General features: G+C 29.5%; 80 protein-coding genes. 40 read left to right on the plus strand and 40 right to left on the minus strand.

Translation table 11 applies throughout. The features are described 5' to 3' along the window. Positions 1-908: 908 nt before the first annotated feature. Together ACSIGC_RS17515 and ACSIGC_RS17520 are read right to left on the minus strand one after the other, a co-directional pair. On the minus strand, positions 909-1,538 hold the full coding sequence (locus ACSIGC_RS17515; protein ID WP_442266056.1) for a 7-carboxy-7-deazaguanine synthase QueE: 630 nt from the start codon (positions 1,536-1,538) through the stop codon (positions 909-911). After that, positions 1,510-2,016 carry a RidA family protein gene (locus tag ACSIGC_RS17520; RefSeq protein ID WP_442266057.1) on the minus strand — a complete coding sequence of 169 codons (507 nt, stop codon included), beginning with the start codon at positions 2,014-2,016 and terminating at the stop codon, positions 1,510-1,512. The genes ACSIGC_RS17515 and ACSIGC_RS17520 overlap by 29 nt, the downstream gene beginning before the upstream one ends. Before the next feature lie 121 nt (positions 2,017-2,137). Between ACSIGC_RS17520 and ACSIGC_RS17525 the strand changes: the two genes are divergently transcribed. The 3 genes from ACSIGC_RS17525 (at position 2,138) to ACSIGC_RS17535 (ending at position 5,336) form a co-directional block, all read left to right on the plus strand. Then, a complete protein-coding gene (locus ACSIGC_RS17525) occupies positions 2,138-3,661 on the plus strand; it encodes a helicase HerA-like domain-containing protein (RefSeq protein ID WP_442266058.1) in 1,524 nt (507 codons plus the stop codon). 46 nt (positions 3,662-3,707) lie between these two features. Continuing rightward, entirely contained in the window at positions 3,708-4,268 is a 561-nt protein-coding gene (locus ACSIGC_RS17530; protein ID WP_442266059.1) for a hypothetical protein, read from the plus strand. A gap of 87 nt (positions 4,269-4,355) precedes the next feature. Beyond that, the gene (locus ACSIGC_RS17535; RefSeq protein WP_442266060.1) at positions 4,356-5,336 is read left to right on the plus strand and encodes a PLP-dependent cysteine synthase family protein; all 981 of its coding nucleotides are present in this window, start codon (positions 4,356-4,358) and stop codon (positions 5,334-5,336) included. A gap of 541 nt (positions 5,337-5,877) precedes the next feature. On the opposite strand, the gene lipA is transcribed toward ACSIGC_RS17535, so the two are convergent. The 5 genes from lipA to ACSIGC_RS17560 all read right to left on the minus strand — a co-directional run bounded on the left by lipA (position 5,878) and on the right by ACSIGC_RS17560 (position 9,366). Further along, positions 5,878-6,762, minus strand: coding sequence for a lipoyl synthase (gene lipA, locus ACSIGC_RS17540; protein ID WP_442266061.1), 885 nt, complete (start codon positions 6,760-6,762; stop codon positions 5,878-5,880). 42 nt (positions 6,763-6,804) lie between these two features. Continuing rightward, a complete protein-coding gene (locus ACSIGC_RS17545) occupies positions 6,805-7,251 on the minus strand; it encodes a hypothetical protein (RefSeq protein WP_442266062.1) in 447 nt (148 codons plus the stop codon). Between the two features lie 115 nt (positions 7,252-7,366). Beyond that, positions 7,367-8,593, minus strand: coding sequence for an NRAMP family divalent metal transporter (locus ACSIGC_RS17550; protein ID WP_442266063.1), 1,227 nt, complete (start codon positions 8,591-8,593; stop codon positions 7,367-7,369). Next, positions 8,590-9,150 (minus strand): RNA polymerase sigma factor, encoded by a 561-nt coding sequence (locus tag ACSIGC_RS17555; RefSeq protein WP_442267775.1) that lies wholly within the window; start codon positions 9,148-9,150, stop codon positions 8,590-8,592. The genes ACSIGC_RS17550 and ACSIGC_RS17555 overlap by 4 nt, the downstream gene beginning before the upstream one ends. A 12-nt stretch (positions 9,151-9,162) precedes the next feature. Continuing rightward, a complete protein-coding gene (locus ACSIGC_RS17560; protein ID WP_299682267.1) occupies positions 9,163-9,366 on the minus strand; it encodes a membrane or secreted protein in 204 nt (67 codons plus the stop codon). A 390-nt stretch (positions 9,367-9,756) separates the two neighbouring features. Between ACSIGC_RS17560 and ACSIGC_RS17565 the strand changes: the two genes are divergently transcribed. The 6 genes from ACSIGC_RS17565 to ACSIGC_RS17590 all read left to right on the plus strand — a co-directional run bounded on the left by ACSIGC_RS17565 (position 9,757) and on the right by ACSIGC_RS17590 (position 14,277). Then, a complete protein-coding gene (locus ACSIGC_RS17565; protein ID WP_442266064.1) occupies positions 9,757-11,073 on the plus strand; it encodes a sulfatase-like hydrolase/transferase in 1,317 nt (438 codons plus the stop codon). 2 nt (positions 11,074-11,075) lie between these two features. Next, positions 11,076-11,843, plus strand: coding sequence for a YHYH protein (locus ACSIGC_RS17570; protein ID WP_442266065.1), 768 nt, complete (start codon positions 11,076-11,078; stop codon positions 11,841-11,843). Then, positions 11,844-12,407 carry a toxin-antitoxin system YwqK family antitoxin gene (locus ACSIGC_RS17575; RefSeq protein ID WP_442266066.1) on the plus strand — a complete coding sequence of 188 codons (564 nt, stop codon included), beginning with the start codon at positions 11,844-11,846 and terminating at the stop codon, positions 12,405-12,407. It begins immediately after the preceding gene. Beyond that, positions 12,391-13,050, plus strand: coding sequence for an SCO family protein (locus tag ACSIGC_RS17580; RefSeq protein WP_442266067.1), 660 nt, complete (start codon positions 12,391-12,393; stop codon positions 13,048-13,050). Before ACSIGC_RS17575 ends, ACSIGC_RS17580 begins: the two co-directional genes overlap by 17 nt. Before the next feature lie 151 nt (positions 13,051-13,201). Continuing rightward, on the plus strand, positions 13,202-13,666 hold the full coding sequence (locus ACSIGC_RS17585) for a hypothetical protein (protein WP_442266068.1): 465 nt from the start codon (positions 13,202-13,204) through the stop codon (positions 13,664-13,666). A gap of 5 nt (positions 13,667-13,671) precedes the next feature. Beyond that, positions 13,672-14,277: a hypothetical protein gene (locus tag ACSIGC_RS17590; protein WP_442266069.1), complete on the plus strand. Its 606-nt coding sequence runs from the start codon at positions 13,672-13,674 to the stop codon at positions 14,275-14,277. Here the strand turns inward: ACSIGC_RS17590 and murB are convergent. Next, entirely contained in the window at positions 14,274-15,281 is a 1,008-nt protein-coding gene (gene murB / locus ACSIGC_RS17595; protein ID WP_442266070.1) for a UDP-N-acetylmuramate dehydrogenase, read from the minus strand. The two genes, ACSIGC_RS17590 and murB, sit on opposite strands and share 4 nt — an antisense overlap. Positions 15,282-15,287: 6 nt before the next feature. After that, entirely contained in the window at positions 15,288-16,478 is a 1,191-nt protein-coding gene (locus ACSIGC_RS17600) for a pyridoxal phosphate-dependent aminotransferase (protein ID WP_442266071.1), read from the minus strand. 192 nt (positions 16,479-16,670) lie between these two features. Between ACSIGC_RS17600 and ACSIGC_RS17605 the strand changes: the two genes are divergently transcribed. After that, positions 16,671-18,002 (plus strand): aspartyl protease family protein, encoded by a 1,332-nt coding sequence (locus tag ACSIGC_RS17605; protein WP_442267776.1) that lies wholly within the window; start codon positions 16,671-16,673, stop codon positions 18,000-18,002. A 53-nt stretch (positions 18,003-18,055) separates the two neighbouring features. Here the strand turns inward: ACSIGC_RS17605 and ACSIGC_RS17610 are convergent, their stop codons facing one another. Further along, a complete protein-coding gene (locus tag ACSIGC_RS17610; RefSeq protein WP_442266072.1) occupies positions 18,056-18,460 on the minus strand; it encodes a DUF1573 domain-containing protein in 405 nt (134 codons plus the stop codon). Positions 18,461-18,651: 191 nt separating this feature from the next. Here ACSIGC_RS17610 and ACSIGC_RS17615 point away from each other — a divergent pair, with 191 nt between their 5' ends. From ACSIGC_RS17615 to ACSIGC_RS17660, 10 genes are all read left to right on the plus strand, one after another. Continuing rightward, positions 18,652-21,291, plus strand: a complete 2,640-nt coding sequence (locus tag ACSIGC_RS17615) for a valine--tRNA ligase (RefSeq protein ID WP_442266073.1) — start codon at positions 18,652-18,654, stop codon at positions 21,289-21,291. Between the two features lie 384 nt (positions 21,292-21,675). After that, positions 21,676-22,836 carry a M12 family metallopeptidase gene (locus tag ACSIGC_RS17620; RefSeq protein WP_442266074.1) on the plus strand — a complete coding sequence of 387 codons (1,161 nt, stop codon included), beginning with the start codon at positions 21,676-21,678 and terminating at the stop codon, positions 22,834-22,836. A 485-nt stretch (positions 22,837-23,321) separates the two neighbouring features. Continuing rightward, positions 23,322-24,974 (plus strand): solute:sodium symporter family transporter, encoded by a 1,653-nt coding sequence (locus tag ACSIGC_RS17625; RefSeq protein WP_442266075.1) that lies wholly within the window; start codon positions 23,322-23,324, stop codon positions 24,972-24,974. Next, the gene (locus tag ACSIGC_RS17630) at positions 24,975-27,770 is read left to right on the plus strand and encodes a triple tyrosine motif-containing protein (protein WP_442266076.1); all 2,796 of its coding nucleotides are present in this window, start codon (positions 24,975-24,977) and stop codon (positions 27,768-27,770) included. A gap of 198 nt (positions 27,771-27,968) precedes the next feature. Continuing rightward, positions 27,969-30,995, plus strand: a complete 3,027-nt coding sequence (locus ACSIGC_RS17635) for a SusC/RagA family TonB-linked outer membrane protein (protein WP_442266077.1) — start codon at positions 27,969-27,971, stop codon at positions 30,993-30,995. An 11-nt stretch (positions 30,996-31,006) separates the two neighbouring features. Further along, positions 31,007-32,485, plus strand: a complete 1,479-nt coding sequence (locus tag ACSIGC_RS17640) for a RagB/SusD family nutrient uptake outer membrane protein (RefSeq protein WP_442266078.1) — start codon at positions 31,007-31,009, stop codon at positions 32,483-32,485. Between the two features lie 14 nt (positions 32,486-32,499). Then, positions 32,500-34,551: a PKD domain-containing protein gene (locus tag ACSIGC_RS17645; RefSeq protein WP_442266079.1), complete on the plus strand. Its 2,052-nt coding sequence runs from the start codon at positions 32,500-32,502 to the stop codon at positions 34,549-34,551. 13 nt (positions 34,552-34,564) lie between these two features. Further along, a complete protein-coding gene (locus ACSIGC_RS17650; RefSeq protein WP_442266080.1) occupies positions 34,565-36,235 on the plus strand; it encodes a glycoside hydrolase family 16 protein in 1,671 nt (556 codons plus the stop codon). Positions 36,236-36,305: 70 nt separating this feature from the next. After that, complete coding sequence (bglX, locus tag ACSIGC_RS17655; protein WP_442266081.1) at positions 36,306-38,567, plus strand: beta-glucosidase BglX; 2,262 nt, start codon at positions 36,306-36,308, stop codon at positions 38,565-38,567. After that, entirely contained in the window at positions 38,567-39,340 is a 774-nt protein-coding gene (locus ACSIGC_RS17660) for a glycoside hydrolase family 16 protein (RefSeq protein WP_442266082.1), read from the plus strand. The genes bglX and ACSIGC_RS17660 overlap by 1 nt, the downstream gene beginning before the upstream one ends. Before the next feature lie 297 nt (positions 39,341-39,637). On the opposite strand, the gene ACSIGC_RS17665 is transcribed toward ACSIGC_RS17660, so the two are convergent. From ACSIGC_RS17665 to ACSIGC_RS17675, 3 genes are read right to left on the minus strand one after another with little or no spacing between them, the layout of a single operon-like run. Next, the gene (locus tag ACSIGC_RS17665; protein WP_442266083.1) at positions 39,638-40,885 is read right to left on the minus strand and encodes an FAD-dependent oxidoreductase; all 1,248 of its coding nucleotides are present in this window, start codon (positions 40,883-40,885) and stop codon (positions 39,638-39,640) included. A 28-nt stretch (positions 40,886-40,913) separates the two neighbouring features. Then, positions 40,914-41,318: a DUF2452 domain-containing protein gene (locus tag ACSIGC_RS17670; RefSeq protein WP_442266084.1), complete on the minus strand. Its 405-nt coding sequence runs from the start codon at positions 41,316-41,318 to the stop codon at positions 40,914-40,916. Between the two features lies 1 nt (position 41,319). Next, positions 41,320-41,493 carry a Lacal_2735 family protein gene (locus ACSIGC_RS17675; RefSeq protein WP_442266085.1) on the minus strand — a complete coding sequence of 58 codons (174 nt, stop codon included), beginning with the start codon at positions 41,491-41,493 and terminating at the stop codon, positions 41,320-41,322. A gap of 186 nt (positions 41,494-41,679) precedes the next feature. On the opposite strand from ACSIGC_RS17675, the gene ACSIGC_RS17680 reads away from it, so the two are divergent. From ACSIGC_RS17680 to ACSIGC_RS17710, 7 genes are all read left to right on the plus strand, one after another. After that, the gene (locus ACSIGC_RS17680; RefSeq protein WP_442266086.1) at positions 41,680-41,901 is read left to right on the plus strand and encodes a hypothetical protein; all 222 of its coding nucleotides are present in this window, start codon (positions 41,680-41,682) and stop codon (positions 41,899-41,901) included. A 369-nt stretch (positions 41,902-42,270) separates the two neighbouring features. Continuing rightward, entirely contained in the window at positions 42,271-42,507 is a 237-nt protein-coding gene (locus ACSIGC_RS17685) for a hypothetical protein (protein WP_442266087.1), read from the plus strand. Between the two features lie 12 nt (positions 42,508-42,519). Then, entirely contained in the window at positions 42,520-42,897 is a 378-nt protein-coding gene (locus ACSIGC_RS17690) for a hypothetical protein (RefSeq protein WP_442266088.1), read from the plus strand. A 400-nt stretch (positions 42,898-43,297) separates the two neighbouring features. Then, on the plus strand, positions 43,298-43,723 hold the full coding sequence (locus ACSIGC_RS17695) for a hypothetical protein (RefSeq protein WP_442266089.1): 426 nt from the start codon (positions 43,298-43,300) through the stop codon (positions 43,721-43,723). A gap of 4 nt (positions 43,724-43,727) precedes the next feature. Beyond that, complete coding sequence (locus ACSIGC_RS17700; RefSeq protein WP_442266090.1) at positions 43,728-44,243, plus strand: hypothetical protein; 516 nt, start codon at positions 43,728-43,730, stop codon at positions 44,241-44,243. Positions 44,244-44,299: 56 nt separating this feature from the next. After that, a complete protein-coding gene (locus ACSIGC_RS17705) occupies positions 44,300-45,286 on the plus strand; it encodes a hypothetical protein (protein WP_442266091.1) in 987 nt (328 codons plus the stop codon). Further along, complete coding sequence (locus ACSIGC_RS17710; RefSeq protein ID WP_442266092.1) at positions 45,286-47,622, plus strand: hypothetical protein; 2,337 nt, start codon at positions 45,286-45,288, stop codon at positions 47,620-47,622. The genes ACSIGC_RS17705 and ACSIGC_RS17710 overlap by 1 nt, the downstream gene beginning before the upstream one ends. A 27-nt stretch (positions 47,623-47,649) precedes the next feature. Here the strand turns inward: ACSIGC_RS17710 and ACSIGC_RS17715 are convergent, their stop codons facing one another. The 6 genes from ACSIGC_RS17715 to argS all read right to left on the minus strand — a co-directional run bounded on the left by ACSIGC_RS17715 (position 47,650) and on the right by argS (position 53,542). Beyond that, positions 47,650-48,483, minus strand: a complete 834-nt coding sequence (locus tag ACSIGC_RS17715) for a hypothetical protein (RefSeq protein ID WP_442266093.1) — start codon at positions 48,481-48,483, stop codon at positions 47,650-47,652. Positions 48,484-48,499: 16 nt separating this feature from the next. Then, entirely contained in the window at positions 48,500-49,228 is a 729-nt protein-coding gene (locus tag ACSIGC_RS17720; RefSeq protein ID WP_442266094.1) for a LytR/AlgR family response regulator transcription factor, read from the minus strand. Between the two features lie 76 nt (positions 49,229-49,304). Beyond that, positions 49,305-49,586 (minus strand): histidine kinase, encoded by a 282-nt coding sequence (locus ACSIGC_RS17725; protein ID WP_442266095.1) that lies wholly within the window; start codon positions 49,584-49,586, stop codon positions 49,305-49,307. A gap of 161 nt (positions 49,587-49,747) precedes the next feature. Then, positions 49,748-51,136 carry a dihydrolipoyl dehydrogenase gene (lpdA, locus tag ACSIGC_RS17730; RefSeq protein ID WP_442266096.1) on the minus strand — a complete coding sequence of 463 codons (1,389 nt, stop codon included), beginning with the start codon at positions 51,134-51,136 and terminating at the stop codon, positions 49,748-49,750. 36 nt (positions 51,137-51,172) lie between these two features. After that, positions 51,173-51,760 (minus strand): hypothetical protein, encoded by a 588-nt coding sequence (locus tag ACSIGC_RS17735; protein ID WP_442266097.1) that lies wholly within the window; start codon positions 51,758-51,760, stop codon positions 51,173-51,175. Between the two features lie 9 nt (positions 51,761-51,769). Then, positions 51,770-53,542, minus strand: a complete 1,773-nt coding sequence (gene argS, locus ACSIGC_RS17740) for an arginine--tRNA ligase (protein WP_442266098.1) — start codon at positions 53,540-53,542, stop codon at positions 51,770-51,772. A gap of 95 nt (positions 53,543-53,637) precedes the next feature. Here argS and ACSIGC_RS17745 point away from each other — a divergent pair, with 95 nt between their 5' ends. The 3 genes from ACSIGC_RS17745 (at position 53,638) to ACSIGC_RS17755 (ending at position 56,776) form a co-directional block, all read left to right on the plus strand. Next, the gene (locus ACSIGC_RS17745; RefSeq protein ID WP_442266099.1) at positions 53,638-54,138 is read left to right on the plus strand and encodes a YkgJ family cysteine cluster protein; all 501 of its coding nucleotides are present in this window, start codon (positions 53,638-53,640) and stop codon (positions 54,136-54,138) included. Between the two features lie 157 nt (positions 54,139-54,295). Next, the gene (locus ACSIGC_RS17750; protein WP_442266100.1) at positions 54,296-55,132 is read left to right on the plus strand and encodes a sterol desaturase family protein; all 837 of its coding nucleotides are present in this window, start codon (positions 54,296-54,298) and stop codon (positions 55,130-55,132) included. Between the two features lie 156 nt (positions 55,133-55,288). Next, positions 55,289-56,776, plus strand: a complete 1,488-nt coding sequence (locus ACSIGC_RS17755) for an Ig-like domain-containing protein (RefSeq protein WP_442266101.1) — start codon at positions 55,289-55,291, stop codon at positions 56,774-56,776. A 41-nt stretch (positions 56,777-56,817) separates the two neighbouring features. On the opposite strand, the gene ACSIGC_RS17760 is transcribed toward ACSIGC_RS17755, so the two are convergent. The 4 genes from ACSIGC_RS17760 to ACSIGC_RS17775 form a co-directional block, all read right to left on the minus strand. Continuing rightward, the gene (locus ACSIGC_RS17760; RefSeq protein WP_442266102.1) at positions 56,818-57,069 is read right to left on the minus strand and encodes a hypothetical protein; all 252 of its coding nucleotides are present in this window, start codon (positions 57,067-57,069) and stop codon (positions 56,818-56,820) included. Between the two features lie 160 nt (positions 57,070-57,229). After that, on the minus strand, positions 57,230-57,463 hold the full coding sequence (locus ACSIGC_RS17765) for a hypothetical protein (RefSeq protein ID WP_442266103.1): 234 nt from the start codon (positions 57,461-57,463) through the stop codon (positions 57,230-57,232). 104 nt (positions 57,464-57,567) lie between these two features. After that, positions 57,568-58,536 carry a hypothetical protein gene (locus tag ACSIGC_RS17770; protein WP_442266104.1) on the minus strand — a complete coding sequence of 323 codons (969 nt, stop codon included), beginning with the start codon at positions 58,534-58,536 and terminating at the stop codon, positions 57,568-57,570. A gap of 23 nt (positions 58,537-58,559) precedes the next feature. After that, a complete protein-coding gene (locus ACSIGC_RS17775) occupies positions 58,560-59,141 on the minus strand; it encodes an adenylosuccinate lyase (protein WP_442266105.1) in 582 nt (193 codons plus the stop codon). Positions 59,142-59,204: 63 nt separating this feature from the next. On the opposite strand from ACSIGC_RS17775, the gene ACSIGC_RS17780 reads away from it, so the two are divergent. From ACSIGC_RS17780 to ACSIGC_RS17800, 5 genes are all read left to right on the plus strand, one after another. Beyond that, a complete protein-coding gene (locus tag ACSIGC_RS17780) occupies positions 59,205-59,909 on the plus strand; it encodes a toxin-antitoxin system YwqK family antitoxin (RefSeq protein WP_442266106.1) in 705 nt (234 codons plus the stop codon). 85 nt (positions 59,910-59,994) lie between these two features. Further along, the gene (gene mnmA / locus ACSIGC_RS17785; RefSeq protein ID WP_442266107.1) at positions 59,995-61,182 is read left to right on the plus strand and encodes a tRNA 2-thiouridine(34) synthase MnmA; all 1,188 of its coding nucleotides are present in this window, start codon (positions 59,995-59,997) and stop codon (positions 61,180-61,182) included. A gap of 159 nt (positions 61,183-61,341) precedes the next feature. Further along, positions 61,342-61,965, plus strand: a complete 624-nt coding sequence (locus ACSIGC_RS17790) for a hypothetical protein (protein WP_442266108.1) — start codon at positions 61,342-61,344, stop codon at positions 61,963-61,965. Positions 61,966-61,976: 11 nt separating this feature from the next. Then, entirely contained in the window at positions 61,977-62,921 is a 945-nt protein-coding gene (locus tag ACSIGC_RS17795; protein WP_442266109.1) for an NAD(P)H-dependent flavin oxidoreductase, read from the plus strand. 34 nt (positions 62,922-62,955) lie between these two features. Then, positions 62,956-63,387: a hypothetical protein gene (locus tag ACSIGC_RS17800; protein WP_442266110.1), complete on the plus strand. Its 432-nt coding sequence runs from the start codon at positions 62,956-62,958 to the stop codon at positions 63,385-63,387. A 54-nt stretch (positions 63,388-63,441) separates the two neighbouring features. Here the strand turns inward: ACSIGC_RS17800 and ribB are convergent, their stop codons facing one another. The 6 genes from ribB to tpx form a co-directional block, all read right to left on the minus strand. Beyond that, positions 63,442-64,584, minus strand: coding sequence for a 3,4-dihydroxy-2-butanone-4-phosphate synthase (gene ribB, locus ACSIGC_RS17805; protein ID WP_442266111.1), 1,143 nt, complete (start codon positions 64,582-64,584; stop codon positions 63,442-63,444). Beyond that, positions 64,581-66,035, minus strand: a complete 1,455-nt coding sequence (locus tag ACSIGC_RS17810) for an LptF/LptG family permease (protein WP_442266112.1) — start codon at positions 66,033-66,035, stop codon at positions 64,581-64,583. The genes ribB and ACSIGC_RS17810 overlap by 4 nt, the downstream gene beginning before the upstream one ends. 109 nt (positions 66,036-66,144) lie before the next feature. After that, positions 66,145-66,819 (minus strand): LolA family protein, encoded by a 675-nt coding sequence (locus tag ACSIGC_RS17815; RefSeq protein ID WP_442266113.1) that lies wholly within the window; start codon positions 66,817-66,819, stop codon positions 66,145-66,147. Between the two features lie 2 nt (positions 66,820-66,821). Next, positions 66,822-69,296 carry a DNA translocase FtsK 4TM domain-containing protein gene (locus ACSIGC_RS17820; protein WP_442266114.1) on the minus strand — a complete coding sequence of 825 codons (2,475 nt, stop codon included), beginning with the start codon at positions 69,294-69,296 and terminating at the stop codon, positions 66,822-66,824. A gap of 37 nt (positions 69,297-69,333) precedes the next feature. Next, positions 69,334-69,720 (minus strand): diacylglycerol kinase, encoded by a 387-nt coding sequence (locus ACSIGC_RS17825; protein ID WP_299682537.1) that lies wholly within the window; start codon positions 69,718-69,720, stop codon positions 69,334-69,336. Continuing rightward, complete coding sequence (gene tpx, locus ACSIGC_RS17830; RefSeq protein ID WP_442266115.1) at positions 69,720-70,217, minus strand: thiol peroxidase; 498 nt, start codon at positions 70,215-70,217, stop codon at positions 69,720-69,722. Before tpx ends, ACSIGC_RS17825 begins: the two co-directional genes overlap by 1 nt. A gap of 90 nt (positions 70,218-70,307) precedes the next feature. Between tpx and ACSIGC_RS17835 the strand changes: the two genes are divergently transcribed. Together ACSIGC_RS17835 and ACSIGC_RS17840 are read left to right on the plus strand one after the other, a co-directional pair. Beyond that, entirely contained in the window at positions 70,308-71,696 is a 1,389-nt protein-coding gene (locus ACSIGC_RS17835; RefSeq protein WP_442266116.1) for an MATE family efflux transporter, read from the plus strand. Further along, on the plus strand, positions 71,683-71,907 hold the full coding sequence (locus ACSIGC_RS17840) for a hypothetical protein (protein ID WP_442266117.1): 225 nt from the start codon (positions 71,683-71,685) through the stop codon (positions 71,905-71,907). The genes ACSIGC_RS17835 and ACSIGC_RS17840 overlap by 14 nt, the downstream gene beginning before the upstream one ends. Positions 71,908-71,987: 80 nt before the next feature. Here the strand turns inward: ACSIGC_RS17840 and ACSIGC_RS17845 are convergent, their stop codons facing one another. The 4 genes from ACSIGC_RS17845 to ACSIGC_RS17860 all read right to left on the minus strand — a co-directional run bounded on the left by ACSIGC_RS17845 (position 71,988) and on the right by ACSIGC_RS17860 (position 76,062). Then, positions 71,988-73,034 (minus strand): flavin monoamine oxidase family protein, encoded by a 1,047-nt coding sequence (locus ACSIGC_RS17845; RefSeq protein ID WP_442266118.1) that lies wholly within the window; start codon positions 73,032-73,034, stop codon positions 71,988-71,990. A gap of 49 nt (positions 73,035-73,083) precedes the next feature. Beyond that, complete coding sequence (locus tag ACSIGC_RS17850; RefSeq protein ID WP_442266119.1) at positions 73,084-73,392, minus strand: carboxymuconolactone decarboxylase family protein; 309 nt, start codon at positions 73,390-73,392, stop codon at positions 73,084-73,086. Positions 73,393-73,402: 10 nt separating this feature from the next. After that, the gene (locus ACSIGC_RS17855) at positions 73,403-74,149 is read right to left on the minus strand and encodes an SDR family NAD(P)-dependent oxidoreductase (protein ID WP_442266120.1); all 747 of its coding nucleotides are present in this window, start codon (positions 74,147-74,149) and stop codon (positions 73,403-73,405) included. 62 nt (positions 74,150-74,211) lie between these two features. Continuing rightward, entirely contained in the window at positions 74,212-76,062 is a 1,851-nt protein-coding gene (locus ACSIGC_RS17860; protein ID WP_442266121.1) for a TetR/AcrR family transcriptional regulator, read from the minus strand. A gap of 160 nt (positions 76,063-76,222) precedes the next feature. Here ACSIGC_RS17860 and ACSIGC_RS17865 point away from each other — a divergent pair, with 160 nt between their 5' ends. Next, positions 76,223-77,050: a GLPGLI family protein gene (locus ACSIGC_RS17865; RefSeq protein ID WP_442266122.1), complete on the plus strand. Its 828-nt coding sequence runs from the start codon at positions 76,223-76,225 to the stop codon at positions 77,048-77,050. Between the two features lie 33 nt (positions 77,051-77,083). Then, positions 77,084-79,798 (plus strand): carboxypeptidase-like regulatory domain-containing protein, encoded by a 2,715-nt coding sequence (locus ACSIGC_RS17870; protein WP_442266123.1) that lies wholly within the window; start codon positions 77,084-77,086, stop codon positions 79,796-79,798. A gap of 17 nt (positions 79,799-79,815) precedes the next feature. Here the strand turns inward: ACSIGC_RS17870 and ACSIGC_RS17875 are convergent, their stop codons facing one another. Then, entirely contained in the window at positions 79,816-82,026 is a 2,211-nt protein-coding gene (locus ACSIGC_RS17875) for an endonuclease MutS2 (RefSeq protein WP_442266124.1), read from the minus strand. 34 nt (positions 82,027-82,060) lie between these two features. On the opposite strand from ACSIGC_RS17875, the gene ACSIGC_RS17880 reads away from it, so the two are divergent. Continuing rightward, positions 82,061-82,726, plus strand: a complete 666-nt coding sequence (locus ACSIGC_RS17880; protein WP_442266125.1) for a uracil-DNA glycosylase — start codon at positions 82,061-82,063, stop codon at positions 82,724-82,726. Here ACSIGC_RS17880 and ACSIGC_RS17885 read toward each other — a convergent pair. From ACSIGC_RS17885 to ACSIGC_RS17910, 6 genes are all read right to left on the minus strand, one after another. Further along, positions 82,713-83,732 (minus strand): glycosyltransferase family protein, encoded by a 1,020-nt coding sequence (locus ACSIGC_RS17885; protein ID WP_442266126.1) that lies wholly within the window; start codon positions 83,730-83,732, stop codon positions 82,713-82,715. The genes ACSIGC_RS17880 and ACSIGC_RS17885 overlap by 14 nt on opposite strands. 1 nt (position 83,733) lies before the next feature. Then, complete coding sequence (locus ACSIGC_RS17890) at positions 83,734-84,612, minus strand: UDP-2,3-diacylglucosamine diphosphatase (RefSeq protein ID WP_442266127.1); 879 nt, start codon at positions 84,610-84,612, stop codon at positions 83,734-83,736. Positions 84,613-84,821: 209 nt separating this feature from the next. Beyond that, complete coding sequence (secA, locus tag ACSIGC_RS17895; RefSeq protein WP_442266128.1) at positions 84,822-88,172, minus strand: preprotein translocase subunit SecA; 3,351 nt, start codon at positions 88,170-88,172, stop codon at positions 84,822-84,824. 116 nt (positions 88,173-88,288) lie between these two features. Continuing rightward, positions 88,289-88,510 (minus strand): DUF2795 domain-containing protein, encoded by a 222-nt coding sequence (locus ACSIGC_RS17900; RefSeq protein ID WP_075343250.1) that lies wholly within the window; start codon positions 88,508-88,510, stop codon positions 88,289-88,291. A gap of 99 nt (positions 88,511-88,609) precedes the next feature. Continuing rightward, positions 88,610-89,182, minus strand: coding sequence for a cob(I)yrinic acid a,c-diamide adenosyltransferase (locus tag ACSIGC_RS17905; RefSeq protein WP_442266129.1), 573 nt, complete (start codon positions 89,180-89,182; stop codon positions 88,610-88,612). 15 nt (positions 89,183-89,197) lie between these two features. Beyond that, the gene (locus ACSIGC_RS17910) at positions 89,198-89,596 is read right to left on the minus strand and encodes an acyl-CoA thioesterase (protein ID WP_442266130.1); all 399 of its coding nucleotides are present in this window, start codon (positions 89,594-89,596) and stop codon (positions 89,198-89,200) included. Positions 89,597-89,774 lie beyond the last annotated feature (178 nt).

An 89,774-nucleotide genomic window follows, 5' to 3' on the forward strand; every position in this document is an offset into this window, starting at 1 on the left:
CTAAAAAAGGCATCTTTAAAATAAGATGCCTTTTGAGTATATAAACGATACTTTGTTATTATTCTTGTATCAAATATGTATATCACAAAAAACATCATTATGCAACTCTCTGCCAAAACGAACACCTCTTACAGGTAAATTTTTATAGCTAATGTGCATAAAATATGTTTTCATTTTTTTATTTATTAATAATGAGATTTTTTCTCATTTAATTACATGACAAATATATAACTTTTTTTGAAATCTACAAATAATTTTTAAATATAAATTACTGATTTTTAGTTGTTTGTGTTGTTTTTAAGCAATAGGTTTACTGTCCGGAAAATTTCCAGATATTTTCAATTTTAGTTTATCTAACTAAACAGTTTTTCAATGTTTAAAACTTTCAACCTTTATGTCTTTTTTTACCTATTTATCATTTATTACTGTATTAAAAAAGGCGTCTGATGAAAATCGGACGCCTTTTATATATTGTTATACTAACATTTATATTATCATAAATGTATAGTGTAATTATTTTCATTCCGATTTTTACTGAATTGTTTTCCAAATCCTTGTAAACTACTTAAGCTATAATTAGCCCACGTTTGTATATGTAAAATCAATTTATTCATGTGGGTCAAATATACAAAATTTAAATCAGATGTTAAAAACTGTTAAAAAACAAATGTTTTTTAAAAAAGTGCGGGTCACCCACACCAAAAGTGTGGGTCGCCCGTACCAGTGTAAGAAATATGCACTATATCTTTGTCAACGTTAAAAGTCCTTATATATAAGGTTACGGGTATAAAAAACAATTTATACCATAGTCGTTCGGGGGAAATTCTATGGAAGAAAAGCACTTAGCTAAAAAAAGGAGTAAAATTGTTTGAAACTAAAAAACGTCCAAGGTTGGACGTTTTTTTAGTTTATGGAATATTTAAGTATTTATGTGTTTGTAAGGAGATTTTCCACTTAGGATGATTCATTACATAATCTATAATTAAAGGAATCATTTTATCACGTTTACTCCATTCAGGTTGTAAATAAAGTTTACAATTATTATTAACTTTTGCAGCTTGTTCTTCAGCAAACTCAAAATCATTTTTGTTATGAATAATCATTTTAAGTTCATCAGCTTCTTCATAAGCTTTATTTAAAGGCAGTTTTGTTTTTTTAGGAGACAAACAAAACCAATCCCAAACACCAGAAAATTTATAAGCTCCTGAGGTTTCTATATGTGTTTTAATACCTTTTGCTTGCAATTGCTCAGTAATGTAATCTAAACTCCACATTAAAGGTTCTCCACCAGTAACAACAACAGTTTCTGCATATTTTTTAGCATTGGTAACTATTAGATCAGTTAAAGTTGGCGGATGTAAATTGGCATCCCAACTCTCTTTAACATCACACCAATGGCAACCTACATCACAACCACCAATTCTTATAAAATAAGCTGCTGTTCCTGTATGTGCTCCTTCTCCTTGTATGGTGTAAAACTCTTCCATTAAAGGAAGCATTTCACCTTTTTTAATTAACTCTTGCGTCTTTAAATCCATCTGCTTTTACCGCTATTACATCAATCTCAATTTTTGCTCCTACGAGCAAATCGGCTGCAAATGTAGTTCTTGCAGGCTTATTTTTAGGAAAATATTTACGAAAAATTTTATTAAATGCTGTAAAATCATCTGTAGTAGATAAAATTACTGTACATTTTACTACATGTTCTAAATCTGAATCATGTGATGCTAAAACAGCTTTTATGTTTTCTAAAGTTTGTCTTGTTTCTGGGCCAATGCCTCCTTCAGGTAGTTTATTGGTTTCAGGATTAATACCAACCTGACCTGCTAAATACAATGTATTGCCAACTTCAACAGCATCTGAAAAAGGAGCATTTTTTTTACGTTCTAATTTAGAACTATGAAAAATTAAATCTTCTTTTTCAGTAGATATTTGAGTATTGTTGGTGTCATTTTTCATAGTACATGAAGAAATTAGCATTGTAATAGCTAAAGTTAAGACATTCAGTAATTTCATGTGAAAATTTTTAGTTGGAATACAAATTTACTTAAAACTTAAGAAAAGTTCCTTAAAATTATTTTGCTCTACTTTTTGAAATGCTGATATTAATAGTATTTTTATCAAAAAATAATAAAAGATGAGTCAAACGGAGTCGTTCTTCAACTACATAAATGAAGGGTACAAATGCAAAGGAGATTTTATTACGTTGGGTGCAGGAATGTTAGGTGAAGAAACTGTAACTAACGCCTTAGTAAATTTACCTTTAAAAACACTTAATAGACATGGTTTAATTGCTGGAGCAACAGGAACTGGTAAAACTAAAACTTTACAGATTTTAGCAGAGAATATGTCTGAAAAAGGGATTCCTGTTTTATTAATGGATGTTAAAGGTGATTTAAGTGGATTAGCACAGCCTAGTCCAGGACATCCAAAGATAGATGAACGTCATGAGAAAATAGGTGTTCCGTTTGATGCTAAAAAATTTCCTATAGAAATTTTATCAATATCAGAACAAGATGGAGTTCGTTTACGAGCAACTGTTTCAGAATTTGGTCCAGTTTTATTATCAAGAATTTTAGATTTAACAGAAACACAATCTGGAATTGTAGCTATCATTTTTAAATACTGTGATGATAATCAATTACCTCTTTTAGATCTAAAAGATTTTAAAAAGATGCTACAATTCATTACTGCAGAAGGAAAAGAAGAGATTTCTACTGAATATGGAAGAATATCGACTTCTAGTACAGGAGCGATTTTAAGAAAAATTGTAGAATTAGAACAACAAGGAGGTGAGTTGTTTTTTGGTGAAAAATCTTTTGAAGTTGATGATTTAACAAGAGTTGATGAAAATGGTAGAGGAGTGATATCTGTATTACGATTAACAGATATTCAAGATAAACCGAAGTTGTTTTCAACATTTATGTTACAATTATTAGCAGAAGTCTATGAAACATTTCCAGAGCAAGGTGATAGTGGAAGACCAGAGTTAATTATTTTTATAGATGAAGCACATTTGGTTTTTGATGAAGCCTCAAAAGCGTTATTAAGTCAAATAGAAAGTATCGTTAAATTAATCCGATCAAAAGGAATAGGATTGTATTTTGTAACTCAGAATCCTAAAGATGTTCCCGAAGATGTTTTGGCTCAATTAGGAATGAAAGTACAGCATGCTTTGCGTGCATTCACAGCAAAAGATAGAAAAGCGTTAAAATTGGCTGCAGAGAATTATCCTGATTCAGACTTTTATAATACTAGTGAAGTACTAACTCAGTTAGGAATTGGTGAAGCTTTTGTAACTGTTTTAAATGAAAAAGGTATTCCTACTCCTTTAGCAAGAACAATGTTAAGAGCTCCAATGAGTAGAATGGATATTTTAACCGAGAGAGAAATTCAAGAAGTTATAGGAAATTCTAAATTAGCTAAGAAATACAATGATACAATCGATAGAGAAAGTGCTTATGAATTGTTGGGAGAGAAGATTGATAGTATTAACAAGAAAAAATCTGAAGAAGATAGAAGAAAAGAGGAAGAAAAATTAAGGAGAAAGAGAAGCTCAAGTAGTTCACAAAGAAGTACACGTCAAAACCCAGTAGTTAAAGTGTTAACAAGCGCTACATTTATTCGTGCTGTGTTTGGTATTTTAAAGAAAGTAATCTAATTAAACTAAAAAGAGTAAATAAACGTTATATAAGAAACTAATTTAAATGAGAAAATTATTAAAAATCGTGTTAGTTGTTTGTGTTGCAGTTGTTAGTACGCAGTGTAGTAAAGATAAATACACGATTGCTAAAGGAAAAGTAGGACAAATCACAAAAGAAACTACAATGCAAGACTTAGATAAGATTTTTGCTAAAGATTCTATTGTTAAAATTTTAAGTGAAGGAGCCAAAGGAAATTACTATTTCCAAGATGATGATGAATATCAAATTTTCGAAAAAGGAGGTAAGCACTTATTAACTGTAGTTCCAAGAGAACAATTAGATTCGACTTCAACAATTAAAAGTATTGAAGTATTTGACGAAAGATTTAAAACTGTTAATGGGTTAAATGTACTTTCTACTTTTAGAGACATAAATGCAAACAATGCCATTAGTAAAATAGAAACGTCATTTTCTTCAGCCACTATTTTTATAGATGATTTAAATGCTACAATTGCTATAGATAAAGAAGAATTGGGCTTAAAAGAGTTTAATATGAAAAAAGTTAGTATCGAGCAAATACCTGATTTAGCGAAGATTAAATCCTTTATTGTTTGGTTCAACTAAAATACACAAATCCCGATTTTTCGGGATTTTTTATTGGCTTTATATTATCGTTTGATAAACCTATATTTGCACAGCAAACTTAACGAAATGAAATACGCAAAGAATATTCTAGAAACTATAGGAAATACACCTTTAGTTAAGATAAATACATTAGCTGAAGAATTACCTTGTTTGGTTTTAGCTAAATACGAAACGTTTAATCCTGGTAATTCTGTAAAGGATAGAATGGCTTTAAAAATGATTGAAGATGCAGAAGCAGATGGAAGATTAAAGCCAGGAGGAACTATAATTGAAGGGACTTCAGGTAATACAGGAATGGGACTAGCTTTAGCTGCTATTGTAAAAGGATACAAATGTATATTTGTGATGGCAGATAAACAAAGTAAAGAGAAAATTGACATTTTAAAAGCAGTAGGAGCAGAGGTGGTTGTTTGCCCTACTAATGTTGAGCCAGATGATCCTAGAAGTTACTATTCGGTTTCAAGAAGATTAGCGGAAGAAACAGAGAATGCTTGGTATGTTAATCAATATGATAACCCAAGTAATGCAAAAGGTCATTATGAAAGTACTGGACCTGAAATTTGGGAGCAAACTGAAGGAAAAATTACTCATTTCGTAGTTGGTGTTGGAACAGGAGGAACTATTTCAGGAGTAGGAAAGTATTTAAAGGAGCAAAATCCTAACGTTAAAGTTTGGGGAATTGATACTTACGGATCAGTATTTAAAAAGTATCATGAAACTGGTATTTTCGATGAAAATGAAATTTATCCTTACGTAACAGAAGGAATTGGAGAAGATATTTTACCAAAGAATGTTGATTTTAGTATTATTGATGGATTTACAAAGGTTACCGATAAAGATGCTGCTGTTTATACGCAATTATTAGCTAAAAAAGAAGGAATGTTCTTAGGGAACTCTGCTGGAGCAGCAATGAAAGGTTTATTGCAGTTAAAAGGGCATTTTAATGAAGATGATATAGTTGTTGTTTTATTCCATGACCATGGAAGTCGTTATGTTGGAAAAATGTTCAACGACGAGTGGATGAAAAAAATGGGATACTTAGAATAATATTCTATGATTCATTTTTTATGTGGAGGTCCAAGTAATATTCAACAATTACTTTTAGTATTAGTAATATTTTACGGTTTACCTGTATTTGTTTTAGTGTACTTATCGAATTTACTAATTAGGAAAACCACTTTTTATAGAGATCATATTAATAGTAATCTAAAAAAGACCTTGTTTGTATCAAGCTTAACCATCTTAATGTTTGTTTTGTGTGTGTTTATCACCTTTTTGATACAAATAGTTTAAAAATATAAAACCACCTTAAAGGTGGTTTTTTTATTGAATAAAAATGTTGTTTTTTAATTTGATGTTTTTAGCGCAATTCTATAAAAATCAAAAGCCATCTCACTGAGACGGCTTCTGTTAATCAACTAATTCAAATAATTTACACAATGAAAACATTATTGTGTTATACAATAAATGGTTTTCAATTACTGTGCCAAAATTATGAATTATAACTGTAAGTTTTTTGTTTTATTTTATAGTTTACAATTTTTTAACTTTAAGAAGCTGTTTTGTTAAGGGATTCACAATGAAAATTTTAGCTAGCATGCTTGTGTGCTTTGTATGATGAACGTACTAAAGCCCCACTCTCTACATACATAAACCCCATTTCTTTACCAAGCTCTTCATATTTCTTGAATTGATCCGGTGTTATAAATTCTTTAACAGGTAAGTGATTTTTAGTAGGCTGTAAATACTGTCCTATAGTTATGACATCAAGCCCAACATTTCTTAAATCTGTCATAGTTTGTATTACTTCCTCTTCAGTTTCGCCTAAACCAAGCATGATACCTGATTTGGTTCTCATTCCATTTTCTTTTAAATATTTTAAAACACCTAAGCTTCTATCATATTTTGCTTGGATTCTAACTTCACGTGTTAATCTACGAACGGTTTCCATGTTGTGAGAAACAACTTCAGGGTGGACTTCTATAATACGATCAATTAGTTTTTCGTTCCCTTGAAAATCTGGAATTAAAGTTTCTAAAGTAGTATTTGGATTTGCTCTTCTGATGGCTTGTACAGTTTCAGCCCAAATAATAGAGCCTCCATCTTTTAAATCATCACGATCTACAGAAGTAATTACAGCATGCTTAATATTCATGATTTTTATAGATCGAGCTACCTTTTCTGGTTCATCCCATTCTACCGTTTCAGGTCTTCCTGTTTTCACTCCACAAAAACCGCAAGATCTTGTACAGATATTACCTAAAATCATAAATGTAGCAGTACCTTCTCCCCAACATTCTCCCATGTTAGGGCAACTACCACTTGTACATATTGTATTAAGTTTATATTTATCAACTAAGCCACGAAGTTCTGTGTATTTTTTACCAACAGGCAATTTAACACGTAACCATTTTGGTTTTTTTACTCTCTCACTAGGTGGGTTAGTAATTGTTGTAGCTAAATTATCAGACATTCTATTATAAATTTGAATTACAAATTTACGAAGAAATGTTTGTTATTGCATAATATCTAGTTCAGTTGCTTTATCAATTGCCATTTGTAATGCATTGTCATTAGTTTTTACTAGAGATACAATTCTTCCAATTTTTTCTAAATCATCTCTATTAGCACTCCAAAATGTAATACCACTAACTTCAACATTCATTTCTAAACCATCAATTAAATCGCTTCCACCAACTTTAAATGCACCATAAATAATTCCTAACCAAGAAGGTCCTCCTCCATGATAACCACTTGCTTGAAGATCTTTAGCTACAGAATCTTTCTCATAAATGTCATGATAATCGTAACGGAATTTTCCATTTTGCTGTTGTAACACACCCGTAAAATGCAAATCTTTAGTATTCAAAGCATTTTTAAAATCTTCTCCTTGAGAAAAAGAATTATGAACTGAAAATAATAGAACAGTTGTAATAACTGCTTTAATAATAACGTTTTTCATTTTTTTTAATATTGGGGTTTTATTTGCTCCGATAGAAATAATCAAAAAGCATGCTAATTTAATTTTTTTTCTGTTTTTTTTTGATTTTTTTTAAAAAAAATAAACAGAATTAAATTTAATGTGTTGTAATATAGGTTTTTAAATACCATATACTGAATAGAAAAAGAAAAATAAAACCTAAAAAACTTATAATTTTTAAGAATATATTAGGTTGAAATTCTTTTGGTGTATGTGAACTAGTAATTAACTTGAAATTGAGAAAAGCAAATATTGGAGCTGTTAAAAAAGAGAAAATAGTTGCTATTTTCACCAAAGTAAGCATGTTGCTTTTAAAAAAAGTTAAAATAATGCAAGTACCTATTAGAAGAAAAAGTATCCAAAATCTATAATTTAACTTTTTAAAACCTAGTAGTTCGGTGCTTTTACTCATAGCTCTAGGAGAGGCATCTAAGGTCGTTACTGTAGTGCTGAGCATGGTTGTAAAAGCGGCTATACCAATTATTATTTTAGAATAACTTCCTAGGTTTTTAGTATATAAATCTATTAATTGAATAGCAAATTTTCCTCCACTAGAAGAAAAAGTTTCTCCTGTGTTAAACATGACCAAGGTTCCAAGTAGAATAAAACAAATTCCTAAAAATAAAGTTCCTAAGTACCCAACGTTAAAATCAAAAATTGATTTTTTTACTGTAATTTTTTCTGAAATAGTTTTGCTTTTTTCAACAGACCAAAGCGAATGCCATATTGAAATATCTAAAGGAGCAGGCATCCAACCCAAGAAAGCTATTAAAAAACTTATTTCTAATGCGTTTTTAGGTAATATTTGTTGAAAAGAGTAAGTAGATTCGTTTTTTAAAAAAGCGATGCTTACAGCTAGTAAAGTGCTAATGGTGAGAAATAAAATAATATATTTTATAAACCGATCTAAAAATGAATATTTACCTAAAAATAAAATTATAATAATAACAATTAAAAGTATGTATGACCAATATATAAGGTCATTTGTAAATCCAAAAAGTTGACTAGCAAGACCTGCTGTAACAATTGTTACTGCAGCCTGAATTGTAAACATTGTTATAAAATTTACAACAACATATATTATCAAATAAATTGTTCCTAATTTTTTATACCCGTCTAATAAGCTCTCTCCAGTTGCAGCTGCATATTGAGGCCCAAATCTGAAAAAAGGATATTTAAAGATATGTACTAAAATAATAGCCCATAATAAACCTAATCCATAATCTGCTCCTGCTCTTATAGCTTGTACTAAATGTGATACACCAATTGCAGCACCAGCAAAAAGTAAACCTGGTCCAAGTACATTTAGTATAGATTTTTTCACGAGTTATTTTTTTTAATAATTTCAGCTAATAACTTTTTGGCTCTAAGTAATTTAATTTTAACATTATTAATAGGTTCATTAATTTGTATAGAAATTTCTTTATAAGAAAGTTCTTGAAAGAAACGTAAGTTTATAATTTCTTGATACTTAGGTTTAAGTTTTTTAATGTCTTTAAGGAGTTTAGCTAAATTTTGTTCTTTAATAAATTTATCTTCAGGAGAAGGAGTATCATCAATAATATCATATATTTTATCTTCTTCTACAGAAGAAACTTTAAAATGAATTGAAGATTTTCGTTTTCTTACTAAATCTTGATATAAATTTTTTGAAATAGCAATTAACCAAGTATTAAACTCATAATCTTCATTGTAGAGATGAATTTTGTTAAATGCTTTAGCAAAAGTTTGAATAGTTATATCTTCTGCATCATTTTCATTACCAGTATTTTTTAACTGATATCCATAAACACTACCCCAATAGAAATCCAAAAGGTGATTAAAAGCAACCTGATTGCCTTTTTTTGCTTGTTCTATATGTATAAGGATTTCCTTTTTTATGAGATTATTTTTTTATTGATGTTGAGGTTCATTACAAGTATCAAATTGATCTGGTGTTTTACCACAAAAGCCACAAGCTTCACCAGATTTATTCAACATTGGATTTTGACTTGCGCATGTTCCTGCAAATTCACCATCTTTTTTTGCCCAAATCTTAATAGCAATTCCACCGAAAGCTAAAGCTAATAATCCTATTGTTAAAAAAATTAATTTCATAAAAATATTTTTAAGCTACAAAGATACATAAACTAATTTTTAAAATAGTTAGTGACTTTTTGAAAAAGAAAGTGTCTTAATTTATGAAAGATAAAAATTAAATCCCTCAGTCATGAAAGAATTTTTAGTGAAATGTTTAAATAGTTTGATAGGTTTTATAACAGAAGGATATAATAAAGATTTAAAACCTAACTATATTAAAGTGAAGAGTAATTCCCATAACAATAGATTTAGAAATTAATCTATTTTCTAAAAAAAACTAACATATAAATCAATTTTAATCTAATGTAATATTTTTAAAATCAGTTACATTGGATTTTTTTTGTGTATTGTTTAGTAAATTTTTAAACCTTTATAACTCTTGATGGTCTAAAAATAAAAGTACGATATATGAGATTGATTTTATCCCCAATACTATTAGTGCTATTACTACTGATTACTTCTTGTAGTAAAGATAATGTAGATACAGAATCGCCAATTGATTCTAATTCAGAAGCCACAAAACCTAATATTTTATTAATCATAGCCGATGATATGGGATTGGATGCAACGCCAGGTTATTCTGTCGGAAGTATTAAGCCTAATATGCCAAATCTTCAAAGCATGATCAATAATGGAGTTCGGTTTGATAATTTATGGTCCTATCCAACTTGCACACCAACTAGATCAAGTATTTTAACTGGTAAATATGGTTTTAGAACTGGGGTTATGAAAGTAGATGATGAATTGTCTACTTCTGAAACTTCAATTCAAAAATATTTAAAAGATAATGGTGCTGGTTATCAAAATGCTGTTATAGGTAAATGGCATTTATCAAGAGACGCTAATCATCCAAACGAATTAGGTGTAGATTATTATGCTGGTTTATTGAATGGAGCAGTTACTTCTTATTGGAATTGGACTTTAACCGAAAATGGAGTTCAAAATAATTCAACAGAATATACGACAACTAAATTTACAGATTTAGCTATAGATTGGGTTAAAGATCAAGATACTCCATGGTTTTTATGGTTAGCTTATAATGCACCTCATACACCTTTTCATTTGCCACCAATAGATTTACATTCTCAAGGAAATTTACCAACAGATGAAGCGATTATAGATGCTAATCCACAACCATATTACATGGCAATGATAGAAGCTATGGATTCTGAAATAGGTCGCTTATTGAATTCCATGTCAGAAGAAGAAAGAAATAATACAGTTATCATATTTATTGGAGATAATGGAACTCCAAATCAAGTAGCTCAAGAGTATAGAAATAGACGTGTTAAAGGAACAGTTTATCAAGGGGGAGTAAATGTACCTATGATTATATATGGTAAAGATGTAAATAGATTTAATGAAGCTGAATCTTCCTTAGTAAATACAACCGATTTATTTGCAACGATAGCAAATATAGCTGGGGTAAATGTAAGTACAATTAACGATAGCCGTAGTTTTTGGAGTATAGCATCTAATAATTCGAATATCATGTTAAGAGATTATGCTTACACAGAAATTGGTAGAGATTTTGGTACAGAAGATATTACAGTAAGAAACGAAAATTACAAATACATCCTTTTTTCAGATGGAACAGAAGCTTTTTATAATGTTTTTAATGATTTTTTTGAAACTAATAATCTGTTAGATAATCCATCACTAAGTGTAACTGAACAAACTGTTTTAACTGAATTAAAAAATAGAATAAATATTATAAAAGGTTAATTATGAGAAATATATATAAAACTTTAATAGGTAGTCTTCTAATTTTATTTGTGGCGTGTTCTTCTGATAATGATGAAAATACCAATGAAACTCCAACAACACCAACTGAATCTTATGATATAACAAGTGTATTGTCAAAATTTGATAACGTACCAGGTGTTTCTTATGCGATAAACGGAGATGTTGTTGAAATTACTACCGATGATTTACCAAATCATGGAAGTCCTTATTGGGAACAAACAAATCCAATGTATGAAGCTTATAATGGAGATAATCCTGATTGGAGAAAAAATCCTAATTTAATTGAGAGTCAAAATATAGTTTTCACAATTCCTTTAAAACCACAAGAAGCTTCAAGTAATACAGCGACACCTCTTGGGCCTATAGGTGTATGTGTAAATGGAGTTGTTTTTTATAATCAATATGCTGGACCAAATAATCAACCCTTAACTAGTGAAATAGACTCTTTTGATCAATATTTAGGTCATCCTGATGCTAGAGGAAATTATCATTATCATATAGAGCCAACATTTTTAACAGATACTTTCGGGAAATCAGGATTTTTAGGATTACTAGCAGATGGATTTCCTGTATACGGACCAGAAGAAAATGGAAGTCCAGTTACAAATTCAGATTTAGATGAATTTCATGGACATGTTGGTGTAACACCTGATTTTCCTAACGGGATTTATCATTATCATGTTACTACTGAAGCTCCTTATATTAACGGAAATGGATATTTCGGTACTCCAGGAAATATATCTCAATAAATGAGGAGACTTTTCTTAATAATTTTTGTCACGTTTTTATCTTGTAAAAGAGATGAAATTAAATATCAAAGCAAGATTTTCAATACAACTGATTTTAAATTAGTAAATGGAGAACTTTTTTTGAAACAAAATTTATATTCAGGAGAGTTAATTAAATATGATAGTTTAAATAGATTAAAAACGATTTCTAATTACTTAAAAGGTAAGAAAGAAGGACAAGAATTAAAGTATTTAAATGATACTTTAAGAATTGAAGAACGATTTTATACTCAAGGAAAAAAAAGTGGTGTTCATAGAGGTTGGTGGCGTAATGGAAATAAAAGATTTGAATACCATTTTAATGCTAAAGGAGCTTATGATGGAAAAGTGAGTGAGTGGTATAAAAACGGACAACAGATGAAGGCTTTTCATTTTGTAGAAGGGAAAGAAGAAGGAAAACAACAATTATGGAGAGATGACGGAAAGATCAGAGCCAATTTTGTAACTAAAAACGGAGATCGTTTCGGTTTAATTGGCCTCAAAAAATGTTATACAGTAAACACGATTAATGAAAGCTATAAATAATATAATTTTATTTGTTTGTATCACACTACTTTGTGTGAGTTGTAAGAAAGAAATTAAAGTAGATAGGTCTATTACTTTACCTTTTTTTAATTCAGCTATTTTTACTCCTGAATGGATTGCAGAAAGCTCAATAGAGTATAAAAGTATTCATAAAATTGCTGACTTTAGTTTGATAAATCAAGAAGGAAAAACGATCACAAATGAAAACTATAAAGGTAAAATCTATGTGGCAGATTTTTTCTTTGTAAGTTGTCCAGGTATTTGTCCAATTTTAGAGAAGAATATGAGTATACTTCAAGACGAATATAAAGAAGATGATGAAATCCAATTATTATCACACACAGTAATGCCTGTTAAAGATTCTGTTCCTGTCTTAAAACAATATGCTTTAGAAAATGGGATAAATTCTAAAAAGTGGAATTTAGTAACAGGAGATAAAGATCTGATTTACGATTTAGCACGAACATCTTATTTTGCGGATGAAGACTTTGTGAAAACGCAAGATAAAGATGCTTTTATACATACCGAAAATTTTGTCCTTGTCGATAAAAAAGGAAGAATACGAGGTGTTTATAATGGAACAATCGAACTAGAAATTCAACGACTAATACGACATATAAATTTATTGAAAAAAGAAAAATAAATTTCTGAAACATAATTTAAAAACTCTAAATTATTAGTTAATAGTTAAATTTGTAGAGTTTAATGCGTGTTTTATGAAAAAGATTTTACTAATACTACTTTTTATTTCGATAAGTAGCTTTTCTCAACATACCGAGAGGTATTTAAAATTAATGGAGAATTTTATATTTCAAGATTCAATTAAGATCGAAAAGAAATATAAAAATGGGAAATGTAAATTTATTGAGACGCTTTACACTTATAAAATAAAAGGAAAAAGTAAAATTTATAAATTTAATGCAGGTTACAGTGCCTCATGGCTTAAAAACGACGATTTGTTTTGGGAAATAAAATATGATAATTATGGAACTGCATTGTATTACCGTGCTATGACATTAGATGGAAATCTTTCAAAAGAGTTAACAACCACAAAAATTGACACAAAATCAGATGATATACGAAAAGCGTTAGGGTCATCTAAATATTTAATTTTTGAAACTTATGAAAAACAATATGAAGTTTCTAAAGATAATCAACCTTGTTTAGTTTGGGAAGGAGCAAAAAGTAGAGGAAAGAAAATAGGAGTTTGGAAGAAATATAATTGTTGTGGAGAAATTGTTAAGACTAAGAACTATTGAAAAGTATGAAAGGAATTATAATTTGTTTAGCATGTATACTTTTTAATTTTGAGTTGTCATCTCAAAGAGATCTGTATCAAATTCAAAATGATTCTCTTAAAAAATTTATTGAAAGTTTTAAGAAGGTTAAATCTCCATTTAATTTTTCAGAGCCTAGGATTGAAGAAGAAATAGATTCTAAATTATTACAACGTTTCTTGAATGTCGAAGTTGTTGATGAAATAGGATATGTAGGAACAGAAAGTTATTACTACGGTTTTGCGTATTTCGATCAGAAATATTTAAGTTTAATTTACACACATTATTATTCACCTGGAGCTTTTGGAATAGATAATAAAGGTATATATGTAGTAACTATGAATTATGAAGGAGAAATAATAGGAGAGGAGTTAATAGGTTGCTTTTGTAAGAATAGTAATATGGGAAGCAATGAATATTTTGTCAGTGAACTTAATGTTACAATTCAAAAGAGTAAAATTATAGTGAAGCAACAAGAAATTCGTCAGACTTTGGTTTCAAATGATGATGATAACTTTAAAAACACTACATTAAAAACCTTTGAAATAGAAATCGATTCTCATGGGAAAATGGTTAAACAACAAATTAATTAAATCACATTTACCTCTATTTCAAGGTCAATGTTAAAATTTTCTTTAATTGTAGTTTGTATTTTTCGAGCAAGATTGTAAATGTCTTCTCCAGAAGCATCTCCATAGTTTACTAAAACTAAGGCTTGCTTTTCATGAACACCATAATCACCAAAACGTTTCCCTTTAAATCCACTTTGTTCGATTAGCCAACCAGCAGGAACTTTAATTTCAGTTTCAGATACCGGATAACTAGGAATATTTGGAAACTTATCTTTTAAATTTTCAAAAAGACTTTTAGAAATTACTGGGTTTTTGAAAAAACTACCGCTATTTCCAATTTCTTTAGGATCTGGTAGTTTAGATTGTCTAATTGCTATAACAGCATCAGAAATATTTTTAATCGTTGGATTCGTAATGTTTTTAGAAGCAAGTTCAGTTTCAATAGCACCGTAAGAAGTGTTAAGTAAGTGATTCTTTTTTGTAAGTTTTAAACTTACAGAAGTAATAATATACTTTCCTTTAACTTCATTCTTGAAAATAGAATTACGGTAACCAAATTTACAATCAGCATTTGAAAACTGAACCAGTTTTCCAGTTTCAATGGCAACTGCTTCCACTTTTGTAATCACATCTTTTACTTCAACACCATATGCACCAATATTTTGAATAGGACATGTACCTACATTTCCAGGAATTAAAGATAAATTTTCAATTCCACCATAGTTTTGATCAATGCACCATAAAACAAAATCGTGCCAGTTTTCTCCAGCATTTACTGTAAGATAAACTGAGTTTTCATCTTCTCTATCAATACAAATTCCTTCAGTATTAATATGAACTACTAAATCTTCAATATCTTTAGTTAATAGCATATTACTACCTCCAGAAATTAAAAAAATAGATTTTTCTTTTACTACAAGTTTTTGCAGTTCATGAACAGAACGAATAGAAATAAAACGTTTGGCATTAACATCAATGCCAAACGTGTTATAACTTTTTAATGATATATTTTGTTGAATTTCCAAATGAAATTATTTATTGTAAGCTTCTAAAGCTGCTTTTAAAATAGCAACACAACGTTTTAAATCTTCTTTGTTTAAAACATAGGCAATACGAACCTGATTTTTTCCTTCTCCTTTAGTTGAGTAAAAACCTCCAGCAGGAGCAACCATTACAGTTTCGTTATTGTGATTAAAACTTTCTAAAATCCATTGTGCAAAATCTTCTGAATTTTCAACTGGTAATTCAGCAATACAATAAAAAGCACCTTTTGGTTTGGCAACTTTTACACCTTCGATTTTTTCTAGTTCAGAAATTAATGTATTTCTACGTTCTACATATTCTTCAATAACATCATCAAAATAACTTTGAGGCGTATCTAAAGCTGCTTCACTAGCGATTAAAGCATAAGTAGGCGGACTTAATCTTGCTTGTGCAAACTTAATTGCAGTTTGAACAAATTCTTGATTTTTAGAAACAATACATCCGATTCTTGCACCACACATACTGTAACGTTTAGAAACAGAATCAATAACAATAGCATTTTTATCTAAACCATCTTCTTTTAAAATAGAGTGATGTTCTGCACCATCGTAAGCAAATTCTCTGTAAACTTCATCAGCAATTAAAAATAAATCGTGTTTAAGAACAATTTCTTTTAATTTTTGAATTTCTTCTTTACTGTATAAATATCCAGTTGGATTTCCAGGATTACAGATTAAAATTGCTTTAGTTTTTGGAGTAATTAATTTTTCAAAATCCTCAATCTTTGGTAAAGCAAAATTATCGTCGATAGAAGAAATTACAGGAACTACTTTTACACCAGATGCAATAGAAAAACCATTATAGTTCGCATAAAAAGGTTCAGGAATAATGATTTCATCTCCCGGATCAGTAATACTACCAATAGTAAATAATAAAGCTTCAGATCCGCCCGTAGTTGCAATAATATCATTTGCAGTTACAGAGATACCATTTTTAGCATAATAGTTAGAAAGTTTAGTCCTGTATGTTTCAGAACCTTCAGATCGAGCGTAAGATAATACCTCTATATTATTGTTTTTTACAGCATCTAATGCTACTTGAGGCGTTTTAATATCAGGTTGTCCAATATTTAAATGGAAAACTTTTATACCTCTTTTTTTAGCATCTTCCGCAAAAGGAACCAGTTTACGAATTGGAGATTGCGGCATTGAATTTCCTTTGTCAGAAATTGATGGCATAATTAGAAATTTTATAGTTGTTTATTGAAGACAAAGTTGCAAAAAAAATATTTAAAATAGTGTAATCTTTAACCTTAAAAAAACTTCATTTCACCGAAAGAAAATGGTTAAAAGTATCTTAAAATATCACTAATTAACGAATTTGATTGTATATTGAATATATAGAACATAAAAATTACTAGCTTGAAGAAGGTGTTATTCTTTTTTGTACTTTTTTTTATATCTAATACTATTTTTTCTCAAGGAAAATTTCAGTTTTTTGGTAAAGATGATGTAAAACAGAAAGTTAAATTCAAAAATATTAATAATTTAATTGTCATGCCATTAGAAATTAATGGTAAAGAATTATCATTTATATTAGACACAGGTGTTAATAAAACTATTTTGTTTAATTTAAATCAGAATGATAGTTTAGGGTTAAATAATATTGAAAAAATTAAGTTAAGAGGGTTAGGAAAACAAGAAGCTGTTCAAGCATTATTATCTAAAAGCAATCATTTTCGTATTAATAATATTGTAAGTTCTAGTCAAGATTTATATGTTATTTTAAGAGATAGTTTTAACATGTCTTCTAAAATGGGAGTTACGATTCATGGAATTATAGGTTTTGATTTATTAAAAGATGTAATTTTAAAGATAGATTACAGTAATGAAACATTAACTTTTTATAATCCTAAAAAATACAAACTAAAAAAATGTAGGAGATGTGAAGAATTTCCTTTAGAATTTTATAGAAGTAAACCTTATATAAATACAGTTACTCAAATAGATACAATAACTAATAAAAAAATTAAAACAAAATTATTAGTAGACTCTGGAGGTAGTGATGCTATTTGGTTGTTTGAAGGTACTCATAATGCTATTAAAACTCCAAAAAAATATTTTAAAGATATTCTAGGAGAAGGCTTAACAGGTAGTATTTATGGGAATAGAAGTAGGATAGCAGAATTTAGATTGGGTAAATTTGTAATTCCAGAACCTACGGTTTCTTTTTTAGATACAACATCAACAGTTAATGCTAGAGAATTTAAAAGTAGAAACGGAAGTATTGGTGGAAATATTTTAAAACGTTTTAAAGTTTGGTTAGATTATCCTAACAGAAGAATGGTTTTGAAGAAAAATGGATCTTTAAAAAAAGGATTCTATTATAATATGAGTGGTTTAGTAGTAGTTTACTCAGGAAAAGATTTAATAAAAGAGGAAGTAGAACAAACAAATATTAATTCATATGGAGTTGAAAGTAAAACAACCAAACCAGATGTGTTTTCTGTTATAACAACTTATAAATATGAATTTAAACCAGCTTACAAAGTCTATGAAGTAATTAAAGATTCTCCAGCTTTTTATGTTGGTTTAGAAAAAGGAGATATTATAAAGAAAATAAATGGGAAACCTGCTTATCAATTTACATTAGATGAAATAAATGGTATATTTAGTTACAAACCAGGAAGAAAAGTAGTTTTAGGAATCGAAAGAGATGGGATATACTATACATACAAACTAAGGTTAGAAAGAAGGATATAAAAAAAGAGTTCCAAATTTGGAACTCTTTTTTTATATAGTAGTATGTTTTTATGTTACATAGAAGATTTCTCAACTTTAACTTTTGAATCTTTAACAATGTAACCTTTAATTTTTAACATTTTTCTCTCTTGTTTTGCGTTAGAGTAAATTGTAATTGCTTTAGAGAAACCTCCTGGTCTTTTAGTATCATAAGATACTTCAATTTTTCCATTTTCTCCTGGCATAATTGGCTTTTCTGGTTTACTTGGTACTGTACAACCACAAGTAGATTTAATATCTTTTATAATTAATGGAGCATCACCTGTGTTTGTAAATTCAAATACTCTTTTACCGTCAGAACCTAATGCTATTTTTCCATAGTTAATAGTTTCTCCACCTTCATTAATAAACTTAAATTCCTGAGCATTTACAGATAAAGTGATGAAACATACTGCGATAATTGATAAAATTGTTCTCATAATGTTAAAATAATTGTTTAGGGATTTTCCTATGTTTACAAATTTAATATAATTTTTTAGTTATAAAAAAATCAACATCTAAATTTTCAATACATGATTAGATAGTTGTATTTTTGTCAACTATATTTCAAAAATGATGCCAAAAAAATCATTTTTATAATCTATAAACAACTTGATTAACAGGAGAGCATATGAAAATTTCACCTAAATATAACGCCAGCGAAATTGAAAGCAAATGGTACGATTACTGGATGAAAAACAATTATTTTCATTCTGAAGTGGATGAGAGAGAACCATACACAATTGTAATACCACCACCAAATGTCACTGGAGTCTTACATATGGGGCATATGTTAAATAATACAATTCAAGATGTATTAATTCGTCGTGCTCGTTTATTAGGTAAAAATGCTTGTTGGGTTCCTGGTACAGATCACGCTTCTATTGCTACTGAAGCAAAAGTTGTGGCGAAATTGAAAGAAGAGGGAATTAATAAAAATGATTTAACTAGAGAAGAGTTCTTGAATCATGCTTTTGAGTGGAAAGATAAATATGGAGGAATCATTTTAGAGCAGTTAAAAAAGCTTGGAGCTTCATGTGATTGGGAACGTACTAAGTTCACCATGGATGATGATATGAGTGAAGCTGTGATCAAAGTTTTTGTTGATCTTTATAATAAAGGATTAATTTACCGTGGATTCAGAATGGTAAATTGGGATCCTGAGGCTAAAACTACATTGTCTGACGAAGAGGTAATTTATGAAGAGCGACAAGGAAACTTATATTATTTACAATACGATATTGTAGGTTCTGATGAAAAAGTAACCATTGCAACTACGCGTCCTGAAACTATTTTAGGAGATTCAGCAATTTGTATCAATCCAGAAGACGAACGTTTCACGCATTTAAAAGGAAAGAAGGCGATTGTACCATTATGTAATCGTGAAATTCCAATAATTGAAGATAGTTATGTAGATGTTGAATTCGGAACAGGATGTTTAAAAGTAACTCCTGCGCACGATGAAAATGATAAGGTTCTTGGAGATAAGCACAATTTAGAAGTAATCGATATTTTTAATGAAGACGCTTCTTTAAATTCTTTCGGTTTACATTATGAAGGCAAAGATCGTTTTGTAGTTCGTAAAGAAATAGCTAAAGAACTTGAAGAAAAAGGATATTTAGTAAAAGTAGAACAACATACCAATAAAGTTGGAACTTCAGAAAGAACAAAAGCAGTAATCGAACCTAGATTATCTGATCAATGGTTCTTAAAAATGGAAGATTTAGCCAAACCAGCGATTGAAGGTGTTTTAGGTGAAGATAGAGATGTAAAATTATATCCTAGAAAGTTCGAAAACACATACCGTCACTGGATGGAAAATATTCGTGATTGGAATATTTCTCGTCAGTTATGGTGGGGACAACAAATTCCTGCATTCTATTATGGAGATGGGAAAGAAGATTTCGTAGTAGCAGAAACTAAAGAGAAAGCATTAGAATTAGCAAAAGAGAAAACATCTAACGCAAATCTTCAAGCTTCAGATTTAAGACAAGATCCAGATGTTTTAGATACTTGGTTCTCGTCTTGGTTATGGCCAATATCTGTTTTCGATGGAATTAGAAATCCAGAGAATGAAGAAATCAATTATTATTATCCAACGAATGATTTAGTAACAGGACCAGATATTTTATTCTTTTGGGTAGCACGTATGATTATTTCTGGATATGAATATAAAGATGCTCGTCCGTTTGAAAATGTATATTTAACAGGATTAGTAAGAGATAAACAACGCCGTAAAATGAGTAAATCATTAGGGAATTCTCCTGATGCATTAAAATTGATTGAAGAATATGGAGCAGATGGAGTACGTGTTGGTTTATTGTTGAGTTCTGCTGCTGGAAACGATTTATTATTTGATGAAGCTTTATGTCAACAAGGTAAAGGTTTAGGGAATAAAGTTTGGAGTGCGTTTTATTTAACATCTTTATGGGAAGTTTCTGAAGAAATTGAGCAACCAGAACATAGTAAAATAACTATTGAATGGTATAAAACGAAGCTCCAAAAAACATTAGCTGAAATTGAAGATCATTACAGTAAATACCGTTTAAGTGATGTAATCATGAGTATTTACAAATTAATTAATGACGATTTCTGTGGTTGGTTATTAGAAGCTGTAAAACCAGCATATCAACAACCAATTGATAAGAAAACTTATGATGAGGTGATGGCTATTTTTGAAGATAATCTGAAAGTATTACATCCTTTTATGCCATTTATTACAGAGGAAATTTGGCAGTTAATTTCAGAAAGAACAGTAGAGGAAGCTTTAATTATAGCGAAGTATCCAAAAATTAATGAAGTTAAAGATTCGTCAATTATTGAAGAGTTTGATTTTGCAACGAACATTATTTCAGGAATCAGAACGATCAGAAAAGAAAAAAATATAGCTTTTAAAGATGTTATTGAACTTTATGTAGTAAATAATGAAAACTATACAAAGCGTTTTGATAGTGTAATTAAAAAGCTTGTAAATGCTTCTGAAGTAAGTTATGTAACAGAAAAAGTAGACGGAGCTTCATTCAGAGTAAAGTCTAACGAATATTTCGTGCCAATTTCAGCTGATAGTATTAATGTAGAAGAGGAAATTAAAAAGATAACTGAAGAGTTAAATTATACTGAAGGTTTCCTAAAATCAGTGCAAAAGAAGCTTTCTAATGAAAGATTTGTGAATAATGCACCAGAACAAGTTGTAGCAAATGAAAAGAAGAAAGAAGCAGATGCTGTAGCTAAAATTGAAACATTAAAAGCAAGTTTAGCTTCTTTGAAATAATAAGGAAGTTATCATAAATTAAGGCTAAAAAAAATTGTTGTAAAAGGCAATTTTTTTTAGCTTTTTTGTTTTTACAATGTTTTTCAAAATTTACGATAAGCAACAATTTCTTTACTTTTTATTAAATTTTAATTATTCACTTCATATAAAATTTACTTTATAAATTAAAATTTAACTAAAGAAAAAAAAAGGAAAAGGTGTTGTTTATCAGTTATTTAGCGTTTTTTTTGTTTTGTTTTTTAATGGTTTTTGTTAAAATATAACTCATGTAATTTCTTTTATTTTTTAAAGAATAATTAACAAATTAGCACATTATGTAAGTGAATTATTTTTTTTTAACATTTTTAGTTGAAAATTTCTAATAACCAAATAAAAACCCTTTTTATGAAAAACTTAAAACTCCCATTTTTAGCTTTAGCAAGTTCATTGTTAATTTTTTCGTGTCAGAGTGAAGATACGAGCGATTTAAGTGAAGTTATTCCTCCTGAAGCAAAAACAATTAATCCAGAAGAAGCGTTTCCTGCATTAAGTGGCAGAGCACAAACTATGTACTATGGTTCTAGTAAGGTGAATGTAGAAAAAGTAAATGGTATGTATGTAATGGATGGAGATATTCTTTTTGATATAAACCAATTAACAGAAACCCCTGCTGAAGTTGGTGAACCTTCCCCTGTGGAAGTATTAGGAAGATCTGTTGGTAGAACAGGAAGTAGATGGACAAATAATACTGTTTATTATTCGGTAGAATCTTCTTTAGCTAATAAAAGCCGTGTTACAGATGCAATTGCACATTGGGAAAGAAATACCTCGTTAAGGTTTGTTCAAAGAACAAACCAATCAGATTATATATATTTTAGAACTGGTTCTGGATGTTCTTCTTTTGTAGGAAGAAGAGGAGGTCGTCAAGATATTAATTTGGCTACTGGTTGTACTACAGGTAATACGATACACGAAATTGGTCATGCAGTAGGTTTATGGCATGAACAAAGTAGAAAAGATAGAGATAATTATGTAAATATAAATTTTGAAAATATTCAAGATGGACGAGCATTTAATTTCCAAACTTATGTTCAACAAGGTTTCGATGGAGATGAATTTACTTCTGCTTTAGACTTTGGTTCTATTATGATGTATGGGCCAACATTCTTTTCTAAAAATGGGCAACCAACAATTGAAAAGAAAGATGGTTCTAGCTATAGTATTCAAAGAAATGGATTATCAGCTGGTGATATTGAGGGAATCAATAAAATGTATCCTCCTTCTACTAGTGGTGGAGATATTTGTGCAGGTGTAGCTGCTTATGTTAGTGGAAGAAGTTACAGTATTGGTTCAAGAGTTACTTACCAAGGATCTTTATATGAAAGAGTATCTGGAGGGTGGAATAACCTTGGGCAGTGTGGTTCTCAAAGTGCAGATATTTGTGATGGAGTTTCTGCTTATGTAAGCGGAACAAGCTATAGTATTGGCTCAAGAGTTACTTATCAGGGATCTTTATATGAAAGAGTATCTGGAGGTTGGAACAATTTAGGTCAGTGTGGATCTTAATTGAATTAAAAACAAAGGAAAGAAAGTAAATAATAATAAATCCTTATCCCAAATCCTAATTATTAAAATGGATCTAGGTTGCCCGAAAGGGCAGCCTTTTTTATTGGTTTCAATAAAGAGTTCTAAACCCTGTAATTTGATAGCAGTACTTTCAATATTATTTAAAAATAAGTTTTCTTGAAAGAGAAATGAATTCAAGTAATTCTAATTCTATATTAGAATAAACAAAGGAATTTTTCAGTTCCTAGTGTAAAGAAACCTCTGTTCTTTTAGTACAGTGTGATTTAGTTATACAATCTTTTTAATTTTATTAAAATAATCTGTAGTCTAAATCTTTTAAAAATAAAAAACACGAGAATTAATTAGTTGTTTTTTTATTTAAAAGGAATAAATAACAATTTACCTATACACGAACTATACAGAGTTGTTTTCTAAGCTATTTCAATAGAAATAATCTTAAATTGTAGAATCAAATAACCAAATTTATGTTAGGAATAATATCATTTATAGGCTTTACAGTACTTGTTGCTGTTATTTCATGGAGTGCAACTAGAAAAACAAATGAAAGTACTTCTGAAGGCTATTTTTTAGGAGGAAGAAGTTTAACAGCGGGTGTTATAGCTGGATCTTTATTACTTACCAATCTATCTACGGAACAAATTGTAGGTTTAAATGGAGCAGCATTTACTGAAGGAATTCTAGTAATGGCTTGGGAAACTTTAGCAGCAATAGCTATGGTAGTAACAGCTTTTTTCTTATTACCACGTTATTTGAAAAGTGGATTAATTACTATTCCTCAGTTTTTAGCAGAACGTTTTGATACTTCAACCAAAACATTAACTTCAATCTTATTTTTGAGTGGATATGCAATTGTTTTATTGCCTACTATTTTATATTCAGGTTCTTTAGCAATTAGTGGAATGTTTGATATACCATCTTTATTAGGAGTTTCCAAAGAAGTTGCATTATGGATATGTGTTTGGTCTATTGGAATTATCGGATCTATTTATGCAGTTTTTGGAGGTTTAAAAGCTGTTGCTGTTTCAGATTCAATAAATGCTATAGGATTATTAATAGGAGGGATTTTAATTCCTTTGTTTGGTTTATTATATATTGGAGATAATAGTTTAGTAAATGGAATTGAAATACTTCAAAATAAAATACCAAATCATTTTAATTCCATAGGAGATTCTTCAGCATCAGTTCCATTTGCTACAATCTTTACAGGAATGATGTTAGTACAGCTTTTTTATTGGGGAACCAATCAGCAGATCATTCAGAGAGCATTAGGAGCAAAAAATTTGAAAGAAGGTCAGAAAGGATTATTATTAGGAGCATTTATAAAGATTTTAGGACCATTAATTGTAGTTTTACCAGGGATTATTGCTTACTACATGTCTACTCAAGGTATGCTAGAAGTTGGTGCTCCAGATGAAGCTTATGGAGCTTTAGTTAGAAAAATTTTACCTAAGGAATTTATAGGATTCTTTGCAGCGGTTTTATTTGGTGCTATTTTAAGTTCTTTTAATAGTGTTTTAAATAGTTCTGTAACTCTTTTTGGGATTGATATTTACAAAGAGCATATAAAACCAGAAGCTAACGAAAAAGAAGTGGTAAAATATGGAAAAACATTTGGAATCTTATTAGCAATCGCTGCAATGTTTATTGCTCCTTTTTTATCAAGTTTAGAAAGTATATTTGCTTATTTACAACAAGTAAATGGAGTGTATAGTATTCCTATTTTAACTATTATTTTCATTGGGTTTGTTACAAAGAAAGTACCTGCTATAGCAGCTAAAATAGGATTAATTACTGGGTCTGTTTTGTATATAATTAGTGAATTTTTTCTTCGACCAGATTGTATTAATACAGCAATAGAAAAAGCTAAAAGTTCTGGACTTAATTTTAATGAAGAAATTATTAAAGCAGAAGCATATCCTCATTTTCTCCATGTGATGGCTATATTATTTGTTTTGAATACAATAATAATGTTGTTAATAGGAAGGTTTTATTCTAAAAAAGTAGCGTATGAACAGCAAGAATCGAAACAAGTAGATGTTACTCCATGGCAGTATACTAGGCATGTTGGTGTTTTTATTTGTATTATTGTAATATTAATTTATATCTATTTTTCTTAGTTGATACATTTAAGATTTTATTACTTCTTATTTATTTTTGGTATTATATCCTTACAAGCTCAGGAGTTACCTTTAATTAATCATTTTTTACCTGAAGATTACAATGCAGAGTCACAAAATTGGTCTATTTCTCAAGCTGAAAATGGTTTTGTTTATGTAGCTAATAACAAAGGTTTATTAGAGTTTAATGGAGCAAAATGGAATTTATATCCAACTCCAAACCAAACCATAATGCGATCTGTAAAAGTCGAAAACGATAAGATTTTTACAGGTTTTTACATGGATTTTGGTTATTGGAAAAGAGATGAATTTGGAATTTTACATTATAAATCATTAGTAAGAGATAATAATATACAATTACTTCCTGACGAGCAATTTTGGAATATTTTTGAATTAGATGGATGGATGATTTTTCAATCACTTCAAAGAATTTATATTCATAATTTAGAAACTAAAATTACTAAAACAATAAATTCAGAAACATCTATAACTAAAATGTTTAAAGTAGATGACACAATTTATTTTCAAGAGTTAGGTAAAGGTATTTTTAAAATAGAAAAAGGTATCGCTAAATTAGTTTCGGCAGATGAAGAAGTACAAAATAATGTAGTTGTTTTTTTACTAAAATTGAATCAGGAATTAGTTTATTTAACTCAAAATAATGGTTTTTACACTAAAAAAGGAGGCTTCATTCTAACTGAAAATTTATCAGAATACCTCAAAGGAAAATCAGTTTATAGTGCACATCAATTTAATAACGGAAATTTTATTATTGGAACAATTTCTAATGGTATAGTGTATTGTGATGCTTCTGGAAATTTAATATATAGTTTAAATCAAAATAAAGGACTTTCTAATAATACAGTCTTATGCACTTTTGAGGACAAAAAAGGAGATATTTGGTTAGGATTGGATAACGGAATTAATAAAATTGATATTACATCTTCATTCAAAATATATAAAGATTTAGAAGGGAAATTAGGTACGGTTTATACTTCTATGTACCATAACGGATTCTTGTATTTAGGAACTAATCAGGGATTATTTGTAAAAAAATATCCTTCAGAAGATAACTTTAAATTTATAAAAAACACTCAAGGTCAAGTTTGGAATTTAACTTTAATTGATAATACATTATTCTGCGGACATAATTCTGGAACCTATATTGTAGAAAAAGATGAAGTTGTTAAAATAAGTAATATACAAGGTACTTGGGGAGTAAAAAAAATTCAAAAAGATAAACTATTACAAGGAAATTATGATGGACTTTATGTGCTAAAAAAGTCAGATGGAAAATGGACTTTTTCTCACAAAATCGAGGGTTTTAATAACTCGTGCAAATTTTTTGAACTACATCACAACAATACCGTTTTTGTAAATCACGAATATAAAGGTGTTTACAAATTGAAAATAGACGATAAGTTTAAAAACGTAGAAAAGTATACTATTGATAGTACTTTAATTAAAGGAGCTCATTCTAGCTTAATAAAGTATCAAAATAATATTTTATACGCCTACAAAGGAGGAGTATTTAGATATTTAGATAAAGCTCAAAAGTTTATAAAAGACGATGTTTTAAGTGAATTAATTTCTCAAGATGATTTTTTATCGGGGGTATTAGTTTATGAAGAACAAGACAATAAATTATTTAGTTTTTCTAAAGAAAATGTAAACTATTTAAGACCAGATAAATTTAGTTCTAATTCAATAATAACGAGAAAAGGTATTGCTAGTAAAATGCGAAAAGGAGCTGTAGGATATGAGAACATTAAAAAGATTAAAAACGAACAATATTTACTAGGAACTTTAAACGGATATTTAATTACAAACCTTAAAAATGAAGACAAAGAAGATTATCAGATTTTAATAAACTCTATAAAAAATTATACCGTAAATGGGAGTCCAATTTGTTTAAAATTAAATAATTATGAACCAGTAAGCCTGTCGTCAAAGCATAATAATTTAGAGTTTGATTATAGTGTTCCTTATTTATCTAAAGATATTATAATTAAATATCAATATTTTTTAGAGGGGTATACTAACGGTTGGAGTTCTTGGAGTATTAAAAATAATTCATTTTTTAAAAATTTACCTTTTGGAGAATACACTTTTAAAGTTAGAGCTAAAATAGGAGATGAACTTGTAAAAAATGTAGCAGAATATTCATTTACTATTCATAGAGCATGGTATATATCAAATTGGGCAATTATAGGTTATGTATTTTTAGTATTTCTGTTTTCTTTTTTTATGGATCGATTATATAAACGATATTACAGAAAGCAAAGAGAAGATTTATTATACAAACAAAAGAAAGAGTTTCAGTTAAAATCTTTAGAGAATGAAAGAGAACTTATGAAGGTGAAAAATGATCAATTAAGATTAGATGTTGAGAGTAAGAGTAGAGAGTTAGCTATTTCTACGATGAGTATGATAAAGAAAAACGAGTTATTAAGTTCATTAAAGAAAGATATTTTAAAAGGAGACGATAAAAGCTTAAAAAGTGTAATAAAAATAATTGATAAAAATTTAAATAATTCAGATGATTGGCAAATGTTTGAAGAAGCTTTTAATAATGCCGATAAAGACTTTATCAATAAGATTAAAAAAATCCATCCAGATCTTACACCAAACGATTTAAGATTATGTGCTTATTTAAGATTAAACCTATCTTCTAAAGAAATAGCCCCTTTATTAAATATTTCTCCTAGAAGTGTAGAAGTAAAACGATACCGTTTGCGTAAAAAAATGAATTTGGAACACAATATTAATCTAACTTCTTATATACTAGAAATATAATACACTACAACATCTAAAAGTTGTAAACCATACATTACCACAACAACACTATTTTTTTTTATTTCAAAAGTTTTTAAACTATTGGTATTTATTGGGATAAGTGTGCTTTTTTGAATTGTATGTTTTTTGTATTGGGGTTTGTTAGCGATTTTATAAAAATCTACCGCTAATTTTATGATATAATCAAAAACTCTTTATATGAGAAAACTAATTACACTATTATTTTCTATAGCTATAGTTGTAATTCATGCACAAGAAACTAGTGTTAGTGGAAAAGTAATAGATTCAAAAACTGGTGAACCTATACCTGGGGTGAGTGTTATAATAAAAGACACAAAAAAAGGAACAGAAACAGATTTTGATGGTAACTATACAATTAATACAAAGAAAGGTGAATTTTTAATATTCAATTCTTTAGGGTATGTTACAAAATCTGTAATAGTTAGTGGTAATTTAATCAATGTATCTTTAATTGAAGATTCTCAACAATTAGAGGAAGTTGTAATTATTGGATATGGAAAAAAATCTAAAAAAGATGTAACTGGTGCAGTTTCTTTAGTTGAAGCAGAAGTTATAGAAGATTTAAAACCAGTTGATGCAAGTTTAGCACTACAAGGAACGTCAACAGGTATATCAATTAATCAAGCATCTGGTTCTCCAGGAGGTGATTTTAATATTTTAATACGAGGTATTAGTTCTAATAGTTCAAATGGACCTTTAATTGTTATAGATGGATTAGCCGGAGCGAATTTGAATACATTAAATCCAAGTGATATCGAATCGGTAACAGTTCTTAAAGATGCTCAAGCTGCAATTTATGGTATTCAAGGAGCAAACGGGGTAATTTTAGTAACAACAAAATCTGGTCGTAAAAACGGAAAGATGAAAATTACTTACGATGGTTATACAGGTATACAAGAAACATCAAAAAGATTAAATTATTTAAATGCTACTGAATATGCATTTCTTTTAAATGAAAGTTATGCTTCAGCAGGTCAAACTATTCCTTTTCCTGATGTAACAAGTATTTCAAACAATACGGATTGGCAAGATCAAATTTTCACAACAGCTTTTATGTCTAATCATAATATTAGCGTTTCTGGAGGAGCAGAAAAGATGAATTATTATTTAGGAGCTTCTCGATTAGAACAGGATGGAATTATCGCTCCAGATAAATCTAATTTTGTTAGAAATAACATCAGGCTTACTTTAGGAATTGATTTAAGTGATAAGGTAAAGCTATCAACAACGACCAATTATTTTACATTCGATAGAAAAGCTATTGCAGAAAACGGTTTAGGTTCTGTGTTATTCAATGCGTTGAATTATGCACCAACTTTTGCTTTAGATCAAGAAGATTCTAGTGGTTTTTTAGGAAACGAAGTGATTAATCCTTTATCTCAAATAAGAGATACTTACAATGAATATTTCGGATCTGGATTAGAGGGAATGTTTAAACTAGAGTATAAACCTTTTTCAGATGTAACAATCACTTCAAGAATAGGTTATAAAATATACAGTGATAAAGGAAAAACTTTTTTACCTATCGTAAATTATGGATCTGGTAAAGTATTCAACAGAGATCGAAGTCAAGTAGATCAATCTAGAACAAATTCTAATAATTACAACTGGGAGACGTTTATCAATTACAAAAGAACTTTTTATGAAGATCATAATGTAGATGTAACACTGGGTACAAGCATGCAAAAAAATTGGGGGGATGGACTTTTTGCAACGGGATTTGATGTACCGAATAATGCGTGGGAGTTTGCAGATATTGCTTTAGCTGATGGAATAAGTGATGCATTAACAAATGGTTCTTTTGTTTTTGATAATCGATTATTATCATATTTCGCAAGAGTACAATACGATTTTAAAGGAAAGTATTTAATTTCTGGAATGATTCGTAGAGATGCAGCCTCAGATTTTACTCCTGAAAATAGAGTAGATTATTTTCCTTCTGTAACTGGAGGTTGGAAAGTGTCTGAAGAAGAGTTTATGAAAGATTTAAAATTTATTAATTTCTTAAAACTAAGAGCTAGTTATGGATTTTTAGGAAACAATGCAGGAGGAAATCTTTTTAGAGCTCGATTAGATGGAGAAGCAACATATGTGCTTAACGATGCTTTAGTAAACGGAGTATCTGTAGGAAGGTTGCCAAATACTGAGGCAAGATGGGAGAGAGGTGAAAAATTAGATGTCGGTTTGGATATTACTCTTTTTAATAATAAACTAGAAGTATCTGGAGATTACTTCAGAGAAGATCGAAATGATTTATTAATAGCAAATTTACCAGTTTCTGGAATAACAGGAATATCGGCACCTGGTTCTGGAGGTCCAACTGTAAATGCAGGCTCTTCTCGTGTAAAAGGTTTTGAATTTGTATTAAAATATAAAGATGAAATTGGAGATCATTTTTCATATGATCTTAACTATAACTTAACAAAAGTAAATGGTGAAGTTACAGCTGTAAATGGAGGAGTATTTTTAGAAGGAGGTTCATTTGGTGTCGGTCAACCTGCACCGTCACGTATGGAAGTAGGACAACCTATAGGTTATTTTTATGGTTTACAAACTGATGGAGTTTTTCAAACGGTAGAAGAAATAAATAGCTCGCCTTCTCAATCAGGTTTATTAGGAGTTGATACTGTTCCGGGGGATTTAAAATTTGTAGATGTTAATGGAGATGGAGTAATAAATTTTGATGATAAAACGAATATAGGTAATCCACAAGCTGAATATATTATGGGACTAAACCTTGGTTTTAAATATAAAAATTGGGATTTCAGAAGCTATTTATATGCAGAGTTGAATAAAGATATGGTTAGAAATTATGAAAGAAATCAACCTAATGTAAATAGATTGGCATTATACTTAGATCGATGGAGAGGCCCAGGTACAAGTAATGAAGTACCAAGAGTTACTACAGGGGCAACAAATAATAGTTTGTTTTCTTCCTTTTATGTGGAAGATGCATCCTTCTTAAGAATTCAAAATATTCAAATAGGATATAGCTTACCACAAACACTTTTAGATAATATTGGTTTTTCTAAAGTCAGATTATACACTACAGTAAATAACTTATTTACGTTTACAAATTATAATGGTTTCGATCCAGCTTCAAGTGCAGGTTCATCACAGTTTAATCCAATCGGTTCAGGTATCGATGGAGGAATTTACCCTGTATCTCGTCAGTATATTTTAGGATTAAACTTAGCTTTTTAAAACGATAGAAAATGAAAAAATATATAAAGTCAATAGTATTTACGGTATTAATTTTAATGCTAGGAGCTTCATTTTATGGGTGTTCGGATGAATTCCTAGATGACACAAAAGAATTTAGTATCGATTCTGAAAACTTTTTTAATTCAGAAGATGATTATTATAGAGCATTAATTGGAGCTTACGATTTATTACAAGCAACTTATGTTAATGCCATGTTAGGTGAAATAGCTTCCGATAATACACTTTGTGGAGGTGAAAGTGCTACAGATGTTATTGGTTTTCAACAAATCGATGATATGATTCACACTGAAGTAAATAGCAATTTGCGAGATATCTGGAATTGGATGTTTGCTGGTGTTAATAGAGCAAATTATATTCTAGAGTTTAAAGATAAAACAGATTTCGAAGGAAAGAGTATCATCATTGCTGAAGCTAGATTTTTAAGAGCATATTATCACTTTGAATTGGTTAAGTGGTTCGGAGGAATTCCAATGAAAGGAGATGCAAGATTTAATGTTGGAGATGAAAAAAGTATTCCACGTGCAACAGTTGCAGAAGTTTATGCCTCTATTGAAGCGGATTTACAATTTGCCGTAGCAAACTTGTCTTATACATCACCGCAAGTGGGAAGAGCTAACAAAGGTTCTGCTCAAGCTTTATTGGGGAAAGCATATTTGTATCAAGATAAATTTGCTCAAGCTACTAATGTATTAGAAGATTTAATAAATAACGGACCTTTTGGTTTGGTTACAGACTACAATGTCATTTTTGAACATAGCGGTGAAAACGGAATTGAATCTGTTTTTGAAGTTCAATATACTGATGTTGAAGGCGCAGGATTTGGATGTTTACAATGTAGTGAAGGTAATGTAGCTGTAGGATTTAATGGAATAAGAAATTATAATGGACCTACATTCGATTCTGGTTTCAGCTTTAATATACCAGTACAAGAGGTATTTGATGCATTTGAAACAGGAGATAACAGAAGAGATGTTGCAATTTTAGATATAAATGCTTGGGCAGCTAGTACAGGAGCTACTTTTTCGGAAGGTTTCGAACATACTGGTTTCTACAATAGAAAATACATCGCTAGAAAAGGGGATTTAAATACGGGAGATGCAAATCTTACAAACCCTAATAATTATAGAGCTATTCGTTACGCAGATGTATTGTTAATGGCTGCTGAAGCATTAAATAGAGGAGGGATTAGTGATACAAGAGCACAAGAGTATTTAAATAGAGTTCGTAGAAGAGCTTTTGGGGATATGAATCACGATATTTCAGATTCAGGAAGTGCATTAACTCAAGCAATTTATAACGAAAGACGATTAGAGTTAGTTGGCGAAGGTCATAGATTTTTTGATTTGGTAAGAACAGGAAATGGAAACTTAATTAACGGATTTACTGTAGGTAAGAATGAGTTATTTCCTATTCCTATTGAAGAAATACAGTTTTCAAATGGAAATTGGAGTCAAAACCCAGGATATTAAACACAAATAAGATTATGAAGAAAATATATTATATCATATTAGGATTATTAGTTTTAGTAGGTTGTATAGAAGAAGATCGTGATCTATCTTTTGTAGACAGTTTGGTTTCTCCTACTAATGTTTCGGCGACTTATTCGTTAGCGCAAGACAATACGGGTTTGGTTACAATTACGCCCACAGCAGATGGTGCAAATAGTTTTAAAGTTTATTTTGGAGATGGTAGTTCGGATTTTGCTGATGTAGCTATTGGTCAAAGTGTTTCTCATGTTTATGTAGAAGGGACCTACATGGTAAAAATAGAGGCTTTTAATATCAGTGGAAAAAAATCAGAAGTAACACAAGAATTAGTTGTTTCTTTTAAAGCTCCAGAGAATTTAATGGTTACTATTGAAAATAGTGTAAGTGTTTCAAAGCAAGTTGATATTACAGCTACAGCAGATTACGCGACTATGTATGAGTTTTACTCAGGAGAATCAGGAGTAAGTCAACCAGTGGCTACAGCCAACATAGGAGAATCATTAAGTTATGTTTATCAAGCTCCAGGAGATTACGATATTCGAGTTGTAGCAAAAGGAGCAGCAATTGCGACTACAGAATATACAGCTACTTTTACGGTTACAGAAATTTTAGCACCAACTACAGCGGCCGCTGCGCCAAGAAGTAGAGTTGAATCAGATGTTATTTCATTATTTAGTGATGCTTATACTGATGTTAGTGTCGATACCTGGAATACAGTTTGGAGTGCAGCAAGTTTTGAAGATGTTATGATTGCAGGTAATGCGACAAAGAAATACACTGGGTTAAATTTTAATGGAATAGAAACAGTAAGTTCACCAGTAGATGCTTCAGGGATGGAGTTTATCCACTTAGATGTTTGGACTCCAAACATCACAGCTTTCCGTTTAAAATTAGTTGATTTCAAAGGAGATGGTTTTGGAGGAGCAGGTGATACCGAAGCGGAATTGTCATTTACTCCAACTCAAGGAGAATGGGTTTCTTTAGATATTCCTTTATCAGATTTTGCAGCAGCAGGAATGGAATCATTTTCAGATATCAATCAGTATATTATCTCAAGCGATCCAAGTGGAGCAGGTATTGTATTTATTGATAATGTTTATTTCTGGAAAAATCCAAGTAATACTACAAGTCAAGTTGTAGAAGGGTTTGAAGGAGCAGCACCAGTATTTACAAGTTTCGGAGGAGCAGGAGTAGAGGTTGTATCTAATCCAGATATGAGTGGAATTAACGCTACGGCTAATGTTGCCAGATTAACTAAAGGCTCAGGGTCAGAAGTTTGGGCAGGAGGATTCTTTGAAATTTCATCACCATTAGATTTAGCTACTTTTTCAAAAATTAGCGTAAAAACGTGGTCACCTAAACAAGGAGCAGTAGTGAAGTTAAAATTAGAGAATCAAGATGCTAGTATTACACATGAAGTCGATTTAAACACTACAGTTTCTAATGCATGGGAAGAATTGATTTATGATTTCAGTGGAGCCCCAACGGCCGATTATGTTCGTATAGTTATTTTCTTTGATTTTGGAGTCAATGGAGATGGTAGTGAATATTATTACGATGATATTACCCTAGTAAACGATTCAGGAGTTTCTTCGTTAGTATTCCAAGATTTTGAAGGTACAGCACCAAGTTTTACATCATTCGGAAATATAGCTGGAGTTGAAGTCATTACCAATCCAGACATGAATGGTGTAAATACTACATCTAATGTAGCAAAGTTAACAAAGACAAGTGGTTCAGAAGTTTGGGCAGGAGCTTTTTTTGAGACAGATACAGCATTAGATTTCACTACTTATTCAAAGATTAGTGTAAAAACATGGTCACCCAAACAAGGAGCAGTAGTGAAGTTAAAATTAGAGAATCAAGATGCCAGTATTACACATGAAGTTGATTTAAACACTACAGTTTCCAATTCATGGGAAGAATTGATTTATGATTTTAGTGGTGCACCAGCAGCCGATTATGTTCGAGTAGTTATTTTCTTTGATTTCGGAGTCAATGGAGATGGCAGTGAGTATTATTATGACGAATTAACATTAACGAATTAAACCAAGGATAGCAATGAAAATACAGAAATATATACCTCAAATAGTTATCATAATTTTTACAATGCTATTATTAAATAGTTGTGAAGAGAATAACTATGATTTTGGAGATATTATTACACCGAGTAATATTACTATTGAAGCAGAAATCATTGGTCAAGATACTACAAATCCTAACGGCGATGGTAGTGGAGTTGTAAATTTTAGAGCCACAGCAGAAAATGCTTTATCGTTTAAATTTATTTATAATGGTATTGAATCATCTAAACCAGATGGTAAAATCACATATAATTTTAGTGAATTAGGAGTAAATACATATACAGTAACAGTAGTTGCAATAGGTACAGGAGGAGTTTCATCAAGTAAAACAATACAAGTAGATGTATTAGCTTTATATGAAGCACCAGATGATTTAAAACAAATGTTATACGGATTCGATCCAGCAAATCCAGATGCAGTAACTTCAAAAACGTGGAGAGTGAAATCTGAAGTAAATGCGCATTTTGGAGTAGGTCCTCCAGAAGAAACATCACCAATTTGGTTCGCAGCTCCTCCAGGAGATAAAGCAAGTACTGGAATGTACGATGATCGTTATGTTTTCAATTCAGATGGAACGTTTAAGATTATTACAAACTCGGTAAATGATGATCCTACAGAAGATCCTTCTGGAACAATTTTCGGGCAGGCAGGACCATTAGATCAAGATTTTGGAGATCAGGGATTAACACCAAACGGAAATAACGAACATGAGAATTATGCAAAAGATGATTTTACGGGAACATGGAGTTTAACTGCACCGGCTGGGCAAGAAACTTTAACTCTAACAAATAATGGTTTTTTCGGTTTTTATGTGGGAAATAGTGGAACATTTTCAATTTTAAGTAGGTCAGCAACAGAAATGAATGTTAAGATTATAGGAAATGATGGTTTAAGTTGGTTCTTTATTTTAACGACAGAAGAACCTGTGTCAACTTCTCCTTCTGTCTTTAATACATTAATTTGGGAAGATGATTTTGAAACCAATGGTGCACCAGATCCAACAAAATGGACTTATGATATTGGTACAGGAACAAATGGTTGGGGAAATAATGAAGTACAATATTATACAGATAGAGCAGATAATGCGGTAGTTGTGAATGGAAACCTGGTAATTACAGCAAAGCGAGAAAACTTTTTAGGAAGTGGTTACACTTCAGCAAGACTAAAAACACAGGGACTATTTAATTTTAAATACGGTAGAGTAGATGTTAGAGCAAAGTTGCCCGAAGGAGCTGGTACTTGGCCTGCAATTTGGATGCTAGGCTCTAATTTCCCTACAGTAGGTTGGCCTTTTTCTGGCGAGATTGACATTATGGAGCAAACAGGAGCTGATAAAAACACAGTTCTAGCAACTTGTCATTGGCAAGATACAGCAAGTAATACAAAAGCAGATTTTGGTCAAACAACTTCAATTACTAATGCAACATCAGAATTTCATTTATATACTTTAGAATGGACAGAGTCTAGTATTAGCATGTATTTAGATAATGTTAAATATTATGAATTAGCCAATACTTCAGCTTTGCCATTCAATGAGAATTTCTTTTTGATCTTAAATGTAGCAATGGGAGGAACTTTAGGTGGCTCTATTGATTCAAGCTTCTCAGAAGCTACAATGGAAATTGATTACGTTAAAGTATTTCAATAGTGTAAATTAGTTTGATTAATTCAAAGAGGTTAAATTAGTAGTACTGTTTAACCTCTTTTAAATTTAAATTATGAAAAAATGTATACTACTACTATCCATTTTTTTTGTGCTCGCTAATTGTAAAAGTGAGTCAAAACTAAATGTTGAATCCAAAAGTGATATAGATAAAAAAGTAGATTCTCTATTGGGTGTAATGACCTTAGAAGAGAAAATAGGACAAATGAATCAGTATAATGGTTTTTGGGATGTAACTGGACCAGTTCCAAGTGAAGGAGATGCAGCTAAGAAATATGATCATTTAAGAAAAGGCTTGGTAGGATCTATGCTAAATGTTCGTGGAGTAGCCAATGTTCGTAAAGTTCAAAAAGTAGCTGTAGAAGAAAGCAGATTAGGAATTCCTTTAATTATTGGTTTTGATGTTATTCACGGGTATGAAACCCAAAGTCCAATTCCCTTAGCAGAATCTGCAAGTTGGGATTTAGAAGCAATAAAAAAATCAGCACAAATGGCTGCTAAAGAAGCTGCTGCTGCTGGTATAAATTGGACTTTTGCTCCGATGGTAGATATTTCTAGAGATGCAAGATGGGGAAGAGTTATGGAAGGAGCAGGAGAAGATGTGTATTTAGGAAGTAAAATAGCTGTTGCTAGAGTAGAAGGATTTCAAGGAGAAGATTTATCAAATGAAGAAACATTAGTTGCTTGTGCAAAACATTTTGCAGCGTATGGATTTGCTGAATCTGGAAAAGATTATAATACAGCTGATGTTGGAGTTTCTACATTATATAATACAATTTTACCACCTTTTAAAGCTGCTAAAGATGCTGGAGTACGAACTTTTATGAATTCATTTAATGAGCTTAATGGTATTCCTGCTACTGGTGACAAATTTTTACAAAGAGAGATTTTAAAAGGAGAATGGAATTTTGATGGTTTTGTAGTTTCAGACTGGGGATCGATTATGGAAATGATGGATCATGGATTTGCTAAGGATAAAAAACATGCTGCAGAGTTAGCTGCAAACGCTGGCTCTGATATGGATATGGAATCGTATGCGTACGTGAATGAATTAGCAAATCTGGTTAAAGAAGGTAAAGTATCAGAAGCTGTAATTAATGATGCAGCAAGAAGAATTTTAAAAGTTAAATTCGAATTAGGGTTATTTAAAGATCCTTATAAGTATTGTAATGAAACAAGAGAAAAAGAAGTTATTGGAAGTAAAGAAATGCACGATGCTGCGTTAGATATGGCTAAAAAATCTATTGTTTTATTAAAGAATGAAAATAATATACTACCTCTTGAGAAAGAAGGAAAAAAAATAGCTTTAATAGGAGCTTTAGCTGCAGATAAAAATAGTCCTTTGGGAAGTTGGAGATTAGCTGCAAAAGACAATTCAGCAATTTCAGTTTTAGAAGGAATGCAAAAATATTCAGGAAATCAACTTACTTTTTCAGAAGGAGCAAAAGTAGTTTTTGGAAATACAAATTTTATTAATGAAGTTGAAGTTAATTCAAAAGATACATCTAAATTTCAAGAAGCTATTCAGAATGCAAAAAAAGCAGATGTTGTAGTTATGGTTTTAGGTGAAGTTGGCTTTCAAAGTGGTGAAGCACGAAGTAGAGCAAACCTAGGTTTACCTGGTGTTCAGCAAGAATTATTAGAAGAAATTTATAAAGTAAACAAAAACATAGTTTTAGTCTTAAATAATGGAAGACCTTTAACTATTACTTGGGCAGATGAGCACATTCCTACTATTGTAGAAGCATGGCAATTAGGTTCTCAGGCAGGAAATGCAATTGCAGAAGTTTTATATGGAGATTATAATCCAAGTGGTAAATTACCTATGACTTTTCCTAGAGCTGTTGGTCAAGTTCCAATATATTATAATCCGAAAAATACTGGTAGACCAGGACCTAAAAAAGAAGTATTTTGGTCGCACTATCAAGATGAATCTAACGCGCCTTTATATCCATTCGGGCACGGATTAAGTTATACAACTTTTAAATATGAAAATATTTCTGTTGATACTTCATTAAAAGAAAACATTAAAGTGTCTGTTACGGTAACAAATACTGGAAAAGTGAAAGGAAAAGAAGTTGTACAATTATATCTTAGAGATGTAATAGGAAGTGTTACAAGGCCAATAAAAGAATTAAAAGGTTTTGAACTTATTGAATTAGAACCTTCAGCATCAAAAGAAATTACTTTCAATCTTACAAAAAATGAACTTGGATTTTTTAACAATAAGGGAGAATTTATTGTTGAACCAGGAGAGTTTAAAGTTTTTGTAGGTGGAAGTTCAGTAACTTCACTAGAAACAATATTTAATTACTAATGAAAACAATAGCCCCCATTTACGTTTTATTTTTTCTAATCATATTTTTTTCATGTGAAAAAAAGAATGAAAAGAAACTGATTTTCCACCAAGATTTTAACTCAGAAGTTTTAGATACAAAGTTTTGGAGTTATGATCTTGGTAATGGTTGTCCCAATTTATGTGGTTGGGGTAATAATGAGCGCCAGCTTTACACTAAAGAGAATGTGTCATTAAAAGATGGTAATCTTGTTATAAAAGGAACAAAGAAAGATTCGTCTTACTTCTCAGGAAAAATACATACAAAGTCTAAATTCGAATTTACCTATGGAACTATTGAGGTAAAAGCTAAACTACCTAAAGGTCATGGTTTATGGCCAGCTATTTGGATGTTAGGGTACGATATCGATAAAAATACTTGGCCAGCTTGTGGTGAAATTGATATTATGGAATATGTAGGAAAAGAACCAAGTACTATTTACAATTCTTTACACAATAGCTCTAGTTATGGAAATACAATTAATTCCAAGAAAACAGTAATAGATAATATAGAAGAAGGTTTTCATCTTTATAAGACAAAATGGACTAAAGAATCCATTGTGTTTTATATAGATGATGAGGAAGTTTATACATATGCTCCGAATAAAAAGGATGAAAAAAATTGGCCTTATGATAAACCATTTTATTTGATTTTAAACATGGCTATAGGTGGAAATTTTGGAGGTCCTGAAGTAGATGATACTATATTTCCTCAAGAATTCATTATAGATGATATAAAGATTTACGCTAATTAAAATTTAATTTTAATTCGTTTGAATTTAAATCTTCATAATTACAAAAAAGATCATCTTTTGGATGATCTTTTTTATTTTTAAAGAGTTGGTTTTTAGTTTTCTATTTGAGTTTTTTTGTTCGTTTAACCTAAGTATTAAGTCTTTTGTCGAAAGAATATTGTTTTATGTCTAATTTTAAATTAGCTGACAGAAGTGTGTAAGTATATTTGCCGTCGGTTTTATACCAAATATCTTATTCCCCCACTTATAAAGTCACACTGTTTAGTGTGACTTTTTAAAAAAAACAATATTATATATTTAGTTGCTTAAGTGTTTATTATTTATGTTTTTAATAATTTCTTTAGCAGCATTTTCTCCAGAGTACATAGCTGCATTTAAAGAGCCGTTAAATAAATAATCACCTGCTAAAAAAGTATTACTATTTATTTTAATACTATTGGTGTTTGTAATTGTTTTATTTTTTGGAAGAGCTAATGGAATTGAATAATCTTTAATAAATTTAGGATCTTTTATATTGCAAATTTCTTCTAGTTCCTGAATTACTTTTTTTATTAGATCATCGTGGTTTAATTCATGATTTTTTACAACTGTAACAGATAAAAGTTCATTTTTAGGTGTTTTTTCTGTTTTTAAACTTGTATGATAAAATATATTGTTAATTAAAGATTTTTTATTAGTTATTAATCCTATTAGAGCTTTGTCGATAATTTTAGATGATGTTTCAAAGTATAGTGTGTGACAAGATTTCCATTCTGAAAATTTAGTAGTATTAGTATTTAAAATCTCATTAGGATTTACAGTTAATACATTATAGTTACTTTTAATAATTTCTCCATTATTAAGATAAATCTCTGAATTAATTATTTTTTCTACTTTGGTATTAAATATGATATTTGTTTTTTTTAGTTTATTTTTTAGTTGATTCGGAATTGCTTGCATACCAGCTTTAGGAATTGCAGCATAACCTTCACCAAACATTTTATAAATAAACTCAAATAGTCTACTAGACGTTTCTAAGTTGTTTTCTAGAAAAATACCACTAAAAAAAGGAAGGAAAAAGTTATCTATAGCTTTAGAAGAAAAACCAAAATCTGTTAAATATTTGTAAGTAGAAGTTTCTTTATCTGTATATATGTTATTAATGGTTTTCTTTTGTAAAGTACGATTCAATTTAAAAACCTTTAACTTGTCTTTAAAAGAAAGTAAGTTAGAAAAGAGAGTGGAGAATAAGAATGATAAATCCCTTATAGGATCTCCAATAGCAGACATAGATTTATTATTAAAAATAATGGCTCCAGGTGATATTTTTTGAAGATCTAAATCATTATAATCTAAATACTTTTTAGCAAGCGGATAAGAAGTTAAAAGGACTTGAAAACCATGATCTAACTGATAATTATTTATATAGTCTGTTTTTATACGCCCACCAACTTTGTCTGTAGTTTCAATTATAGTTGGAGCATATCCTTGTTGTTCAAGTACAATAGCAGCTACCAAGCCACTAACACCAGCGCCTACAATAGTGATATCTAGATTTTTTTTCATAACGAATACTTATTAGATATAAAATAATTTAGCTTACCTTTTCCCAAGTTTGATCGGCATTTAAAATAAAACTCCCCACAAAATTAAAGTTGCATTGATCTGGTGCAATAAGTGATAAAAAGTGAATTCCTTTTTTGTTGATGTACAAATGATATGTTTGACCAATAATTGGTTCAAAAGAAAATTCAGCATTTAAAATCAAATTATTGTATTCAAACTCTTCCATCATTTTAGCATAAGCTTCTTTAAGTTCTTCGTACTTCGTTTTAATTTTATGATTTACTTTATTAGTAACTCTGTTTTTCCAAGCTGTGTTATCATCAATCGTAATTTTAGGAGCGCCAACAGAAGTCGAATAAGGTTTTAAAGCAGCATCATACGATTCTGTTTCATAGTTGTATACAACATAGTCAGGCTTTTTTCCTTTTTCCATATTATTGTTGTTTGTTTAAAGATTCTATTTGCTGTAAAATTTGATCAGCTTCATAAGCCTTTTCATCACTTAGTTTTCTATTTACTGTAGAAAGTTTATATGATTCTTCCAGTAATTTTTTGTAACGATCTTCTAATTTTTCTTTTAGTGATTTTGATTTGAAAAAATTAAACATAAATACACAATTAATAAAAACAAAGATAATTTTTTTGTTTATATTTATTGTGTAAAAATTAAACAAAAAAATATTATGAAGGATTTCCTTTATTTAAAATAATTCAAATTAATAAACAATAGGAATTTATTAACATATCTTGTGATGATGTTTAATTATATTTGAATAAGTTTAAACAAAATTATTATGGATATACTAAGTGAAGCATTAGCATTCGAACAAGCCAAGATGAAAAACATGACTACAAGTGATAGAGTAGTTGCATCAAGAGAGGCAAAAAGATTAGTGTTAGCATTGAATGAAATCTATAAAAGAACTAAAGACGCTAAACTAATGGATATAATGAAACGTTTAACCGTTAAGAAAAGAAAGATTGAATCACGATTAAAAGGAAAACCTCTGTTATAGATTATTACAACAAAATCTTTCTTTTTCTAATTTTCTTCCCTCAATTAATGAGCTAATCTAATAAACTTAGGTTAGCTTTTTTTATTAATTGATATTTACATTTTTTTGATTTTAATTCATTTTACGAATATTTATTATAACCTCACGAATATGGGTTTGGTAATTTAAATTAAAGCTCTCTCTTATACTTTTGAACTTTATAACCAAAACATCATTTAGAATAAAAAAATAATAACTATTAAAGAAGAGTATAATTCTTTAGAGGAATTACAAGGGGTTATCAATAAAAAGTCAGAATACAATTCGAATATTCAATACGATAAATGGGAAATTAGAAAAGATGCTGAGGGGAATATGCAAAAGTGTATTATGGTTAAAAAAAGTGCAATGCATGGGTTAAAGGTTTACTTCTTAGATGATTTAACAATAGAATTGAGTTATACAATTCTTAATGTTTTTTTACATGGATGGTTTGGGAAAAGCCAAAAAGCTTACAGAGGTATTGATGAAATTATTTTAGGTAAAATTAAAGATGCTTTATTAATAGATTCTCAAAAGAAAGCTTTTAATGAAATGGAACAAATTTATACAGGAATTATAGTGTAATTTTTAATTATTATGAAAAAAATTATCTATTTACTATGTTTCTTTTTTTTTAGTGTTCAAGCTTCCTCACAAGAAGAATGGATGAAAACAACTGGAACTATTAAAAAAATAGAAAAGAAACGTAGGGGAAAAACTATTGCTATAGTTAGCTTTACAACAGAAGAAGGAAAAACTACTGAAACTTATGTAGAATTGATAGGGCTTCCAGTTATTGGAACTTTTAAATCTACAGGAGATATAATTAAAATCTATTATGATAAGAATAATCCAGCTATAGTAAGAGATGAAGATGGCAAGTTTTTATCTCAATATGGTATGATTGTTTTAATAGTATTAGGAGTGTTTTTTTCTTTAAAGAAATTTAAAGATGTCAAAAAATTTCAAAATTAATTTTAAAGGAACAATTTCCTTAAAACACATGAAAAATATCGTTTAAATACTAATACAAGTTTTGATTTTTGATGCAAACTTTATGATGATATGTAGAGAAAATTAATTACTAATTTTTTAATGAATTCTACCCATCAAATTCAATAACTGTTATGAAATTTATGTTTAGTTTAAAAATAAGTAAGTAGTAAATCTATATGTTTTTAGAACCAATTTAGATAGAAAAGAAATAAATATAAGGGAAAAATTTAAGGAAAAGGACTACTTAAAATTTAAAGACGAAACAGAATTGATTGTAATAAAAGCTTTAAAGTGAAAAAAGTTTGGAGAGTCAATTGGGAATTTAAAGCACTCTCTAACGAAGGTGGGTAGGTTCATTTTTAACTTTAGTTAAGAATTTATGAAAAATAATATAAAAATTAAGAGGAAAGTAGAAGATAAATTTGAAATTGTTAAAAAAGTTCCTAAAGATAAAATTCAAAATTCGTTAAAGTTGTATAATGAATATGGAACCATGAAAACTTTGGTAAAAAACATTTTTTTATTAAATGTAGTTTTTATTGTAATTCACAACATTTTTATTGCTAAAAAGCGTTACGATTATGAAGTTTATAACAACATTAGGATAATAGAGACTTCAATTATAGGAGTTTTAATAATTTTAGTTGTAATTATAACCATAATAGCTATGAGTAAAAATTCAAAAGTAAAAAACGAACTGAAAGAAATTTCAAAACGTTACGGGATTAAAAAAGAAGTTGTACAAGAAGAGTTTAGTGTTTTGGCAATGCATTTGTATGGAGGTAGAGGAGTTGTTTTAAAATAAGTTAATGAGAATAGTATTACAAATATTAATATTGAATTTGGTTTTTATTTCTTGTGAAAAGGAAATTAAAGAAACACCTGAAGAATTTGCAGAGAAATTAGTGAAAATGTTCAATGATTTCGACAATTTAGCTTCTAGTCTTTCAAGAAAAGCAACAAAAAGCACTCAAAACGTTCTAGAAGAAAGAGAAATTATCAACGATTTTTTAAATCAAAGCATAAGAACTTTAAAAAGGAGTAAAGAAATTAATCAAGATTTAAAGGGAAAAGAAAAAATGATAACTGTTTTTACTTCCTACAAAGAAGTAATTAATAGTTCGAAGTATACAGCGTTTTTAAAAGAAATAGAAAAAGATAAACAAGAAAAAAATTCTAATAAAAAGAAGAATACTTCGATCTTCGTAGGTAAAAAGTTTGAACTACTCAAAGAGTTAATGAAAGATATTATTCCTGTACAAACTAAAGCAGAAAAATTAGAGTTAGTAATTGAACAGTATCAGAAATTGTATGTTAAAGGTTAGTATTTATGTAAGCTATATATTTTATCTTTCGACTTGAAAAGTAAAAGAAATTAAAGATGAAGAAAGTACTAAGTAGCCTGCTTATTTTACTACTAGTATATGCTTGTAAGAAAGACGATTATGAAATTCAGTTTTATCATTGGAAGTCAGATGCAAAGCTTTCTGATGTAGAAAAAGAAGCTTTAAAAAACACTCACGCTAAGAAAACATTTATTCACTATTTCGATGTTGTATTAACCGATGGAATAAGTCATCCTGTAAGCGTAATTCAAGATATAGACCCTTATTTTAATACTGTACAAGTTGTACCAGTAGTTTTTATCAGTAATTCAGTATTTAAAGTAAATCAATATTCAACCCAAAATTTAGTAGATAAAGTAGCACAACTAGTTCAACAAATTCATCAAAAATACTTCAATAAACAAGCTTTAGAAATCCAAATTGATTGCGATTGGACTAAAACTACAAGAGAAACTTATTTTAAATTTTTAGAACTTCTAAAAGAAAGAATATCTGTAAGTGTAACTATTCGTTTACACCAAATAAAATTTCAAAGAGAAACAGGTATTCCACCAGTAGATTTTGGTGCTCTAATGTTATATAATGTTGGTGATTTAGGTGATTTTAATCAGAATTCAATTTTAAATAGTAAGATAGTATCTCAATATGTAAAGGGAAGTACAGAATATCCATTACAGTTAGATTTAGCTTTACCTTTATTTTCTCAGGTTGTAATTAAAAATAGAGAAGACAATATTCGACTTATAAATAGAGTTATTGAAGAAGATTTTAAAAACGATACAGAACATTTTAAAAGTTTAGGAAAACATCAATATATCGTACTCAAAAAGAAACTATATAAAGGTCAGTATTTATATAAAGATTTTAAGTTAAAGTTAGAAAAAACGAGTATTGAAGAAATTGTAAAATCTAATGATATAATTAAAAATAGCGATTTAAATATTAGAAACACAATTTTATATCATTTAGATGAAACAGAAATTAAAGAACTAAATTTTAAAGAATTAATCACCAAGTTATAATGAAGAAGATAGTATTTAAAGAGTATATAATCGCATTATTATTTCTAATAATAGCAACACCAAAAATATTTGCAGAAAATACACCAAAATACTTTTGTGGAGGTTGGTATTACGATCCAGATTCTTTCTATTATAATTTATTCAATCAAGAAAATATATCTCAAAAAGCATTTTATCCTTTTTTAAGAACAGATATGAATCCGTTTTATGAAGATCAATCTTTAAAAGATTCTAAAAATGTTCACGAGTGGTATTCTTTTTTCAATGAAAAATATTCAAAAGATCAATTAGTAGAGGTTCTTTACGGAAAAGAGAATAAACTCTATACAATTCAAGAGAAATCCGCAAAAGAAAAAGCTGCTAAAACTTATTTGAGTTTTGCAAAATCTTGTGAAACTATTACAGTAAGTAATGAAAGTTATTATTGGGATTACGATGCGTTAATTAAAAAGAGAAAGCAAAATGCACCAGAATTAATTGGTAAAGGTTTATCATTATATAGTAAAGAGAAAAACGCTGACTTAAAACTTCGTTATGCGTATCAATTAATTCGGTTGTATCGATACAATTATGAGTTTCAAACTGCCATTGATTTTTATAACAACGAAGTAAAATCAAAAGTATCTAAAAATGAAATCTACTATTATATTTTAGATCAAGTTGCTGGTTGTTATTATAAACTTAAAAGATATGAAAAAGCAGCTTATCTTTTTTTAAAGGTTTTTGATAAAAGTATCGATAAGAAGCGATCTGCTTTTGTAAGTTATAAGTTTTGTACATATAAAAATGCAGAAGGAAAATCATTCTTAAATACCAAAGAAGAAAAAGCAAATCAGATTTTTATCACGGCAATTAGAAAGTTTTCAGATACGATGCAGGATCTCGAAAATATAACTGATTTAGGTATTGCTGAAGATAAACAAGAATTGTTAGCTATTCGAATTATAAATAATTTAGAAAGAGCAATTTTAGATATAAATTTTAGAAAATCCATTTTTCAAGTAGAAGATAAAGTTGCAGATGAATTGATCGCGTTACAAAGTTATATTGATAGAAAATTAGAAGGTACTACTTCTAATAGAGAATTTTGGAAATTAACAGATGCATATCTTTCGTTTTTACGTCAAGATTTTAAAACCGCAAGTGATAAGTTAAGCTTAGTAAATTCAAGAAAGTTTAAAGAACAAAAAGAAAGTTTAGCAAGAATATTTGAAGTGTTTTCGTGGACAACAATTAATGAAGAAAGAGAGTTATGGTTGTCTAAACTATTCAAAAAAAATAAAAACGGAGTTACAGTTTTAGGTCCATGTCAATTAGATGAAGTGAATCAAGTGAGTATGTCTTGTAATTTAAGAGGAATTATTCTAGAACAAGTAAGTCATTTGTATTTGCAACAAAACAAAATTGCGCAGTCTTATTTAATACACAACCCTTTAGAGGATTTAAAAGAAGTAACGTCTCATGATTTAGTAGACGATATAATTAAATTCATTCAAAAGGAAAATAAAAATGATTTCGAAAAATTATTATTAAAAGGTTTAAAAAATAAAGGATTAGAAAGTTCGTCAATTTTAAATTTAGCAGAAAAAGCAAAAGGGTTAATGTATTACAGAAGTGGAGATTTTAATATTGCAGTAGATTACTTTAGTTCGTCTGATGTAAAAAATATACCAGCTTCTATTTTCAGTAATAATACAATGGAGTGTTTTAATTGTAACGATGCAACTGTAATGGAAGATGAAGTGTATAAAGCTAGTGCATATTCTTTTTTAAACAGAAAGATGAACACTTACGACTTGTTAGTTAATCTTCAAACTTTAGAGGATATGACGCAAGATGAAACCACAAAGAAGTGGAAGAAAAAACTAGCCTATTATTTACTTGGGAATTATTTTTATAATGCATCAAATACAGGGTATTATAGAGCTTTTACTTATTACGGAAAAGATCGTTATTATAACTACGATTTCGGAAGAATCAGATCAGATATAAACGATGTAATTTCAAAGAAAAAAACTTATAGTTTTCCTTACGGGGGATATAGAAATACCTACAATGGTTTAGCTAAAAAAGCAAAATATTATTATGAAAAAACAATTGAAATCTCAACTGATAATGAACTAAATGCAAGATGTGCTTACATGATAGCTAAGTGTGAATTGAACGAATATTACAATAATGGTTGGGATTCAAATTATTCTGGTTATGAAGGAAATGAATATAGAAAGTTTGAAAACTCTGGATTTAAAGCTTTAAAAACAAAGTATAAAAACACGAAGTTTTACGAAGTGATACGAAGTAAATGTAGTTTTTTTAGACAATATGATGCGTATTAAAGATATTATTAGATAAAATAAAATTAACTATTTAACTTTTTTAAAGCTCACATACTTTTCACTAGCTTCTTCTATTTTCGTAAAGTAATTCATTGCATTTCCATAATTTTGAATCACAAATTCATCACTTTCAAAATCTATAGTTGTACCAATTTCTGTAGGTAGCGGAGGTTGTCCTTGTTCTTTATCATCGCCGCCATCATCAACAGCTCCGCCAGCAAATTCACTCCATTCAAAGTCATTAAAAATAATAAGATTGTTCGCCGTTACTTGAGCCGTTCCATTAAAAGATCTTTTTGGAGAAGTAAATGTATATTCTAATTGATTATTAGCTACAAATAGTTTAAAATTTAAATTAGAGACTTCGTTTTTCCAATGTCCCACAACAGCTCTTTCTTTAGCAGGATTTCTAAAAGTTTCATTTGTGATTTTAATAGAATCTATAGTTTGTTTTATGTCAGAAAAATCATTCCAGGTTTTAACGATTACATTTTTGTCAATCATTTCAGATTCAACAGTTAAAAAACCTTCGGCGTTATCATAAGCTACTTGCATATGATCTAAATAAAAACCATTTTTATTTACAAGACATAACCAAGTACTGTTTTCAGTATCGTAAATACGTTCAATAATTTTTAGAGAATCGCTTTTATGACTTATGTAGTAATTGAAGTTAGAATTAAAACTTTCAATATTAAAAAGTCCATGTTTACGCCATAAATCTTTAGAAAGTTTGCTTCGATTTAAAGGTGTATAATTTTCGATGGATTTTTCTGAAATATTAAAAATGAAACTTTTTTGATCTTGTTCCTTACAACTTTGAAGAAAGAAAATTAATAAAAGTACATAGAAACGTATCATTTGTTTTTTATTTAAACTATAACAAAAGACGAGAAACAAACTCTTCTCTTTTTCTTATAGAAACAGGTATTTTAACTCCAGATTTTAAGAATGCATACCCTGTTTTATCATATTTATCAATAAATTTCAAGTTTACTACATAAGATTGATGTGTTCTTAAAAATAAATTTTCAGGTAGTTGATTTTCAAAATCTTTGATAGGTTTAGATGCAATATAAGATTTTTTATCTTCTGTATAAAAAGTTGTATAACCTTTATCTGATTGACAGTACATTAAAGTATCAAAACGAACGATTTGATATCCTTCTTGTAAACGAAGTACAATATATTCTCTTCTCTTTTCAATTAATTGATTTTTTACAATTTCTAAATGATTAGATCTATTATCTGTTATCAATTTAACTCTATCTATTGCTTCATTTAATTCATCAATATCTACAGGTTTTAAAATATAATCTATGGCACCGTTTTTAATGGCTTGTAAAGCATATTGATCGTAAGCTGTAATAAAAATGACTTGAAAATTAAGATCTTTAACTTGATCTAAAAAGTCAAAAGCAATACCATCTTTTAAATTAATATCTAAGAAGATTAAATCGGGTTTGCATGCTTTGGTTACAGTTATAGCTTCCTTAACAGATTCACATTCTCCAATAATATCAATTTCTTTTTTTAAAGAAGTTATCATAGAAATTAATCCTTTTCTAATATATAATTCGTCTTCTACTATTAATGTTTTAATCATAATTTTCTATTGCATAAGGAAGAGTAAGTATGATAGAGTTTTTTTTTTCTTGTAACTTACATTTTTAAATGTGATTTTAGAAGGAATATTTAATTTTTTTAGAAAAAGTATAAAAGAGTTCTTTCATTTTTTCTATTTGGTGTATTTCTAACAAGTGTTTTAAGGTGATTATTTCGTTTGATATTAGCACGGTAATTCTTCTTGAGTTTTCAAGTAGCAATCTTAGAAATTTTGAAAATTTAGATAAATATTTAATCCTATTAGGATTGTTATTAATAATCATGTTTTGTATAGATTTCATAGAATTGTTTATGTAACTAGGTTTTAGTTTAACCCTGTTTAAAGTTCTATCAATCAAAATATTTTTATAAGTAGACTAATGTTACGATACCTAAAAAAAGTAAAATGTTATGAATGAATATGAATAGATAGAATTAAATTCTTTGTATTTAGATTTAAGTATAAAAAAAGTCGAAACAATTAAGTTTCGACTTACTATTTTTTATTATTGTTATTTCTTTATAAATGAATAACTTCATCATAAGCATCAGCAACAGCTTCCATAACAGCTTCACTCATTGTTGGGTGAGGGTGAATAGCTTTTAACACTTCATGTCCTGTAGTTTCTAATTTTCTACCTAAAACAGCTTCAGCAATCATATCAGTTACACCTGCACCAATCATATGGCAACCTAACCACTCTCCGTATTTAGCATCAAAGATTACTTTAACGAAACCTTCTGGAGTTCCAGCAGCTTTTGCTTTACCAGAAGCAGAAAAAGGGAATTTACCAACTTTAATATCGTAACCTTGTTCTTTAGCTTTTTCTTCAGTTAAACCAACGGATGCGATTTCTGGAGTTGCGTATGTACATCCAGGAATATTTCCATAATCGATAGTTTCTGTATGTAAACCGGCGATTTTTTCAACACAAGTTATTCCTTCAGCAGAAGCAACGTGAGCTAAAGCCGGACCAGGAGTTACATCTCCAATAGCATAATAACCAGGAATGTTAGTTTGGTACCAATCGTTTACTAAGATTTTATCTCTATCAGTAACAATTCCTACATCTTCTAATCCGATGTTTTCAATATTTGTTTTAATACCAACAGCAGATAAAACGATATCAGCTTCTAAAACTTGCTCTCCTTTTTTAGTTTTTACTGTAGCTTTTACTCCATCACCAGAAGTATCAACAGACTCTACAGAAGAGTTAGTCATTACTTTAATTCCAGCTTTTTTGAAAGAACGCTCCATTTGTTTAGAAACATCTTTATCTTCAACAGGAACAATATTTGGCATATATTCTACAATAGTTACTTCTGTCCCCATTGCATTGTAGAAGTGAGCAAACTCAACTCCAATTGCACCAGAACCAACAACAATCATAGATTTTGGTTGTTGAGGTAATGTCATCGCCTCTCTATATCCAATTACTTTTTTACCATCTTGAGGTAAACTTGGTAATTCACGAGAACGAGCTCCAGTTGCAATTATAATATGATCTGCAGAATATTCAGTTACAGTTCCATCTTCAGCAGTAACATCTACTTTTTTACCAGTTTTAATCTTTCCAAAACCGTTAATTACATCGATTTTGTTTTTCTTCATTAAGAACTGAACACCTTTACTCATTCCTTCAGCAACACCACGACTTCTTTTAATAACAGCGTCGAAATCTTTATCAATCGCCTCAGCTTTTAAACCGTATTCATCAACATGCTTTAAGTAATCGTAAACCTGAGCAGATTTTAATAAAGCTTTAGTTGGGATACATCCCCAGTTTAAGCAAATACCACCTAAACTTTCTTTTTCAACTACAGCGGTTTTAAAACCTAACTGAGAAGCTCTAATGGCTGTTACATAACCTCCAGGACCAGATCCGATCACTATGATATCATATTTCATAATTCGCGTTTTATCTATTAGTTGTTTATTTATCGTTTAAGGATTAAAGACTAAATCTTTAATTCCGAATTTTTTACTTGTATATCCTAATATTATATTCACAGCATAATGGATAATAATTAATGCTGCGATAGCTGCCAAAGGTACGCCGAAAACTTTATAAGGCACATTATAACTCCAAGTTCCCAGATTAATCGTAATGATTTCACCAAGAGTAGGGAAGACGGTTACTATAAAAAGTACCCATAGCTTTTTTGTTTTAGACGATATATCGGTTGTTTTCTTATTAATTTCCAATTCTGTTTGGTAAATAAGAATAAAAGCTGCTCCCCATGCGAAAAATACCCATTTTGGTATTTCTGTAGCTACATCGTGATATTCCCAATATTGATACTTTGTTCCAAAATATTCACAAATATATCCGATAATAGCAGTTAATAGAAAACCAAAAATTAGGTTACTATTAAATGTTTTGTTTCTTATGTTTTTAACAAATGAGTGTGTAATTTTTAAAACTAAAAGTATGGCTAAAATAAGATCATACTGGTGGAAAAAACCAATAAGTAATCCACCAAGTATAAGCTTTACTATACTTTTTAAAATTATTTTAATTACATTATTCATTGTATAGAATTACATTCTTTCAGGAACATCAATACCTAATAAACGGAAAGCAGAAGCAATTGTATCTGCTACTTTCTTCGCTAATTGAACTCTAAAAATCTTTTTATCTTCATTTTCTTCACCAAGAATAGAAACATTTTGATAGAAAGAATTAAATTCTTTAACTAAATCATATGTATAGTTAGCAATTACTGCAGGAGAATAATTCTTCGCTGCTTGCTGAATTACTTCTGGATATAACTCTAACTGCTTGATTAATTCTTTTTCCTTTTCGTGTAACTCAATTCCTGTTATAGTTTTAGAATAGTCGAAGTCAGCCTTTCTCAAAATTGATTGGATCCTAGCAAAAGTATACTGTACAAAGGGTCCTGTATTTCCTTGAAAATCTACTGAAGCTTGTGGGTCAAATAAAATACGTTTCTTAGGGTCTACTTTTAAAATGAAATATTTTAAAGCTCCTAATCCGATAATTTTATATAACGATTCTTTTTCCTCGTTTGAATAGCCTTCTAGTTTTCCTAATTCTTGAGAAATTTCACGAGCTGTATTCGTCATTTCATTCATTAAATCATCAGCATCAACAACAGTTCCTTCACGAGATTTCATTTTTCCAGATGGTAAATCAACCATTCCGTAGCTTAAGTGATATAATTGATCAGCCCAATTGTAACCTAATTTCTTTAAGATTAAGAACAATACTTTAAAATGGTAATCTTGTTCGTTACCAACTGTGTAAACCATTCCGTTTAAATCAGTGAAATCTTTAGCACGCTGAATTGCAGTTCCGATATCTTGAGTCATATATACCGCGGTTCCATCAGAACGTAATACCAATTTCTCATCTAAGCCATCTTCAGTTAAATCACACCAAACAGAACCATCTTCTTTTTTGAAGAAAACTCCATCTTTCAACCCTTGTTCTATTACATCTTTTCCTAACAAATAGGTGTCACTTTCGTAATATAATTTATCAAAATCAACACCGATATTTTTGTATGTTACATCAAAACCTTCATACACCCAACCGTTCATCGTTTTCCAAAGTGATACAGTATCTTCATCACCAGATTCCCATTTGCGTAACATTTCTTGAGCTTCTAAGAAAATAGGCGCTTGTTTTTTAGCGTCATCTTCACTTATTCCGTTAGCAACTAAATCACTGATTTCTTTTTTATATTCTTGATCGAATTTAACGTAGTAATTTCCAACTAACTTATCTCCTTTTAATCCTGTAGATTTTGGAGTTTCACCATTACCAAAACGTTTCCAAGCTAACATTGATTTACAAATATGAATTCCTCTATCGTTAATGATTTGAGTTTTGTAAACTTTATGTCCGGCAGCTTTTAAAATTTCTGAAACAGCGTATCCTAATAATACATTACGAACATGACCTAAGTGTAAAGGTTTGTTAGTGTTTGGAGAAGAATATTCAACCATTCTAGCATCTGTACTAGAAGTTACAAAGCCATACCTTTCGTTAGTAGCGATTTCGTTAAAGAAATTGATGTAAAAACTATCATCAATAACTAAGTTTAAAAATCCTTTTACAACATTAAAATTAGATACTTCTTGTACGTTTTCTACCAAGTAATTACCTAAATCGTTTCCAATTTGAACCGGATTTCCTTTTTTGTATCGTAATAAAGGGAAAACTACTACAGTTATATCACCTTCAAAATCTTTTCGGGTTGCTTGAAATTCAACAGATGGAATTTCAGTTTCGTATAATTTTTCAAACCCTTCTTTAACCTTCGCTTCTAGTAACGATTGTATGTTCATTAGTTGACTTATTTCTTTTAAATCGAGTAGCAAAATTACATAATTTTATTGGTTTATTTGGCTCATTTCTGGTCATATTACTGTAGTTTTGCAATATGGATAAAGACCTTGAAAATCTTAGAGAATTAGCTCAAGAAAAGCTGCAAGAGAATAAAAAATACTTTCAGAAATTAAAAAAGCGTACTCCTAAACGTCTAGATTTAGTTGTTCAAGAGATTCACGAAGAAGAATTTGAACGAACAGATTGTTTAAACTGTGGAAATTGTTGTAAAACAACAAGTCCGATGTTTACTTATAAAGATATTGAACGAATAGCTAAGCATTTAAGGATGAAAGTACCTGATTTTGTTGCACAATATTTGCGTATTGATGAAGATGATTTTCATGTGTTGCAAACTTCTCCTTGTCCTTTTTTAGATTTAAATGATAATTCTTGTTTTATTTACGATGTTCGTCCGAAAGCTTGTGCCGAATATCCTCACACGAATAGAAAAAAGTTTATCCAATTAGCAAATCTTACCATAAAAAACACTGAAATTTGTCCTGCTACTTATAGAATTCTTGAGGAGTTGAAAAAGAGGTTACCACAGTCTTAGTTTTTGAATTTATTTTGTTATTATGCTATGAAGTTTATGAAATTGGTTGAAAATCTAAGTTAAAATTACCAATTTCGTAGTTTTTCTTAACAGAGGTAAATTTTGTAACCTAATTTTTTTATTAACATTGTTATATCAAACAATTACAATGTTATTTATGGAGGTTATAAAAAGTTATTTTGAAAATATGCCAACTTTACATAGAAGTATGTTATTAGTTGGTGGGATTTCTTTTTTTTGGATTTTAGAAAGCGGAATACCACTATTTAATTTTAAATATAATAAGTGGAAGCATGCTTGGCCTAATTTATTTTTTACAGGAACTACTGTAATTATTAATTTTGCTTTAGCTTTTTTATTATTACAAACATCTTTTTGGGTAGAAGAAAATCAATTTGGACTTATAAATTGGTTGCCAGAAATACCACTTTGGACATATATAATTTTAGGTGTTTTATTTTTAGATTTTTTCGGAGCATATCTAGCTCATTTGGTTGAACACAAAGTTAAACCTTTATGGATGGTACATTTGGTACATCATTCAGATCATAAAGTAGATACTACTACAGCAAATAGACATCATCCGATAGAAAGTGTAATTCGCTTTGTATTTACACTATTAGGAGTGTTTTTAGTAGGTACGCCTTTTTACATTATTATGCTTTATCAGTCTTTATCTTTAGTGTTTACTCAATTTAATCATGCTAATTTAAAAATGCCGAGAAAGTTAGATAAAATATTAAGTTATATTATCGTATCTCCTGATATGCACAAAGTTCATCATCATAATTTATTGCCATATACCGATTCTAATTTCGGAAATATTTTTTCCATTTGGGATAGATTATTGGGAACTTATATGGAATTGGATAGAGAAAAAATAGTATATGGTGTAGATACATTTCCAGATGAAGTAAAAAACTCAGATTTAGTTGAATTATTAAAACAACCTTTTCAAGGTTATAGAAAACCTACAAACATAGAAGAGTTATAATAAAATTTTTAACCAGATATTATGGAGTATATGCTAAATTTATCTATTTTATTTAGGTTTAAAATGTTTCTCCTTTAATTTTTAATACAATTCGTGATTTATTGCTTTACTTTTTTAATTAATTTCGCAAGCCTTTAGAAACGTATTAATTATACTATGAGAAAATTTATATTTTTACTTGTAACATTAAGTTTAATTGCTTGTGGGGGAGATAATTCTAGTGAAGAAAATATTGATGTAGATATAATAATCCCTGATCCAGATCCAATAGTTGTTTTGACCATCCAAACAGAAAATAATGCAAATTATTTAAATTTTGGTAATGTTGTAAAATCGGTTAGTAAATCTTTTCCTATTAAGATTTTAAATGAAGGAGATTCAGTATTAAAAATAGAAGAGATAGTTTTACCTGAAGGTTTTTCAATAAATTTTACATTAATAGAAATAGCTCCTGATGAAATTAAGGAATTAGAGATAACTTTTTCACCAACAGAAGAAAAAGAATATACTGGTTTTATACAGATAGCTAGTAATGCAACATCTAGTAATGCACCAATTAGTATTAAAGGTATTGGAGTTAGTGAAACTTATGAAGGAGATGTTGATATATTAAATCAAGAAGAATTAGAAGATTTTGTTTCTAGAGGATACAAAAGAGTAAACGGAAAGCTTAATATTGGTAGCGCACATGGAACCAATGGATATTCTTTCCCTTATGCTATTAATGATTTAATGCCGTTAAAAGATGTAACATTTGTAAAGGGGTTAAATATCATTCATACCACTTTGACTAGTATAGAAGGAGTTGAAAATTTAGAAATAGAAGGATTTGTTCAAATAGCTTTCAATGGAGAGCTTAAAAACCTTAAAGGATTTCCTGAAACTAAAGAAACTGGTGTTGCTTTAAATTTAAATGGGAATCATAAATTAGAAGATATAAAAGACTTAATTCATGTAAAATCATTCCTTTGGTTAAGCGTTGTAGATAATGTTAAATTAGTTAATTTAGAAGGATTAAATAATGTTACAGAGGTAGAACAAGATTTAAGAATTCAAGGTAACTTACGCATAGAAAATTTAAATGAATTAACTAATCTTAAGTTAATAGGTGAAGATCTTTCTATTAGTAACAATCAAGCATTATACAGTTTTTGTGGTCTACTTCCATTGGTTACTGATGGAGAAATTAAAGGAACATTTTATTTAATGAATCGTAATAGATTTAATCCAGGAAGTATTCAATTCGAATGTGAAAGGCTAGTTCCATTAAATGAGTATCATGGAGTACAAACAAGAATTTCTGGATCTTATTGGTTAGATTTTTTTAAAGAAAAAGGGTTTACAAAAATTTCTGGGGAAGTTTTTATTAAAGGGAATCAGATAAAGGATCTTTTAGCTTTAAGCGCTGTAGAAGAATTTAGTGGAGTTGTTTATATAGAGGAAACACAACTAACAAGTTTAGAGGGATTAAATAACTTAAAGAAAATAAAAGCAGTTATAGTGAAAAATAATCCTAGTTTATCAGATTATTGTGCTTTAACCAATGTGGTTCAAAATCAAACTACAGATTATGGGTTAACAATAAGAGATAATTTATACAATCCAACTAAAGAAGATTTGAAGAATGGAGATTGTAAACAATAAAAAAGTAAAAGCAAACCGATTGAGGTTTGCTTTTTTGTTTACTAATAAGGCCAACAGATATAAACTTTTCCTGTTTCATCATAAAGAGAAATATGACTAAAACTATTCGGGTTTTCATATCTTGTATAGCAAGCATATTTACCTCCGGGAGTCCAGTAATCTGGGTCTTTTGGAGTTAAGGTTGTTCCAGTAGTTGTAGAATTTCCCGTACTGTGATGTCCACCACCACCAGTAATTTCTTTCTGAGTGTTTTTGTTTAGGGCTTTGCCTAAATTTAAAATGTTTTTCTTCATGATTGATGTTTTTTTAATTCAATCTGAATTTATTACGATTTAATTATCCTTAGAGAAGAATATTTCTGAATCATTATTTTTAACTTTTGAAATCTAACTTTTTGAACTATTTATCACAATTAAAAATGTTGATTATCGTAATTAGGAAGCTATAAATCTTTTATACTTTATCAATAGGGCCATTTCCACTGTTTCCTCCACTGTTTCCTCCATTGTTTCCTCCACCAGTACTAGTTGAACCACAATTACAAAAAAGAGGTTTAGGAATTATACTTTGGTAATAAGAACCTAATTCACACCATTCGAAACAAGGAATGATTCTACTTCCTCCATTAATAGTTTTTTGTGCTGATTTACTTAAGGTTTTGCCTAAGTTTAAAATGTTTTTTTTCATGATTAAATATGTTTTAATTCATCATGAAGATATCAGGAGTAAAAGAAATGTATAATAGTTTATTTCCGAACTGCTGATTTAAACTTACGAAGTATTTAATATGTTTAATTAAAATCAATAAGTTCAGTTCGGATTCTAGTATTTTTGTCTTTTTTAATGATGTTTAACTGCTGAGTTAGTTTTAAATATTCTTCAATAGGTAATTCGATATTAATACTAATTAAATAGTGTGAGTTAGGTTTGATATACTGTATTTTGTCAAAATCTTGTATAGATTTTATTTGTAAAAGTTCAGGATGGTAAGCTTTAATATATGATGCTTTATTCTCATATTCTGTTACTGGAGGTCTAGGTGGGAAACCATTATTTTCTTTTTGTAGTTTTCTCATGTCTTCTTCCCATAAATCTATAATTAAAGGAAAAACATGGTATAATTGTTTTTGTAAATCAATTTTGGTAATTAAGTTTACTTTACGATGATAAGTAAGATTTATTTTTGAAAATATTCCTTTTAATTTTTTAAGAGTTATTTCTTTATTTAGAAGTATATTATAGGTTATGAAAATTGAATGTACAGAGTAATTATAAAGTTTTAAATTTAAACTATCAAAACCACTATAATCTTCAAGTATATATTTATTGTTTTTTTTAATTAAGTTAAATGTTTTATGGTTTGTTGATAAACTATCTGAACTCATTTTAATTTTAGAATCTAAATTTAAAAGATCATAACTTGTATATTCATTTTCAATAATATTCGGATGCCTTAAAAAAGTACTATTGTTCAGAATTACTATTGAATCACCTGGTTGTAAACTGATTTTCTTAGTAAGTGTTTTGTCTTTTAAATAAACTTTTAAAGAATCTCCTTTGATTTCATATTTCCCTTTAAAACTATAATCGAAAAAATCGACTAATATTATAGAGTCTTTTTTGAAATTAACCTTGTAAAAAAAAGAGTTAGAATATTCTTTATAATCATAAATCCAAACACCTTGTAAATCTTCTTTGTTAATAGTTTTTGAGCAAGAAATAAAAGAAAAAACTAAAGAGATATAAAATAACTTTTTCATATAAATTTTAATAGGAAACTATATCAAGAATTATTCCTTTTATGAATCAAAGCAAGAATTTTTTTTCCTCTAGCTTCGCAACCTTTACTTTCATGAATCACTTTAGTTCTTACAATATGTTCAAGTTCTGAATGTACCCAATCTCTATGTTTTCCTAAAAGAAATAAAGTAGTCATTGTATAAGCTTTTACTGCAATTTTTTGATCAGTTATTAACCAATCAAAACCAGTTTCAATTATAGTATCAATATGGTTATTGGTAAGTGTCTCTTTGGTGTTATTCGGTAACTTATCGTCAAAAGCAATAGCTAAATGTTCGCAGATTTTAGCACAAGTGCGAAGTACACCATCAAAATGTATGTTTTTAATATTGTTTATAAATGTTTCTATGTAAGGAAGTAAATAATCAATTCCATGATGAGTACAAATCCATTCTAAAATCCAAGAAGCTTTTATTGATATTTTATCCTCCGTTTTAAATGTTAAATTTACCAAATGCTCTATTAATTCAGTATGTTCTAATACAATATTTGCAGCTTTATTTCGATTTATTCTTTTAGGGTTTTCAACTGAATTTAATGTAGAAATTAAAAAATCGATACTCATATTGGTACGGTTTGTGTACTTTTACAGAAAAATTTACTAAATATAAAAACAAAAAGAATAGTAATGGTAAAAGATAGAGAATATGTTGTCTTAAGTTTTGTATTTACAATGATTTTTACGCTGGTATCAATGGCTCAAAAAGTGAATCAAGTAGATGCTAATGGAAAAAGAAATGGTGAATGGCGTAAATATTATGAGAATGGTGATATTCGCTATAAAGGACAGTTTAAAAATGGGAAAGAAATAGGTGTGTTTTCTTTTTATGAAAGAGGCGGAGCTTACCCTTCAATAATTAAAATATTTTCTGAAAAATCAGATACAGCCTCAGTTAAATTTTACAATAAAAGTAGAGTGAAAACTAAAGGAAAAATGGTAGGTAGAAAAAGAGTAGGAAAGTGGATATATTATTTCTCTGATGGAAAAACATTATTTTCTGAAGAAAACTATAAAGATGGAAAACTAGATGGTGTTTTAAAAAATTACTACATCAACGGAAAACTAACTGAAGTTTCAGAATATAAAGAAGGAAAAAGACACGGTTCATCTAAAATCTATACAGAAGAAGGAATTTTAATAGAAGCTGTAAACTATGTTAATGGCAATCTAGAAGGTGAAGGCAGATATTACGATTTAAAAGGAGTTATTAAAGAGAAAGGTATGTACAAAGATGGTAAACGTATTGGAAAGTGGGAATTCTATATTGATGGAGAATTATCTAAAAAAGGAAGACCAGATACTAGTATAAAAAAGAAAAAAAAGAAAGAATAATACCATCTTCTTATACAATCATCAACTTTAATAATTAAACTATCAGTAACAATTTCGTAAATTTGCAGCTTAAATTATGCAAGATATGAAACGAGTTGTTGTTGGACTTTCAGGTGGTGTAGATAGTAGTGTAACGGCTTATTTATTAAAAGAACAAGGATATGATGTTATAGGCTTGTTTATGAAAAATTGGCACGATGATTCTGTGACAATTTCAGATGAATGTCCTTGGTTAGAGGATAGTAACGATGCTATGATCGTTGCTGAGAAATTAGGAATTCCTTTTCAAACAGTAGATTTAAGTGAACAATATAAAGAACGTATAGTCGATTATATGTTCGATGAGTATGAAAAAGGTCGTACTCCTAATCCAGATGTACTTTGTAACAGAGAAATAAAATTCGATGTTTTTATGGATATTGCTTTAAGTTTAGGAGCAGATTATGTTGCTACAGGTCATTATTGTAGAAAACAAGAGGAGGTAATTAATGGGCAAACTGTCTATAAGTTATTAGCTGGAAAAGATAATAATAAAGATCAATCATACTTTTTATGTCAATTATCTCAAGAGCAATTAGCTAAGGCTTTATTCCCTGTGGGAGAATTAACTAAACCAGAAGTTAGAGCTATAGCTAAAGAAGCAGATTTAATTACAGCTGAAAAGAAAGATTCTCAAGGATTATGTTTTATTGGTAAAGTAAGATTACCAGATTTTTTACAACAAAAATTACAACCTAAAGAAGGAGTAATTGTTCAAATTCCAGAAACTTTTGATGCCTACACAAAACCATTACCTAAGTTTGAAAATAAGATAGCTGAACTCGATTATAAATCGAAGAAGTTTGCATATCAAGTTTCAGATGGAAAAATAGTTGGTAAACATCAAGGCGCACATTATTTCACTAAAGGTCAACGTAAAGGCTTAGCTGTGGGAGGAACCAAAGAGCCACTTTTTGTTATAGAAACAGATGTTGATGAAAATGTTATTTATACAGGAGAAGGAAAAAGCCATAAAGGATTATATAGAAATGTGCTTTTTGTTACTAATGATGAATTACATTGGGTTAGAGAAGATTTAGCTTTAAAAGAAGGAGAAACTATGGAAGTTGAAGCAAGAATCCGTTACCGTCAATCTTTAGAGAAAGCTACATTGTATAAAGTAGGAAATGGAATTTATGTTGAGTTTGTAAATGCTCAGTCTGCCATACAAGAAGGGCAATTCGTTGCATGGTATGCTAATGAAGAACTCTTAGGGTCTGGTGTGATTTCCTAATTGAATAATTATATGAAAGTAAGAACTAAAAAAGATGTTCTAAAATAACAAGAGAAAATAAAACGAGAACTTGGTTTAGATGTTAGTAAGTATAAAGACGAAGAAGTAGTTGAAAATTTTGTGGAAATTCTCTTACTCCCAAACTATATAGTTTCTTGGGTGATTAAACCAATTTTGCTCTCTCTTTTTATTTACTTTTTAGGATTTTATGCTTTTAATTTAGTTCATGTAGAGTATTTAATTTATGCAGTTATAGGTTTTGGTTTATTTGTTGTTTTTGGTGTTGCATTTGGTTTTTTGTCTTTAGTTTTTAAGATGAAAAATGATATTTGGGAGATTGTTGATTATTCGCTCGATATTTTAAAATTAGCAATTCAAGATATATCAAAAATTAATAATCAAATTACGGAAGAGAACAAGAAAGATGTACTTTCTTTAGTTTTTAAAGGAATAATTCATATTGTTACCATTCCATTACTTTCAAAATCTGTTACTAGCAAAATACCATTTATAGGAGGTATAGCTAGTAGTTTAATTAAACGAGTTTTAACAATAGTTTCAAATAAATTAGAGTTTAAAGAAGATAATATAGAAGACTTTGTAGAATCACCATTAGAAGATAAACAAAAACTTTATACTTCTTATATGAAAACCATTATTGCAACCTCAAATGGATTGGAAACTTTTATAAGTTTTGTTTTCAGAGTATTAAAAATACCAATGTTAGTTTTCTTCTTTTTTTCATTATCAGCACTTTTACTTTTCCTATATTTAATCAACTAAAATATACTATTTTGACAAATAAAATTACAGAACTTTTTAATATAAAATATCCTGTTGTTCAGGGTGGAATGATATGGGTTTCTGGTTGGAAATTAGCTTCAGCTGTTTCTAATGCTGATGGATTAGGACTTATTGGAGCTGGATCTATGTATCCTGATGTTTTACGTGAGCATATTCAGAAATGTAAAAAAGCTACAGATAAACCTTTTGGAGTTAATGTTCCTATGTTGTATCCAGATATAGAACAAATTATGGATATTATTGTTGAAGAAGGAGTTAAAATTGTCTTTACTTCGGCAGGAAATCCTAAGACTTGGACTAACTTTTTAAAGGTAAAGGGAATTACTGTAGTTCATGTGGTAAGTTCAGTGAAATTTGCTTTAAAAGCCGAAGCTGCAGGAGTAGATGCTGTAGTTTGTGAAGGTTTTGAAGCTGGAGGTCATAACGGAAGAGAAGAAACAACAACTTTTACTTTAATTCCTATGGTAAAGGAACAGGTGAAAATTCCTGTAATTGCTGCAGGAGGAATAGGATCGGGTAGAGGTATGTTAGCAGCGATGGTTTTAGGAGCTGATGGAGTACAGGTTGGAAGTAGATTTGCAGCTACTTTAGAGTCTTCTGCTCACGATAATTTTAAAGATACTATTGTTAAAGTCAAAGATGGAGATACATATTTAACTTTAAAAGAATTAGCACCAGTTCGTTTAGTTCGTAATAAGTTTTTTAACGACGTTCAAGAATTATATCAAAAAGATCCTTCTGTTGAAGAAATAAAAGAGTTATTAGGTCGTGCCAGAGCAAAACGAGGTATGTTTGAAGGAGATTTGGATGAAGGAGAATTAGAGATCGGACAAGTAGCTGGTTTAATTCATGAAATAAAACCTGCTGCCCAAGTTTTAAATGAAATTATAGAAGAATATAATATTGTTTTAAGTAATAGCTTACCAAGTTTGTAATAATTTTATTTCAATATTGTTAATATTGTTTGAAATGATTTTTCAAAAAAGAAGTTTTTATAATCAAGAATTAATTTGGGAAGGAGATTTAACTGATGATTGTTATGCAAAATGGCGTGGTTTATTATTAAGAGCAGAATGGATGAAAGGAGACTTTTGGTGGTGGAGTGTTTATGATTTACTGAATAAGGAAAAACAAATTGATTCGTCCAATAATTATTATCCTGAAACGTTTAAAAACGGAAAATTAGCAAGAAGTGCTGCTGTACAAATTGCTAAGAATTATCTTAAAGAAGAAATAGCTTTAGAGTTTAAAAATAACTCAAATTCGTTTAAGTTAGAAGAAATAATATCAAAGATTAAAGATGTAGGTTTTAGTTCAGAAAGAATATTTTGGATTCTTATTCAAGATTTTGGAATAGATTATCAAACGGCAAAAAAACTTACTTTAAGTAAAAATAGATAAAAAAAGCCTAGAAATTATTATTTCTAGGCTTCATTATATATTTTTTTAAACTCTTTAGAAGTTTATATAATCAACAATTTCAAGTCCGTAACCAATCATCCCAACACGTTTTTCTTGTTTTGTGTTCGATACAAGTTTTAACTTATGAATATTTAAGTCATGTAATATTTGAGCTCCAATACCAAAATCTTTGTTATCTAAAGTAATCCTAGGAGCTTTCATTTCTCCATTTGTTTGATTTTCTTTTAAACCACGTAAACGATTTAATAAGTTTAAAGACTGACTTTGTTGATTAATAAATAAAATAGCCCCACGTCCTTCATCATTAACAACCTTAAACATACGATCTAATTTATGATCTGCATCGTTTGTTAATGTTCCAAGAATATCATTATTAACTAAAGTAGAATTCACACGAGTTAAAATAGGTTCATTTTTATTCCATGCACCTTTAGTTAAAGCAATATGAATTTGATCATTAGTAGTTTGGTGGTATGCTCTTAATCTGAAATCTCCAAAACGAGTTTGAATTGTAAAGTCTTCTTTCTTTTCAATAAGAGAATCATGCTCCATTCGATACGCTACAAGATTTTCAATTGAAACAATTTTTAAATCGAACTTTTTAGCTACTTCAACTAATTGAGGTAAACGAGCCATAGTTCCATCTTCGTTCATTATTTCTACAATTACACCAGCAGGTTGTAAACCAGCTAAACGAGCAAAATCTATAGCAGCTTCAGTATGTCCAGTTCTTCTTAAAACACCACCTTCTTTAGCACGTAAAGGAAAAATATGTCCAGGTCTTGCTAAATCAAAAGGTTTTGTGTTTTCATTAATTAATGCTTCGATGGTTTTAGATCTATCTGCAGCAGAAATACCAGTTGTAACACCGTTTCCTCTTAAGTCAATAGAAACAGTAAATGCAGTTTCCATAGGATCGGTATTGTTATTTACCATCATTCCTAATTCTAACTCTTTACATCTATTTTCTGTTAATGGAGTACAAATTAAACCTCTTCCGTGAGTTGCCATAAAGTTTATCATCTCTGGAGTAACTTTTTCGGCAGCTGCTACAAAATCTCCTTCGTTTTCTCTATCTTCATCGTCTACAACTATAATAACTTTTCCTTGTCGGATATCATTAATAGCTTCTTCTATTGTGTTAAGTTGTATTTTTTGATTAGTTTGTGTTGTCATGTGTCTGAATTTTCTTCTTTGTTAAAGAAGATTTTTTTAAAGAAATTACCTATTCTAACAAATAAACTGTTAATGTCGAATAGCCCTTTATCTTGTGTTGCTCTTGTTGTTAATATTATTGCCAAAGGTAACATTAATGCTACAGCTAACCAAGAACCTCCTATTGCAGAAATGGAACTTTCTTCGGCCATGTTTCTTCCAAATGTGTTAGAAAAGAAATAAGAAACATAAATAGCAATGGCTAATATCATAGGAAGTCCCATACCACCCTTTCTAATAATCGAACCTAATGGTGCTCCAATAAAAAAGAGCAGTAAGCAAGATAAAGAAAAAGCAAAACGGTTATGATATTCTATATCGTAGAGGTTCATTATTTTTCGTTGATGTTTAAATGAACCTTTATTAGCTGTAAAATTATTAATTGATCTATCTATTTTAGATATGGAGTTATTTAGAACTTCTAATTTAGATTCTAAATCGAAATTGTCTAAAATATTTCCCTTTAAATCTGTTAATTTTAAAGAATCTGGATATTCATATAACTTATTAGCACTTGTATTTAAATATAAGCTTCTTGCTCTTGTAGCAACATATTCGTCATAACTGACTTTTAACTTGGGTAAAGTATCTCTCAGTTGTTTTGAGCTAAGCATGTTGAAGTTATTCTTGTGTTTGGTGTCATCTAAACTATCATTATTGAAAGAAGATATATCAATATTTATAGTGTATTCGTCAAAATCTGCATTTGAAGATTTCATTCTGAAACGTTCTTTATATGCAGTTCTGTTTTTTACATGATGTTCAAAAAAATGCCCGTCTTTTAGTCTTAAAGTAAGGTATTTACTTCCTTCTTCAGAAATGAACTCTCCGTTTTTAGCAGATATAATTTTATTATTACCTCTACCTGCTGATAAGTCATAAATTAGTACATTTTTTAAAAGTTTATCGTCTTCTCCATACTTTTCATCAAATTTAATTTGATAATTAGGAATTTCAGTATTAAAACTACCAGGTACAAGTGCTAAAGCAGGTTGTTTTTTTCTGATGTTTATCTTCAAATTAATTTGTTTCATGATTGCATATGGATATATATAATCTAGAAAAACAAAATTGATTGAACTCATTAGTATTGCAAAGAAAACCAAAGGTCTCACCATACGTTGTAAAGAAACACCTGCGGATTTTGTAGCTGCAAACTCGTAGTTTTCAGATAAACTACCTAAAGTCATAATTGATGATAATAAAATTCCAATAGGAAGGGCTTGTGGAGCAACAATTAAAGTGGTATACCAAAGGAATTTTAAAATGATAAGAATACTTATTCCTTTACCAGCTAAATCATCAAAAGCTAGCCAAAGCGCTTGCATTACTAATACAAAAAGTATAATAAAGAAAGTTGCTAAAAAAGGAATTAAGAAACTTTTTAATATGTATCTGTCTAGTTTTTTCACTATTGCAAATGTAGCAAGCTTACTTTTAAAAAACAGAAAAAGTTTTGTTAATTACAATTAAGATGTAGTAATTATCAAAACTTTTTTATGTTGTATTTTAAAACTTGATTTAATCTATTAAATAACCTAGTTTTTCATATTTAGCTTTGTCAAAAGAAAATAAATTCTCTGAAATAGCTTGATTACTTTTAAATTTAGTGATAGTAAAAGTAGTTTCGGCACCATTAGATCCTATTTGAATTAACTTATAAATATGTTTAGTTTTAGCGTCTATACCTAATCTAACTTTAATAATGTCAGAATTACTATCTATAGGAGTTAAATCAATATATTGAACCTTTCTCCCTTGATTATTTTTTAAATCCCCCATTTCATAGTTGTAACCTTCTTTATAAAAAGTTAATAATTTAGAAGGGTAAATAAATCCATCTTCTTCTTCTAAGTCACCATCGTTTATAGTAACTTCTTTTTCATCAGTATTAATAATAACTAAACGTTTTCCGTTGAAAACAAAATTATTTCCTAAATAATTTAAATTATATTTTTCACCAGCTAAAGTGATATTACCTCTAATAGGAGGATCGTTTGTGATACCTGCTTCTTTGTTAACTAGGGTAGAAGTAAAACCTATATTCATATTTTTATAAGCTCCCATTTTTGTAGAAACTTCATCTAAAAGATTCTTTGCCTTTTCAGATGTATTTTGGGCCATTACATTCATTGAAAGACACAATCCTAATATAAATATTCCTAATTTTCTCATATTGATCTTAAAATTATTCAAAATTAAATATTTTTTTCGTTTTCTAATAACTGTTCTAGAGCAATTAAATCTGGAACTAAAACTTGTCGAGCTTTACTTCCTTCAAAAGGGCCAACAATACCAGCTGCTTCTAACTGATCAATTAACCTTCCTGCTCTATTATAACCGAGTTTCAGCTTTCTTTGCAATAATGATGCCGAACCTTGTTGTGCGGTTACAATAACTTCAGCTGCTTCTTTAAACAGTTTATCTCTATCTGCAATATTATTATCAATAGTTGTGCCAGCTTCCTCGCCAACATATTCTGGTAATAGATGTGCTTCAGGGTAAGCACGTTGTGATCCAATAAAGTCTGTTATTTTTTCTACTTCTGGCGTGTCAACAAAGGCACATTGTATACGAGTAATGTCATTTCCACCAGAATAAAGCATATCTCCACGACCAATTAATTGATCCGCTCCAGGGGCATCTAAAATAGTTCTACTATCAATTTTAGAAGTTACTCTAAAGGCAATTCGAGAAGGGAAGTTTGCTTTAATAATACCTGTAATTACGTTTACAGATGGACGTTGAGTTGCTACAATTAAATGGATTCCAATTGCTCTGGCTAATTGGGCTAAACGAGCAATAGGAGTTTCTACTTCTTTACCCGCAGTCATAATTAAATCAGCAAATTCATCAATAACTAATACAATGTAAGGTAAAAATTGGTGTCCGTTTTCAGGGTTTAATTTGCGAGCTCTAAACTTAGTGTTATATTCTTTAATGTTACGAACCATTGCATTTTTCAATAAATCGTAACGATTATCCATTTCTATACAAAGAGAATTTAAAGTATTTACAACTTTAGATGTATCTGTAATAATTGCTTCTTCAGAATCTGGTAGTTTAGCTAAATAATGACGCTCTATTTTATTAAATAAAGTAAGTTCTACTTTTTTAGGATCAACAAGAACGAATTTAACTTCTGCTGGATGTTTTCTATATAATAATGAAGTTAATATTGCATTTAATCCAACAGATTTACCTTGTCCTGTTGCACCTGCCATAAGTAAGTGAGGCATTTTAGCTAAATCGACAACTAAAGTTTCGTTTGAAATTGTTTTACCTAAAGCTAAAGGTAATTCCATCTGACTTTCTTGGAATCTCTTAGATGTAATTACCGAATGCATCGATACAATTGTGGCCTTTTTATTAGGGACTTCTATACCGATAGTTCCTTTCCCCGGAATCGGAGCAATAATACGGATTCCTAAAGCAGAAAGAGATAAAGCAATATCATCTTCTAGGTTTTTAATTTTTGAAATACGAATTCCAGCCTCTGGTACAATTTCATATAAGGTAATTGTAGGTCCAACAGTTGCCTTTATTTGTGCAATTCCAATTTTATAATTCTTTAATGTTTCTACAATCTGATTTTTATTAGCTTCTAATTCTTCTGGATCTATGGAAATACTTTCGTTGTATTCTTTTAATAAGTTAAAAGTAGGAAAACGATATTGACCTAACTCTAGAGTAGGATCAAATTCACCAAAATCTTGAACTAATTGATCAGATAAATTTTCGGTTACACTTTTTTCTTCTTCTATTTTTTCTATAGCTATTTCTACTTCATTGTTTGAATTAGAAATTATAGTTTCATTTTCATTTTTATATGTTGGAGTAAGAGTGTTTATTTCTAAATTTAAGTTATCTTCTTTTTTCTTTTCAATTGTAGAATGATTTCCAATGGTAGGTTGCAAGTTTTCTACAGAAAGTTCAAAATCAGATTTATTTTCATTTGTTTCAGTTTCTTCTGTTTGTTTTTCTTCTTCTTTAGCTGATGAAGGAGGGTTAGTATCTTGAATAACTTCAACAGAATTATCAATTACAGTGTCATTTGTTTTTTCATGTTTTTTCATCTTTTCACTAATCATTTCAGGAGTCATTCTAAATCGAACAACTACATAAGAAAGTAGAAAAAACATAAGTACTATTGCTAGGCCTGTTTTACCAATAAATGTTTGTAAATATTCATTTAACTCGTAACCAACCGTACCAGATAACAAAGCCAATTTCTTTTCTACAAATCCTAAAGCAACAGAAACCCATAACATATTAAATAATCCCCAATTCCATCTGGCAACCATACTTTTTAATCGAGTTTGTAATAAAAAACTAATACCTGTTAAAAGAATTAGAAACGGAAGAATAAAAGCAGCTAATCCAAAACCGTTGTAAACCAATACATGACTTAGACTAGAACCTATTTTTCCTAATAAGTTTTTAGCTTTTAGTTGTTTATTACCGAATTCGGTTAAAATACTTTGATCATATTCCCAAGAAAAGAAAAATGAAATAAAAGCAACACATAAAAAAATAGCAAAAAGCACTAGAAAAACGCCTAAAATCGTTTGTGTTTGCCTGTTTTTAAAGAATTCGTTAGCTTGTTTAAAGAAAGAAGGTTTAGTAGGCTTCTCTACTTTTTTTGTTTTTTTTGAAACTGTTTTTTTTGCCATTAACTAGTAAAAATTTCGACCTGTAAATATAGAAATATTACAAGAATAAGCTTGTAATTTTTGGAATGTATATAATACAACCCACAATTATAGAAATTATTGCCGCAAAACCGGCGGCTCCTGCAGCGACATCTTTTATAATTCCTATTTTGTTATTAAACTCAGGATGAATAAAATCGGCAACTTTTTCAACAGCTGTGTTTAATGCTTCAGCAACCAATACTAACCCAGAAACGGTAAGTTGAATCATCCATTCTGTAGCAGAAATATTAAAAACAAAGCCTAATACAACAGCAAAAAGCCCAATAATAAATTGGGCTTTGATACTATCTTCGGTTGTTGTTAGTATTCTCATGCCTTTAAAAGCATAACTAACACCTTTTATTCGCCGCTTTATGAATCCATCTTTAGATGATGTTTCCATTATAATGCTTTTAAAGCTTCAGAGTAATTTGGCTCATCTACAATCTCAGGAACTTGCTCTGTGTAGGTAACCTCTCCGTTTTCGTTAATAACAACAATACAACGAGAGTGTAAACCATTTAAAGGTCCGTTTGTAAACTCTAAACCATAATTTTTACCAAAATCACCATTTACATAATCAGAAAGCATTTCTACGTTTTCTATACCTTCGGCACCGCAAAAACGACTTTGAGCAAAAGGTAAATCTCTAGAAATACATAACACTTTTGTGTTTTCTAACTGAGAAGCTTCTTTGTTAAAGTTTCTTACAGAAGTTGCACAAGTTCCTGTATCTATACTAGGAAAAATGTTTAATACTAATTTTTGACCTGCGTAATCTTCTAAAGATTTTACAGATAAATCACCGCCAACTAATTTAAAGTTAGGAGCTTTAGAGTTTACTTCTGGTAAGTTTCCGTTAGTTTGTATTTCGTTTCCTTTAAGCGTTACTGTAGCCATTTGTTTTTTGTTTTTATTCCTATCAAAAATAACTAAAATCTGTCAATTTGAAGTATCTTCGCGTACTTATTCAAAAGAAAGATTTATTTAGTGAATTTAGCAAAATATACATCTGAATTTAAATATAATTGGCAATTGGCTGCTCCTGTAATGTTAGGAATGTTAGGACACACTTTTGTGAGTTTTATTGATAACATTATGGTTGGACAATTAGGAACAGCTGAATTAGCAGCAGTTTCTTTAGGAAACAGTTTTATGTTTATTGCGATGTCTTTAGGAATTGGTTTTTCTACAGCAATTACACCACTAATTGCTGAAGCTGATGCTGCTGAAAATTTTGATAAGGCCAAGGCTACATTTAAACACGGACTTTTCTTGTGTACAACTCTTGGAATTTTAATGTTTCTAATGGTATTTTTTTCTAAACCATTATTGTACTTAATGAAACAACCTAATGAAGTTGTTGAATTGGCGATTCCTTATTTAGATTTAGTAGCGTTTTCTTTAATTCCTTTAATTGTTTTTCAAGCATTTAAACAATTTAGTGATGGAATGTCTATGACACGTTATCCAATGTATGCAACGATTATAGCTAATGTTGTTAACGTAATATTAAACTACTTGTTAATTTTTGGAAAGTTTGGTTTTCCTGAAATGGGAATTGTAGGTGCAGCTTATGGTACCTTATTATCTCGTTTTATTATGGTGTTGTATTTATGGTGGTTATTAACTCAAAAAGAGCGAACAAAACGATTGGTTACTAACATAAAATTCTTTGTGTTAGATAAATTAATGTTGAAAAAGATAATTAGTCTGGGAGCTCCAAGTGCAATGCAAATGTTTTTTGAAGTAGCTATTTTCACTGCTGCTATTTGGTTAAGTGGACTGTTAGGTAAAAATCCACAAGCTGCAAATCAAATTGCTTTAAATTTATCTTCTATGACATTTATGGTAGCAATGGGATTAAGTGTTGCAGCTATGATACGAGTTGGTAATCAGAAAGGACTACAAAATTATATTGAATTAAGAAGAATTGCATTTTCAATTTTCTTTTTAGGTGTAATTTTAGCTGTCGGATTTGCAATTATCTTTTTCTCTTTTCATAAAATTTTACCAAATGTTTATGTCGATTTAAATGATGCTCAAAATTATACAGATAATATGGAAGTAATTAAAATTGCTTCTACATTATTAATTGCAGCTGCATTTTTCCAAATAAGTGATAGTATTCAAGTAATGGTTTTAGGTGCATTAAGAGGTTTACAAGATGTTGCTATACCTACACTAATTACATTTATAGCGTATTGGTTAATTGGTTTTCCTGTAAGTTATTTCTTAGGGAAAGAGGAAATGTACGGAAGTTTTGGAATTTGGTTAGGATTATTAGCTGGATTAACTTCTGCTTCAATATTACTATTTTTACGCTTTAATTATCTAACTCAAAAATTGATACAAACAAAACATAATGAACTTACCTAAATTTTTATTAGCTGATAATAGTGAATTTGCAGAAGATATTTTCGTATTACACACAGAATATCCTAGGTTTTTAATTAACTTAAAAGATGATTCTGTAGAATGGTTTGAAGATATTGCTGATGAAAATGAGCAAGAATTAGCAAATGAGCTTGAAGGCTTAATTGAGCAAGCGGGAGCATTTTATGATCAGGAAATGAAACAATATGAATAAAAGGAAAAGGTTAGATTTTGAAATCTAACCTTTTTTTACACAAAAACTTCTTCCCCCAGAAAGTCATATGTGTATTTATTCTACATAATTGTGTTAATTATTTCAATAGCTCTCCTTACTGCTCCTTCCATATAACCACCATGTGTTTTAGAAGTTTCTGTACCAGATATATACAATTTGTCTTTCATAAAAGAGCCTTGAAATATTTCATGCCCATTGTTTTGATGCGGAAAAATAAACTCATTGTCATAAACACAAGTAAGTTTTTCTTTTTTCCATATTTTTTCATCGTAAACTAAATAATTGTTTACTTGTTCACCAAAAAACTTTTTTAATTGTAAAATAACTTTAGCTTCACGTTGTTCTTTAGTTAGTTTTACTAACCCATCATTTAAAAACCCCATTAACGCAAACCCGTTTTCTTGTATAGTACAATGATCGTATAATTCGGTAAAAGGACCAACATTACTAAAGCCAACACCAGAAAGTCCGTTTTTTCTCCAGAATGGAGTATCAAATACAACAGCAAACTTTATAGAATCTTTCATCCATGTATGTGTTTGATTGGCTATAGTAATCAAATCTTTAGGTAATTCAGGAGAAAAAATAATAGATTGCATTAATAATCTTGGAGGAACAGTAGAAATTACATAATCAACTTCATATGTTTTATTTTTTGATGTAACTGTTAATTGGTTTTCAAACTGATTTATGTGTGTAACTTTTTCATCAAGATAAATATTTTCTCTTCCAATTTTAAGAGCTAATTTTTCAATAATAGTATGCGTACCATCTACAATTCTATAACTTATTTCTTGATTAGGAGGTAAGTTAAACCTTTGTGGAGGATGCGAACTCATGACTTCAAATAAAGCATCACCATCCATTTTCTGTTCAAAAAGTTGTATGTTTAATTCCTTGCATAATTGAATTAAAGCTGTGTTATATTTCCATAACCAAGTTGCGCCTAATTCAATTTTGGTATTGTTTTTTTTCTTAGTCAAAATTCTTCCACCTAATCGAGTATTAGCTTCTAAAACTTTTACTGAAAACCCTTCTTTTTGTAATAAATAAGCAGTTGTTAAGCCAGATAATCCAGCACCAAGAATAGCGATGTTTTTTTTCATGAATTTATAAAAAAGATTAAGCTAACAAATTTAGCTTAACCTTAAAAAATTAATCTATTATATGTGTACCGTGAGTAACAGCTGCACCTGCTCTTAATGCAGCTGCGATAAAAGTTACTTCAGCAATTTCCTCTTGAGTTGCACCAGCTTTTTTAGCTTTTTCTTTGTGGATTTCTAAGCAATAGACACATTGTGTCGTTAACGCTACACCTAAAGCTATTAATTCTTTATATTTTGCTGGAATTGCTCCATCTTCCATAGCTACTTTATCAAATTGTTGAAAAGCTTCCATTGATTTTGGAGATTTTTTTCCTAAACTTCCTAGTTTTGAAAAAAGTTCTTTTATTGTTAAATGCATTTTTAAAATATTAGTTTCTACCTGCAATTACTCCACCATCAACATCCCAAACAGCACCGGTAACCCAAGAAGATTTATCTGATAATAAGAATGTAATACTATTAGCAACATCATCTGCTAATCCATTTCTTCCAATTGGGTGAAAAGTATTAAATCCTTCTAAAGCTTCATCTGCAGCATTTTTACTGCCAAAAACTCCGTGATAAACAGGTGTTTGAACAACAGCAGGAGAAACTGCATTTACCCTAATTTTATGATCAGCTAATTCCATAGCTAAGTGCTGAGTTAAAGAATGTAAACCAGCTTTTTGCATTGAGTAAGCAGAAGATGGTGTCGCTTTTACCGCCTGTTTAGCCCACATTGAACCAACATTAACAATAGATCCACCATTAGTTTCTTTCATTTTTTTAGCTACTGCCTGTGTAATGAAAAAGAACCCTCTGTTTAAGTCTAAATAAGAATCATAATCTGCTATAGTATGATCTAAGAAAGGTTTTGGACCAAAAATACCTGAAGCGTTTACTAAGTAATCCACATTATCTAATACACCAATAGTATCGATTAAATTAGATACTTCATCTTTGTTGGTAATATCGATTTTATGTTTTACTAAGTTTTCTTGTTGTTCTACTTTATTAATGCTTCTACCTACGATATGTACAATTGCACCTTCGTTTAAAAGTTGTTGTGTAGTTGCATAACCAATTCCACTTGTACCACCTACTACGATAGCTACTTTGTTGTTAAAATTTCCCATAATATTTAATTTTAATTGTTTTAAATGAACAGACAAGTCTGTCTTTTATGTTGTAAAATTTTTTAAATTATTTTTTGACATATATTTTTAGCCTGCACGATAGGCCAGTTATCTTGATGTAAATGACTTTCTGCAACAGCACTTTCATATAATAAATAAATTTGTTTAGCTAAACTTTCTGATTCCTTTTCAGATACAATAGTTAAGTTTTTGGTAATTAATTCTGAAATGAAACCTATTAATTGTTTTTTCTGACTTTGAATTTCATTTCTAATTCTTTCGTTATCTTTTGGGATTTCAGAAACCGTTTTGATACACCAGCAACCATTAAAGTCTCTTTCTTTAAAGAATAAACTTAAAAAATCAAACACAGCAAGAACTTGATCTTCACCAGAAGATTTAGAACTACAAAATGCTTTAATGTCGTGAGTAAATTTATTGTGCTTGTGTTGTAAGTAAGCCAAACAAATATCTTCTTTTGATTTAAAATGATTATATAAAGTTGCTTTTGCAATTCCAGATTCAGAAATAATTTCATTTATTCCTGTAGAATTGTAGCCATTTCTGTAAAATAAATCAGAAGCTTTTGCAATAATATGTTGTCTTACATCTCGTTTCACATGACAAAGATATAAAAAAATAGACAAGTCTGTCTGTTTTTCTAAAAAAAACGGAATTTTCCATTCTTTATGTTCTCCTTTTTTTACAGAAATGTAATGCTGTCCCATAGCTAATTCTTCAGTATTAATGTATGTTACAATACCAAATTGATCAGTTCTATAATGTATTTGCCTGATGTAATTCGGAGTTAAGATTTTTTTGTCATTTATTTTTAAAGTAATATAAGTTTTGTAGCAATTTTGTAAAATTTCACTTTTATTATAACTGTCTAAATCTTCATCATTATACTTACAAAGTTTTCTGCGTAACCTATTTTCATAAGTAAATAGAGGAATAAAAACTTTGAACAATTTACTATCTATTTTTTCTGACTCAATTTCTGGTCCAATTAAATATGTATTTTCTGAATTAGTATTTTCATAAAAAACAGGACGAATTAAATCGTTATTGTAATATTTCTCAGGGTTAATTAAATACACAATATTAGTTTCTGTAATTTGGTATAAGGCTGTGAATGCTCCACTAAATATGAATACTAACATTAAAAGTGCTAATCTCTTTTTCTTTTTAAAGTTTGAACCAAAAATCATACTTACTTGCATAATTGATTTATATAGAGGTCCGAAAGTAATCATAGAAATATACCTATTTACTTTAAAAGTAAAATCTTGAAGCTCATATTTTTCTTTATTATTTTTTAAGTTAGCATAAATAGAAAGAAACATTTGCACGACAAACATTATTCCTAATATAATAAGAGGGATTAGTAAATACATAGAAGGAACTGTGTCTGAAAATGCGTTGTAGATTAATATATAAATGCTCGCTAAGAAAGAAAAGTAAGAGTAAATAAGTAAAAATGTAAAAGCAACAGAAAAAATCACACTACACAATTCGTCTACTTTTTCTATAGAATCTTTTAGTTTAGGTAAAATCTTTAACATTTTTTCTGTGTATATTTTAGAATATGCACTATCCTCTATACTGTAATCAGGAAAAACAGAATTTAACCCTACTAATCCAATCCAATAGGCTCTTAAAGAGAAATGAATAACAAACATAGAAGCTAAAATACTAATGGCAAACAAACCAAAGAATACAACCATGTAAGCTGAAAAATATAAATCAGGACTAATAATATCTATAAACTTGTTCGTTAGCCAGCCAATAATACCAAAAAGCTTAAATGTACCAAATATTGCTACTGCAGAGACTAAAAGTTCGGCTTCCCAACTTTCATCCTTTAATCTTTGTAACCATTGTTTTGCAGAGTTTTTATTTGTTTTTTCCATTTCTAGAAGTAATTTTTACGAATATAAAGTATTTAAATAGATCATCTATAGATTAAGTATTATCTTCAGTTTTAACACAAAGATTGTTAAATCTTTAATAAAATAAATTTATTTCGTTTACTCTTTTTGTATATTTGTTAAACAAAACTAATCAAATATCATGAAATCAGTACTTTTTAAATTATTGGCTATAATCTTAGTTTTAGGTTTTACTAAACCTGAATATGAAACTTTTCAAGGAAAAGCTATTTATTTTTCTAAAGCAAAGTTGGAATTAGGAAGATGGGGAGCTAAAATGAGTGAAATGCAGAAAAAACAGATAAAAGCTAGATTAAAAAATAGATTAGAAAAAGAATATGTATTAATATTTAATAGAAAAGAATCTTTTTTTAAAGAAGAAGAAAAAATTGATGCAATATCTGGCGCAACAGATTCTTGGGGGAAAAATTTCTCACCAGGTGATCAGTATAAAAATATTCAATCTAATGAGTTAATTCAGAGTCAAGAATTTTATGGTAAACGTTTTTTAGTAAAAGATCAATTACAAAAAATTCAATGGAAAATAGGAAGCGAATCAAAAAAAATAGGTAATTATTTATGTATGAAAGCTACAGCTTCTATTCCTACAAAAGAATTAACCTGGTATAATTTTTCTTGGAGTGATTTAAGAAAAACTGAACAGAAAAAAGATTCTTTAGGAAACACAGTTGAACCAAAAATAGAAATGACTGAAGTAGAAGCTTGGTATACACCACAAATTCCTGTTAGTCATGGTCCAGCAGAATATTGGGGTTTACCAGGGTTAATTTTAGAAGTAAGTGCAGGGAATCAAATCATGTTATGTTCTAAAGTAATTATGAATCCTAAAGATAAGATAGAAATAGAAGCTCCTGAAAAAGGAAAAGAGATTACTAAAATGGCATATCAAGAAACCATAAAAGGTAAAATGATTGAAATGAGAAACAATAGAGGTAGAAGGAGAAGATAAAAAACTAATAATAAATACCTTAATTGTATTCTTATGAAGAAAATAATATTTCTTTTTTTCTTTTCGATAATCAGTAATTCATTTTCCCAAGTTACTATTTCTGGAGTAGTTAAAGATACTTTGAATACTCCGTTAGACTTAGCAAATATTATTGCTATAAACCAAACAACTAAAGTCTTAGAATCATACGGAATTACTGATTCGAAAGGAAAGTTTGAGCTTAAGTTATCGAAAAATAAATCCTATAAAATTCAAATTAGTTATATAGGTATGAAAACCTATGAAGAAGTTATTCAGATAAAAGAAGTGAATCTTAAAAAAGATTTCATTTTAAAACCTGATAATTCTTTAGATGAAGTTGAAATTACTTACGAAATGCCTGTAACTATAAAAGGAGATACATTAATTTATAATGCAGATTCTTTTAAAAATGGTACAGAACGAAAACTTGAAGATGTTTTAGAAAAACTTCCTGGAGTTGAAATTAATGAAGACGGACAAATAGAAGTAGAAGGGAAGGTGGTAAATAAACTCATGGTGAATGGTAAAGATTTCTTTGATGGCGATACGAAATTAGCCACAAAGAATATTCCTTCTAAAGCTGTAGATAAAATTCAGGTATTAAGAAATTACGCAGAAGTAGGTCAGTTAAGAAGTGTAAGAAATAATCAAGATAATGTTGCTTTAAATATCAAACTAAAAAAAGGAAAAGAGAATTTTTGGTTTGGAAACGTAACAGCAGGAGGAGGAAAGTCTCCAGACGAAGGTTTGTATTTATTACAACCAAAATTATTTTATTATAGTCCAAAATATAGCATCAATTTCATTGGAGATATTAATAATATTGGAGAAGTAGCTTTAAACAGAAGAGATATTCGAGGTTTCGGAGGTGGATTTAGAGCTCCTAGTAGGAGTAGTGGAACGAGTATAAATTTAGGAGATAATAGTTTAAATTTTCTAACGAACCAGAGTAACGCACTAAAAATAGAAAACAAACTGGCGACGATGAATTTTAATTATTCGCCAAAATCTACTTTAGATTTAAGTGGTTTTTTAATTTATAACAATAGCAAAATATTATCTAGAGAAACAAGTTTTGTTCAGTATACAAATCAAGAATTAGGTATACCAGATGAAGCAACTGATCAATCTACTACAGAGCGTTCAGATCAAGGATTATTAAAGTTAAGTGCATCTTACAAGCCTAATGTAAATAATCAGGTAGATTATGATGTAATAGCTCGAGTTTCAAAAGATCAACAAGATCAAAATTCGTTTTCATCAGTAATTGGAACAACAACACAATTTGATGAAGTTTCGCCTTACAGTATCAATCAAAATTTGAATTACTATTACACTTTAGATGATACTAATATTTTTGCCTTAGAGGCGCAACATTTAATTAAAAATGAAGATCCTTTCTATAATGCTGTATTAGCAAATACAAATAGTACTACAGATCCTTTTGATACAACAGCTGGAGCTTTAGGGTTAGATATAACTCAAGATAATTATAATATCAATCAAAATAGAAGGATAAAATCGAATCAATTAGATGCTAAGCTAGATTACTACAATTTAATTAACTCGAAAAGTAATATCAATTTAACTTTCGGAACTATTTTAAGTTCTCAAGAATTTGATTCTAATGTATTTCAGTTTTTAAATGACGGATCAGAATTTAATCCGACTCCAACAATAAATGATGGTAAGTTAGGAAATAACATTACATATAATTTTAGTGATGTTTATTTAGGAGTTCATTATAGAGTAAAAAAGGGAATTTTCACAATCACACCAGGTTTTTCGTTGCATGCTTATGGAAATAGCAATACACAATTTGGAGTAAATTATGATGAAGGTTTTTTTAGGGTTCTACCAGATTTTGAAACACGAGTTCAATTCAAGAAAAGTGAAGCACTTACTTTTCGTTATGAAATGAGAAATCAATTTACAGATGTTACTCGATTAGCAGAAGGATTAGTGTTGAATAACTTTAATAATATTCAATTTGGAGAACCAGAATTACAGAATGCTTTATCACATAATTTGAGTTTATTTTACAGTAGTTTTAATTTATTCAACTACACAAATATATTTGCAAGAGCATCATATTCTAAAAATATAGATCAAATTAGGAGTTTAACAAACTTTGAAAATGTGATACGAACTAGTACATTTTTCAATTCCAATTTTGCAGATGAAAATGCTAATATTTTTGGAAGAATTCAAAAGACATTTGGTAAAATTAGAGCTAGTTTTGGAACAGGTTTAAACTACAGTAAGATCAATCAATTTATCCAAGGAATTCAATCGTTAAATGAGCGTTATGTTCAAACATATACTCCAGGGATTAGAACGAATTATTTAAAAGCACCAAACATAAATTTAAGATATCGTTACAGTGTGTCTACCAATATTCAAGGTAGTAGAAAAACAACTTTTACAACAAATACACCATCTATTGAATTTGATGCTTACATATGGAAATCGGTAAGTTTTCGAACAGATTATTCGTATACAAATCAGAGTTCTAATGATGGGAATTCTCAATCTTTTCAAAATTGGAATGCAACATTTTCATACAGAAAAAATAATGATGCAAAATGGGAATATGAGATAAAAGCAACGAACTTGTTAAATATCGATTCTCAGATACGAAATAATGCAAATAACTTCTCTGTATTTAGTTCAGAGACTTTTATACAACCACGTTTTGTAACCTTTAGGTTTGTATATAACCTATAAAAAATAAAGCGAAGAAATTATTTTTTCTTCGCTTTTTCTACTAGTTCTATTTTTTCTAAAGATGTCTTGGTGGTGAAAAGTCCGTAATTGATAAATGCATTTTTCTTTTCAATTTTATCAATAGTTCCAACAGAATTTCCATCAATTAAACGTACTCTATCTCCAACTTTATATACATACTCAGCTCTAGCTTTTGCTTCTTTTTGAGCTTCAACTTTCTTTTCTTTTCTAACCTCAACTACTTTCTTAAGTACTTCTTGTTCTACTTTTTTTATAGCTTCTTTTTGTTTTGCTTCAGTTTCTTTTTCTTTAACTTTTTGTTGTTTGCTTTGTTTTTTAGGTGGATTTTTCTTTGTGTATTTTGTTTTTTCTGAAGCTACCCATTTAAAAAAGTTAGCAGATAATTCTTTCTTGTTATTTGTTTGAAAGTATTTATTCAATAATTCATTCAGTTTTCTACCTAAAGATAACATACGTTGATTGTTATCATATAGTTCCTGAAATCCTTCTAATTTTTCTTGAATACGTTGCTCTTTTTCCTGTAAACTTTCAATATGTTCTTGTCCTTTAGATTTTTGTTTTTCTAAGTTATCAGACGTTTTTTGAAGTCTATTTCGTTCTTTCTGAAGTTTTGAAATGGTTTTGTCTAAACGAACTTTTTCACTTTCAACACGCTTTTTAGCTCTGTTAATTAAACTATAAGGAATTCCGTTTTTCTGAGCTACCTCAAACGTAAAAGAACTTCCAGCCTGACCAACAAAGAGTTTATACATTGGTTCTAAAGTACGCTCATTAAATTGCATATTAGCATTCGTAACATTTTCAAGTTCATTAGCTAATACTTTCAAATTTGCATAATGCGTAGTAATAATTCCAAAGGATTTTTTTTCGTAAAATTCTTCTAAGAAAATTTCTGCTAATGCACCACCTAATTCAGGGTCAGATCCAGTTCCAAATTCATCAATTAAAAATAATGTATTATCATCACATTTTCGTAAGAAATAACGCATGTTTTTTAAACGATAACTGTATGTGCTTAATTGATTTTCTATAGATTGATTATCTCCAATATCAGTTAAAATAGTACCAAAAATACAAGTCTCACTTCGTTCATGAACAGGAATTAACATTCCGCTTTGTAGCATGGTTTGTAGTAAACCTATGGTTTTTAATGTAATACTTTTACCACCAGCATTCGGACCAGAAATAACTATAATTTGCTGTTTTGTATTTAGCTCAATAGTTTGAGAAATAGTTGCTATTCCTTTTTCTTTATTTTTTCTCCATAAAACTGGGTGATAAGCATCTCTTAAAAATACTCTTTTTTTAGTAGAGATTTTAGGTAATAACCCGTTAATTTCTCTGGCATATTTAGCTTTTGAAGCAATTACATCTAAATGAACTAAAAAAGTAAGATATGCTTCTAATAAAGGTGTAAAAGGTCTTATTTCTTCAGCTAATGCACGTAGAATTTTTACAATTTCTTGTTTTTCTTCATACAAAAGATTCTGTAATTCTCTACTGTAAGATAATGTTGCCTGTGGAGCTATATATACAATATTCCCTGATTTAGAAGAACCTAATAAACTACCTTTAACCTTTCTTCTGTGCATAGCGATAACAGCTAAAACACGTTGATTATCTATAATAGTTTCCTTTATATCATCTAAATATCCATTAGCAATACTACTACTTAAAGCTTTAGAGAAACTTTCTGATATTTTTCCGCGAACATGGTTAATGTCTTTTCGTAATTGTTTCAATGTAGGAGAGGCGTTATTTACTATTTCTCCATGTGGCAATATTATTTTCTGTATTGCATCAGAAACATAGGTAGTGTATTCTATTTCTTCGCTAAGCTGAAAAAGACTAGGGTAGTATTCTTTAAATTTTTTTAAAAACTTCTTTTGTTCATTAACGATAGAGGCTACAGTAGCAATTTTTAAATAAGCTTCTGTTTCTAAATAACTATTTTCTATAGCCAAACGTTTGATAAACTCTGTGATATCATCGAATCCATGATTTGGAATCCTATTTTCGTTTTCAAAAGAGCTTAAATATTCATTAACCAATTGCAATTCAAAAAGTAATTCTTCTTGAGATTGAATTGGGGTTATTTTTAATACGTTTTCTTTTCCTAAAGATGTAATACTAAATTCAGCCACTTGTTGTAAAACAGTGTTGAATTCTAAATCTTGCAATGTTTTTTCTGAAATATTATGTTTCAAAATCGCTATTTTTGAGAGCACAAAAATAATAAGAATGCAAGTAAATATAGCTGAAAGCTGGAAACATATTTTAAAAGAGGAATTTGATAAGTCATATTTCAATGAATTAACAAGTTTTGTGAAAAATGAATATGAAAATCATATCTGTTTTCCTAAGGACTCAGATATTTTTGCTGCGTTTGATTATTGTGCATTTGAAGACGTGAAAGTTGTAATTATTGGTCAAGATCCATATCATGGAGTAGGGCAGGCGAACGGATTATGTTTTTCTGTTCATGATGGAATTACACATCCTCCTTCTTTAATTAATATCTTTAAGGAAATAGAAACCGATTTGGGTATTCCTTACCCAAAATCAGGTGATTTATCAAGATGGGCTAAGCAAGGTGTATTGTTATTAAATGCAACACTAACGGTAAGAGCTCATGAAGCAGGAAGTCATCAGAAAAAAGGTTGGGAAGAGTTCACAGATGCCGTTATTAGCAAAATTTCAGAAGAAAAATCTGATGTTGTCTTTTTACTTTGGGGAGGTTTCGCAAAGAAAAAAGGAAAGAAGATAGATGTCAAAAAGCATAAACTCTTACAGTCAGGTCATCCATCTCCGTTAAGTGCTAATAGAGGATATTGGTTTGGAAATAAACATTTTTCACAAACTAATTCTATTTTACTAGAAAATGGGAGTGAAGTTATACAATGGTAATCTCGGGTAATAATGTATTGTTGTAATAAGGCAGTGTTATTGCATCTAAAATATCTTCTGTTACATCTGGATATCTAACTTCTACTATCGATTTTGATTTTAACCACTTTTCAATTTTTGGAAGATGTTTTTTACTTAACTTTTTAAGAACAGTAATTCCCATCTCTTTTAAAGCAAGTGCATTACATTGTTGTTCGTATTGGTTTTTCATAGGAATAACCATTAGCTTTTTTCTTAAATATAAAGCTTCTGCAGGTGTTTCAAATCCAGCTCCACATAAAACACCACTAGAAGAAGCAATACTTTTTATAAATTCTTTACCATCAATTGGTCTGATAATAATATTATTATGTAATTGAAACTGATTCGTGTGTTTTGAAAAAATTTCCCATTTCACAGTTTTAAATTGAGATAATAATTGTATTAATTTTTTATCTCCATATGCAGGAAGATAAACAGTATAATGTCCTTTATTTGTAATGTTTTTATAACGAATTTCTTTTCTTATTATAGGTAAGAACGTTGCAGAAGAATAGGTTTTAAAATGAAAACCAAATCTATTTTTAGCAGGAGCATAGTACTTTAAAATAAAACGTTCTAATTTAAATTTGCTGCCATATTTAGGGGCATTTTCGTCAGCAACTGCATTTTGATGACTTAAAGAAATAATAGGAGTATTTCTTAATTTACAAGCCCAAGCTGAAACAGGTTCAAAATCATTTATTACTAGATCATAATCTTTAACCGGTAAAGAATTTACTTCTTTCCATAAGTTACGGAGCTTCGATCTCTTTAAAGTTTCTACCAAATCAACTCCACCTTTTTTTCCAAAGATAAAACTTAGGCCATACATTTTGTATTTAATTTCAAAAGGAAATTGTAATTCACATTGATATCCACTTACCAAAACATCAACTTCAGCTCTTTTTTGTAAGTGCGGAACTATTTCTAAAGCTCTACTTGCATGTCCGTTTCCTGTACCTTGAATTGCGTATAAAATCTTCATACTATTTTGAAAATTTTTGAATGTTAAACTCTTCTAATAATCCTTCAAAAAGCTGACTATTACTTTGTTCAGCTTGTATTAATTCTACATCAGATACTTCGATGTTATTTGGTAATTTTTTAGCCAAATTATCTTTTTCGTATTCGTATAATTTCCATTCTTTATTACTGTATTCTAATGCTGTTAGGTTTTCAATCCAATCACCAGAATTTAAATACATTGTTTTTCCTTTATCATTTTCTATGCTACGCATTTCTGGTTGATGAATATGTCCGCACACTACATAATCGTATTGGTTATCAATAGCAATTTCAGCAGCTGTGGTTTCAAAATTATTAATGAATTTTACTGCACTTTTTACACCATTTTTTATCTTTTTACTAAAAGATAATCTGTTATATCCTAAAGTTTCACTAATCCAGTTTACAGCAGTATTTAACATGATTAAGAAATCGTACCCAACACTACCAAGTTTAGCAAGCCATTTAGAATGTTGCATGGTAACATCAAAAACATCTCCATGAAAAAACCATCCTTTTTTTCCATCAATATCTAAAACAACCTTATTTACAATTTCGAAACTTCCTAATTGAAATCCTTTGAATTTACGAAGCATCTCATCATGGTTTCCTGTGATATAATAGACTTTTGTACCAGAAGTAATAAAACTCATTAGTTGACGAATAACTTTCATATGAGCTTTAGGAAAATACCTCTTTTTAAACTGCCATATATCAACAATATCTCCATTTAAGATTAATGTTTTTGGATTTATTGTTTTTAAGTAATTATTCAGTTCCGTAGCTCTACATCCAAAAGTTCCTAAATGTACATCTGATATCACAGCGATGTCTAGTTTACGACGTTTACTTTTTTTCATTTTAAGTTTGATAGTTTTCTTCTTGATAGTTTAAAAAGAAAGAGGTTAAAATAATTTGTACTAAATTATAGTTTAAGTGCAGTGTAATCGTAAATCTTTAATTAATTGATTGTTAGTGAAAATTCAATTTAAAGTAAACATTGTAAATTTTGTGTAAATAAAAAAGCACCGAAGTTTCCTTCAGTGCTTTCTTTTAAAAAAGTATATTTTTATTTATTGTATAAAACCCAAGTTCCTTGCTCTAATAAAGGAATTGCTTGTTTATACTTAACTTCCTTCTCTTCGCCAGACATTACGTTTTTAATGGTAACTCTTTCGTTTCTACCTATTTTTGGTTGCTCACGAACTACAGTTTCAATAGCTTGTTGTTCTTGAGTTTGTTGTTGACGAGCATTACTGATAGCTTGTTGAGTAGAGTTTTGAACTTCGTCTTTACGTAAGTCTAATTGCTCTCTTTTTTGCTCTTGAGCTTCAGAAATTTGAGATTCATCTTCTTGAGGAAGTTTTCCTTTGAATAAGAATGATAATACTTCCTTGTTTACTTTATCGATTGTTTTTTGGAATAATTCGAAAGCTTCGAACTTATATACTAATAATGGGTCTTTTTGCTCATATGTTGCATTTTGCACAGTTTGCTTTAATTCATCCATTTTGCGTAAATGATCTTTCCAGTTTTCATCAATAATCGCTAATGTGATGTTCTTTTCAAAATCGCTTACTAATGATTTACCTTCAGATTCGTATGCCTCTTTTAAGTTGGTAACTACACGTAACGTTTTAGTTCCATCAGTAAAAGGAACCACGATTCTTTCGTAACGATCTCCTTCGTTTTCAAAAACTCCTTTGATTACTGGATAAACTTGAGAAGCATTTCTATCTGCATCTGCTTTATAGTTTTCAGTAACTAATTTATAAAGCTGATCAATTAATTCTTGTTCTGGTTTAGCGTTAAATTCATCTTCAGTAAAAGGAGAAGTCATTGACGAGAAACGAATCAATTCAAATTCGAAATTTTGAAAGTCTTTCGTTAATTTATTCTGACGAACAACAGCATCACAAGTATCATAAATCATGTTTGCGATATCTATCTGTAAACGCTTTCCATCTAAAGCATGACGACGACGTTTGTAAACGAATTCACGTTGAGCATTCATTACATCATCATATTCTAATAAACGTTTACGAATACCAAAGTTATTTTCTTCTACTTTTTTCTGCGCTCTTTCGATAGATCTAGTTACCATTCTATCTTGAATAACTTCACCTTCTTTTAATCCTAATCTATCCATAACTTTAGCAATACGGTCAGAACCAAATAAACGCATTAAGTTATCATCTAAAGCAACAAAGAATTGCGAAGAGCCAACATCTCCTTGACGACCAGCACGACCACGTAACTGACGATCTACACGACGTGAATCATGACGTTCTGTACCAATAATAGCTAAACCACCAGCAGCTTTAACTTCATCCGATAGTTTGATATCGGTACCACGACCAGCCATGTTTGTAGCGATTGTTACTTGTCCAGGTTTACCAGCTTCAGCAACAATATCGGCTTCTTTTTTATGTAATTTTGCATTTAAGATGTTGTGAGGTATTTTACGCATTTTAAGCATTCTACCTAACAATTCAGAAATTTCTACAGAAGTTGTACCTACTAATACAGGTCTGTTTTCTCCAACTAATTTTACAATTTCTTCAATTACAGCATTATACTTTTCGCGAGTAGTTTTATATAATAAATCTTCTCTATCGTCACGAGCAATTGGTTTATTTGTAGGAATTTCTACAACGTCTAGTTTATAAATTTCCCAGAATTCACCAGCTTCAGTAACAGCGGTACCTGTCATTCCAGATAATTTACGATACATTCTAAAGTAATTTTGTAAAGTTACTGTAGCAAACGTTTGTGTAGCATCTTCAATTTTTACATTTTCTTTAGCTTCAATTGCTTGGTGTAAACCATCTGAGTAACGACGACCGTCCATAATACGACCTGTTTGCTCATCTACAATCATTACTTTATTATCTACTACTACATATTCAACATCTTTCTCAAATAAAGTATAGGCTTTTAAAAGTTGATTCATAGTGTGAATGCGTTCACTCTTCACACTAAAATCTCTATATAATTCTTCTTTTAATTCTGCTTTTTGTTCTGGAGTACCTTCGTTACCATCAATTTCAGCTATTTTTATGCTGATGTCTGGTAAAACGAAAAATGCATCATTTTGTGTTCTTTCTGAAAGATGACCAACTCCTTTATCTGTTAAGTTAATTTGGTTGTTTTTTTCTTCAATAGTAAACCATAGTTCAGCATCAACTTCAGGCATTAATTTATTATTATCCTGCATGTAGAAGTTTTCAGTTTTTTGAAGAATTTGTCTGATTCCTTCTTGAGATAAGAACTTAATTAAAGCTTTATTTTTAGGTAAACCTCTATAAACTCTTAATAATAAAAATCCACCTTCTTTAGTATCACCTTCTTTAAGTAATTTTTTTGCTTCAGATAAAACACCTACTAAATATTTACTTTGTAAAGAAACTAAATCAGCGACTAAAGGTTTTAATTCGTTGAATTCATGAATATCTCCTTGTGGAATTGGACCAGAAATAATTAATGGAGTTCGTGCATCATCAATTAAAACAGAGTCTACCTCATCAATAATAGCGTAATTAGGTGCACGCTGTACTAAATCTTCTTTAGATGAAGCCATATTATCACGTAAATAGTCGAAACCAAATTCATTGTTTGTTCCGTATGTAATATCAGCGTTATATGCTTTTCTTCTTTCTTCTGAATTTGGTTGATGGAAATCAATACAATCTGTAGATAAACCATGGAATTCGAAGATAGGAGCCATCCAAGCACGGTCACGTTTTGCTAGATAATCATTAACAGTTACTACGTGAACTCCTTTTCCTGTAAGTGCATTTAGGTACACTGGTAATGTAGAAACTAAAGTTTTTCCTTCACCAGTCATCATTTCAGCAATTTTTCCATTATGTAATACAGAACCACCAATTAGCTGCACATCGTAATGAATCATATCCCAAGTTACTTCTTTACCAGAAGCATCCCAAGTATTTGCCCAAAGCGCTTTATCTCCATCTAGAGTGATGTGTTCTTTTGTAGCTGAAAGTTCTCTATCAAAAGGAGTTGCGTTTACTTCAATATTTTCATTTGTGGCAAAACGTCTAGCTGTTTCTTTAACAACAGCAAAAGCTTCAGACATGATATTTTTTAAAACTTCTTCAGAAGCTTCATAAGCTTCATCTTTTAGTTTATCTATTTGTGTGTAAATATCTTCTTGTCTATCAATATTTGCTGTTTTAGCTTCTTCTTCTAATTGAGATACTTGATCTTCAAAAGATTTAGTAGCTGCGTTTATTTTAGATTTAAACTCTATTGTTTTAGCTCTTAACTCATCGTGACTTAATTTAGATAAATCACTTTCAAAAGCTTTTATATTGTCTATAATAGGTTGTAATTTCTTTAAATCTTTTTGTTGTTTGTCTCCAACAAAAATTTTTATAATTGAGTTTAAAATGCTCATTCTGTGTGGTTTTATAAAGAAGTTTTATTTCTTATTTATGTCGTTGATTATAAAATGCTTAAAAATAAGCAAAAAAAAAGCCTCATATGAGACTTTTAAGTTTTATTGTTTTCGTGTTAATATTCATCCTCATTCCAAAGATAATCTTCTTCGGTCGGATAATCGGGCCATATCTCTATGATAGAGTCGTAGACTTCACCTTCATCTTCAATATCTTGTAAATTTTCTACTACCTCTAGTGGAGCACCAGTACGAATCGCATAATCAATTAATTCGTCTTTAGTTGCAGGCCAAGGTGCATCAGCCAAATAAGATGCTAATTCAAGTGTCCAGTACATTTCTAAATCTGTTTTTAGTTTTCTGCAAAAATAAAATTTTAACTGAAAAAGTCAAGTTTTTTCTTAAAAATCTGAATTCAATAAAATAAAGAACTTTTTCTATAGCTTATTAGGTATCCATTTAACCTCGTTTGCTTGTAAGTCTTTGGACAACTTCCGTGCCAATACAAAAAGGTAGTCAGATAGTCGGTTTAAATACATTAAAACGTTAGAATTAACATCATCTTCATGACTTAAGGCAACAGATAAGCGCTCAGCTCGTCTACAGACACAGCGAGCAATATGACAAAATGACACTGTTTGATGTCCTCCAGGTAAAATGAAATGTGTCATTTGAGGAAGTAAATCATTCATTCTATCCATCTCTATTTCTAAGAACTGAATAACTTCATTATTAATTTTAGGGATGTTTAAACGTTCTTTTCCGTTTTTTAATGTTTCTTTTTCTGGAGGAGTAGCTAGCATTGCACCAACTGTAAAAAGTTCATTTTGAATCTTAATTAAAGTATTCTTTGTTAAATCGTCAATTTCTTGATCTCGGATTAAACCTATGTATGAGTTAAGTTCATCAATTGTTCCATAACTTTCTATTCGTAAATGGTTTTTAGGAACTCTAGTTCCTCCAAAAAGAGCGGTAGTGCCTTTGTCTCCAGTTTTAGTATATATTTTCATTTAGTTGTTTTTTGTTTAAATATCAAGTTTGTTTAAAATATATTCAGGACAACGAGTAGGTTTTTTTGTTTCAATATCAATAAAAGCTAAAGTTGTATTTCCTACACATAATAATTCTTGATCTTGATTCGTTATTTCATAGTCGAATTCGATTTTAACAGATGGCTTTTTTTTTAAAATGGTTTTTATAGTAAGTTTATCATCATATAAAGCTGATTTTTTAAAATTACAATTTAAAGAAATTACCGGAAGCATAACTCCGTTTTTTTCCATATCTTTGTAATTCACCCCTAAGGAACGAAGCCACTCTGTTCTACCAATTTCAAAATATTGCGCATAATTACCGTGATAAACGACCCCCATTTGATCTGTTTCGGCATATCGGACTCTAATGTTTGAATAATGTTCAGGCAAAATTGTATGTAATTTGTTAAATCAAATCTTACATAAAAAAAAAATAATAATCAATACCATTTTGATTTTTTTTTACTGAAATTTATTCACACTTTTGTTCGTCCAAAACAGAAGGATTTTTAACGTTATTTTTTACTGCTTTTTTGTGGGAAAAATAGAAAATTTGTGAAGAGCTTAG

Source organism: Tenacibaculum aquaeponti, assembly GCF_052084715.1.
In the GTDB taxonomy this organism is placed as follows: Bacteria; Bacteroidota; Bacteroidia; order Flavobacteriales; family Flavobacteriaceae; genus Polaribacter.

Coding starts and splice junctions, on each gene's coding strand:
- ACSIGC_RS17690 (WP_442266088.1), top strand. CDS start 42,520: ATGAAAAAAATTATCTATTTACTATGTTTCTTTTTTTTTAGTGTTCAA.
- ACSIGC_RS17745 (WP_442266099.1), top strand. CDS start 53,638: ATGGATAAAGACCTTGAAAATCTTAGAGAATTAGCTCAAGAAAAGCTG.
- lpdA (WP_442266096.1), bottom strand. CDS start 51,136: ATGAAATATGATATCATAGTGATCGGATCTGGTCCTGGAGGTTATGTA.
- ACSIGC_RS17860 (WP_442266121.1), bottom strand. CDS start 76,062: ATGGAAAAAACAAATAAAAACTCTGCAAAACAATGGTTACAAAGATTA.
- ACSIGC_RS17770 (WP_442266104.1), bottom strand. CDS start 58,536: ATGAAAAAGTTATTTTATATCTCTTTAGTTTTTTCTTTTATTTCTTGC.
- ACSIGC_RS17660 (WP_442266082.1), top strand. CDS start 38,567: ATGAAAACAATAGCCCCCATTTACGTTTTATTTTTTCTAATCATATTT.
- ACSIGC_RS17640 (WP_442266078.1), top strand. CDS start 31,007: ATGAAAAAATATATAAAGTCAATAGTATTTACGGTATTAATTTTAATG.
- ACSIGC_RS17750 (WP_442266100.1), top strand. CDS start 54,296: ATGGAGGTTATAAAAAGTTATTTTGAAAATATGCCAACTTTACATAGA.
- tpx (WP_442266115.1), bottom strand. CDS start 70,217: ATGGCTACAGTAACGCTTAAAGGAAACGAAATACAAACTAACGGAAAC.
- ACSIGC_RS17710 (WP_442266092.1), top strand. CDS start 45,286: ATGAAGAAGATAGTATTTAAAGAGTATATAATCGCATTATTATTTCTA.
- lipA (WP_442266061.1), bottom strand. CDS start 6,762: ATGTCTGATAATTTAGCTACAACAATTACTAACCCACCTAGTGAGAGA.
- ACSIGC_RS17590 (WP_442266069.1), top strand. CDS start 13,672: ATGAAAGGAATTATAATTTGTTTAGCATGTATACTTTTTAATTTTGAG.
- ACSIGC_RS17675 (WP_442266085.1), bottom strand. CDS start 41,493: ATGTTTAATTTTTTCAAATCAAAATCACTAAAAGAAAAATTAGAAGAT.
- ACSIGC_RS17620 (WP_442266074.1), top strand. CDS start 21,676: ATGAAAAACTTAAAACTCCCATTTTTAGCTTTAGCAAGTTCATTGTTA.
- ACSIGC_RS17715 (WP_442266093.1), bottom strand. CDS start 48,483: ATGATACGTTTCTATGTACTTTTATTAATTTTCTTTCTTCAAAGTTGT.
- ACSIGC_RS17720 (WP_442266094.1), bottom strand. CDS start 49,228: ATGATTAAAACATTAATAGTAGAAGACGAATTATATATTAGAAAAGGA.
- ACSIGC_RS17650 (WP_442266080.1), top strand. CDS start 34,565: ATGAAAATACAGAAATATATACCTCAAATAGTTATCATAATTTTTACA.
- ACSIGC_RS17525 (WP_442266058.1), top strand. CDS start 2,138: ATGAGTCAAACGGAGTCGTTCTTCAACTACATAAATGAAGGGTACAAA.
- ACSIGC_RS17645 (WP_442266079.1), top strand. CDS start 32,500: ATGAAGAAAATATATTATATCATATTAGGATTATTAGTTTTAGTAGGT.
- mnmA (WP_442266107.1), top strand. CDS start 59,995: ATGAAACGAGTTGTTGTTGGACTTTCAGGTGGTGTAGATAGTAGTGTA.
- ACSIGC_RS17880 (WP_442266125.1), top strand. CDS start 82,061: ATGCAAGTAAATATAGCTGAAAGCTGGAAACATATTTTAAAAGAGGAA.
- ACSIGC_RS17840 (WP_442266117.1), top strand. CDS start 71,683: ATGAACTTACCTAAATTTTTATTAGCTGATAATAGTGAATTTGCAGAA.
- ACSIGC_RS17760 (WP_442266102.1), bottom strand. CDS start 57,069: ATGAAGAAAAACATTTTAAATTTAGGCAAAGCCCTAAACAAAAACACT.
- ACSIGC_RS17615 (WP_442266073.1), top strand. CDS start 18,652: ATGAAAATTTCACCTAAATATAACGCCAGCGAAATTGAAAGCAAATGG.
- ACSIGC_RS17890 (WP_442266127.1), bottom strand. CDS start 84,612: ATGAAAAAAAGTAAACGTCGTAAACTAGACATCGCTGTGATATCAGAT.
- ACSIGC_RS17665 (WP_442266083.1), bottom strand. CDS start 40,885: ATGAAAAAAAATCTAGATATCACTATTGTAGGCGCTGGTGTTAGTGGC.
- ACSIGC_RS17535 (WP_442266060.1), top strand. CDS start 4,356: ATGAAATACGCAAAGAATATTCTAGAAACTATAGGAAATACACCTTTA.
- ribB (WP_442266111.1), bottom strand. CDS start 64,584: ATGACAACACAAACTAATCAAAAAATACAACTTAACACAATAGAAGAA.
- ACSIGC_RS17905 (WP_442266129.1), bottom strand. CDS start 89,182: ATGAAAATATATACTAAAACTGGAGACAAAGGCACTACCGCTCTTTTT.
- ACSIGC_RS17580 (WP_442266067.1), top strand. CDS start 12,391: ATGAAAGCTATAAATAATATAATTTTATTTGTTTGTATCACACTACTT.
- ACSIGC_RS17885 (WP_442266126.1), bottom strand. CDS start 83,732: ATGAAGATTTTATACGCAATTCAAGGTACAGGAAACGGACATGCAAGT.
- ACSIGC_RS17625 (WP_442266075.1), top strand. CDS start 23,322: ATGTTAGGAATAATATCATTTATAGGCTTTACAGTACTTGTTGCTGTT.
- ACSIGC_RS17820 (WP_442266114.1), bottom strand. CDS start 69,296: ATGGCAAAAAAAACAGTTTCAAAAAAAACAAAAAAAGTAGAGAAGCCT.
- ACSIGC_RS17900 (WP_075343250.1), bottom strand. CDS start 88,510: ATGTACTGGACACTTGAATTAGCATCTTATTTGGCTGATGCACCTTGG.
- argS (WP_442266098.1), bottom strand. CDS start 53,542: ATGAACATACAATCGTTACTAGAAGCGAAGGTTAAAGAAGGGTTTGAA.
- ACSIGC_RS17515 (WP_442266056.1), bottom strand. CDS start 1,538: ATGGATTTAAAGACGCAAGAGTTAATTAAAAAAGGTGAAATGCTTCCT.
- ACSIGC_RS17530 (WP_442266059.1), top strand. CDS start 3,708: ATGAGAAAATTATTAAAAATCGTGTTAGTTGTTTGTGTTGCAGTTGTT.
- ACSIGC_RS17575 (WP_442266066.1), top strand. CDS start 11,844: ATGAGGAGACTTTTCTTAATAATTTTTGTCACGTTTTTATCTTGTAAA.
- ACSIGC_RS17560 (WP_299682267.1), bottom strand. CDS start 9,366: ATGAAATTAATTTTTTTAACAATAGGATTATTAGCTTTAGCTTTCGGT.
- ACSIGC_RS17845 (WP_442266118.1), bottom strand. CDS start 73,034: ATGAAAAAAAACATCGCTATTCTTGGTGCTGGATTATCTGGCTTAACA.
- bglX (WP_442266081.1), top strand. CDS start 36,306: ATGAAAAAATGTATACTACTACTATCCATTTTTTTTGTGCTCGCTAAT.
- ACSIGC_RS17610 (WP_442266072.1), bottom strand. CDS start 18,460: ATGAGAACAATTTTATCAATTATCGCAGTATGTTTCATCACTTTATCT.
- ACSIGC_RS17635 (WP_442266077.1), top strand. CDS start 27,969: ATGAGAAAACTAATTACACTATTATTTTCTATAGCTATAGTTGTAATT.
- ACSIGC_RS17800 (WP_442266110.1), top strand. CDS start 62,956: ATGATTTTTCAAAAAAGAAGTTTTTATAATCAAGAATTAATTTGGGAA.
- ACSIGC_RS17780 (WP_442266106.1), top strand. CDS start 59,205: ATGGTAAAAGATAGAGAATATGTTGTCTTAAGTTTTGTATTTACAATG.
- ACSIGC_RS17585 (WP_442266068.1), top strand. CDS start 13,202: ATGGAGAATTTTATATTTCAAGATTCAATTAAGATCGAAAAGAAATAT.
- ACSIGC_RS17825 (WP_299682537.1), bottom strand. CDS start 69,720: ATGGAAACATCATCTAAAGATGGATTCATAAAGCGGCGAATAAAAGGT.
- ACSIGC_RS17735 (WP_442266097.1), bottom strand. CDS start 51,760: ATGAATAATGTAATTAAAATAATTTTAAAAAGTATAGTAAAGCTTATA.
- ACSIGC_RS17670 (WP_442266084.1), bottom strand. CDS start 41,318: ATGGAAAAAGGAAAAAAGCCTGACTATGTTGTATACAACTATGAAACA.
- ACSIGC_RS17565 (WP_442266064.1), top strand. CDS start 9,757: ATGAGATTGATTTTATCCCCAATACTATTAGTGCTATTACTACTGATT.
- ACSIGC_RS17600 (WP_442266071.1), bottom strand. CDS start 16,478: ATGCCATCAATTTCTGACAAAGGAAATTCAATGCCGCAATCTCCAATT.
- ACSIGC_RS17855 (WP_442266120.1), bottom strand. CDS start 74,149: ATGGGAAATTTTAACAACAAAGTAGCTATCGTAGTAGGTGGTACAAGT.
- ACSIGC_RS17685 (WP_442266087.1), top strand. CDS start 42,271: ATGGTTAAAAAAAGTGCAATGCATGGGTTAAAGGTTTACTTCTTAGAT.
- ACSIGC_RS17850 (WP_442266119.1), bottom strand. CDS start 73,392: ATGCATTTAACAATAAAAGAACTTTTTTCAAAACTAGGAAGTTTAGGA.
- ACSIGC_RS17870 (WP_442266123.1), top strand. CDS start 77,084: ATGAAGAAAATAATATTTCTTTTTTTCTTTTCGATAATCAGTAATTCA.
- ACSIGC_RS17520 (WP_442266057.1), bottom strand. CDS start 2,016: ATGAAATTACTGAATGTCTTAACTTTAGCTATTACAATGCTAATTTCT.
- ACSIGC_RS17545 (WP_442266062.1), bottom strand. CDS start 7,251: ATGAAAAACGTTATTATTAAAGCAGTTATTACAACTGTTCTATTATTT.
- secA (WP_442266128.1), bottom strand. CDS start 88,172: ATGAGCATTTTAAACTCAATTATAAAAATTTTTGTTGGAGACAAACAA.
- ACSIGC_RS17680 (WP_442266086.1), top strand. CDS start 41,680: ATGGATATACTAAGTGAAGCATTAGCATTCGAACAAGCCAAGATGAAA.
- ACSIGC_RS17700 (WP_442266090.1), top strand. CDS start 43,728: ATGAGAATAGTATTACAAATATTAATATTGAATTTGGTTTTTATTTCT.
- ACSIGC_RS17755 (WP_442266101.1), top strand. CDS start 55,289: ATGAGAAAATTTATATTTTTACTTGTAACATTAAGTTTAATTGCTTGT.
- ACSIGC_RS17695 (WP_442266089.1), top strand. CDS start 43,298: ATGAAAAATAATATAAAAATTAAGAGGAAAGTAGAAGATAAATTTGAA.
- ACSIGC_RS17705 (WP_442266091.1), top strand. CDS start 44,300: ATGAAGAAAGTACTAAGTAGCCTGCTTATTTTACTACTAGTATATGCT.
- ACSIGC_RS17775 (WP_442266105.1), bottom strand. CDS start 59,141: ATGAGTATCGATTTTTTAATTTCTACATTAAATTCAGTTGAAAACCCT.
- ACSIGC_RS17570 (WP_442266065.1), top strand. CDS start 11,076: ATGAGAAATATATATAAAACTTTAATAGGTAGTCTTCTAATTTTATTT.
- ACSIGC_RS17765 (WP_442266103.1), bottom strand. CDS start 57,463: ATGAAAAAAAACATTTTAAACTTAGGCAAAACCTTAAGTAAATCAGCA.
- ACSIGC_RS17865 (WP_442266122.1), top strand. CDS start 76,223: ATGAAATCAGTACTTTTTAAATTATTGGCTATAATCTTAGTTTTAGGT.